At 66.9% G+C, this 90,928-nt stretch carries 86 protein-coding genes (1 of these 86 cut by a window edge); 35 read left to right on the forward strand and 51 right to left on the reverse strand.

All coding sequences use genetic code 11. The features are described 5' to 3' along the window. The 5 genes from G015_RS0106315 to G015_RS0106335 form a co-directional block, all read right to left on the reverse strand. Positions 1 to 3,169, reverse strand: the 5' portion of a protein-coding gene (locus G015_RS0106315; RefSeq protein ID WP_020146334.1) for a PAS domain-containing protein. Its footprint begins 611 nt before the window's first position; 3,169 of the gene's 3,780 nt are visible here — the first part of the coding sequence; its start codon is at positions 3,167 to 3,169; its stop codon lies off the left edge, out of view. 163 nt (positions 3,170 to 3,332) lie between these two features. After that, a complete protein-coding gene (locus tag G015_RS0106320) occupies positions 3,333 to 3,539 on the reverse strand; it encodes a hypothetical protein (protein ID WP_018138581.1) in 207 nt (68 codons plus the stop codon). Between the two features lie 30 nt (positions 3,540 to 3,569). Continuing rightward, the gene (locus G015_RS0106325; protein ID WP_012981920.1) at positions 3,570 to 3,788 is read right to left on the reverse strand and encodes a hypothetical protein; all 219 of its coding nucleotides are present in this window, start codon (positions 3,786 to 3,788) and stop codon (positions 3,570 to 3,572) included. A 245-nt stretch (positions 3,789 to 4,033) separates the two neighbouring features. Continuing rightward, on the reverse strand, positions 4,034 to 7,339 hold the full coding sequence (locus G015_RS0106330; protein ID WP_018138582.1) for an efflux RND transporter permease subunit: 3,306 nt from the start codon (positions 7,337 to 7,339) through the stop codon (positions 4,034 to 4,036). Then, on the reverse strand, positions 7,332 to 8,381 hold the full coding sequence (locus G015_RS0106335; RefSeq protein WP_020146335.1) for an efflux RND transporter periplasmic adaptor subunit: 1,050 nt from the start codon (positions 8,379 to 8,381) through the stop codon (positions 7,332 to 7,334). The genes G015_RS0106330 and G015_RS0106335 overlap by 8 nt, the downstream gene beginning before the upstream one ends. 229 nt (positions 8,382 to 8,610) lie before the next feature. Here G015_RS0106335 and G015_RS0106340 point away from each other — a divergent pair, with 229 nt between their 5' ends. The 3 genes from G015_RS0106340 to G015_RS0106350 are packed head-to-tail and all read left to right on the forward strand — an operon-like array spanning position 8,611 to position 12,601. Continuing rightward, a complete protein-coding gene (locus G015_RS0106340) occupies positions 8,611 to 8,952 on the forward strand; it encodes a phenylpyruvate tautomerase MIF-related protein (RefSeq protein ID WP_018138584.1) in 342 nt (113 codons plus the stop codon). Between the two features lie 58 nt (positions 8,953 to 9,010). After that, complete coding sequence (locus G015_RS0106345; RefSeq protein WP_020146336.1) at positions 9,011 to 10,723, forward strand: proline--tRNA ligase; 1,713 nt, start codon at positions 9,011 to 9,013, stop codon at positions 10,721 to 10,723. Positions 10,724 to 10,738: 15 nt separating this feature from the next. Then, positions 10,739 to 12,601, forward strand: coding sequence for an SLC13 family permease (locus G015_RS0106350; RefSeq protein WP_020146337.1), 1,863 nt, complete (start codon positions 10,739 to 10,741; stop codon positions 12,599 to 12,601). Between the two features lie 315 nt (positions 12,602 to 12,916). Here G015_RS0106350 and dnaQ read toward each other — a convergent pair whose 3' ends face one another. Genes dnaQ through G015_RS0106365 form a run of 3 tightly spaced genes read right to left on the reverse strand, consistent with a single transcriptional unit; the run spans position 12,917 to position 14,850 of the window. Then, entirely contained in the window at positions 12,917 to 13,633 is a 717-nt protein-coding gene (gene dnaQ, locus G015_RS0106355; RefSeq protein WP_018138587.1) for a DNA polymerase III subunit epsilon, read from the reverse strand. A gap of 1 nt (position 13,634) precedes the next feature. Continuing rightward, positions 13,635 to 14,096, reverse strand: coding sequence for a ribonuclease HI (gene rnhA / locus G015_RS0106360; protein ID WP_018993761.1), 462 nt, complete (start codon positions 14,094 to 14,096; stop codon positions 13,635 to 13,637). Then, entirely contained in the window at positions 14,089 to 14,850 is a 762-nt protein-coding gene (locus G015_RS0106365) for a hypothetical protein (RefSeq protein WP_018138589.1), read from the reverse strand. Before G015_RS0106365 ends, rnhA begins: the two co-directional genes overlap by 8 nt. Here G015_RS0106365 and G015_RS0106370 point away from each other — a divergent pair. Next, positions 14,849 to 16,435 carry a LysM peptidoglycan-binding domain-containing protein gene (locus G015_RS0106370; protein WP_018138590.1) on the forward strand — a complete coding sequence of 529 codons (1,587 nt, stop codon included), beginning with the start codon at positions 14,849 to 14,851 and terminating at the stop codon, positions 16,433 to 16,435. The two genes, G015_RS0106365 and G015_RS0106370, sit on opposite strands and share 2 nt — an antisense overlap. A 46-nt stretch (positions 16,436 to 16,481) precedes the next feature. On the opposite strand, the gene hflX is transcribed toward G015_RS0106370, so the two are convergent. From hflX to G015_RS0106405, 7 genes are all read right to left on the reverse strand, one after another. Continuing rightward, the gene (gene hflX / locus G015_RS0106375) at positions 16,482 to 17,807 is read right to left on the reverse strand and encodes a ribosome rescue GTPase HflX (RefSeq protein WP_020146339.1); all 1,326 of its coding nucleotides are present in this window, start codon (positions 17,805 to 17,807) and stop codon (positions 16,482 to 16,484) included. 24 nt (positions 17,808 to 17,831) lie between these two features. Then, positions 17,832 to 18,086: an RNA chaperone Hfq gene (gene hfq, locus G015_RS0106380; RefSeq protein ID WP_018138592.1), complete on the reverse strand. Its 255-nt coding sequence runs from the start codon at positions 18,084 to 18,086 to the stop codon at positions 17,832 to 17,834. A 94-nt stretch (positions 18,087 to 18,180) separates the two neighbouring features. Further along, a complete protein-coding gene (gene miaA, locus G015_RS0106385) occupies positions 18,181 to 19,125 on the reverse strand; it encodes a tRNA (adenosine(37)-N6)-dimethylallyltransferase MiaA (protein WP_018174606.1) in 945 nt (314 codons plus the stop codon). 6 nt (positions 19,126 to 19,131) lie between these two features. Beyond that, entirely contained in the window at positions 19,132 to 21,021 is a 1,890-nt protein-coding gene (gene mutL, locus G015_RS0106390; protein ID WP_020146340.1) for a DNA mismatch repair endonuclease MutL, read from the reverse strand. Positions 21,022 to 21,174: 153 nt separating this feature from the next. Next, entirely contained in the window at positions 21,175 to 22,518 is a 1,344-nt protein-coding gene (locus G015_RS0106395) for an N-acetylmuramoyl-L-alanine amidase (protein WP_018138595.1), read from the reverse strand. A 214-nt stretch (positions 22,519 to 22,732) separates the two neighbouring features. Next, positions 22,733 to 23,197, reverse strand: a complete 465-nt coding sequence (gene tsaE / locus G015_RS0106400) for a tRNA (adenosine(37)-N6)-threonylcarbamoyltransferase complex ATPase subunit type 1 TsaE (protein WP_020146341.1) — start codon at positions 23,195 to 23,197, stop codon at positions 22,733 to 22,735. Beyond that, entirely contained in the window at positions 23,194 to 24,720 is a 1,527-nt protein-coding gene (locus G015_RS0106405) for a bifunctional ADP-dependent NAD(P)H-hydrate dehydratase/NAD(P)H-hydrate epimerase (RefSeq protein WP_020146342.1), read from the reverse strand. Before G015_RS0106405 ends, tsaE begins: the two co-directional genes overlap by 4 nt. Before the next feature lie 18 nt (positions 24,721 to 24,738). Between G015_RS0106405 and queG the strand changes: the two genes are divergently transcribed. The 3 genes from queG (at position 24,739) to G015_RS0106420 (ending at position 29,320) form a co-directional block, all read left to right on the forward strand. Further along, positions 24,739 to 25,881 (forward strand): tRNA epoxyqueuosine(34) reductase QueG, encoded by a 1,143-nt coding sequence (gene queG, locus G015_RS0106410; RefSeq protein WP_020146343.1) that lies wholly within the window; start codon positions 24,739 to 24,741, stop codon positions 25,879 to 25,881. A 99-nt stretch (positions 25,882 to 25,980) separates the two neighbouring features. After that, positions 25,981 to 28,413: an EAL domain-containing protein gene (locus G015_RS0106415; RefSeq protein WP_018138599.1), complete on the forward strand. Its 2,433-nt coding sequence runs from the start codon at positions 25,981 to 25,983 to the stop codon at positions 28,411 to 28,413. 115 nt (positions 28,414 to 28,528) lie between these two features. Next, positions 28,529 to 29,320: a ferredoxin--NADP reductase gene (locus tag G015_RS0106420; RefSeq protein WP_018138600.1), complete on the forward strand. Its 792-nt coding sequence runs from the start codon at positions 28,529 to 28,531 to the stop codon at positions 29,318 to 29,320. Here G015_RS0106420 and G015_RS0106425 read toward each other — a convergent pair. Next, positions 29,317 to 29,925, reverse strand: coding sequence for a DNA-J related domain-containing protein (locus G015_RS0106425; protein ID WP_019592163.1), 609 nt, complete (start codon positions 29,923 to 29,925; stop codon positions 29,317 to 29,319). The genes G015_RS0106420 and G015_RS0106425 overlap by 4 nt on opposite strands. Then, positions 29,922 to 30,329 (reverse strand): YchJ family protein, encoded by a 408-nt coding sequence (locus G015_RS0106430; RefSeq protein ID WP_018174601.1) that lies wholly within the window; start codon positions 30,327 to 30,329, stop codon positions 29,922 to 29,924. The genes G015_RS0106425 and G015_RS0106430 overlap by 4 nt, the downstream gene beginning before the upstream one ends. A gap of 132 nt (positions 30,330 to 30,461) precedes the next feature. Between G015_RS0106430 and G015_RS0106435 the strand changes: the two genes are divergently transcribed. Further along, the gene (locus tag G015_RS0106435) at positions 30,462 to 31,307 is read left to right on the forward strand and encodes an SDR family oxidoreductase (RefSeq protein ID WP_020146344.1); all 846 of its coding nucleotides are present in this window, start codon (positions 30,462 to 30,464) and stop codon (positions 31,305 to 31,307) included. A 900-nt stretch (positions 31,308 to 32,207) separates the two neighbouring features. Then, positions 32,208 to 34,985 carry a valine--tRNA ligase gene (locus tag G015_RS0106440; protein ID WP_020146345.1) on the forward strand — a complete coding sequence of 926 codons (2,778 nt, stop codon included), beginning with the start codon at positions 32,208 to 32,210 and terminating at the stop codon, positions 34,983 to 34,985. Positions 34,986 to 35,014: 29 nt separating this feature from the next. Here G015_RS0106440 and G015_RS0106445 read toward each other — a convergent pair whose 3' ends face one another. Further along, on the reverse strand, positions 35,015 to 35,689 hold the full coding sequence (locus G015_RS0106445; RefSeq protein ID WP_018137725.1) for a YdcF family protein: 675 nt from the start codon (positions 35,687 to 35,689) through the stop codon (positions 35,015 to 35,017). A 238-nt stretch (positions 35,690 to 35,927) separates the two neighbouring features. On the opposite strand from G015_RS0106445, the gene G015_RS0106450 reads away from it, so the two are divergent. The 13 genes from G015_RS0106450 to G015_RS0106510 all read left to right on the forward strand — a co-directional run bounded on the left by G015_RS0106450 (position 35,928) and on the right by G015_RS0106510 (position 46,843). Beyond that, complete coding sequence (locus tag G015_RS0106450) at positions 35,928 to 36,200, forward strand: phosphopantetheine-binding protein (RefSeq protein ID WP_012981895.1); 273 nt, start codon at positions 35,928 to 35,930, stop codon at positions 36,198 to 36,200. Continuing rightward, complete coding sequence (locus G015_RS0106455; protein WP_018137726.1) at positions 36,197 to 36,811, forward strand: hypothetical protein; 615 nt, start codon at positions 36,197 to 36,199, stop codon at positions 36,809 to 36,811. The genes G015_RS0106450 and G015_RS0106455 overlap by 4 nt, the downstream gene beginning before the upstream one ends. Beyond that, positions 36,808 to 38,148, forward strand: coding sequence for an AMP-binding protein (locus tag G015_RS0106460; protein WP_018993768.1), 1,341 nt, complete (start codon positions 36,808 to 36,810; stop codon positions 38,146 to 38,148). Before G015_RS0106455 ends, G015_RS0106460 begins: the two co-directional genes overlap by 4 nt. A 3-nt stretch (positions 38,149 to 38,151) precedes the next feature. Then, on the forward strand, positions 38,152 to 38,478 hold the full coding sequence (locus G015_RS0106465; protein ID WP_018174596.1) for a hypothetical protein: 327 nt from the start codon (positions 38,152 to 38,154) through the stop codon (positions 38,476 to 38,478). Further along, positions 38,475 to 39,374: a lipid A biosynthesis acyltransferase gene (locus tag G015_RS0106470; protein WP_020146346.1), complete on the forward strand. Its 900-nt coding sequence runs from the start codon at positions 38,475 to 38,477 to the stop codon at positions 39,372 to 39,374. Before G015_RS0106465 ends, G015_RS0106470 begins: the two co-directional genes overlap by 4 nt. A 46-nt stretch (positions 39,375 to 39,420) precedes the next feature. Beyond that, positions 39,421 to 39,975 (forward strand): LolA-related protein, encoded by a 555-nt coding sequence (locus tag G015_RS0106475; RefSeq protein ID WP_018137730.1) that lies wholly within the window; start codon positions 39,421 to 39,423, stop codon positions 39,973 to 39,975. After that, a complete protein-coding gene (locus G015_RS0106480; RefSeq protein WP_020146347.1) occupies positions 39,976 to 42,366 on the forward strand; it encodes an MMPL family transporter in 2,391 nt (796 codons plus the stop codon). It begins immediately after the preceding gene. Positions 42,367 to 42,404: 38 nt separating this feature from the next. Further along, complete coding sequence (locus tag G015_RS0106485; RefSeq protein WP_018137732.1) at positions 42,405 to 43,589, forward strand: beta-ketoacyl-[acyl-carrier-protein] synthase family protein; 1,185 nt, start codon at positions 42,405 to 42,407, stop codon at positions 43,587 to 43,589. Next, positions 43,586 to 44,362 (forward strand): beta-ketoacyl synthase chain length factor, encoded by a 777-nt coding sequence (locus G015_RS0106490; RefSeq protein WP_020146348.1) that lies wholly within the window; start codon positions 43,586 to 43,588, stop codon positions 44,360 to 44,362. The genes G015_RS0106485 and G015_RS0106490 overlap by 4 nt, the downstream gene beginning before the upstream one ends. Positions 44,363 to 44,412: 50 nt before the next feature. Next, positions 44,413 to 44,868: a hypothetical protein gene (locus G015_RS0106495; RefSeq protein WP_018993773.1), complete on the forward strand. Its 456-nt coding sequence runs from the start codon at positions 44,413 to 44,415 to the stop codon at positions 44,866 to 44,868. Continuing rightward, positions 44,865 to 45,587 (forward strand): 3-oxoacyl-ACP reductase FabG, encoded by a 723-nt coding sequence (gene fabG / locus G015_RS0106500; RefSeq protein WP_019592170.1) that lies wholly within the window; start codon positions 44,865 to 44,867, stop codon positions 45,585 to 45,587. Before G015_RS0106495 ends, fabG begins: the two co-directional genes overlap by 4 nt. Before the next feature lie 9 nt (positions 45,588 to 45,596). Beyond that, positions 45,597 to 46,337 (forward strand): glycosyltransferase family 2 protein, encoded by a 741-nt coding sequence (locus tag G015_RS0106505; RefSeq protein WP_018174592.1) that lies wholly within the window; start codon positions 45,597 to 45,599, stop codon positions 46,335 to 46,337. A gap of 110 nt (positions 46,338 to 46,447) precedes the next feature. Continuing rightward, entirely contained in the window at positions 46,448 to 46,843 is a 396-nt protein-coding gene (locus tag G015_RS0106510; RefSeq protein ID WP_018137737.1) for a hypothetical protein, read from the forward strand. A gap of 114 nt (positions 46,844 to 46,957) precedes the next feature. On the opposite strand, the gene G015_RS0106515 is transcribed toward G015_RS0106510, so the two are convergent. Beyond that, the gene (locus tag G015_RS0106515; RefSeq protein ID WP_019592171.1) at positions 46,958 to 47,449 is read right to left on the reverse strand and encodes a YhcB family protein; all 492 of its coding nucleotides are present in this window, start codon (positions 47,447 to 47,449) and stop codon (positions 46,958 to 46,960) included. Positions 47,450 to 47,644: 195 nt separating this feature from the next. Here G015_RS0106515 and G015_RS0106520 point away from each other — a divergent pair, with 195 nt between their 5' ends. Then, positions 47,645 to 48,250 (forward strand): DUF2459 domain-containing protein, encoded by a 606-nt coding sequence (locus tag G015_RS0106520; RefSeq protein WP_018137739.1) that lies wholly within the window; start codon positions 47,645 to 47,647, stop codon positions 48,248 to 48,250. Between the two features lie 29 nt (positions 48,251 to 48,279). Here G015_RS0106520 and dacB read toward each other — a convergent pair whose 3' ends face one another. The 3 genes from dacB to efp all read right to left on the reverse strand — a co-directional run bounded on the left by dacB (position 48,280) and on the right by efp (position 51,415). Then, positions 48,280 to 49,746: a D-alanyl-D-alanine carboxypeptidase/D-alanyl-D-alanine-endopeptidase gene (dacB, locus tag G015_RS0106525; RefSeq protein WP_018993775.1), complete on the reverse strand. Its 1,467-nt coding sequence runs from the start codon at positions 49,744 to 49,746 to the stop codon at positions 48,280 to 48,282. Positions 49,747 to 49,866: 120 nt separating this feature from the next. Next, a complete protein-coding gene (gene epmA, locus G015_RS0106530; protein WP_019592173.1) occupies positions 49,867 to 50,832 on the reverse strand; it encodes an EF-P lysine aminoacylase EpmA in 966 nt (321 codons plus the stop codon). Between the two features lie 19 nt (positions 50,833 to 50,851). Continuing rightward, on the reverse strand, positions 50,852 to 51,415 hold the full coding sequence (gene efp, locus G015_RS0106535) for an elongation factor P (protein ID WP_018137742.1): 564 nt from the start codon (positions 51,413 to 51,415) through the stop codon (positions 50,852 to 50,854). 61 nt (positions 51,416 to 51,476) lie between these two features. Here efp and epmB point away from each other — a divergent pair, with 61 nt between their 5' ends. The 3 genes from epmB (at position 51,477) to G015_RS0106550 (ending at position 56,552) form a co-directional block, all read left to right on the forward strand. Further along, positions 51,477 to 52,541, forward strand: a complete 1,065-nt coding sequence (epmB, locus tag G015_RS0106540; RefSeq protein ID WP_018174588.1) for an EF-P beta-lysylation protein EpmB — start codon at positions 51,477 to 51,479, stop codon at positions 52,539 to 52,541. 94 nt (positions 52,542 to 52,635) lie between these two features. Beyond that, entirely contained in the window at positions 52,636 to 54,483 is a 1,848-nt protein-coding gene (locus G015_RS0106545) for a hypothetical protein (RefSeq protein WP_018993777.1), read from the forward strand. Then, positions 54,480 to 56,552, forward strand: a complete 2,073-nt coding sequence (locus G015_RS0106550) for an EAL domain-containing protein (protein ID WP_018993778.1) — start codon at positions 54,480 to 54,482, stop codon at positions 56,550 to 56,552. The genes G015_RS0106545 and G015_RS0106550 overlap by 4 nt, the downstream gene beginning before the upstream one ends. A gap of 320 nt (positions 56,553 to 56,872) precedes the next feature. On the opposite strand, the gene dnaJ is transcribed toward G015_RS0106550, so the two are convergent. The 4 genes from dnaJ to hrcA form a co-directional block, all read right to left on the reverse strand. Then, entirely contained in the window at positions 56,873 to 58,024 is a 1,152-nt protein-coding gene (gene dnaJ / locus G015_RS0106555; protein ID WP_028490895.1) for a molecular chaperone DnaJ, read from the reverse strand. 121 nt (positions 58,025 to 58,145) lie between these two features. After that, complete coding sequence (gene dnaK, locus G015_RS0106560; protein ID WP_018137677.1) at positions 58,146 to 60,077, reverse strand: molecular chaperone DnaK; 1,932 nt, start codon at positions 60,075 to 60,077, stop codon at positions 58,146 to 58,148. A 140-nt stretch (positions 60,078 to 60,217) separates the two neighbouring features. Then, positions 60,218 to 60,799 (reverse strand): nucleotide exchange factor GrpE, encoded by a 582-nt coding sequence (gene grpE, locus G015_RS0106565; protein ID WP_018137676.1) that lies wholly within the window; start codon positions 60,797 to 60,799, stop codon positions 60,218 to 60,220. Positions 60,800 to 60,924: 125 nt separating this feature from the next. Then, positions 60,925 to 61,980 (reverse strand): heat-inducible transcriptional repressor HrcA, encoded by a 1,056-nt coding sequence (gene hrcA, locus G015_RS0106570; protein WP_018137675.1) that lies wholly within the window; start codon positions 61,978 to 61,980, stop codon positions 60,925 to 60,927. 112 nt (positions 61,981 to 62,092) lie between these two features. On the opposite strand from hrcA, the gene G015_RS0106575 reads away from it, so the two are divergent. Further along, positions 62,093 to 62,971, forward strand: coding sequence for an NAD(+) kinase (locus tag G015_RS0106575; protein WP_018137674.1), 879 nt, complete (start codon positions 62,093 to 62,095; stop codon positions 62,969 to 62,971). A gap of 7 nt (positions 62,972 to 62,978) precedes the next feature. After that, positions 62,979 to 64,640 (forward strand): DNA repair protein RecN, encoded by a 1,662-nt coding sequence (recN, locus tag G015_RS0106580; RefSeq protein WP_020146350.1) that lies wholly within the window; start codon positions 62,979 to 62,981, stop codon positions 64,638 to 64,640. A gap of 178 nt (positions 64,641 to 64,818) precedes the next feature. On the opposite strand, the gene G015_RS0106585 is transcribed toward recN, so the two are convergent. From G015_RS0106585 to G015_RS0106595, 3 genes are read right to left on the reverse strand one after another with little or no spacing between them, the layout of a single operon-like run. Further along, on the reverse strand, positions 64,819 to 65,301 hold the full coding sequence (locus tag G015_RS0106585) for a gamma-glutamylcyclotransferase (protein WP_018137672.1): 483 nt from the start codon (positions 65,299 to 65,301) through the stop codon (positions 64,819 to 64,821). 8 nt (positions 65,302 to 65,309) lie between these two features. After that, the gene (locus G015_RS0106590; protein WP_018137671.1) at positions 65,310 to 65,822 is read right to left on the reverse strand and encodes a YcgN family cysteine cluster protein; all 513 of its coding nucleotides are present in this window, start codon (positions 65,820 to 65,822) and stop codon (positions 65,310 to 65,312) included. Next, complete coding sequence (locus G015_RS0106595; protein ID WP_018137670.1) at positions 65,815 to 66,507, reverse strand: hypothetical protein; 693 nt, start codon at positions 66,505 to 66,507, stop codon at positions 65,815 to 65,817. The genes G015_RS0106590 and G015_RS0106595 overlap by 8 nt, the downstream gene beginning before the upstream one ends. Before the next feature lie 89 nt (positions 66,508 to 66,596). On the opposite strand from G015_RS0106595, the gene G015_RS0106600 reads away from it, so the two are divergent. From G015_RS0106600 to G015_RS0106610, 3 genes are read left to right on the forward strand one after another with little or no spacing between them, the layout of a single operon-like run. Then, a complete protein-coding gene (locus tag G015_RS0106600) occupies positions 66,597 to 67,721 on the forward strand; it encodes a hypothetical protein (RefSeq protein WP_019592177.1) in 1,125 nt (374 codons plus the stop codon). A 59-nt stretch (positions 67,722 to 67,780) separates the two neighbouring features. Next, entirely contained in the window at positions 67,781 to 67,996 is a 216-nt protein-coding gene (locus tag G015_RS0106605; RefSeq protein ID WP_018137668.1) for a hypothetical protein, read from the forward strand. Positions 67,997 to 68,021: 25 nt separating this feature from the next. Next, the gene (locus G015_RS0106610; protein WP_018137667.1) at positions 68,022 to 68,465 is read left to right on the forward strand and encodes a hypothetical protein; all 444 of its coding nucleotides are present in this window, start codon (positions 68,022 to 68,024) and stop codon (positions 68,463 to 68,465) included. A gap of 30 nt (positions 68,466 to 68,495) precedes the next feature. On the opposite strand, the gene G015_RS0106615 is transcribed toward G015_RS0106610, so the two are convergent. Next, a complete protein-coding gene (locus G015_RS0106615) occupies positions 68,496 to 69,167 on the reverse strand; it encodes a tetratricopeptide repeat protein (RefSeq protein ID WP_018137666.1) in 672 nt (223 codons plus the stop codon). A 237-nt stretch (positions 69,168 to 69,404) separates the two neighbouring features. Here G015_RS0106615 and G015_RS0106620 point away from each other — a divergent pair, with 237 nt between their 5' ends. After that, positions 69,405 to 69,668: a hypothetical protein gene (locus G015_RS0106620; protein WP_018137665.1), complete on the forward strand. Its 264-nt coding sequence runs from the start codon at positions 69,405 to 69,407 to the stop codon at positions 69,666 to 69,668. 144 nt (positions 69,669 to 69,812) lie between these two features. On the opposite strand, the gene G015_RS0106625 is transcribed toward G015_RS0106620, so the two are convergent. The 21 genes from G015_RS0106625 to ffh all read right to left on the reverse strand — a co-directional run bounded on the left by G015_RS0106625 (position 69,813) and on the right by ffh (position 86,586). Further along, positions 69,813 to 70,004: a hypothetical protein gene (locus G015_RS0106625; RefSeq protein WP_018137664.1), complete on the reverse strand. Its 192-nt coding sequence runs from the start codon at positions 70,002 to 70,004 to the stop codon at positions 69,813 to 69,815. Positions 70,005 to 70,194: 190 nt separating this feature from the next. Further along, complete coding sequence (locus G015_RS0106630) at positions 70,195 to 72,330, reverse strand: TonB-dependent receptor domain-containing protein (RefSeq protein WP_020146351.1); 2,136 nt, start codon at positions 72,328 to 72,330, stop codon at positions 70,195 to 70,197. A 124-nt stretch (positions 72,331 to 72,454) separates the two neighbouring features. Continuing rightward, positions 72,455 to 72,661, reverse strand: coding sequence for a hemin uptake protein HemP (locus G015_RS0106635; protein WP_018994605.1), 207 nt, complete (start codon positions 72,659 to 72,661; stop codon positions 72,455 to 72,457). A 44-nt stretch (positions 72,662 to 72,705) separates the two neighbouring features. Beyond that, positions 72,706 to 73,182 carry a bacterioferritin gene (bfr, locus tag G015_RS0106640; RefSeq protein WP_018137661.1) on the reverse strand — a complete coding sequence of 159 codons (477 nt, stop codon included), beginning with the start codon at positions 73,180 to 73,182 and terminating at the stop codon, positions 72,706 to 72,708. A 232-nt stretch (positions 73,183 to 73,414) separates the two neighbouring features. After that, positions 73,415 to 73,849, reverse strand: a complete 435-nt coding sequence (locus tag G015_RS0106645; protein WP_012981855.1) for a hypothetical protein — start codon at positions 73,847 to 73,849, stop codon at positions 73,415 to 73,417. A gap of 89 nt (positions 73,850 to 73,938) precedes the next feature. Continuing rightward, positions 73,939 to 74,784, reverse strand: coding sequence for an energy transducer TonB (locus G015_RS0106650; RefSeq protein WP_020146352.1), 846 nt, complete (start codon positions 74,782 to 74,784; stop codon positions 73,939 to 73,941). After that, positions 74,784 to 75,206, reverse strand: a complete 423-nt coding sequence (locus G015_RS0106655; RefSeq protein ID WP_012981853.1) for a biopolymer transporter ExbD — start codon at positions 75,204 to 75,206, stop codon at positions 74,784 to 74,786. Before G015_RS0106655 ends, G015_RS0106650 begins: the two co-directional genes overlap by 1 nt. Further along, entirely contained in the window at positions 75,203 to 75,601 is a 399-nt protein-coding gene (locus tag G015_RS0106660; protein WP_012981852.1) for a biopolymer transporter ExbD, read from the reverse strand. The genes G015_RS0106655 and G015_RS0106660 overlap by 4 nt, the downstream gene beginning before the upstream one ends. Beyond that, on the reverse strand, positions 75,588 to 76,337 hold the full coding sequence (locus G015_RS0106665; RefSeq protein WP_018137633.1) for a MotA/TolQ/ExbB proton channel family protein: 750 nt from the start codon (positions 76,335 to 76,337) through the stop codon (positions 75,588 to 75,590). The genes G015_RS0106660 and G015_RS0106665 overlap by 14 nt, the downstream gene beginning before the upstream one ends. Positions 76,338 to 76,499: 162 nt before the next feature. After that, the gene (locus G015_RS0106670; protein ID WP_018137634.1) at positions 76,500 to 76,754 is read right to left on the reverse strand and encodes a bacterioferritin-associated ferredoxin; all 255 of its coding nucleotides are present in this window, start codon (positions 76,752 to 76,754) and stop codon (positions 76,500 to 76,502) included. Between the two features lie 224 nt (positions 76,755 to 76,978). Next, positions 76,979 to 77,461, reverse strand: coding sequence for a peptidylprolyl isomerase (locus G015_RS0106675; RefSeq protein WP_018137635.1), 483 nt, complete (start codon positions 77,459 to 77,461; stop codon positions 76,979 to 76,981). Between the two features lie 119 nt (positions 77,462 to 77,580). Further along, positions 77,581 to 79,503 carry a molecular chaperone HtpG gene (htpG, locus tag G015_RS0106680; RefSeq protein ID WP_018174579.1) on the reverse strand — a complete coding sequence of 641 codons (1,923 nt, stop codon included), beginning with the start codon at positions 79,501 to 79,503 and terminating at the stop codon, positions 77,581 to 77,583. A 210-nt stretch (positions 79,504 to 79,713) separates the two neighbouring features. After that, positions 79,714 to 80,397: a sulfur oxidation c-type cytochrome SoxX gene (gene soxX, locus G015_RS0106685; protein ID WP_018174578.1), complete on the reverse strand. Its 684-nt coding sequence runs from the start codon at positions 80,395 to 80,397 to the stop codon at positions 79,714 to 79,716. A gap of 255 nt (positions 80,398 to 80,652) precedes the next feature. Beyond that, on the reverse strand, positions 80,653 to 81,342 hold the full coding sequence (soxX, locus tag G015_RS0106690; protein ID WP_018993535.1) for a sulfur oxidation c-type cytochrome SoxX: 690 nt from the start codon (positions 81,340 to 81,342) through the stop codon (positions 80,653 to 80,655). A gap of 27 nt (positions 81,343 to 81,369) precedes the next feature. Next, the gene (gene soxA / locus G015_RS0106695) at positions 81,370 to 82,185 is read right to left on the reverse strand and encodes a sulfur oxidation c-type cytochrome SoxA (RefSeq protein ID WP_018993534.1); all 816 of its coding nucleotides are present in this window, start codon (positions 82,183 to 82,185) and stop codon (positions 81,370 to 81,372) included. Positions 82,186 to 82,553: 368 nt separating this feature from the next. Further along, positions 82,554 to 83,129 (reverse strand): methylated-DNA--[protein]-cysteine S-methyltransferase, encoded by a 576-nt coding sequence (locus tag G015_RS0106700; protein ID WP_018994602.1) that lies wholly within the window; start codon positions 83,127 to 83,129, stop codon positions 82,554 to 82,556. Continuing rightward, positions 83,129 to 83,494: a 50S ribosomal protein L19 gene (gene rplS / locus G015_RS0106705; RefSeq protein ID WP_018137641.1), complete on the reverse strand. Its 366-nt coding sequence runs from the start codon at positions 83,492 to 83,494 to the stop codon at positions 83,129 to 83,131. The genes G015_RS0106700 and rplS overlap by 1 nt, the downstream gene beginning before the upstream one ends. A 9-nt stretch (positions 83,495 to 83,503) precedes the next feature. Next, positions 83,504 to 84,271 (reverse strand): tRNA (guanosine(37)-N1)-methyltransferase TrmD, encoded by a 768-nt coding sequence (trmD, locus tag G015_RS0106710; protein ID WP_018137642.1) that lies wholly within the window; start codon positions 84,269 to 84,271, stop codon positions 83,504 to 83,506. A gap of 8 nt (positions 84,272 to 84,279) precedes the next feature. After that, the gene (rimM, locus tag G015_RS0106715) at positions 84,280 to 84,792 is read right to left on the reverse strand and encodes a ribosome maturation factor RimM (RefSeq protein WP_018137643.1); all 513 of its coding nucleotides are present in this window, start codon (positions 84,790 to 84,792) and stop codon (positions 84,280 to 84,282) included. Between the two features lie 44 nt (positions 84,793 to 84,836). Further along, a complete protein-coding gene (rpsP, locus tag G015_RS0106720; protein ID WP_012981840.1) occupies positions 84,837 to 85,094 on the reverse strand; it encodes a 30S ribosomal protein S16 in 258 nt (85 codons plus the stop codon). Between the two features lie 103 nt (positions 85,095 to 85,197). Next, on the reverse strand, positions 85,198 to 86,586 hold the full coding sequence (gene ffh, locus G015_RS0106725) for a signal recognition particle protein (RefSeq protein WP_018137644.1): 1,389 nt from the start codon (positions 86,584 to 86,586) through the stop codon (positions 85,198 to 85,200). A 156-nt stretch (positions 86,587 to 86,742) separates the two neighbouring features. On the opposite strand from ffh, the gene G015_RS0106730 reads away from it, so the two are divergent. From G015_RS0106730 to radA, 3 genes are all read left to right on the forward strand, one after another. Next, a complete protein-coding gene (locus tag G015_RS0106730; protein WP_018137645.1) occupies positions 86,743 to 87,543 on the forward strand; it encodes an inner membrane protein YpjD in 801 nt (266 codons plus the stop codon). A gap of 105 nt (positions 87,544 to 87,648) precedes the next feature. Then, positions 87,649 to 88,935 carry an HlyC/CorC family transporter gene (locus tag G015_RS0106735; RefSeq protein WP_020146353.1) on the forward strand — a complete coding sequence of 429 codons (1,287 nt, stop codon included), beginning with the start codon at positions 87,649 to 87,651 and terminating at the stop codon, positions 88,933 to 88,935. After that, positions 88,935 to 90,281 (forward strand): DNA repair protein RadA, encoded by a 1,347-nt coding sequence (gene radA, locus G015_RS0106740; protein ID WP_018137647.1) that lies wholly within the window; start codon positions 88,935 to 88,937, stop codon positions 90,279 to 90,281. Before G015_RS0106735 ends, radA begins: the two co-directional genes overlap by 1 nt. Positions 90,282 to 90,928 lie beyond the last annotated feature (647 nt).

Here is a 90,928-nt window from a genome sequence, read left to right on the forward strand (position 1 = left end):
GCGCGATCCCGGGTCCGCTATCGCTTACCGCGATCTCGACGACATCCCGCTGCGGCGTGACACCGACACGGACTTCGCCGCCGCGGCGGTTGTACTTGATCGCGTTGCCCACCAGGTTCAGCAGGACCTGCTTCAGGCGCAGGGGGTCCGCCTGCACCTGCACATCATCAGCCACTTCGGCCTCGCAGTGCACCGCATGTTCATCGACCAGGGCACGGGTCAGGGACAGGCAGTCGGTGACCACCGGCGCCACGAAGACCGGCTGCAGGTCGATCTTCAGCCGCCCGGCCTCGATCCGGGCCAGATCCAGGACCTCGTTGATCAGGTCCAGCAGGTGCGAGCCGGCGCGGCGGATCTCGGTCGCATGCGAATGCTGGCGCTCGCCCAGTCCGGGGTCGCGCTCCAGCAACTGGGCGAAGCCGAGCACGGCATTCATTGGCGTGCGCAGCTCGTGACTCATGCTGGACAGGAATTCCGACTTCGCCCGGTTCGCACGCTCTGAGGCATCACGCGCCTGACGGAGCTCTTCGCGCCGCCGCAACTCATCGGTGTAATCACTGAAGATATTGAAGCCATACTGCGGATCACCGTGCTCGTCGCGCACAACACTGATGGTGCTTGCGGTGACGAATACGGCCCCGTTGGCGCAGCGGTGAGGCAACAGCCCAGTCCATACCCCGCCCTCCGCCAGCACCCGATCGATCTCCTGAGCCTCCTCGCGCGCCTCCTCGGGGATAATGCCCATTGCGCGGAAGCTGCGGCCGACCATCTCATCCAGGCGATAACCGACCAGATCCAGCGCTGCCGGATTGACGTACACGAAACAACCTTCCCGGTCCACCACCGCAACGCCCTGTTCGGCTGATTCGATGATTCGCCCGAACAGGGTCAGCCGATCCTGAGCCTCGTGCAATTCGGTCAGATCCTGGAGCGTGCCCGAGAGGCGGACCACCTCACCGCCGTCGTCGAACGTAGCCGTAGCGATCTGATGAACGTAGCGGACCATGCCGTCCGGGAGCTGCACGCGATGGGTGATCTCGCCGTGTCCGGAGTCGGCCAGACCGGCCTCGAATGCCTGCACCCGCTCGCGGTCGTCCGGATGCACTAGGCGTTGATAGTCATCCCGGGCGAGATGGCCGTTCCCGGCGATCATCTCGAACATCTCGTAAATCACCTTCGACCAGGTCAGTCGGTCGCTGCGCACTTCGTATTCCCAGTGACCGAGCCGGGCCAGTCGCTGTGCCTCCAGCAACCGTGTCGACAGCTCCGACAGCGCCAGCTCGGAGTGCTTGCGTTTGGTGATGTCCTGCATCACGCCCAGCATGTACAGCACGCTGCCATCGGCGTCCCGAACGGCGTCGCCCCGTTGCAGCAGCCAGTGTTCGGAGCCGTCGGGCCACACCACCCGGTGCTCCAACTCGAAGTGGGCGCCCCGACGCAAGCTGCTCGAGATGGCCTTTCGCACCCGATCGCGATCCTCCGGATGGACGGCGTGCATGAAATTGGTAACCGTCGGTTCGACCGCAGCGTCCCGGTAACCCAGCAACGGTGGAATCCGCTCGGACCATTCGAGGCGCTCCTGGTCGGGCGTCCATTCCCAGGTGCCCATGTTGGCGAAAATCTGGCTCGAGCGCAGGCGCTGCTCCTGCCGCTTGACCGTGGTGATCTCGGTGCGGACGGACACGAACTGGTAAGGCACGCCCTCGGCATCCATGTACGGCACGATCGTGGTGTCGACCCAGTACAGCGAACCGTCGCGCGCCCGATTGCAGATCTCGCCCTGCCAGACCTGGCCCGCCACGATGGTCTCCCACATGCGGGTATAGAATTGCGCCGGATGCTGCCCCGATTTCACTACCCGATGGTTGCGCCCGAGCAGTTCCTCGACCGTATATCCACTGACCTCGGCGAATCGCCTATTGGCATAGATGATGTCGCCCCGGGCATCGGCGATGCTGACCAGGGCATGCTCGTTGACCGCGAGATGCTCCCGTTCACGCTCGTAGAGCGTTTCGCGGTAGGAGCGGCTGACGCTGTCCAACTCGCGCAGCTGCCGCGCCCGATTCGCTACCGCCGCCGCCACCCGACTGGCCTCCAGTGGCTTCAGGAACACACCACAAACGCCCGGATGAAGGTTCATCAGGCCATTGATCCGTGAGGCGTCGGCCGTCAGGATCAGCAATGGAATGCAGCCCCCGCGCTGCCGGGTCCGCAGCACCGCCGCCACCTCGTGCGCCGAGCAGTCCAGGGATTCGACATCGAGGATCGCCACCTCGGGATCGAGCGCATCCATGACCTCCACCAGGCGATCCGGTTCTTCCGCCCGCTCCACACGGTAGCCGACCTCGAGCAGGGCGCGCTCCACGCCATCCTGCTCGTCGCCGGCGATGAAGAGGACCCGGTAGTCGTTATCGGCAACGACACCTCCGATCTGCACCAACTGCTCGATCAGGGTGTCTCCATCAAGCGGGTAGTCCAGACAGCGCGCTACCCCCTGACGCACGGCATCCAGCCGTGCGCCGGGGTTCCATTCCCGCGCCACCGCCAGCACCGGCAGGCGCGCATGCCCCGGCGGCAGGAGCTCGGCAAAGCCACTCGTGATAACGGTGCCGGGCACCACCACACCGGCACAGATAACGACTGCGGTATAGGGGTCGTCGTCGGGGGCCTGCGGGGCCCGGCGACCACCGACCGGGATCCGGTCGGTCCGGAACCCGTGATCCTCGAGCATCAGGACGATCTCGCGCGCCAGGGCCTCATCGTCCGCGACCACTAGCACCCGCCCGTCCGCGCGGGCGCCGGACAAGGGCTGCACACGGCTGACAATGGCGGCGGCATCGCCCCTGACATGCTGGGCGGCGATTGCCACGAGCTGGTCCAGGGCCCTGTCCCATCGATCCTGTTCGACCAGGCCCGATTGTCCGGTGCAGGCCTCCAGCGCGTCGGCCAGGGTCGTCGCTGCCGCCCCGACCACCGGAATTCCGAAAACCTCCGCCGAATGCCGGAGATCGCTAACCCGCTGCTGCAGCACTTCGCGTGCCTGGGCCGGTGAAGCGGCATTCTCCAGGTTCCGGGCAAGTTCGCGCAGGCGGGTGACGTGTTCCGGAAGGGATTGCAAAAACTCGGCCTGCAGGCGCGCGCCGGTCGGGTGCTGCTCACGCAGGTTCATGGCGGCTGTCCTCGGTGGTCGGGTCACATACCCGGTTGACGGGAGGTCGGACGCCGGGCACAGCCACCGGCCGAATCACATCCCGTACCGAAACGGACGGGCATGGCGGTCACCTTCCCAGGGAAGCAGGTTCCCCTTGGGAAACACTGAAATCAGTGTTTCCCTAATTGGGCGGGCCGCCGGGATTGATGTCCTTGTCCTTCACGATGAAGTAGACCCCGATGGCCGCCAGTGCCATCCACAGGACCAGGGCCACCACGCCCAGGATCTCCCACAGGGTGACGAAGAAGAACAGCATCAGCGCGGCCGCGCCGAGGAAGATATTGCCGATTACGAAGTTCGAGGGACGGCGGGATCCGTTTTCGGGCATCGGGGGGCTCCGGGCCTGCGCGGCAGGCGATTACTGCTTCTTGTAGGGGGCGAAGTCGAACTGCCCGGCGGTCATGTCGTCCCACAGGTCGCTCTGCAGCACGGCCAGCAGCTTGAACAGCTTGCGCAGCTCCGGATCGTCCATGAAGCGCTGGTCCTCGCTGGCCTTCAGCACCTCGACCAGCGTTGCGCATTGCTCGCGGCTGATCCCGAGGACGTTCAGGCCCTCTTCTCCCATCTCGACATCCATCGGGTCACTCCAGTTCGGTCAAAGCCGGGATTGTAGCGGCTCGCGCGCCCGCAGCGAAAACGCCGGACCCGAGCTCGGGCATTGCCGTGCAGCAACGCGCCGAGACACAGCGCCCGTCCCGGCCGGCGTCATTGCGAGGAGCCGAAGGCGTCGCGGCAATCGGTTGACGCTGGCAGCGCGCTGGGGCCCGGAGTCCACCGTGGCAATTGCTTCGTCGCTACGCTCCTCGCAATGAAGGGGCCGGCCTACGCCGTCTGGGCGCGGATCAGATCGACCCGGTTGCGCACGTACAGGTAGTACAGCACCGGGATGATCACCAGCGTCAGCAGGGTCGAGACGAACACGCCGAAGATCAGCGAGATCGCCAGGCCCGAGAAGATCGGGTCGTCGAGGATAAACCCGGCGCCGACCATCGCCGCCAGCCCGGTCAGGATGATCGGCTTGGCGCGCACCGCACCCGCGTGCACCACCGCCTCGATCACCTCCACGCCACGGCGGATCTCGTCGTTGATGAAGTCCACCAGCAGGATCGAGTTGCGCACAATGATCCCGGCCAGCGCAATCATCCCGATCATCGAGGTCGCGGTGAACTTGGCGTCCATGAAGAAGGCATCCATGAACGCATGGCCCGGCATCACCCCGATCACCGTCAGCGGGATCGGCGCCATGATGATCAGCGGCACCATGTACGAACGGAACTGCGCGACCACCAGCAGGTAGATCAGGATCAGACCCACCGAGTAGGCGATACCCATGTCGCGGAAGGTCTCGTAGGTCACCTGCCACTCGCCATCCCACTTCAGCGAAAAGTTGTACGGGTTGTCCGGCTGGTTGATGAACAGCTGTTCCAGCGGCTCGTCGTAGGCCATCGGCGTGTCGCGCAGGCCGAAGAACATGTCGAACATGCCGTACAACGGGCTGTCCAGCCCGCCGGCCAGGTCGCCCATCACGTAGACCACCGGCAGCAGGTTCTTGTGGTGGATCGAGTGCTCGAGGGTCGAGTCCACCACGTTGACGACCTCGGACAGTGGCACCAGGGCGCCGTCGCGCGAGCGCACCTTGAGCCCCAGCACCGGGTCCAGGCTGCCCTTCTCGGCCTGCTCGAACTCGAGCCGCACGGGGACCGCGTACTTCACGTTGGAACCGTAGAGGTAGGTCACGTCCTCGCCGGACAGCGCGGTCTCGATCGCCTTGACCACCGCCTGCTGCGACACGCCCAGGCGTGCAGCCCGCTCGCGGTCCACCTGCAGGATCTTCTTCGGCCCCGGGTATTCCACCGAGTCGTCGATGTCGGTGATGCCCTCGGTGTTCTCGAATAACTCGCGCACCTTTTTGGCGACCTCGATCTGGCCCGCATAGTCCGGGCCGTAGATCTCGGCCACGATCGGCGACATCACCGGTGGCCCCGGCGGCACCTCGACCACCTTCACCGCCGCGTCGTGGCGGTCGGCGATCGCGTTGATCGCCTCGCGCACGCCGAGAGCAATGTCGTGGCTCTTGCGCGAGCGCTCGGACTCATGGGTCAGGTTCACCTGGATGTCCCCGACATGTGAACCCTCGCGCAGGTAGTACTGCCGCACCAGGCCGTTGAAGTTGATCGGTGCGGCCGTACCCGCATAGGTCTGCACGTTGTCGACCTCGGGCACGGTCTTGAGGTAGTCGGCCATCTCGGACAGCACCATGGAGGTGCGCTCCAGGCTGGTCCCTTCCGGCATGTCCAGCACCACCTGGAACTCCGACTTGTCGTCGAAGGGCAGCATCTTCATCACCACCAGCTGGAAGTACGCCAGCGAGACGGAGCCCAGGATCAGCACCAGCGTGCCGACCCACAGCGCGAGACGATTGGCCTTCTTGCGCCCACCGGTCCCCAGGAACGGCAGCAGCAGGGTGTTGAAGATCTTCATTAGCCCGGCGGAGGCGCTCTCGCCCTGCGCGGCGTGGCCGCCGGCGGCCGGGGCCGCGTGTTCATACTGCTCGGCCTGGCGCCGCAAGACCTTGTAGGTTAGCCACGGCGTGACCACATAAGCCACGGCCAGCGAGATGATCATCCCCATCGAGGCGTTGATCGGGATCGGGCTCATGTACGGCCCCATCAGACCGGTGACGAAGGCCATCGGCAACAGCGCCGCGATCACGGTGAAGGTGGCGAGGATCGTCGGCCCGCCCACCTCGTCGACCGCATGGGGGATCGCCTCGAGGAACTTCTTGCCGCCCTGGACCATGTGCCGGTGGATGTTCTCCACCACCACTATCGCGTCGTCCACGAGGATCCCGATGGAGAAGATCAGCGCGAACAGCGACACGCGGTTGAGCGTGAAGCCGTAGGCCCAGGAGGCGAACAGCGTGATCGCCAGCGTGATCACCACCGCCACGCCAACGATGAAGGCCTCGCGCCAGCCGAGCGCGATCCAGACCAGGATCACGACCGAGGCCGTCGCGAGGATCAGCTTCTGGATCAGGGTGTTCGCCTTGTCGTCGGCGGTCGCGCCATAGTTGCGGGTGATCGTGGTCTCGATGCCGTCGGGGATGTACGTCCCGCGCAGCTGCTCGAGCCGCTCGATCAGGGCATCGGCGATGTCCGGGGCGTTGGTGCCCGGCTGCTTGGCGATCGCCACGGTGACCGCCGGGTGGCTCTCGCCGACACGCGCGTGATCCCCGGCCGCCGCGCCATGGGCAAAGCGCACATGCTCGGTCGCATATGCCGGGCCCTGTATCACCTCGGCGACATCGGACAGGTAGACCGGGCGGTCGTCGTGCATCCCGACCACCAGGCCAGCGAAGGCCTCTGGTTCGGTGATGAAATCGCCGGCCTGGATCAGGATCTCCTGGTCGTCCTGGTAGAGCCGGCCGGCATCGCGCGAGAAATTCGAGGCCTGCAGGCTGTCGCGCAGGTCGTCCACCGACAGGTTGTAGGCCGCCAGCGTCTCCGGCTTGAAGCGTACGTGCACTACATGATCCGGACCACCGACGGTATAGATATCACGGGTCCCGGGGACGCGCTTGAGTTCCGATTCCAGCGCATGTGCCACGCGCAGCAGGTCATGACCGCCGCGATCCCCGTCCTCGGTCCACAGCGTCACGTTGACGATCGGCACGTCGTCGATGCCCATCGGCTTAATGATCGGCTCGCCGACCCCCAGCCCCTCGGGCAACCAGTCCTGGTTGGAGAACACCTGGTTGTACAGGCGCACGAGCGCCGCGGTGCGGTCCTCGCCGACCTCGAACTGGATGGTGACCTGCGCCATGTTCGGGCGCGAGGTGGAATAGATGTCGTCGATGCCCTCGATCTCCGAGAGCACCTGTTCGGCCGGTGTCGCCACCAGTTGCGCGACCTCCTCGGCGCTCGCTCCGGGGAACGGGATGAACACATCCGCCATGGTCACGTTGATCTGCGGCTCTTCCTCGCGTGGGGTCACGAGGATCGCGAACAGCCCCAGCAGCAGCCCCACCAGGGCCAGCAGCGGCGTGATCTGGGTGGTCAGAAAAGCCTTGGCGATACGCCCGGAGATCCCCATGCGGCCGGATGCCGCGTCCGTGCTGGCATCACTCATCGGCGCCCACCTGCTGATGTTCCTTCAGGTAGATCGCCGCGTGCACCGGGTCCAGCGCCACGCGCTCGCCCTCGCTCAGGCCACCGAGGATCTCAATGTATCCGTCATGCGTGCGCCCGACACGGACCTGACGGAAACGTACCCGGTCCTCGTCGTCGATCACGTACACAGCGGTGACCTCGCTGCGATAGACGACGGCCTCGCGCGGGACGGTCAGGCGCTCGACCTCGTCCAGGAAGAACGCCGTCTTCACGAACATGCCGGGGAACAGACCCAGGTCCTCCTGCTCCGGCAGATTCACGCGGATACGGAAGGTGGAGCTCGCTGGATCGGCATAGGGGAAGATGGTCAGGCTCTCGGCCGCCAGGCGACGGTCGTCATTCAGCAGCACCTCGGCCTCGCGGCGCTCGCGTACCGCGTGGATCAGCCGCTGAGGGATATCCACCTCTACGCGCAGACGGTCCAGACTAATCCCCGAGAGCAGCGGCGAGCCGGGGCTGACCGACTCCCCGAACTCCACGTGGCGCTCGGTAACGATTCCGGAAAACGGCGCGAACACCTCGGTGTAACCGAGCTGCTCGCGAGCCTCCTCGACGCGGGCCTCGGCCGAGCGCAAACGCGCCCGGGCCGATTCCAGCTCGGCCTCCGCGCGCTCGAACTCCGAACGCGATACCACGCCGCGATCGAATACGTCCTCGATACGATTGAACTCGGAGCGTGCTTCGCCAAAGCGGGCACGGGCCTCGGCCAGATCGCCCTCGGCCTGGCTCACACGCGCCTGCTGCTCGGAATCGCTAATGCGCAACAGCAGCTCGTCCGCCTCGACGAAGTCGTCTACGTCGACGTAGATCTCGCGCACCCGGCCGGAGGTCTGCGCCGAGATCGTGGAACGCTGAACGGCCTCGACTCGGCCATCCAGGATGCGCTCCTGCGCGAGCGTCTGTCGCTCCGCGGTCGCCGTGTCGAACGGAAAGTCCGCCTGGGCGGAAAATGGCAACAACAACAGCCCCCAGAGGGCCGGGCGCATCCACTTGAGTGTCATCGGCTTCGGTTCCTTGCGTGCTATCGAGCCCATTGGGTCGGGATAAAGCGGGCTCGACATATATTAGCGTTTTCTAATTTATACGCCGATTGCGCGCCGACGGCAACGCCGACGCCCGGAAATACCTTGCGATGAGTATAGCTATATCGTCAGCCAACGCACCCCGGACTGCACGGTCCGTCCGCTGGCCGTATCATGTGGCGCCGTAGCTAACCGATGGGGAACCGAGATGCCGCTGCTGCGAGTCGAGACCAACACCGTCCTGCCCGACGATCCTTCGGGGCTGTGCCAGCACCTGTCCGCACAGGTGGCCGACTGGCTGGGCAAGCCCGAGGGCTACGTGATGGTCACCTGCACGCACAACCCGGCGATGTGCTTCGCCGGCAGCACCGACCCACTCGCCTACTGCGAGTTGAAAAGCATCGACCTGCCCGAGGGGCTGACCCGCGAGCTGTCACGCAAACTCTGCGACGCCCTGCAAACCGAGCTGGGCCTGGACCCAGCCCGGGTCTATATCGAATTCTCCGACGCCCCGCGCCACTTCTGGGGCACCAACAGTACGACGTTCTGAATCATCGCGGCCCGGTGGGCCGTCACTTCTCTCACGCACTTGATAACGGACTGCCCCGATGCGCGTCTCGCAATTCCCGCTGAACACCCTGAAAGAAACCCCGGCCGACGCCGAGATCATCTCCCACCAGCTGATGCTGCGCGCCGGCTATGTCCGGCGCCTGGCCGCCGGGCTGTACACCTGGCTGCCGCTGGGGCTGCGTGTGCTGCGCCGGGTGGAAAACATCGTTCGCGAAGAGATGAACCGTGCCGGAGCGCTGGAGGTGCTGATGCCGGCAGTGCAGCCGGCCGAGTTGTGGCAGGAGTCCGGTCGCTGGGACTTCTACGGGGCCGAGCTGCTGCGCCTGAAGGATCGCCACGAACGCGACTTCTGCTTCGGCCCGACCCACGAGGAGGTCATCACGGATCTCGTGCGCCGCGAGATCCGGAGCTACCGCCAACTGCCGGTCAACTACTACCAGATCCAGACCAAATTCCGGGACGAGCGCCGCCCGCGCTTCGGCGTGATGCGCGCCCGCGAGTTCCTGATGAAGGATGCCTACTCCTTCCACCTGGATGCCGAGTCGCTGGGGCAGACCTACCAGCAAATGCACGACGCCTACTGCCGCATCTTCGAGCGCTGCGGCCTGGACTTCCGCGCGGTGGAGGCCGACACCGGCGCGATCGGCGGCAACGCCTCGCACGAATTCCACGTGCTCGCGAGCTCCGGCGAGGACGTGATCGCCTTCTCCCCCGGCGGCTATGCCGCCAATGTCGAGCTGGCCATGTGCCCGCAGCCGGCCCAGGCCCCGCCCCCCAGCGGTGACATGGAGAAGATCGCCACCCCCGGGGTGCATACCATCGAGGACCTGGCGAACTTCCTCGACATCCCGGCCGCACAGACCGTCAAGACCCTGGTCGTCGCCGCCTCCGACGCGATCGATGCCGATCTGGTCGCGCTGGTCCTGCGAGGCGACCATGAGCTCAATGCGGTAAAGGCCGAGAAACACCCGTGGGTCGCCGAACCGCTGCGCATGGCCGAGGCAGCCGAGATCCGTGCCGCGTTCGGCGCCGAGCCCGGCTCGCTGGGGCCGGTGGACAGCCCGATCCCCGTGCTGGCCGATCAGGCCGTGCTGGGCATGGCGGACATGGTGGTCGGGGCCAACGAGGACGGCCACCACCTGAAGCACGTGAACTGGGAACGCGACCTGCCGCAGCCGGAGAGCGCCGACCTGCGCAACATCACCGAGGGCGAACCGGCCCCGGACGGCTCCGGCCCGATCGAGATCCGCCGCGGTATCGAGGTCGGCCACATCTTCCAGCTCGGCGACAAGTATTCGCAGGCCCTGGGCGCCCGCGTGCTGGACGAGGACGGCCGCGAACAGGTGGTAACGATGGGCTGCTACGGCATTGGCGTCTCGCGCGTGGTCGCGGCCGCAATCGAGCAGAACTCCGACGAGCGCGGCATCTGCTGGCCCACGGCGATCGCCCCCTTCGACATCGCCCTGTGCCCGATCGGCGCAAAGAAGTCTCAGCGCGTGCGCGAGGCCGCGGAGAGACTGCACGACGAGCTGGAGGCCGCCGGCTTCCAGGTCCTGCTGGATGATCGCGAACAGCGCCCCGGCGTGATGTTCGCCGACATGGAGCTGATCGGCATCCCGCACCGACTGGTCATCGGCGAACGCGGCCTCGACGCCGGCGAACTCGAATACCAGGCGCGCACCTCCAGCGAAGCCGAACACCTCCCGATGGACGGCCTGCTCAACGCCCTGCGCGAGCGCTTGCTCGGCTGAACCCGGGCGACCACGATGGACGAGGTCGCCTTCACCCTGGAGATGGGGATCGTGTTCGGCCTGCTTGGCCTGACGATCCTGCTGTTCGTCACCGAGATCATCCGGATCGACCTGGCGGCGCTGAGCGTGCTGTTCCTGCTCGGCATGGTGGCGCTGGTACCGGGCGTGGCCCCGATCGTCGAGGGCGACGAACTGTTCTCGGGCTTTGCCTCGAACGCGGTGATCGCGATCATCGCGGTGATGATCATCGGCGCGGGCCTCGACCGTTCCGGCGTCATGAACCGCCTGGCGGACCTGATCCTGCGCTTTGGCGGTCAGACCGAACGCCGGGTGATGGCCACAACCTCCGGCGCGGTGGGGGTGATCACCAGCTTCATGCAGAACATCGGGGCCGCCGCCCTGTTCATGCCCGTGATTAACCGCATCGGCGCGGCCGCGCGCATCCCGCGCTCGCGGCTGCTGATGCCCATGGGCTTTGCCGCGATCGTCGGCGGCACCCTGACGCTGGTCGCCTCCAGCCCGCTGATCCTGCTCAATGACCTGATGCCCGGGCATCTGGACGACTTCGGGCTGTTCGACGTGACCCCGATCGGGCTGGCGCTGCTGGCCACCCTGATCCTCTACTTCGCGATTCTCGGGCACTGGGTCCTGCCGGCCCGCGATCCACAGGCCGAGGACCCGGACGAGAGCCGGGTGCAGACCACCTCGGCCTGGTTTCGTGATGTATACGGCATGGATTTCGGCGTGCGCGAGGCGCGCCTGGGCGAGGACAGCTCGCTGGCCGGTATGCGGGTGGGGGATTTCGAGGCGGCCTTCGGGGTGCATGTGGTGGGGGTGACCACCGGTGACGAGACGCGCATCGAACCGAACCGCGAGATCGAACTGGAACGCGGCGCGCATCTGGCGATCCTCGGTCCGGTCACCACCATCGAGAAGACCTGCGACGGCACCGGCACGATCCTCAAGGACGAACTGGACGTGTTCGCGCGTGCGATGTCGGCCCGTTACGGCGGGATTGCCGAGGTGATCATCCCACCCGGCTCCGACCTGATCGGCCAGACCGTGCGCGACAAGGGCATGCGCCGTACCTACGGGATCTCGGTGCTGCGTATCCAGCGCGGGGACGACCGCATCGTCGACGAGGTCCCGGAGACCCCACTCAAGGCCGGCGACACCCTGGTCGTGCACACCCCATGGGAGAACCTGCAGGCGCTGGAGGACGACCGCGACTTCGTGGTGGTCACCAGCCGCTACCCGCGCCGCCGGCGCGAGGAGCCCGCGACTCACCGGCCACTGGCGGCCCTCGGCTCGCTGGCGCTGGGCCTGGGGCTGGTGCTGTTCACCGATCTGCCACTGGCGCTGGCCTTGCTGGGGGGCGCGCTGGGGATGATCTTGACCGGCGTGATCGCGATGGACGAGGCTTACCGGGGCATCAGCTGGAAGACGGTGTTTCTGCTGGCCTCGCTGATCCCGCTGGGGCTCGCGGTGGAGAACTCCGGGGCCGGCGAGTGGATCGCGGCCAACGGCATGGCGCAGCTGGAGGGGATGCCGGTCTGGGTCCTGCAGGTCGCGGTGTTCCTGCTGACCACCTTCTTCACACTGGTGATGTCGAACGTGGGGGCCACCGTGCTGCTGGTGCCACTGGCCGTCAGCTTCGCGACCGTCGCCCAGGGCGTGGGCATCGACGCCGACCCGCGGGTATTCGCCCTGATCGTCGCGATTGCCGCGTCCAACTCGTTCCTGCTACCCACCCACCAGGTGAATGCCCTGATCATGGACCCGGGCGGCTACCGCGTAGCCGACTACCTGCGCGCCGGCGCGCTGATGACCCTGCTGTTCATGGTCGTCTCGCTGGTGGTGATCAATCTGGTCTTCTGACCGCGACCGGCCGTGCCGGAAGGCCAAAGGGAAACACTGATCAATGTACACGCTCGCGCTCGAGTCGCTTTTGCGTGCGAACAAGGCGAGGTGACTGCCGTGCAGTCATTCTGCACAAGGGAACCGCAACGCCGTGCGCGCGCAAAAGCGGCCGAGCCCCGTCTCTCAGTAGCTTGTAGGGGTTGGCACCCCAGGTTCCCCGATTCTGCGTTGCGCCGCTTGCGGGTAGAACCACTACCCGCTGCCCGACGCGCCTTGTCTCGGAAAACCTGGGGTGCCAACGCGAGTGTGTACATTGATCAGTGTTTCCCTACGTCAGGACGTCGTCGCGCGCCAGCGACAGGCCCCGCCCGCGGCCTCGTCCAGCGTGCGCAACAGGGTCTCGTGCGCGGCCTGTTCGTCGGCATTCGGTTCGATCACCGGCAGGGGCTTGCCGGAGCGCTGCGCGCGCACCGGGGCACCGGCCTCGGCACCGCCCTCGCCCTCGGCGTCCAGGCCCAGGGCAACCTGACCACCGGTCATCGCCAGATAGACATCCGCCAGCAGCTCGGCATCGAGCAGCGCGCCGTGCAGCGTGCGCCCGGAGGCATCGATCTCGTAGCGCTTGCACAGCGCGTCCAGCGAATTGCGTGTCCCCGGGTGCATGCGCCGCGCCATCACCAGCGAATCCAGCACGGTGCAGGCCTCCGCCAGCTCCGTCACCGGCGCGGCGGCACCCAGCAGACGCAACTCATGATTGATGAAGCCGACATCGAACGGGGCATTGTGGATGATCAGCTCGGCGCCGCGCACGAACTCGATGAATTGGCCGACCACATCGGCGAAACGCGGCTTGTCCGCGAGGAAATCGTTGGTAATTCCATGGACCTCGATCGCGCCGGCATCGATCTCGCGATCCGGCTGCAGGTACTCGTGCAGCTTGCGTCCGGTCGGCCGGCGGTTATCCAGCTCCAGGCAACCGATCTCGATGATGCGGTGCCCCTCGGCCGGCTCCAGGCCGGTGGTCTCGGTATCCAGCACGATCTGTCGCATTTCAGTTCTCCGTCAGCTCGCCCGCCAGCAGGGCGTCGATCCCCGCATTGGCCAGCTGGTCGGCGCGCTCGTTCTCCGGGTGACCGCTGTGCCCACGCACCCAGTACCACTCGATGTCGTGACGCGCGGCCTGGGCGTCCAGGGCCTCCCACAGGTCGCGGTTCTTCACCGGGGAGCCGCTGGCGGATTTCCAGTTACGCCGTTTCCAGCCGGGCAGCCAGTCGGTCACCCCCTGCTTGACGTATTTCGAATCCGTGACCAGTTCCACTTTGCAGGGGCGCTTGAGCGTCTCCAGGGCGCGGATTGCGGCGGTCATCTCCATGCGGTTATTGGTGGTCTCGGCCTCTGCCCCGTACAACTCCCGCTCAGTGCCCTGGTAACGCAGGATTGCGCCCCAGCCACCAGGGCCCGGGTTACCGCGACAGGCGCCGTCGGTATAGATGTACACGCGTTCGTCAGCCATGCGCTCGGCGGACTCCGGAATGAGGGGAGCGCGAGGATACCAGTCCGGGCCGCAGGCGGGGACCCGGGGTGGCGAAGCGATATTGCGGCGCCGGGCGCAAGGGCAGATCCACGCGCTTGTGGGCAACGGTCAGGATCACGCTGGCCAGCGGCGGCAGCCCCCGGCGGGTCCAGGCGTCCACCGGGGCCAACCTTTGCTGCCAGGCCTCGGACAGTCCGGGCGGCAGCAGGCTGAGGCTCCACTGCTCCAGCACCTCCAGGTCGGCCGATTCCATGAACTCGCGGTACTGGCGACGCCGGAGCCCCTCCGGCAGCGGAGACACGCGCACCCCACCCTGATCGCCCAGTTGCAGGCGGTTGCCCTCGAGCATGAAGACCATGCCCTCCGGCTCCAGCACGCGCGCGGCCTCGGCGACCACGGCGGCGGGCAGATCGCTGTAAGAGCAGGGATGGGCCAGCACGATGCGGCGCGCGCAATCCGACTCCAGTGGCCAGGATTCCGGCTCCATCAACAGGCCTGGACGCGAGGAGTCCATGCGCACGACTGGACCGCCCAGGGTGTCGGAATCTTCCAGCATCGGGACCGGGGAGAGCTCGATCGCGACCTCCCCCGGGCCGGGGGCGGCGTGCTGTCGAATCCGTTGCAAAAGCCGCTCGCGAACGCGCCGGCCCTGCGGCTTCTCGTACCAGTGAGAAAGCCAGCGCAAAAAAGGGTCTTGGTGATACTCCGAGTGTGGTTTATCCTTCAGCGCCATGATGATCCGACCCCGCTCCCGACTGCCGCTTGGCATTATCCTGGGCCTGGCGACCCTGCTGGCCTCTGCCTGTAGCCTACACGACTCCGAACGCGCACTGGATACCTCCCAGGTCGACAAGCCCGTGGTGGAGGGTCCGACCCAGGCCGACGTCCAGGCCGCCATGGAGCGGCAGGCCCTCGAGGCCGCCGACCAGGCCGCGGAGACCGACGACCTGTGGGAGCGCACCCGCTTGGGCTTCGGCTTTGAAGATGACCTGCACCACGAGCGCGTGGAGCAGTACATCGAGCACTACCGCGCCAACCCGCGCATCATCCAGCTCTCGACCGAGCGCGCCGAGCCGTTTGCGTACTTCATCCTCTCGGAGATCGAACAGCGCGACATGCCAACCGAGCTGCTGCTGCTGCCGATCGTGGAGAGTGGCTTTGCCGCCGAGGCGACCTCCAGCGGTCGTGCAGCCGGCATCTGGCAGTTCATCCCGGCGACTGGCGACCATTTCGACCTGACGCGCGACCACTGGTACGACGGGCGCCGCGATGTCTATCAGTCCACCCTCGCCGCGCTGGACTACCTGGAGGCGCTGTATCAGCGCTTCGATGACTGGTACCTGGCCCTGGCCGCCTACAACTTCGGCCAGGGCAACGTGACGCGGGCAATGGAACGCAACGCCGCTCGCGGGGAGCCGACCGACTACTGGAGCCTCGAACTCTCGGCCGAGGCGACCGCCTACGTGCCCCGTCTCCTGGCCCTGCGCGAGCTGTTTCTGAAGCCCGACGAACACGGGACACAGATCACCCCGATCGCCAACGAACCGGCGCTGGAGCGGATCGAGCCCGGTCGCCAGGCCGATCTCGCCCTGATCGCCGAGATGATCGGGCTCGAGGCGGATGACCTGAAGCGCCTGAACCCGGGGTATCAGCGCCACGCCACCCATCCGGCTCATGCCCAGCACCTGTTCATTCCGCACGATGCGGCCGAGACCCTGGAAGTCGCCCTGGCCGAACACGGCGACGACCCGCTGATCCGCTTCCGCGAATACACCGTGGCCAGTGGTGACAACCTCGGTTCCATCGCCCAGCGCGCCGGTACCCGCGTGGCCGTGCTGCGCGAAATGAATGGTCTCAACGGCGACAACATCCGCGCCGGACAGACGCTGAAACTGCCGGTAACCGGACAGGAAGACGCCGAGATCCAGGTCGCGGCCGCTGCCGAGGCGGGCGAGCTCGACACCTACGAGATCCAGGAAGGCGACAGCCTGTGGACCATCAGCGAACGTACGGGCATGACCATCAGCGAACTGCGCGCGGCGAACGAGCTGGAGCGCGACGCCATCCTGCGTCCGGGCGACACGTTGCAGGTCGCCCAAGCCAATGGGGGGAGCGCGTCGGATAACGGCCGCAGCGTGGCCTACGAAGTCCAGCCTGGGGATTCCCTGTCCAGCATTGCCCGTCAGTTCCAGGTCTCGGTAAGCGACCTGCGCCGCTGGAACTCGCTCAATGGCGACGGCATCCGCGCGGGGGAGACCCTGACGCTCTACGTGGCCGAGGCCGACGAAGAGGCCATTGCGCGAGCCCGCGACGCCTGACGCGCCGGCGCTCGCGGCCCCTGATGCCGCGCGCCCGTCCGGGTACCTACTGTCCCACCGCGGCCGATGAGGGCGCGTCGAATACGACCTCGATCTGCTCCGGATTCAGACCGGCATCGCGCACCAGTTGCTGGAAGCGCCGTTGCGGCAGACTCAAGCGCAGCTGGATCTGACCGTCCGCGGTGGTCTGCTCCGCCTCCACGGCCTTCTCCTCGTACAGCTGGGCGCGCAAACGGCCGGCACTGGCCGGCAGTTCCACCCAGCCCCGCATCATCGACTCGGTAAAGGTCTCGGCCAGGCGCTCTTCCAGCGTGGCGATCCCCTCGCCCGTATACGCGGACACCCAGAAGACGTCATCGCCGGAGCCGAAGCGGGCCTCGGCGGCATCCGGGGCCGACTCCAGTCGGTCGATCTTGTTGTAGACCCGCCAGCAGGGGACATCCTGCGCGCCGATCTCCTCCAGCACCGCATCGACCTGGCGGATGCGCGCCTCGCGTTCGGGATCGGCGGCGTCGATCACGTGCAGCAGCAGCGCGGCCTCGCGGGTCTCGGTCAGGGTCGCTTTAAAGGCCGCCACCAGTTCGTGCGGCAGGTCGCGCACGAACCCGACCGTGTCCGCCAGGATCAGCGACTGGTGCGGGGCCAGGTCCAGCCGCCGCAGGGTCGGGTCCAGGGTCGCGAACAGCTGATCCGCCTCGTACACATCCGAGTGCGTCAGGCGGTTAAACAGCGTGGACTTGCCGGCGTTGGTATAGCCCACCAGGGACACGGTCGGGATCTCGTTGCGCAGGCGCGCCTGACGCCCCTGCTCGCGGGTGCGCTCGACCTTCTCCAGACGCCGTTCGATGTGCTTGATGCGCGCCGCCAGCAAGCGGCGGTCGGTTTCGAGCTGGGTTTCCCCCGGGCCGCGCAGACCAATCCCGCCCTTCTGCCGTTCCAGGTGAGTCCAGCCGCGCACCAGCCGCGTGGCCATGTGCCGCAACTGGGCCAGCTCGACCTGCAGCTTGCCTTCGTGCGAACGCGCGCGCTGGGCGAAGATGTCGAGGATCAGCCCCGCACGGTCCAGCACACGGCATTTCAGCTGACGTTCGAGGTTACGTTCCTGACTGGGCGAGAGGGCGTGGTTGAAGATCACCACATCGGCGCCATGGGCCTCGACCGCGGCACGAATCTCGTCGGCCTTGCCGGCGCCTACGAACAAGCGGGGATGCGGGCGGTCGCGTGAACCACGGACGAGTTCCAGGACATCCGCGCCGGCGGAGCGGACCAGTTCGTCGAACTCCTGGACCTGGGCCTCGATATCGGGGTTTTCGCCGATGGCCAGTGCCACCAGCACGGCGCGATCGCCGGCGCTGTCGGGACGCTCAAACAAAAAAGACGAACCTCCCGCGCACGCTCAAGCCTCCGCCTCAGCGGTGGTGACCTCTTCGCCCTCGGTATTCATGCGCACCTGGCGGGACGGGACGATGGTCGAGATCGCATGCTTGTACACCATCTGCGAAACGGTACTGCGCAGCAGCACCACGAACTGATCGAAGGACTCGATCTGCCCCTGCAGCTTGATGCCGTTGACCAGATAGATCGAGACCGGCACACGGTCCCGACGCAGCGCGTTCAGGAAGGGTTCCTGCAGCATTTGCCCTTTGGCCATCAGTGCGTTCCTTGGTTGTTATTCTTCATCTCGCCACACGCCAAAAGCTCCTCCACCAAGCCCCGGCGGCGCCCTCTCAGAGAGTAGCACATCACTACTGGAAGTCTGCGCGGCGAATCACGTTCAACACTTCCGACCGATCGATCGTGGCCGCGTTCAATCGCGCATGCAGCGGGAATCGCCGCAAGCCCGTCAGCTGGCGCTTGGCCAGTTGCCGCGTCGCAGCGATCGCCCGCTCGCGGAACTGCGCAAAGTCGAGCTCTCCCGCCAGCCACTGCCAGCCCTGACGGTAGCCCACCGCGCGCTGGGAGGGATGCTCCGCCGTCAGCCCGGGGCGCTGCTGCAGGGCCATCAGTTCGTCGACAAACCCGGCCTCCAGCATCGCGTCGAAGCGACGGGCGATCCGGTCGCGCAGGACGTCGCGATCCTCCGGCCACAGGGCCAGCGATACCCAGCCCTCCGGCACGCGGGCCGCCGCACCCTGCTGGAAGCTGGACAACGGCCGCCCGGTCGCCTCAAAGACCTCCAGTGCCCGCAGGATGCGCTGCGGGTCGTTCGGGTGAATACGCGCCGCCGCCTCGGGATCCACCTTGACGAGTTCGCGATGCAAGGCCAGGCCACCCTCCACGTCCAGGCGCGCCCGCACCCGTTCGCGCACCGCATCCGGTACCTCGGGGATCTCGTCGAAACCATCCAGCAGGGCACGCAGGTACAACAGCGTGCCACCCACCAGCAGCGCCACCCGGCCACGCGCGTGGATCCCGGCGATCGCCTCCCGGGCGTCGCGCGCGAAGTCGGCGGCACTGTAAGTGTCCTCCGGATCGCGGATATCCAGCAGATGGTGCGGCACGCGGGCGCGCTCCTCCGCAGTCGGTTTCGCGGTGCCGATATCCATGCCGCGATAGACCAGCGCGGAGTCGACGCTGACGATCTCGCCCTCCAGCGCCTCGGCAAGCGCCAGCGACAACGCGGTCTTGCCCGAGGCCGTCGGTCCGGCCAGGATCACCACCGGCGGGCGGCCGGGTCCGAATGCGTCCATTGATCGCTAGCGGCCTCGCAGAAACAAGCGATCCAGCGCCTGGTGATCGAGCTCCACCCAGGTCGGGCGGCCATGATTGCATTGCCCGGAGCGTTCGGTCGCCTCCATGTCGCGCAGCAGCTGGTTCATCTCCGGGAGCGTCAGACGACGCCCGGCGCGCACCGAGCCGTGGCAGGCCATGGTGCCGAGCACGGCATTCATCTCGCCCTCGGCGCGGTGGCTGTAGCCGACGGCCGCGAGGTCCGCGAGCACATCGCGCACCAGCTGGGCCGTGTCACGCCCGCGCAGCAGCGCCGGGGCCGCGCGCAAGGTCAGCGTCTCGGGTCCCGCGCGATCCAGCTCGAAGCCCAGGGCGCCCAATACACCGGCATGCTCTTCGGCCAGCGCGGCCTCGGTGGGCGTCACGTCCAGCGTCTCCGGTACCAGCAGGGGTTGCGAGGTAATGCCCTGCGCCCCCCACTCCCGCTTGAGCCGCTCGTAGGTAATGCGCTCGTGGGCCGCATGCATGTCGACCACGATCAGGCCGCTTGCATTCTCCGCGAGGATAAAGGTCTCCGCGACCTGCCCCAGCGCGAAGCCCAGCGGGGGCGTGCCTTCCGTGCCAGCGTCCTCATCCGCGCGGGCGGCCGCCTCGAATGCCCGGGGCGCGGGCTCGGCCACCGCGGCTGGCCCGCGGAACTCGGCCCAGGCTGCCGCATACTCCGATGATGTTCCAGACGCATACTCGCGGCGGTCACCCGACCCGGCCGCAGGCGACCGGGCTTCGGCGCGGTACTCGGGCACCCCCAGTCCGCTGAGCGCCCGCTCGCGTGGGAACCCCGGCGCAGCCTGCTCCTGTGACGGCCGCGCGGCCCCGGTCACGGGCGGCAGATGCCCGGGCATCCCGCCATCCCCGGGACGCACATCCGCCAGCGCCTTGTGCAGGGCATGAAAGATGAAGTCGTGCACCATCCGCGACTCGCGAAAACGCACCTCCTGCTTGGTGGGGTGGGCGTTCACGTCGACCTGCACGGGGTCCAGTTCGAGCTCCAGCACGAACATCGGGTGACGCCCGTGGTAGAGCACGTCTTGATAGGCCTTGCGCACGGCTGCCGCCAGCACGCGGTCGCGAATCGCGCGGCCATTAACGAAGAAGAACTGCTGATCGGGCTGGGCCCGGGACTGGGTCGGGGCGCCCAGCCAGCCCGAAAGCTTGAGGCCGGCGCGCTGCTCGTCCACCGGCGTCGCCGCGTCCATAAAGGCCTCGCCCAGCAGGGCACGCACGCGCTGGGCAGGGTCCGCTGCGGCGGGCAGGTCCAACACCACACGATCGTTGTGGCGCAGGATGAAGGCGACCTCCGGGCAGGCCGCCGCCTGGGTACGGATGACGGTCTCGCAGTGGTTGAACTCGGTGCGCTCGGTGCGCTCGGTGCGCACGAACTTGCGCCTTGCGGGGACATTGAAGAACAGGTCCCGCACCTCGACCGTCGTGCCCACCGGGTGCGCGGCAGGGGCCGCCTCGCGAAAGACATCCGAACCATCCCCGGTCAGACGCCAGCCATTGCGCTCGCCCTCCACCGCCGAGGTCATGGACAGGCGCGAGACGGATGCGATCGACGGCAGTGCCTCGCCACGAAAGCCGAGGGTGTGCAGGGCCTCGAGGTCCTCCATCGAGCGGATCTTGCTGGTCGCGTGGCGTGACAGTGCCAGCGGGAGCTCGTCGCGATGGATGCCGCAACCATTGTCGCTGATCTGGATCAGACGGATGCCGCCCTGCTCCAGACGGATCTCGATGCGGGTCGAACCCGCGTCCAGGGCATTCTCCACCAGCTCCTTGACCACCGAGGCCGGGCGCTCGACCACCTCGCCTGCTGCGATCTGGTTGATCAGTTGCTCGGAGAGTTTCTCGATGGACACACGCGAATCCATGGGCCGGAATGGGTCCACAAGCCTAGGGAAACGCAGCTCGATTTGCACGCGCCGGTGGGCGCCCCTGCACAGACCGCGGTGGGTACAAAGTCCGAATCCGTGACGGGCACCCGTTCCGGGACGGGCAGGCGCCGATGGGCGTCAGGAATCGCGCGGGATGCGCAGGACCTGGCCGGCGTAGATGCGATCGTCGCTGACATCGTTCGCCGAGCGCAGATCGGCCAGCGACAGGCTGTAACGATCGGCGATCCCGGACAAGGTCTCGCCGGGGCGAATAATGTGCTGGTCCGGCTGACCATCGGCGATCAGCGTGCCCGGGCGGGCATGCGTCGAGAAATAGGACCGCAGCCCGGTCAGCAGGGCATCCGCAAGAGAATTCTGGAAGTCCGTGCTGCGCAGCTTGCGCTCCTCGGACGGGTTGGAGATGAACGCGGCCTCGACCAGGATGGACGGGACATCGGGCGAGCGCAGCACCGCGAAGTTCGCCCGCTCGACCTCCGGCTTGCGCACCTTACCCACCCGGTGCAGTTCGGAAATCATGCGCTCGGCCAGGGTGTTGCTCGCCTCGAGACTGCCGCTCTGAGCCAGATCCAGCAGCACGTTGGTCAGGGAGTCATCCTTGCCGTTGATCGGTACACCGCCCAGCCGCAGGTCGGCCTGGTTCTCGCGCTGCGCCAGAAAACGGGCGGCCTCGCTGGAGGCCCCGCGTTCGGAGAGCATGTATACCGAGGAACCCTGCACGTTGCGGTTGGCGATCGCGTCGGCGTGAATCGACACAAAGACGTCAGCGTCCGCCTCGCGGGCACGCTCGATGCGCTCGCGCAGGGGCAGGAAGTAATCGCCGGTGCGGATCATCACCGCCTTCATGCCGCGCTCGTTGTCGACGCGCTCGGCCAGCCGCTTGGAGATCTGCAGGACCACGTCCTTCTCGCGGGTACCACCAGGGCCAATCGCGCCCGGGTCATGCCCGCCATGGCCAGCGTCGATGGCCACCACCACATCACGCAGATCCTCCTGCGAGCGGCCTCGGCGAGGTTCGCCGTTGTCGCGGGATTCCTCCCGGGCCGACTGCGTGGGGGCACCCTCGCGGCTGGTCAGGTCGAGCACCAGACGATGCGGGGAATCCTGGGCCGGCATCAACTTGAAGCTGCGCGGCTCGATCGGCTTGCGCAGGTCGAACACCACGCGCAGATCACCGCCGTCGCGCGGGGCGTGACGGATCGACTCCACGACCGAACGCGGATTGGAGCTGAGCTTCAGCTCGTCCACCGCGCGAGCGTTCTTGATATCCACCACCAGGCGATCGGGCGACTCGAGCTTGAACATCGAGTACTCGGCATCGCCATCCATGTCGAAGACCAGGCGCGTGGTGTCACCATCCACGGACATGCGCACCCGCTCGACACCCGTGCGCGCCAGTGCGGGCAGCGGCAGCCCGACCAGCCCCAGGGCAGTCAGAGCGCGCAGCACCTGGCGGCGGCGCATATCCGGAATCGTGCTTTGGCCCACGGCGAATCCCTTTTAATTCAGGGGGTCTGACTCCATTGTGGACGCTTTTTCTGGAAAAGCAATAGCAAAATTCTTTCTTTATGAGCGAGATATCGAGGTTTTTGTGTGTGGCATTGCAACTGATACCTCGCCCCACAAGAACCGCAACCCCTCTTGGGGACTGGATTTATTCCGGCTTTTCATTGGGTTATCAGGGTGGGGCGTTTCGCTGGAGGCGCGTGCGATAGTCGCCGGCGGCCGGCCCGGACACGTAAAGCATGCGCCCGTCCGGCTCGCACGGCTCCAGCCGCACCCGAAGATCCGGCTCCGGCAGCCAGCCGGCCCCGCGCTCCGGCCACTCCACCAGCCAGAGCGCTTGCCCGTCAAAGGCCTCGCGCACCCCCAGATACTCCAGCTCCTCCGGGTCCGCCAGGCGATACAGATCGAAGTGCAACACGCTGCGTCCCTGGAGTTCGTAGGACTCCACCAGCGTGTAGGTGGGGCTGCGCACGTTGCCCGCATGCCCCAGCGCCTGCAGGAGGCCACGCGCCCAGGTCGTCTTGCCCGCGCCGAGATCCCCCTCCAGGGAGACGATCTGCAGGCCTTCCATCCCCGCAAGGGCCGCACCGGCCCGCTCTGTAGCCGCGGCGTCCGGTAGCCGGATCCCCTCGTTCACACACCCTCCTCCCCGGCGGCGGCCGGCAGCGCATCCGCCAGCTCGCCCGCCAGCAGCCCGCGCCAGCTGCCGAGCCGCGCGCGCAGGACCCGACCAGCGGCACAATGCCAGGCTGCCCCGATCTCGGCCGCGGCGCGTGCCTCGAGCCCCTGCGCCCGCAGCGCGACGATAATCCCCGTAAGCACGTCCCCGCTCCCGGGGACCGCCATGCCGGCGTGGCCCCCGGTCACACAGGTCAGTGGCCCGACCTCAACACCGGGATCGGCGTCGGCGACCAGCGTCCCGGCCCCCTTGAGCAGCGACACGCCGCCGAAGCGCTGCGCCAGCTCGAGCACGGCCGCCGGTCGATTTGCCTCCACCTCCGCCGCCGGACGATTCAGCAGGCGGCCGGCCTCGCCTGGATGCGGAGTCAGGATCCAGGAATCCATCTGACGGGGTGTCGCGGCCAGCAGGTTGAGGGCATCGGCATCCACCACCAGGGGCACCCCCGCATCCGCGACCGCGTGCCACAGGCGGCGCCCCCACTCTTCCGTGCCCAGACCCGGGCCTGCCGCGATCACATCCACCTGACGGGCCAGGCGTAACAGATCGGTCGGCTCGCGCACCGCCCGCACCATGATCTCGGGCCGGTCGGCATTGGCCCAGGCCGCATGGTCCTCGTGCGTGGCCAGCGTCACCCGCCCGGCCCCGGCACGCAGGGCCGCGAGCGCCGTCAGGCGGGCCGCCCCGGAGAATCCCGGCGCGCCCCCGACGACCAGCACATGTCCGGCGTTACCCTTGTGCGCCCCCGGCCGGCGGGCCGGAAGACGATCCTGCCAGCCCTCCGGGCCCAGATGCCGGGCCCGCGGCATCACGCCCCGGGCAATCTGCTCGGGCAAATCCAGCCGCGCCACCTCGACGGTGCCCGCGTAGTCCACGCCCGCGCCGGTGTGCAGCCCCAGCTTGTCGGCAATCATGGTCACGGTATGCCGGGCGCGCACCGCGGGTCCCGGCACCGCGCCGGTATCGGCATTGACGCCCGAGGGGATGTCCGCGGCCAGCACGGGCCGCCCGGAGGCATTCAGGCGTTCAACCACCTCGCCATAGGCATCGTGCAGCGGGCGCTCCAGCCCGATACCGAACAGGCAGTCGACCCACAGCTCGGCGTCCGCCGGGTCGAAGGCCTCGAGCGGCGCCATCGCCCCCCCGTGCTCGATCCAGCGTCGATGCGCCTGACGGCCGTCCGACTGCGGGCGCGCGCGCGATGGGCCGCCATGGAGCCGCACATCGAGGCCGGCCTGTGCCGCCAGTCGCGCCAGCACATAACCATCGCCCCCGTTGTTGCCGGGGCCGCAGAGGATGCCGAGCCGGCGCACCTCGGGCCAGTGGGCCCTGACGGCCGCCAGCAGGGCCGCCCCGGCCCGCTCCATCAACTCCCCGGGCGCGATCTCCGGCAGGGCCATGCCGGCCGCATCCAGGGCCCGCATGCCCTCGCTGTCGTAAAGCGCGCTGGTCAGGGGGATCGCCCCGGGTCCATCATTCACGTTTATTGCCCCGATCGTATGATTATCGAAATCGTGCCTGAGCCTCTCGATCCACGCCAATGTGACGCACTGGCCGAACAGATTCGGGCCTGGGGCCGCGAGCTGGGCTTCCAGGCCCTGCGCATCGCGCCGGCCACAGTCCCGGAGGCGGACCGCCAGCACCTGGACCGCTGGCTGCAGAAAGGCTCGCACGGCGAGATGGGCTGGATGACCGAACGCGCCGCACTGCGCCACGACCCCGCACAACTGATGCCGGGCGTACAGCGCGTGATCAGCGTGCGCATGGATTACTTCCCGCCGCACACCCGGCGCCCGGCGATCCAGCTGGCCGAACGGGACCGCGCCTACGTCTCCCGCTACGCCCTCGGCCGCGACTACCACAAGCTGATCCGCAAGCGCCTGACCGAGCTGGGCCGGCGCATCGAGGCCGCGGCAGGACCGCACGGCTATCGTGCCTTCACCGACAGCGCCCCCATTCTGGAAAAGGCCCTGGCCGCCCGCGCCGGGCTCGGCTGGATCGGCAAGAACACCAACCTGCTCGCCCGCGAGAGCGGGTCCTGGTTCTTTCTCGGCGAGCTGTTTACGGACCTGCCGCTACCGATGGACGGCCCGGTCGGCGAACACTGCGGGGCGTGTACCGCTTGCCTCGACATCTGCCCGACGCAGGCCTTTCGCGGGCCCTACGACCTGGATGCCCGGCGCTGCATCTCCTATCTAACCATCGAACTGAAGGGGTCGATCCCCGAAGAGCTGCGCCCGCTGATCGGCAACCGCATCTACGGCTGCGACGACTGCCAGCTGATCTGCCCGTGGAACCGCTTTGCCGAGGTCTCCGCGGAACCCGACTTCGTCGCCCGCCACGGACTGGATGCCGCTAGTCTGGTGGAACTGTTCGGCTGGGACGAGATCACCTTCCTGCAACGCACCGAGGGCATGGCCATCCGCCGTATCGGCCACGAGCAGTGGCTGCGCAACCTAGCGATCGCCCTGGGCAATGGCCCAGCCTCCGCGGAGGCCGAGACGGCCCTTCGCGCCCGCGCCGACCACCCCTCCACCCTGGTACGCGAACACGTCGGCTGGGCCCTCGAACGATTGCGCAGTCCCGCGTCATCGCCGCCCGCGGACCACACCTCCCGTCTCACACAGGCCCCCGGACAATAACCGGCGACCAGCGCTTGCCAGCACCCACGCGACAGGTGACACTCGGGAGCGGACCCACTTGCGACCCCGGCACCCTACGAAAGGACTCATCCTGTCGCCATGCCCGATCATCCGGACAGCACCCGCTTTCAGCGCCTGTTTGACCAGGCACCGGAGGCGCAGCTGGTGCTCAATCGAGCGGGCCATGTCGTCGCGGCAAACCAGGCCGCATCGCGCCTGCTCGGCTACGCCCAAGGCGAACTGACCGACGGCATCCACATCACCGCGATCGACCTCGAGGCCACGCAAGCCGACGTCGACCATGCGCACGGCCAGCCCGACGAGCGCCTGCCGGCCCGCTTTGAAACGCGCTACCGCCGACGAGACGGGGGCGAATTTCCAGCCGAGATCAATATCAACGCGATTCATACCGGGGAGGATATCGAGGTCCTGACTACGGTCCGCGACATCACCCGACAGCAGCAATCCGAGCAGGCCCTGCACGAGCTGGAGACCCAGCTCTCGGCCACGATCCGCCACGCGCCGCTGATCCTGTTCGGGCTGGGGCCGGATGGTGTTTTCACCCTGTCCGAGGGGGCTGCACTGCACAGCCTGGGGCTGCAACCCGGCGAGGTCGTCGGGCAGGACGCACGCCGGCTGTACGCCGACCACCCGGCCATCCTGTCTGCAATCGATCGCGCACTCGCCGGAGAGCGCTTTCAAACCGAGGTCAAGGTCGGCGACAGCCACTTCTCCATCTCATGGATGCCGTCGGAGATTGCCCAGTCACTTCAGCCGGGCGTGCTCGGCGTCGCCTGGGACATCACATCGCTGCGCGCGGCCGAGGCGACCACGGCCTCGGAGCGCGACCGACTCCTGACCACGCTGCACTCCATCAGCGACGGCGTGCTGACCGCGGACACCACCGGGCGCCTGACCTATCTCAACCCGTCGGCGCGCGACCTGCTGGGCGTGGACGCCACGGCGGTCCAGGGCCAGCGTCTCGACGAGGTGCTGGAGCTCGAGGACACGCATACCGGCCACCGGGTCATGAACCCGGTCACGCAGTGCCTGGAGACGGGTATGACGCTGGAGTCGCCGGAGCGCGTGCTGCGCCGCCCGGACGGTGCGGCCCGCGTGGTCCGCCTGCTGGTCTCGCCCCTGCGGCGACCGGACCACCACAGCGAGGGGGTCGTGGTCGTGCTGCATGACCACACCGAGCTGTGGCGCATGACCCAGCAACTGAACCACCAGGCCACCCACGACGAGCTCACCGGCCTGTGCAACCGCCGCGAGTTCGAACGGCGCCTGGACGAGGCCCTGCGCACCCTGGAGGAGGGCGACACGCCCCACGCGCTGTTCTATATGGACCTGGACCAGTTCAAGATCATCAACGATACCTGCGGCCATCAGGCCGGGGACGCGCTACTGCGCGAACTGGCCGACCTGCTGCCCGCCCATATTCGCGACAGCGACACCCTGGCGCGTCTCGGTGGTGACGAGTTCGGCCTGCTACTGACGCATTGCCCGGTGGAACGCGCGGAGGCCATCGGCAAGAAACTACTGGCCACCGCCCAGGGACTGCGTTTCTCCTGGGAGGGCCGCCGCTTTGATGTGGGCATGAGCATCGGCCTGGTCCCGATCGAGGGCCCTGGCCGGAACCTTCCGGAGGTCCTCAGCCAGGCGGATTCCGCTTGCTACGTGGCCAAGGATCTCGGGCGCAACCGGCTCTATACCTGGAAGCCCTCCGACCAGATCCTGCGCCGACGCCATGGCGAGATGGAATGGGTCGGCCGTCTGCGTGCGGCCCTGGAGGATGCCCGTTTTGTCGCCTATGCCCAGCCGGTCAAGCCCCTGAACGGCGCCGATCTGCCGCTGGACCATGTCGAGATCCTGCTGCGCCTGCACGGGGAAGACGGAACCCTGATCACCCCGGGCGCCTTTATCCCGGCTGCCGAACGCTACCACCTGATGCCCGAGATCGATCGCCATGTGGTCGAACTCGTGTTCCGCCAGCTGGCCGATCACCGGGACCAGAACCCGGATCATGCCCCAGTCGTGGTGTCGATCAATCTGTCCGGGCAGTCGCTGGCGCAGGACGGGATGCTCGAATTCATCACCAGCCGCATGAGCCAGTTCCGCATTCAGGCGCAGCAGATCATTTTCGAGATCACCGAGACCGCCGCGATCAGTCATCACGACCGCGCACAGGGCCTGATCCGCGCACTGCGCTACATGGGCTGCCGCTTCTCCCTGGACGACTTCGGCAGCGGGCTGTCCTCGTTCGGCTACCTGAAGAACCTGCCGGTCGACTTCCTCAAGGTGGACGGCAGTTTCGTGCGCGACATCGCGACCAACGCGGTCGATGCGGCGATGGTCACCGCGATCCACCGCGTCGGCCATGTGCTCGGGCTGCGCACCATCGCCGAGTGCGTGGAATCCGAGGAGACCATGCACCACCTGCGCGAGATCGGGCTCGACTTCGTCCAGGGCTATCACCTGGCCAGGCCGATTCCGCTGGCCGACTACCTCGCGGAAATTGCCGGCCGCTGATCAGGCTTGAATCCCGGCTCGCGCGCCTCAACCCTTGAGATAGCCGACGCTTTCGCCTTGCCAGCGGCAAGCTGTTAGCGTGCGGCCCATCTCAACTGATCAACCGTGGGACCCCATGCCGTATTCGGAAGAACAGATCACCTCGACCCATCGCTGGTCGGACAAGACCTTCAGCTTCAAGACCACGCGCCCCGAAGGCCTGCAGTTCAAGAACGGGCAGTTCGTCACGCTGGGTCTGCGCCCCGAGGGCAAACTGATCCCGCGCGCCTACTCGATCGTCTCCGAACCCGAGGCCGAGGAACTGGAGTTCCTGAGCATCCACGTTCCCGACGGCGCGCTGACCAGTCGCCTGGCCCAGGTCGGCCCCGGCGACTCGATCTGGATCAACACCAAGGTCACCGGTTCACTGACCTTCGACTACGTGCAGCCCGGGCGGACCCTGTACATGCTGGCCACCGGCACGGGTCTGGCCCCGTTCATCTCGCTGATCCGCAGCCCGGAGCTGTTCGAGCACTTCGAGAACGCGGTACTGGTGCACAGCGTGCGCACCGTCGAGGAGCTGGCCTACCGCCAGGAGATCGAGTCGCGCATCAGCAATCGCTTGCGCTACGTGCCGACGGTGACCCGCGAGAACCACGACTTCGCCTGCCCGATCGCGCAGCAGCCGTACGACAACAACCAGCGCGGCGCCGACATGTTCCGCTCCGGCGAGCTGTTTCAGATCCTGAACCTGCCCCCGGCGGATCCGGAGCACGACCGCGTGATGCTCTGCGGCAATCCGGCGATGAACCGCGAGATGAGCGAGTGGCTGGTCGACCACGGCTGGACCCAGACCAACTACAAGGGGGTCGGCAACTTCACCGTGGAACAGGCCTTCGTGACCACGATGTCCGACTCGGACGACTAACTGCCCTGAGCCAGCAGCACCCAGCGGGCCGCGTTGATCCGCTGCAGGACGGCTGTGTCACCACCCCGGTCGGGGTGGTGACGCTGCGCCAGACGCCGGTACTGCTGCCGGATCGCCGCCGCATCAACCGGATCCTCCAGCCCCAGCACCTCGAGCGCCTGCTCGCGCCGCTCGTCACGCGCCAGATGCGCCCAGAACTCGCCCAGTAGCGCCTCCACCGCGGCCGCATCCATCCCCTCCAGCCGCGTCAGATCCAGGTAGTAGGCCCGCAGTGGATCACCCCGCGCCGGCAGGTCCGACCCCATGTCCGCCGCCTGTAGCGGCTCGATCCCGATATCCAGGCAATGGATACGCAGCCACTCGCCCTGCCCCGCGAGCATGTCGCGCAGCCGGTAAAGACAGTGGAACAGCACAAAGTGGGTCTGGAACAGGCTCAACGGCTCCTGCAGGCGCGCCGCGGCGAACGGCTCCACTTCCAGATCGCGCAGCTGCGCAATCAGCGCATGCTCCGTACATCCGCACGGATGTCCGCGCAGCGCCTCCAGCACCCGCTCCAGCAGTGCCGTATCCACCGGCGAACCGGCTGGGCGATCCCCATCGATCATGCGCCCGGGAACTCGCCGTCCACATAGACCCAGCGCCCGTCCTCGCGGCGAAAGCGGCTGCGCTCGTGCAGGCGCACCCCCTGGCCGCGTACCCGCGAGCGGGCGACGAACTCGACCCAGCCCTCCTGATCCTCCGGCCCGCCCGCCTCGGTCGCGCGGATCGCCAGACCGAGCCAGCGCTGGCCCGGCTCCAGCACCAGGGATTCCGGTCGCGTCGCGGCGGCCCAGGTGGCCAGCAGATAGTCCTCGCGCCCCTCCACGAAGGCGGCATAGCGCGAGCGCATCAGCGCCTGCGCCGTCGGGGCCGCAGCCGCGCCGTCCAGGTACTGCCCGCAGCAGGCCGCCCGGTCCAGCCCGGATCCACAGGCGCATATATTCCCCTTCCTGCGGCTGGCCTTGCCCAAGCGATACCTCCCCTGATCGACGTCGCCGCCAGCATGCCCGAGCCATTGCCCCGGGTCGAACCCATACTTTGGGACTGGTCTTCCGTACGCCGAAACGTTAGGTTGCGAAAGCACCCAGAGAGATACTGATTCATGGCCAACATCCTGATCATGGGCTGCGGCGATCTCGGCGGCGGCGTCGGAGAACAGCTCGCCGCAGCCGGGCACGCGGTCTGGGGCCTGCGCCGTCAGCCAGAGCGCATCCCGGAACCGATCCAGCCGCTGGCCGGCGACTTCGCCCGCGCGGACGCGCTGCCGCCGCTCCCCGCGGCTCTGGACACCGTCTATTTCATCGCCACCCCGGGCGAGTTCACCGAGGCCGCGTACCGCCGCGCCTATGTCGACGGCCTGCGCAACACTCTGGCCGCTCTGGAGCAGGCCAAACAAAATCCGCGCCGCATCGTGTTCGTCTCCAGCACCTCGGTCTTTGGCGCCGACGACGGGCGCTGGGTGGACGAGACCAGCCCGGCCGAGCCCACCCGTTTCTCCGGGCACTGCCTGCTGGAGGCCGAGCAGTTGCTGGCCGACAGCCCGTTTGCCGGCGTGGTCGTGCGCTTTGGCGGCATCTATGGTCCGGGGCGCGAGTACCACCTGCGCAAGGTCCGCGAGGGCGTGCGTGGCCAGCACGAAGCACCGGTCTGGACCAACCGCATCCACCGTGAGGACTGCGTGGGCCTGCTGACCCACCTGTTTCATCTGGACGACCCCGAGCCGCTTTATCTGGGCGTCGATGACGAACCGGCCCTGCGCCACGAGCTGCTCGGCTGGCTGGCGCAGGAGATGGAGCTCGATCCGCCGGGGACGCCGCCGATGCCGGCCGGCGACGTCCGCGGCAAGCGCTGCCGCAACGGGCGACTGCATGCCAGCGGGTATCGCCTGCGCTACCCCGACTACCGCACCGGCTATCGCGAGCTGCTCCACCGGCTCGCCACCACCTGAGCCAAGCTCTCACCGCTTTCAGGCTGGGCCTGGTTCGGCCTCGGGTGTTCCGAGTGCCTTCGTCCGGCCGCCTGCCAAGCGCTGTCTCGGCAGCGCACCCCGAGGTACTTTCTTGCTTGCCCAAGAAAGTACCCAAAGAAGGGCACCCGGATTCCGCCCGGGGACCTTGCTCCAGGGCCCTCGGGCCGGCGGCGCTGAAACTCGCTTCGCTCAGACAGTCAGCGCCCCCGTTTCTATTTTGAATCGTCCGTCCCGAGGACCCTTCCGCAAGGGGCTTCATACGGGGGGAGAAGGTCAAGACAACGGCGATCCAGAGGTTCGTGCGAGTGGATGGAGGCAAGATGTTCCAACATCTTGGCACGCGCGGCCTACGGCCCTGGCGTGCCGCGCCCGCGAGCGGGCGCCAGGGCGCAGGTAGGATGCTGATGAGCGCAGCGAATCGCATCAGGGTTGCCCCGACGTTGGCATGGTGCGTTTCGCTGCGCTCAACGCACCCTACAGCCTTGGGCTCATGACAGGTGCGGGAACACCGTCGGTTTTGACCTTCCCTCCCGATATGAGCCCCTTGTGGAGGGCGTGACAGGCCGGGAGAAGGCGCTGACTGTCTGAGCGTAGCGAGTTTCAGCGCCGCCGGCCTGACGCGTCCGGAGCAAGGTTCCCGGGCGAATCCCGGGCGTGTTTCTTGGTTACTTCTTTGCACGAGCAAAGAAGTAACTCGGGGCGCGCTGCCGAGACAGCGCAGGCAGGCGGCCGGACGAAGGCACGTAAACACCCGAGGCCGAACCAGGCCTAGCCACAACAGTGCAGGCGAACGCCCCAATGCGGGCACCGGGCGGCGCACGCGCCGCGCCGTTATAATGCGCGGCTTTCGCCCATTCCGACCCGAGCGCGCCCGCGATCATGGACAAAAGCTTCGACCCCAAGAGCATCGAGCAGACCCAGTACGAACGCTGGGAGGCCGCGAACATCTTCGCGCCGCCGGAGTCGGGCGAGGCCAGCTACTGCATCCTCCTGCCGCCGCCGAACGTGACCGGAACGCTGCATATGGGGCACGCGTTCCAGCACACGCTGATGGATACCCTGATCCGCTATCGGCGCATGCACGGCGACCGCACCCTGTGGCAGGGCGGCACCGACCATGCCGGGATCGCCACCCAGATGGTGGTCGAGCGCCAGCTCGCCGCCGACGGCAAGGGCCGCCACGACCTCGGACGCGAGAAGTTTCTCGAGGCGGTCTGGGACTGGAAGGACCAGTCCGGCGGCACCATCACCCGCCAGATGCGTCGCCTGGGCGACTCGGTGGACTGGTCGCGCGAGCGCTTCACCATGGACGACGGGCTGTCCGCGGCGGTGCGCGAGGTCTTCGTGCGCCTGCATGAAGAGGGCCTGATCTACCGCGGCAAGCGCCTGGTCAACTGGGACCCGGTGCTGCACACCGCGCTGTCCGACCTGGAGGTGCTGTCGGAGGAGGAGAACGGCCACCTGTGGCACTTCCGCTATCCGCTGGCCGACGGCTCCGGGCACCTGACCGTGGCCACCACGCGCCCGGAGACCATGCTGGGCGATACCGCCGTCGCGGTGCACCCGGAGGACGAGCGCTACCGGCACCTGATTGGCCAGACGATCAAGCTGCCGCTGGTCGGGCGCGAGATCCCGATCATCGCCGACGACTACGTCGAGGCCGAGTTCGGCTCCGGCTGCGTGAAGATCACCCCGGCGCACGACTTCAACGACTACGCGATGGGCCAGCGCCACGACCTGCCGGTGATCAACATCCTGACCATCGACGCCTGCCTGAACGACAACGTACCCGAGGCCTATCGCGGCCTGGACCGCTACCAGGCGCGGCAGAAGGTCGTCGACGACCTGGACGCCCTGGGGCTGCTGGAGAAGATCGACGACCACAAGCTGATGGTCCCGCGCGGCGACCGCTCCGGCACCGTAGTCGAGCCGTACCTGACCGACCAGTGGTACGTGAAGGCCGGCCCGCTGGCCGAGCCGGCGATCAAGGCGGTGGAGGATGGCCGCATCCGCTTCGTGCCGGAGAACTGGTCGAAGACCTACTTCGAGTGGATGCGCAACATCGAGGACTGGTGCATCTCGCGCCAGATCTGGTGGGGCCACCGCATCCCGGCCTGGTACGACAGCGATGGCAATGTCTTTGTGGGCCGTTCCGAGGACGAGGTGCGCGACAAGCACGACCTGGCGGCCGATGTGGTGCTGACCCAGGACGACGACGTGCTGGACACCTGGTTCTCCTCCGCGCTGTGGCCGTTCTCCACCCTCGGCTGGCCGGAACAGACGCCGGAGCTGCGCGACTTCTACCCGACCAGCGTGCTGGTCACCGGCTTCGATATCATCTTCTTCTGGGTCGCCCGCATGATCATGATGGGCGAGCACTTCATGGGCGACGTGCCCTTCCGCGAGGTCTACGTCACCGGCCTGATCCGTGACTCGGAAGGCCAAAAGATGTCCAAGTCCAAGGGCAACGTGATCGATCCGATTGACCTGATCGACGGCATCAGCGCCGACGACCTGGTGGCCAAGCGCACCCAGGGCCTGATGCAGCCGCAGATGGCCGCGAAGATCGAGAAGACCACGCGCAAGGCCTTCCCCGACGGCTTCCCCGCGTTCGGCACCGATGCCCTGCGCTTCACCCTCGCGGCGCTGGCCACCACCGGGCGCGACATCAAGTTCGACCTCGGCCGCATCGAGGGCTACCGCAACTTCTGCAACAAGCTGTGGAACGCCTCGCGCTTCGTGCTGATGAACGTCGAGGGCCACGACTGCTCGGCGGCCACCGACACGGCGGAACACCGCACCCTGGCCGATCGCTGGATCCTCGACCGCCTGGCCGCCACCGCCGCGACCGCCACGCAGCAGCTCGATGCCTACCGCTTCGACCTCGCCGCGCAGACGCTGTACGAATTCACCTGGCACGACTACTGCGACTGGTACCTGGAGCTGACCAAGCCGGTACTGAACGACGACACCACCCCGGATGCAGTCAAGCGCGCCACGCGCAATACGCTGGTCACTGTGCTCGAGGCCCTGTTGCGCCTGCTGCACCCGGTTATGCCGTTCATCACCGAGTCGATCTGGACCAATGTAAAGCCGCATGCGGGGATCGGCGATGACATCGAGTTCCTGGTGCAGTGCCGCTGGCCGGCGCAGGACGGCTTCCCGAATGACGCCACCGCCACCGCCGAGCTCGACTGGGTCAAGGACTTCATCACCGGGCTGCGCCGCATCCGCGCGGAGATGGACATCGCCCCGGGCAAGCCGCTGCCGGTGCTGGTGAAGAACTGGAGCGAGGCCGACCAGGAGCGCTACACGCGCCACCGCGGCCTGCTGGAGTTCCTCGCGAAACCCGAGAGCGTCACCTGGCTGGACGCCGCCGACGAGGCCCCGGAATCGGCGATGGCCCTAGTCGACGAGATGCAGCTGCTGATCCCGCTGGCCGGGCTGATCGACAAGGATGCCGAGCTGGCCCGCCTGGACAAGGAGATCGGCAAGCTCGACAAGAACCTCGAGCAGAGCGAAAAGCGCCTTGCCAACGCGAGCTTCGTCGACCGCGCCCCGGCCGAGGTCGTGCAGAAGGAACGCGACCGCGTCGCCGAGATGCAGGCCACCCGCGACCAGCTCGCCGCCCAGCGCGAACGCATCCGCGCGATGTAGCGGCTGCGACCGCTACTGCAAAGGGCGGGTCAGCTGATCCGGTCGAGCATCCCCTGATGGCGGATCAGCCGGGCGAACAGCCGCCCGGTGTGGTACCAGTGCAACATCCAGATCTCGCGTGCCAGCCGCAGCTGCGGCACTCGCGGCGAGTGCTCGGCAGGGCAGGGACAGACCTCGAGTCCCACCCCGCGCGCGATGGCCACCGCCCGGGGCAGATGGAAGCGACTGGTCACGAGCACGCAGCTCGGCAGGCTGCCGCCGGTACGCTGGGCGAGCAGGTCGCGGGCGTTTTGCAGGTTCTCCAGGGTGTGCCGCGAGTCCTCTTCACAGAAGATGCGAGAGGCCCGGATGCCGCGCTGGCGCAGGAAGGCCGCCCCTGCGGCTGACTCGCTGGGCCCCTCCGGCGAGGTATACCCCCCCAACAGCAGAACGCGGGCCTCCGGGTCGCGCCGCAGCAAGCGCAGGGCCCGCAACAGGCGCAGCCGGTAACCCGGCCCAGGACGCCCCTCTTGTAACTGCTGCCCCAGGACAATGATCCAGGGTGCCCGCCCCGGACAGTGCAGACCGCGCACCCAGAGCTGCATGCGACCCCACAGCGCGAGCCAGCTAAGCCCCGCCGTCAGCACAATGACCAGATTGGACAACCCAAACGTCAGCAGCCCATCCGGCCCGACGCGCCGCAGTCCTACTCGGCCGCCGATCACGACTTGCCCCCCATATCCCCCCCCCTGGCGGCTCGCTGGCGGCCGAGTCGTCTCATCCCATGAGAGCGCCCACTCTGCCGGCCCGCCCCGCAAAACCGCTTGTTCCCTGCATTTGGAGGGTACCACGCCCCCTTGGGGTTGCGTATCATCGGCCCCGGGCTGGAAGGTGCGCGGGAAGCCCAGCACCTTCGCACAGGGAGAGCCGATTTCGGATTACGCCGCTATTTAGGGGAGAGACGTGGCAGCACAAACCGCAATGGAACAGGAAGTCGCCAGGCTGATCGTCGACAGTCTGAATCTCGAAGAGGTCAGCCCCGAGGACATCGAGCCGGAGGCCCCCTTGTTCCGCGAGGGGCTTGGGCTGGACTCGATCGATGCACTGGAGCTGGCGCTGGCCATCTCGCGTGCCTATGGCGTGCAGATCCGCTCCGATGACGAGAACAACCGCCAGATCTTCGCATCCTTGCGGGCCCTGACCGCCCATATCGAGGCGCACCGAGCCACGTCGTGAGTACCCGGATCGCCGCCGTGGTAGCCCTGGGCTACCCGGTGGCCGTGATCGCGGGCAGCTTCCTGGAGCTGCCGCGACTGCCACTGGCGTGGCTGGCGCTGCTCATACTGGTCCTCGCCTGGCCGGCCCTGCCCGTGCTCGGCCGGGGGGTGATAGCCCTGGTGCTGGCCGTGCTAGTGTTGCTTCTGGGTACCGAGCCGGCCGGAAAATGGCTGATCTATGCAGTACCGGTGCTTATCCAGGGGGGCTTGGCATGGCTGTTTGCCCGCTCTCTGCGCCCGGGTTCCACACCCCTGATCACCCGGTATGCGCTGGCCATGGGCGCCTCCGACAGCACGCCGGTGCATCGCTATACGCGGCGGCTGACGGCCGCCTGGGCCCTGCTGTGCGGTGGACTCGCCCTGTTGTCGGCGGTACTGGCGGTGGCGGTATCCACCACCACCTGGGCCTTGTTCGCAAATGGGATCAACTATCTGTTCCTGGCGGCGCTGTTCATGCTGGAATATCCGTTACGGCGCTGGCTCCTGTGCGACGAACCACGGGCGGGTTTCCTGCCCTACCTCGCCGCGCTGGCACGCGCCGACCACCGCCACATCCTGAGACAACGATGAGGGACTCGAACACGCAAGCGCTGATTGCCGACCACCCAACGCCACTGGCCTGGGTGGCAGGACGCTGTGTCTCGCGGACCGCGTTTCTGGCGGATGTCCGCGCCCTCGCCCGGCGAATCCCGGCCGGTGGAGCCCACTTCAACCTGTGCGAGGATCGCTATCGCTTTGCCGTCGCGTTTGCCGCGATCCTGCTGCGCGGGGGCACTAACATCCTCCCCCCGAACCGCGCCCGGACAACCCTGAGCGAGATCGCCGAGCGTCATCCCGGCGCGCACGCACTGGTGGACGAGCGCGACCTCAGTGTCACCATCCCCGTCATTCCCGTCACCGCGGACGGGACAGGGCACGCCCACAATGCGGGTGCGACCCCCGAGATCCCGTCGAATCAGATGGCGGTGCATGCCTATACCTCGGGCAGCACCGGACAGCCCACTGCCCACAGCAGGAGCTGGAACAGCCTTCACGTCGTGACCGCACAGGCCCTGCGCCGCTTCGGACTGGATGCCGACGGGGGAACACTGGTGGGAACGGTCCCCGCACAACACATGTACGGCCTGGAGTCCACGGTGCTGTATGCCCTGCTCGGCCCCTGCACGCTGCTGGCCGAGCGCCCGTTCTTCCCGGACGATATCCGCCAGGCCCTGGCCGAGCATGCCCCGGCAAACCTCGTCACGACCCCGTTTCACCTGGACGCCTGCCTGCGGGCGGGGCTGACCTGGCCCAGAGCGGCGCGCATCCTCAGCGCCACCGCCCCACTGGAACAAGACCGGGCACGGGCCGCGGAAACACTGTTTGGCACGACCGTCCGCGAGATCTACGGCTGCACCGAGGCCGGGGCCATCGCCAGCCGCGAGACGGCCCGGGAGCCCCTGTGGACGGTCTATGACGGGATTGCCCTGACAACCCAGGACAGCGACCGGGTGGCAGTACAGGGGCCCCAGCACCCGGCACCAGTCCCCCTGCCCGACCGCATCGAACGGGAAGATGCCCGGCGCTTCCGCATGCGCGGGCGCCTGGCGGATCAGCTTAATATCGCCGGCAAGCGCGCCTCTCTTGCCGAGCTGAACCGGCGCCTGAACGCCATCCCCGGCGTACTGGACGGCGTGTTCATCCCGCCCAACCCCGGACAGGACAGCGGGACTGCCCGTCTGGCTGCGATCGTGGTCGCCCCGGAGCGCTCCGAGGCCGAGATCCTGGCGGCCCTGGCCGAAACCACGGACCCGCTGTTCCTTCCGCGCCCCCTGGTGATGGTGGATGCCCTCCCCCGCAGCGCGACGGGCAAGCTCCCGCGCCAGGTCCTGCTGGACCTGCTGGATCAGCACGGTCAGTGCGCCTGAACAATGGCCCCAATCATTGCCACGCGCCGCATCCCGGCCAGCCACCCCTCACTGCCCGGGCATTTCCCCGGTCAGCCGGTCGTACCGGGCGTGGTCATCCTGGACACAGTGGTCGCCGTCGCGCGCGCAAGCGGCCTGGGGCCGGTGGCCGCCCTGCCACGGGCCAAGTTCCTGGCGCCATTGCTCCCGGAGGTCGATTTCCGGGTGGAGATTGACCCCCCTGGTACCAGCGGCCTGCGCGCATTCCGCGTTATCCGCGACGGTACGGAGCCCCCCGAACTCCTGTGTAGCGGGCAACTGAAACTGCACGACGCCGGACAACCGGCGTGAGCCGGGGGTGGTTCAGCCAGGGGGAGCGAGGGCCCCCCCTGGCGCTGCGCATCATCTTGTGGGTTGCCTTGCATCTCGGGCGACCGGCCGGGCGCGTACTGCTGTACCCGATAACCGCCTATTTTCTTCTGTTCGCTCCCAAGTCCCGGGGGTCCAGCCGGGACTACCTGCGCCGCGTGCTCGGACGCGAACCGCGCCTGCGCGAGATTGCCCGGCACTTCCACAGCTTCGCGGCCGTGATCCTGGACCGCGTCTTCCTGCTGGCCGGCAAGGACGAGTGCCTGGATCTTCAGGTTCACGATCGCGAGATCTTCCTCGAACATGTCGAAAGTGGCCACGGGGCCCTGCTGCTGGGGGCACACCTGGGCAGTTTCGAAGCCCTGCGGGTACTCGCGGTCGGCAAAAACGACTTTCCCGTTCGCGTGCTGATGTACCGCAATCACAATCAGCGCATCACCCAACTGCTGGAGGCGCTCAACCCCGAGATCGCCGCGACGGTCATCCCCCTGGGCGATACCGAGACCCTGCTGCACGCACGCGACTGCCTGGAACAAGGGGGGATTGTGGCCACCCTGGCCGATCGCGTGGCCGAGAGCGACAAGATGGTCGAATGTCGTTTCCTCGGGGGACGGGCCTTTTTTCCCCAGGGCCCCCTGCTAATGGCCGCCGTTCTGAAGGTCCCGGTCATCCTGTGCTTCGGCCTCTATCGCGGCGGCAATCGCTACGATATCGTCTTTGAACGCTTTGCCGACGTCATCGAGGCGCCCCGCGGCCGACGCGAAGAGGCCCTGGCCAAATGGGTGCAACGCTACGCCGATCGCCTCGAGGCACGCGTGCGCGAGGCCCCGTACAACTGGTTCAACTTCTATGATTTCTGGAATGACTCGTCTCGCTAAGCCTTGCTTCCGGCAACTGCCCGGGGTCCGGGCACTGGCCCTGGCGGTGCTCCTGCTGACTTGCCCGCTGTTCGCACAGGCGGAGACCTCCGGCGACACACTGGACCAGATCCTGGAGGCACTGGCCGACAATCCGCCTTCACGTATCGACTTTCGCGAAACCCGCCAGGACCCCCTGCTCGAATTCCCGGAGACCCGGACCGGCACGCTGGTGTTCGAGCCACCGGACACCCTGGAGCGCCGGATGGATGGCGACGGCGGCGAACGCGTGCGGATCGAGGGGCGCGAAGTGATCGTGGAGCGCCGAGGCTCCAGCCGCGAGGTGGACCTGGACGAGCAGCCGGGCCTGGCCGCGTTTGCCGCCTTGTTCCGCTCCCTCGCCAAGGGGGAACGCGAGGGACTGGAAGAACACTTCGAGGTCGAGACCGAAGGCGACCTGGAGGCCTGGAGGCTGGAACTCACCCCGCGTGACCGCGCCCTTCGTCGCATGATCCTCGGACTCGACCTCCAGGGCGAGGGCGGTGCCCTCCTGCGTCTGGACACCGAGGAATCCGGAGGGCGCCACAGCCGCATGCAGCTCGATCCGCAAGACGGCGACTGATTGGTGCCGAATCGCTTCCCCCTGTCACCGGGACCGGCACTCTGGCTGATCGGGCTGCTGGTGGCAGCCAGCATCCTGCTGTGGCGGGGCGAACTGGTCACCGACCTCCAGGGCTTCACCCCGGAGCCGGTCACCGAGACCGGGATTGCGCTGGACCCCGGGGGCGGCCCGGCCGGACAGGTCCTGCTGCTGGGCATCGAAGGCGGGAACAGCCAGGCACGCGCGGATGCCAGCGACCATCTGGTCCAGGCGCTGCGCGACCACCCCGCGGTCGCGGAGATCCGTAACGGGCGTCTCGACCCGGATGACCCCGCCCTGGATTTCCTGCTTGAGCACCGCTATCTCCTGAGCCCCGAGGTCACCCCGGAGCGCTTCTCGGTCGACACCCTGCGCGACCGGCTCGGGGAACGCCGGGAGGACCTCAGTAGTGCCGCCCCGCTGATGCCCCGGGAACTGATCGGCCGCGACCCCACGGGCGAATCACTGGTGGTGCTCGAGCAGTTGGGACAGGCCGGTGGCGGGGGCGAACGCGACAGCCACGGCGTCTGGGTCGACCCCGAGCGCGATCGGGCCCTGCTGGTCCTGCACAGCGCGGCCGAAGGCATGGACCTGGACGGTCAGGAGTCGCTCCTGAAGGCACTGGACGAGGCCTTTGCCGACTACACGGACGATCTGGACCTGCTCGTCGCGGGGCCCGCGGTGATTGCGGTCGAATCACGCGGGCGCATCCGCGGCGAGATCACCACCTTCAGCCTGGCCGCCAGCCTGGCCCTGGCCACACTCCTGCTGGTCGTATTCCGCCACCCCCACCCGGTCTGGCTCGCGGCCGTTCCGCTGGCCACCGGCATCCTGGCCGGGGCGGCGGTCGTGACCGTGGTATTCGGCCACCTGCACGGGATCGCACTGGCGTTCGGCATTACCGTGCTGGGCATCGCGCTCGACTACCCATTGCACCTGTTCGCGCACAGCCGGCAGCCCCCGAGTGACGGGATGCGCGGCGTGGCGCGCGAGCTGTGGCCGGCAATTGGCCTGGGTGCCGGGAGCACGGTACTGGTCTATGCGCTGATGGCGATCACGGGGTTTTCCGGCATGGCCCAGCTCGGGCTGTTCGTGCTGACCGGCGTCGGCGTGGCCGCGATCACCACGCGCTGGGTACTGCCCCGCCTGATGCCGCAGGCGCTGCAGCGTGACGGGGCACCCCCGGCCCGCCTGCCGGTACCGTCCGCCCTGACACAGCCTCCGGTGACGGCGCGCTGGATCCTGGCCGCCTCCGTGCTGGGGGCGCTGGTGGTCATCGCCAGCGCCGACCCGTTCCCCTGGGAGGACAACCTGGGCGCACTGCACCCGGTGCCGCAGGAACACATCGACCGCGACCGCGAACTGCGCCACGCCCTGGGGCTTCCGGATATCCGCCATGCCCTGCTGATCACCGCACCCGACCCCGAACGGGCGCTGCAGGCCGCCGAGGCACTGACCCCGGGCCTTGAAGATCTGCGCAACCAGGGGGCGCTGACCGCCTACGACCATGCGGCCCAGGCCCTGCCGAGCCAGGCACTGCAGCGCGCACGCCAGGGTTCCCTGCCCGCCACGGACACCCTGCGCGAGCGGCTGGACACCGCGGTCAACGGGCTGGGTTTCCGCGCGGATGCCTTCGAACCCTTTCTGGAGGATGTGGCCCGGACCCGCGACCTGGAGCCGCTCACACCGGCGACGCTGCCGGAAGGCCCGCTGCGTCAGACGACAGGCACCCTGCTGATGCCGGACGAGGCCCGCGGCGACTGGATGGCCTGGGTGCGGCTGAGCGGCGTGGAGGATGCGACCGCGGTGAGGCAATGGCTGCAGCGGGAACCGCTGACGGATCTGCCCGCCCTGGCCGATGTGGGCGTGCAGCACGTGGATTTCCTGCGCGCCTCGGAGGACCTGGTCAGCGGATTCCGCGATCAGGCACTGGAGCGGCTGGCCCTCGGCGTGGTGGCCGTCACCCTGTTGCTGCTGCTGGTCACCCGCGCCCCCGGGCGCAGCCTGCGCATCCTGACCGCGGTAGGGAGCGGGCTGGTCCTGACCGTGGCTGCGCTGATCCTGCTCGGGATTCCCTTGTCCCTTTTCCATCTGATCGCGCTGCTGCTGATCGTTGGCCTGTGCCTGGACTACGCCGTATTTTTCAGCCGTCCGCTGAGAGACCTGAAGGCACGGCAGAACACGGCCGCTTCGGTCAGCATCTGCGCATTGTCCACCGTGGCCGTGTTTGGCCTGCTGGCCCTTTCCAGTCTTCCGGTATTGCGGGCCATGGGGCTCACCGTGGTGTTGGGCGTGGTATTTTCCTTTCTCGCAGCCGCGCTTCTGGCGCAGCCCCCCCTGTCGCGCCGTACAGTAGGCACTAACAATCCCTGACCCCACCGCCAACAGTCCCGCCAATCGCAGCCCGCCGAATGAATCCACTCGTAATCTCCGCCCACACCCTGACCGCCGCCACCGGAACTGGCCGCCAGGCCAATGCCGACGCACTGCAAAAAGGGCATAGCGGGCTGCGCGCCTGCGACCTGAACTCCGTACAGCTGGACACCCACATCGGGCGCGTGGCGGGTGTGGAGGACATCGTGCTGACGGATCACCTGGCCCCATTCCAGTGCCGCAACCACCAGCTGGCCGAGCTGGGGCTGCGCCAGGATGGCTTCATCGAGGCCGTCGAGATCGCGCGCGAACGCTACGGTGCCGGACGCATTGCGGTCTTGATGGGGACCAGCACCTCGGGGATCGCCGCGACGGAGCAGGCCTACCACCGCCGCGACCCGGACACCGGGGACCTGCCACCGGACTACGACTACCAGCACACCCAGAATATGTTCTCGCTGGCCGATTTCGTCGGCACCCGGCTCGGACTGCGGGGACCAGCGATGGTGGTCTCCACGGCCTGCTCGTCCAGCGCCAAGGTCTTTGCCGATGCCGAACGCTTTATTGCGGCCGGGCTCTGCGATGCCGCGGTGGTCGGCGGTGTCGACACCCTCTGCGGGATGACGCTGCACGGGTTCAACGCGCTGCAACTCGTGGCACCGGGACCCTGCCGCCCGCTGCATGCCGAACGCGCCGGCATCTCGATCGGCGAGGCCGCCGGATTCTTCCTGCTGGAGAGGGCCGACAGCCACGCCGCCGGCCCTCGACTGGTCGGCCACGGCGAATCCAGCGATGCCCACCATATGTCTGCCCCGCATCCGGAAGGACTCGGTGCAGCGCGCGCGATGGAGCAGGCCCTCGCGCGGGCACAGCGGTCCGCCGAGGCCATCGACTATGTGCTCATGCATGCCACCGCGACCCCGGCCAACGACCGCTCCGAGGCGCGCGCCCTGGCGCGCCTGTTTGGCGCAAAGAGCCGCGCCACCGGCACCAAGGGCCTGACCGGCCATACCCTCGGGGCGGCCGGCGCCGTCGGGGTCGCGCAGGCACTGGCCAGCCTGGAGCGGGGCTTCGTGCCCGCTACGGCGGGGCTCGACCACCTGGACCCGGGGCTTGAACTGGACGCCCGAGGGGCCGCTGAGGAACGCGACATCCGGCACGTACTGGTGAACGCATTCGGCTTTGGCGGCAACAACTGCAGCCTGCTGCTGGAGGCCGCATGAAGGTTGGTATTGCGGCCATCGGCCTGCTGGGCCCGGGGCTGGCCGATTTCGCCTCGGCGCGCCACATCCTCGCCGGGCAGGAACCCCATGAGCGGGCGCCGGTGGCCATCCCGCCGACCACCCTGCTGCCGGCCAACGAGCGCCGCCGCACGACGGACACGATTCGCCTGGCGCTGAAGGTCGCGGAGGAGGCCACGGCCGACTGCGACCGCAGCCAGCTGCGCTCGGTGTTCGCCTCGTCCTCTGGAGATATGGATATCATCGACCGTATCTGCGAGGCCCTGACACAGGCGGAGCCCATGGTCTCGCCCGTGCAGTTCCACAACTCGGTCCACAACGCCCCTGCCGGCAACTGGTCGATCGCGACCGCGAATCCGGCCCCGGCAACGGCCATCTCCGGGTTTAATGCGACGCTGGCGGCAGGGCTGCTGGAGGCCGCCACGCTACTGCAGGCCGAGGGTGGCGACGTCCTGCTGGCCGCCTACGATGTCGCATCCATGGTCACATTCCGGCGTGTACGCCCCATCACCGAGCCGTTTGCCGTCGGCCTGCGCCTGAGTCCCGCGGGCGCCGGGCGGCCCACACTCGAGCTGGCGCTGGGAAAAGGCGGCGATCCCACGCCCTGCCGCCAGGATTCACTCGAGGCCCTGCGCGGCACCAACCCCGCCGCCCGCGCCCTGCCCCTGCTGGAGGTGCTCGCGCGCGGCGAAGGCGGTCATGTTACGCTTGCCGCGCCGCTGGGACGATCACTGGAGATCCGCGTCACGCCCTGATCTCCCGGTGGTTCGCCTCTCGCATTAACAACGGATCAGGACGATCCCGCATGAAGGCCGCCAGCCCCCAACTGAACCACGAGGCAATCTGCCGCCTGCTGCCGCATGCAGGCGCGATGTGCCTGCTGGAGGCCGTGGTCGAATGGGACGAACAGGCGATCCGTTGCCGCGCCATCAGCCACCGCGCTCCCGAAAATCCCTTGCGCAACACCACCGGGCTCCCGGCCCTGTCGGCGCTGGAGTACGGCGCCCAGGCGATGGCCGTGCATGGAGCCCTGCTGGCCGATGCCGGACCACCCAAGGCCGGCTTCCTGGCCGCGGTCCGCAACCTGCGCGTGCACCGGACTCTGCTGGACGACCTGAACGCGGACCTCGACATCACAGCCCACAGCGTGATGTCGGATCGCAACAGCTCCATCTATGATCTCGAGGTATCGGCCGACGGCGAGCCCGTCCTGTCCGCGCGCGCGACCGTGATCCTGCAAACCGAGGACACCCCGACATGAGCCATCGCGCACTGATCACCGGCGCCAGCGGCGCCATCGGCCAGGCCATCGCGCGGGCTCTGGCCGATAGCGGCTGCGAGGTCCTGCTGCACGCACACCGCAACCCGGGCCCCGCCTGGGATCTGGCCGAACAGATTCACTCCGACGGCGGTCAGGCGGATGTCCTGGTCTTCGACATCACCGACGCCGATGCCGCGCGGGCGCAGCTGGAGCCCGTCGCGGCTGCGCAGCCGGTGCAGGTCCTGGTGCACAACGCGGGCGTGCACGACGACGCCCCGCTGGCCGGCATGAGCCCGGAACAATGGGCCCGCCCGATCGATGTCGCGCTGAACGGGTTCTATAACGTGGCCCAGCCACTGCTGCTGCCGATGATCACGACCCGCTGGGGGCGCGTGATTGCGATCTCCTCGGTGGCCGGCGTGGTCGGCAACCGCGGCCAGGCCAACTACGCCGCGGCCAAGTCGGGACTGCACGGGGCCATCCGCTCGCTGGCGCAGGAGGTCGGGTCGCGCGGCATCACGGCCAATGCGGTCGCGCCGGGGATTATCGAGACCGCGATGAGCGAGTCCAGCTTCGACGCCGAGACGATCAGGCGCATGGTGCCCGCGCAGCGCGCCGGACGCCCCGAGGAGGTCGCCGGACTGGTGGCGTATCTGGCCTCCGAGCAGGCCGGCTATGTCTCCGGCCAGGTGATCGGCATCAATGGCGCGCTGGCCTGACCCGAGACGATGGCGGCCGTCCACGCACTGATACCGGCCCATAACGAGGCCCCCACGATCGCCGCGGTCGTCGCGGCCACGCGAGCCCATGTCGACCGGGTAATCGTGGTCGACGACGGCTCGCGAGACGGCACTGCCGACCGCGTCCCAACCGAACCCGGGGTGATTGAAGTCCTGCGGCTGCCGGAAAACCGTGGCAAGGCGAACGCGCTGTGGACGGGCATGCAGTACGCCCTGGAACAGGGAGCGGATGCCATCATCACGCTGGATGCGGACGGCCAGCACGATGCCTCGGAGATCCCGAACCTGATCGCCGCCGGGCACGCTCATCCCCATCATCTGGTGATCGGGGCACGGCTCAAGGGCCGGGAAACAACGCCCCCTCTGCGCCTGTTCGGCAACCGCACCGCCGACTTCTGGATAGGCTGGGCCTCGGGGCAACCCCTGCGCGATTCGCAGTCCGGCTTTCGTCTGTATCCGGCAGCACTGCTGCAGCAACTGCAACTACCCCATGGCGCGCGCCGCAGCTTCGTATTCGAGAGCGAGGCCCTGATCGAGGCCGAACGCCTGGGCTTCCCGGTCACCCTGGTGCCCGTGCGCTGCATCTATCCGGACCAGCACCGCGCCAGCCATTTTCGGGCCGCCACCGACACCCTGCGCATTATCCAGATGGTCGCCCTGCGCCTGCTGGCACGTGGCCTGCACCCGCTCGGTCTATTGAGGCACCTGGGACTGCTGCGCAGACCCTGAAAATCACCGCAAGGGTCGGATTCACAAACCTTTTTCCAGGGCGGGAATGGCAATTCGCGGTCACGCTGCCTACACTGCGAGGTGATCATCCACCATCAAGGACGACACCAATGTCTGCAAGACTCCTGCTGATCCTGCTCGTGGCCAGCGTACTCGTACTCGCGGGCTGCCGCGGTACCGCACCGGTGCATGATGTCAGCGACACCACAGTCACCGATGTGCACGGCGAGCGCCCGAACGCTGAGCAGATGCAACAGGCGATCCGCAATGCCGGCGCGGCACTGGGCTGGCAGATGAGCGAAACCGAGCCCGGCCTGCTCGAAGGTCGGCTGTCGCTGCGCGACCATATTGCAGTGGTCGAGATCCCCTACAGCGACGGGGCGTACAGCATCCGCTACAAGGACAGCTCGAACCTCGACTACGAGGATGGCCGCATTCACCCGAACTACAACAACTGGGTGCAGAATCTGGACAACCAGATCCGCGCGGAAATCTCGGCGCTCTAATCCCGTTACCCCCGTATAGCCACCCCGACAAACAGAAAGGCCGGGCATACGCCCGGCCTTTCTTTCGTCCGCTCCCGCGATTACACCTCGCCAGCGGAAGGAGTATTCGCCCGCCTAATCGACCCGCGGACGCGACGGCGACTGCTCGGTGTCGGAGGACTCGCGGTAGTCGCTCTCGTAGCGCCGGTCGGGTGCATCGCCCTCCGGCTCCGAGTCGCGTTCACGGTGACCGCGGCTCTCACTCGGACTGTCGCCGTAATCACGATTCGGCACGTTCGACAACAGACGTCCTGCACGATCCTCCAGACGGTCCCGGGTCGGCTTGTCCGCCAACTCCTCCGCACTCTGGGCGAGGTGGTGGTAGAGGTCGCGATAGGAACCGGCCATGGTGGCGAACAGGGTAGCGGTGCGATCGAAGTGATCGTTGACCTGACCGCGATAGCGCGTCAGCTCCTGCATGCGCCGATCCAGCTCTTCCTCCAGCTCGCGGATCAGTTTGCGTTCGTCACTGGTCACGCGGCCGACCCAGAAGCCCACCAGACCGGCCACCACGATTGCCAGAATCCCGAGGGCCGTCCACAGCCCGACTGCCGTTTGATCTTCCACTGTCACCTTCCGCGAGGAAACACGGCCGCCATTGTGCCGTACGACCGTCGCGAACGCACTCGCCGTCCCCATTCCCGGCCATGCTAATCTCGCTCAACGCGAACCGCGTCAATGGAACCCGCCCTAACGGGTGACGGACAACGATGCGATCGGCTGTCGCGATCGTCGACACACACAGCCAAAGGCCCCCGAACCATGCGCCCAAGGCAGACCACACACTGGCTATACCTGATCCTGGGCATCGGCCTGGCCGGGCTGCTGTCCGGCTGCGCCCCGACCACACTCAAGGCCCCGGCGGAGCCCGAAGACCCGGTGACCGTGGCCGTACTCGACCATGGCCGCCACTCCAGCCTGGTGCTGCCGACCGAGCCGCCCGGGCACTGGCTGCGCTATTCCTATGGCGACTGGTCGTTCTATGTCGAACGCAATACCGGACCGGGCGCGATGCTCGCGGCCGTCTTCGCCTCGACCCGTGCAGCACTGGGGCGCCAGGAACTTGAGGGCGCCGACCTGAACACTGCCGTGCGCGGGGGTCTGCGGGTCCCGCTGGAGGACATCCACCACATCGAGGTCCCCGCCACGCGGGCGCAGGCGCTGATCGAAAAGCTGGAGGCCATATGGGAAGAAGGGGCCGACGAGCGCGTCGACTCCGCGGCCTGGGGCATGAGCTTCGTCCACCATCCGGATGCCTACACCCTGCGCCACAACTCGAACCGCGTGGTCGCCCAGTGGCTGGAGAGCCTGGACGTCGAGGTATCGAAGAAACCGGTGCTCTCGAACTGGCAGGTCGAAACCCGCTAAACCAGGGAAACCCTGAGATCGGTGTTTCCCTAGAGCCCGTGCGCCCACTCCAGGACCGCATCCTGGAGATTGCGCCCATGCCCGATATGCGCACGCGGCCCATTCACCAGCACTGTGACGATCACGTCATCGCCGCTGGACGTGCGGACATAGCCCGCCACCGCCGAGACCTCGTTGATGTGCCCGGTCTTCAGGTGCATCTGCCCGCGCAGGTCGCCATTGCGGAAACGGTTGCGCAGGGTACCGTCCAGCCCCGACAGGGCCAGGGACGACTGGAACTCGGGCCGATGCGGGTGCTTCCAGCCCGCCTCGAGGATCTCGCCGAGCTGGCGCGCGGTCATGCGGGCATCGCGGCTGAGGCCCGAACCGTTGTCGACCACCATACCGCCGACATCCACCCCCAGATCGCGCAGTGAGTCGACCAGGGCCTCGCGCCCCTTGTCCATCGTCGCGGGCGGGCCGTTCTTGCGCGCCCCCAGGGTCAGCAGCAAGTGATCGCTCATGACATTCGAGCTCCACTTGTTGGACACCCGGATCAGATCGGACAGGGGCCGCGAGCGATGGCGCACAATCGGCTCGTCATGCAGCACGGGCAGCACGCCGGTACGCACCCTGCCCGTCAACTCGCCGCCCCATTGATCCCAGGCCATGCGAAACATCTCGGCATGATTGGCCTCCGGCGAGAGTACCGAGCGCAACATCTCGTAGTTGCCACAATTCACCGGGTACTGACCGGAAAAGGTCACCCGCTGGGCGTCCTGATCGACATTGAACTGGATACCCCGCTGCCACTCGCCACACCCCCCTCGGGTCGGCTGCAGACGGTTGACGACCTCGAGCCCGGGCAGCGGCGGATCGACCACCACGTCGATGCCGTTGCCGCGGCGCTCGGGACGCACGTGGAAGCGCTGGGAATTGGAATTCACGTGCAGGGCATACGGCAGCTGGTTGTACGCCCGCAGTGGCTGACGGTTGAAGTCTCCAGGGTTCCCATTCGGGAGCTGGAAGTGGCTGGCATCCAGGATCACATCGCCCTCGATGCGCTTGAGCCCGGTTCGGCGCAGCTCGCCGATCATGCGCCAGTACTCCTCGCTCACCATACCCGGATCGCCAGTCCCTCGGATCACCAGGTCCCCACGCAGTACACCGTCCTGGATCGGGCGGGTGGCCCAGATCTCGGTCGTCCATGTGTAGTTGGGGCCGAGTTCGTGCAGGGCCGCCAGCGAGGTGGCCAGCTTGACCGTGGAGGCCGGGTTATAGGGGGTATCGGCATTCAGCCGGGCCAGCACGGCCCCGTCCGGGACCCGCTGCACCCAGAGACCCACTGAGTCGGGGGACAGCCCCTGGGCCTGGATTGCCCGCTGTAGTGGCGCAGGCAGGTGTTCGAACTGCGCCTGCGCCGGCTGCACGGCCAGCAACAGCGCGACACACAGCGTCCAGGGAGACAAGGCCCGGCGGAACGACCGTCGGGAGAACCAGAAAAAACACTTGCGCATCGAAGCTACCATCCCGAAGCAGACACCGGATCGACGCCACAATAGTCACCCGCAACGGGGGGGCTGACAAGCCCCGGATCGGCGCAACGCCGGCCCTGCCGGACAAACCCGCAAACCGCCTCAGGCGGACTCGAACGGGAAATCGATCACCTGCTCGATACGCTCCACCCCCAGCAGCCGCATCAGCAGACGATCGACCCCCAGTGCCACCCCGGCACACTCGGGCAGCCCCGACGCCAGCGCGGCCTCCAGATGGGCATCGGGCTGGGGCAGGACCTGGCCACGCTGCCTGCGCAGCGCCTGGTCGCGATCGCGACGTTCGCGAAACTGGGCGAGGTCGCTCAACTCGTGGTAGCCGTTGGCCAGTTCCAGCGCACCCCAGTACACCTCGAAGCGCGCCGCGAGCCGGGCATCATGTTCGCAGGGACGTGCCAGCACCGCCTGGCTCTCCGGGTAGTCGTGCACCACGGTGAGCCGGTCGCCCGGAAACGCCGGTGCAATCGCCAGACTGATCAGGAGATCCAGCCAGGCATCACGATCCAGCTCGCCCTCGATATCCAGCCCCTGCCGTGCCGCGACGGCCTGCAGTTCGTCGGCATCCGCCACCAGCGGATCCACACCCAGATGCTCCTGAAACAACGCCTGATACGAGATCTCGCGCAGGCGGGCCGGACGCCTCCAGCGCGTATCCAGCGCCGCCTGGTTCATGATCAGGGCCACCACCTCGCGCGCCAGACGGTGATGATCCATCCCGTGGCGGTACCATTCCAGCAGTGTGAATTCGGGATTGTGACGGGGCCCCGATTCGCCACCGCGAAAGACGCGCGCGAGCTGGTAGATGTCCGGTGCGCCATCCGCCAGCAGGCGTTTCATCGGGTATTCCGGCGAGGTCTGCAGATAGCCACTGGCGCCGTCCGGGCTGGTTGCAGTCCAGCTCTCGACCATCGGATCCAGAGGCGCGCCGCAGCTCAGGATCGGCGTCTCCACCTCGAGCACATTGCGTGCCGCAAAGAACCCGCGCAGGCCGGCCAGCAGCCGCGCACGCGCCTCCCGGGCCGCCGCGGCGCCCGGTCGCCAGTCAGTCATGCCCGGCCACCCGCGACGATCAGACGCGCGAGACGTACTCGCCGGAGCGGGTGTCGACCTTGACCGTCTCGCCTTCCTCGACGAACAGCGGGACCTTGACCACCGCACCGCTCTCGAGCGTTGCGGGCTTGGTGCCGCCCTGGGCGGTATCACCGCGCACGCCCGGGTCGCACTGGGTAATCTTCATCTCGACAAAGGACGGCGGCACCACCGACAGCGGTTCGCCGTTCCACAGGGTTACGGTGCAGACGTCCTGCTCCTTCAGCCATTGACCGCAGCCACCGAGCGCGGCCTCGCCGACCGCGTACTGCTCGAAGGTGTCCGGCACCATGAAATGCCAGAACTCGCCATCGTTGTAGAGGTACTGCATTTCGGTATCCATGACATCGGCCGCCTCGACCGACTCACCGGACTTGAAGGTCTTTTCCAGCACCCGCCCCGTGCGCAGGTTGCGCAGCTTGACGCGGTTGAAGGCCTGGCCCTTGCCTGGCTTGACGAATTCGTTCTCGACGATGGCCTGCGGGTCGCCATCCAGCAGGAGTTTGAGACCGGCCTTGAATTCGTTGGTACTGTAGGTTGCCATTGCGCGTCAGTCCTCAAGCGATTGCGTGGCGCGGACATGACCGCCCACTAACGAGTCCGCCATGCCCACAAAGCCCATCATGATAACGCGCACGCCGCGGGGAACCCAGCCGAGCGACCGAACCCACACGGGGGACACCACCCCGGCCTGGCAGCAGGCGCTCGCCCGCGCGATCCGCGACCCCGACACCCTGGCCCGCGAACTGGAACTGGACCCGGCTCACCTGCCCGGCCTGCACGCGGGCCATACCCTGTTTCGGGTGCGCGTGCCGAGGAGCTACCTCGCACGCATGCGCAAGGCGGACCCGCAAGACCCGCTGCTGCTGCAAGTCCTCCCGCAGCAGCAGGAGAGCGAGGAACACCCGGGCTTCGTGGCGGACCCGGTGGGCGACCACGACGCCCTGGCCGCCCCGGGTCTCGTGCACAAGTACCACGGTCGCGTGCTGTTGCTGACGACCGGGGCCTGCGCGGTGCACTGTCGCTACTGTTTCCGCCGCGAGTTTCCGTATGCCGAGCACAACGCGTCCCAGGAGGACTGGGCGCCAGCGCTTGCCTACATCCACGCCGACAGCTCCATCCGCGAGGTGATCCTGAGCGGCGGTGACCCCCTGTCGCTGTCGGATCCCCGCCTCGCCGATCTGGTCCGGCGGCTGGAGGCCATCCCCCACCTCGAGCGCCTGCGCATCCACACGCGGCTGCCGGTCGTCCTGCCGGAGCGGGTGGACAACCAGCTGCTCAACTGGCTGGGCAAGGGACGCCTGCATCATGTACTGGTCCTGCACGCCAACCACCCCAGGGAGTTTGCCGACCCGGCCGCCGCCGCCCTTGCGCGTCTGCGCGCGCGCGGCATCACACTGCTGAACCAGGCGGTACTGCTGGCCGGGATCAACGATGACCCGGACACCCTGTGCGAGCTCCAGGAGGACGGTTTTCGCCACGGTATCCTGCCCTACTACCTCCACCTGTTAGACCGCACACGGGGCACCGCCCACTTCGAGGTCACGGAACAGCGCGCGCTGGAGCTGCACCAGGCCCTGCATGCCCGGCTGCCCGGCTACCTGGTGCCCCGCCTGGTCCGCGAGGTCCCGGGCGAGCCCGGCAAGACGCCCCGTTGGGCCGGGCTATGAAGGCGCGCACAGAGGCCTTGATTAGCAGCCCCCTCGGGAGGTGCTACAGTGAACGGATGCCCGGCCACTAACGGTGCAACCTCCAGACCCCCTCATGACCGACACCCTGCCCAAACTGCCCACCCGCACGGCCGGCCCCGAGAGCTTCCCGCATCGCCAGCCGCGCAGCCTGCGCCAGTGGTGTCGAGCGCTCCCGTCGGCCGACCCGGACTCGGCCTTTTCCCATCTGCGTCAGGCCCTGAGAGAACTGAACAGTTTCGCGCTGCAACCCGGGGTTCGTTACTCGCTGATCACCCTGCTGGAGGAGCCCCTGCTGCCCTTGCTACAGCGGACCGGGAAATCCCTTTCCCAGCGCATGCTCCCCCTGGGAGCGCGCAGCCTGAAGCGCGCGCGCGAACAGGCCGAGGCACTGGACAGCCTGCTTACCGCCTGGCTCCTGATTGCCCGTGAACACCACGGGCAGAGCGAACGCAGTGCGCGTGCGCTGCAGGCCGCCCTGGCCTTGAGCGCCGCCCAGGCCGTACACCACTGGCGCCTGTATCAACCGCTCCCGGATGACTTCTGGCAGCGTACCTACGCCCTCCTGTCATGGGCACGCGCACAGAACCTCGCGCAGGCACAGCCGCGCGACGAGCCTCGCTATGGGCCCCTGTCCATGGCCCCGGTCGAGACCCTGGCGGCACGTCTGATGCTGCTGGGCGGCAGCGACCCCAATGCCCTGGAGGTGGGCGAGGTCGACCTGCTGGCTCGCTGGCTGGACCGTCTGCCGCTGTCCTGCGCCGAAGGGCTGTCCGCGACCCCGCACCCCGACCTCCCGGTCCTGTGTGCGGCCCTCGACAGCGCCCACCCTCCGGGGCTGACACTGCGCGAGCACGCGCGGCTGCACGGTGACTGTTGTGTCGAACTCGGGCCGGTGCTGGAGCAGCTGCGAGAGGCGCCTCGCCGCCTGGAACCGCACCGGCGCCCGGACGAGCGCAGCCTGACCGAACGCCTGCTGCGGCTCTGGTCGCAGCTGCCCACCCGCCAGCATTCGCGCGAAACCACCGAGGGCCAGCACCGCCTGTGCCTGTTGGGGATCAAGCGCATCCAGCACTTCCTGTGCGAGGAACTGGAGGAACGAAAGCGCGACACATCGCATACGCCCCTCCCCAGCGGGGTCACCCGGGACACGGATCGGGTGGGCGTTTACCACATGTCCACCGCCGCCGAGCGCGGCTCGGACTTCGCCCTGGTGGATGCCGCGAGCCCACACCGGCCACCGTCGGAACTGCGCAAACTGGCTGAGGGACCGCCCGATACGGCCGCAGCCGCCTGGGAGAACGTCGGCCGCGGGCTGGAGAGTGACCGTCCGGACGAACCCCGCACCCCGATCACCAAGCGGCACCCCCCCGAGCAATGGACCGTGGACGACATCGGGGCGGGCGGACTGCGCCTGCGGCTGGCCCAGCCCCGCCAGTCACTACTGATTGGCGACCTGGCCGCCCTGCGCCACCCCGACGACCACTACTGGACCATCGGGGTCCTGCGCTGGATCCGCTACGAAAGCGACATCGAGATCAGCATCGGGGTGGAATTTCTCGCCGAGCGCGGCCTGCCGGTGCAACTGCAGGAGTACCGCAATGGCCGCGCGGCCGGCCCGGCGCACCCGGGTCTGTTTGCCTCGCTGCGCAGGGATCGTGGCGGGGCGGCGCTGTTCATGCCGGCCCAGGTGTTCGACCACGAGAGCCGCGTCGTATGCTGGCTGGCGGGCCGCCCGCGTGTCCTGGCACTGGACAGCGAGCGTACCGGTACGACACTGTTTACCGAAACCGGCTGCCGGATGACCGATCTGACGCTGGGAGAACCGCCTCCCGATGACATGGAAGCCAATGAAGCGGTGACTGACCAGGCCCAGCCCGGGCTGTCGCTCACACCGCGCGAACGCAATAATGGACCCGCATGAGCGAAACCATCCGAATCCTCTTTGTCACGGCGAATCCGAACCTCGCCGAGCAAGTCATCAGCAGCATTCGTACGCGGGGTAGCGCGGTACGCCCGGAGCAGGTCGAGACCCAGGACGACCTGATCAACGCGCTGGAGAACACGCGACACGACGTGGTCGTATTGATCGAGCCCGGTCTCGTGCTCTCGCGAGAGGTGGTCGATACGGCCCTGCGCGACAGTGGGCGCCGCATCCCGCTGGTCCTGCTGACCGAGCGTCCGGAGCCCGAGCGTGTCCTGGACTACGAGGCCGGGAGTTTCGCCGTGGTCGATCACGAACAGGTGGAACTGGCGAGCCTGATGGCCATCCGCGCGGCCGAACAACGGCGCCTGCGCCAGCGTGTCCAGCGTCTTGAGGCCTCCCTGCACGAGTCGGAGAACCGCTGCCAGTTGCTGCTCGATAACTCGCGCGACGCGATCGCGTATGTCCACGAGGGCATGCACCTGTACGCCAACGCCTCCTGGCGCGAACGCTTCGGTATCGAGGATCCGGACGAGGTCGACGGGCTGCCACTGATGGACCTGGTCACGGCCGATAACCGCGGCGAGATGAAGGCGCTGCTGCGCCGCTTCCAGAATGGCGAGGAAGGCGATACGGCTCGCGCCCACTTCCACCTGCAGAGTATCGATGGCCTGCCATTCGAGGCCGACCTGCGCCTGTCCGCCGCAAGCGTGGAGGGCGAGGCCTGCACCCAGCTCCAGCTGGAAGCCAGCCAGGAAGACCCCGAGCTGGCGGAGCGAATCGACTTCCTATCGCAGCGCGATCTGGTCACCGGTCTGTACAACCGCCAGCACTTCCTGTCCACAATCGAGAGCGCTCAGACCCGGGCCGAGGAGACGGAGAAACCCTTCGCCCTGCTGACCTTGGCAGTCGACCGCTTCGCGGAGATCCGCGCGAAGGTCGGGATGTCGGCCGCCGATCTGCTCCTGGCCGACATGGGCAAAGTCATCGAGGATCATTTCCCCGAACCCGCCATTGCCGCACGTCTGGAGGGCGAACACTTCGGTGTCCTGGCGCCGGAGACCCGCCGCCAGGAGGTCGAGGAGCGCATCCACAGCCTGATGCAGGCCGTCACCGGGCATGTCTTCGAACTCAACCAGTCGTCGACCAACTGCACCCTGTCGGCCGGCGCCGTGATCGCCGACGAAAGCGCCCCCAGCACGGAGGATCTGCTCGACCAGGCCCACCGGGCGCTGGAGGAGGCGGTCGAGGCCGGCGGCGGCGTCCATCGCTTCTACCACCCGGCCGAAGGCGAGCTGACCCAGGGCCAGGCCGACCAGCAGTGGAAGCTGCGCATCCAGGACGCCCTGGACCATGACCGCCTGGAGCTTCGCTTCCAGCCGATCGTGCATCTGCACGGCAACGACCGGCCGCGCTATTCGGTGTTCGTGCGCCTGCGCGACGCCGACGGCCACCTGCACGAGCCATCTGCCTTCCTGCCTGCGGCCGAACGCACGGGCATGGCCCCGGCGGTGGATCGCTGGATCGTCAAGACCGCGCTGGGCGAACTCGCCGGGTGCCTGAAGGCTCAGCCCAAGACCCAGTTTTTCCTGAAGCTGGGCACCGGCTCAATGGGCGACCCGACTGTGGTCAGCTGGCTCAACGATGACCTGCACGCCCTGCGCATCCCGGCCGACAACGTCGTGGTCGAGCTCAAGGAGCCGACCGTGGTCACCAACCTGAAGCCGGCGATGAACGTATCGCGCGGCCTGGTCGAGATGCACAGCCACCTGTGCATCGACGACTTCGGCAATGGCCTGAACCCTTTCCAGTTGCTGCAGCACCTGGAGGCCGATCACATCAAGCTCGACCCCTCGTTCGTCGAGGGGCTGGCGGAGAACGAGGAGAACCAGGAGGCGATCCGCGAGTACGTCGACGCGGCGCACGCCAAGGGCAAGCAGGTGATCGTGCCGCACGTCGAGGATGCCAGCGTGCTCGCCGTGCTCTACGGGCTGAACGTCAACCTGGTGCAGGGGTACTTCATCCAGTCGCCCCTGGCCAAACCGACGTTCGACTTCGAGGCGACCTGACCTAGGGAGACGCTGATTCAATCGCACGTCCGCGTTGGTGCCCCCTGTTTTCCGAGACAAGGCGCGTCGTGCAGCGGGTAGTGGTTCTACCCGCCCGTTTTTGATGAATGCGGGGCGCAACGCAGGATCGGGGAACAGGGGGCACCAACCCCACAAGCCATTGAAGGCAGGGGCTCGGCCGCCCGTTGTTATCAAAAACGGGCGCGCGCACGGCGTTGCGGTTCCCTTGTGCAGAGTGACTGCACGGCAGTCACCGCGCCTTGTTCGCACGCAAAAGCGACTCGAGCGCGAGCGTGCACATTCATCAGTGTTTCCCTAGCCTATTTCGACCAGAAGTTCAGGTCCTCGAAAAAGCCCTTCACGCCATCCAGCCAGGAGTGCGCCTGCGGGCTGTGCTTGGTGCCGCCCGCCTGAGTCGAGTCCTCGAACTGGCGCAGCAGCGCCTTTTGCTCCTTGGTCAGGTTGATCGGGGTCTCCACGGTCACCCGGCAGATCAGATCGCCGACACCACCCCCGTGCACGGACTGCACGCCCTTGCCACCGACGCGGAACTGCTTGCCGGTCTGCGTCTCGGCGGGCACCTTCAGCTTCACCCGACCGTCCAGGCAGGGGACCTCCAGTTCGCCGCCGAGTGCGGCGCTGGCAAACGAGATCGGCACCTCGATATGCAGGTCGGAGCCCTCGCGGCGGAACAGCTTGTGCGGCTTGACCCGCACCTGCACGTAGAGATCCCCCGGCGGGCCGCCGTTGACCCCGGCCTCGCCCTGACCGGCCAGGCGAATGCGGTCACCGCTGTCGACCCCGGCGGGGATCTTCACGTCCAGCGTGTTCTGCTCCTGCACCCGGCCGTTGCCATTACAGGCCTTGCAGGGGCTGGCGACGATCTTGCCCGAGCCCTCGCAGCGCGGGCAGGTCTGCTGCACCGAGAAAAAGCCCTGCTGGATGCGCACCTGGCCCACGCCGTTACAGGTCGGACAGGTCTCCGGCGAAGTACCCGGTTCGGCACCCGAGCCGTCACAGGCCTCGCAGGAGACGGTGGTCGGGATGCGGATCTTGACCTCGGTGCCAAATACGGCCTCCTCCAGGGTCAGGTCCAGGTTGTACTGCAGGTCGGAGCCGCGGAATGCGCGCGAACCGCGCGCGCGGCCACCGCCACCCCCGAAGATGTCGCCAAAGATATCCTCGAAGATGTCCGAGAAATTGGAGGCCCCGGCACCACCACCAAAGCCCCCGGCCCCACCATCGACGCCGGCATGTCCGTAGCGGTCGTAGGCTGCACGCTTCTGGTCGTCACTGAGGACGTCATAGGCAGCGCGCGCCTCCTTGAACTTGGCCTCGGCCTCCTCGTCCCCCGGATTGCGATCGGGGTGGTACTTCATCGCCAGGCGGCGAAAGGCCTTCTTGATGTCGGCGGCCGAGGCGTCCTTGGCGACGCCCAGCACCTCGTAATAGTCGCGTTGTGACATGGTCATTTCCAGGTAGATCGTTCGCGCGAACGCGGAATGCCTTCACGCAAACGCCCGGAGTCACAAGTACCCCGGGCGCGGCGTTCAAACAGGACCGGAAGGACGCGAAGCCCCGCCGGCTGCGGCATCAGCCCTGCTTCTTCTGGTCGTCGTCGACTTCCTCGAACTCGGCGTCCACTACGTCGTCGGCCTGCTGTTCGCCACCGGCCTGCTCGGCCCCGGCCTCGCCCGCGGCATCTGCGCCCTGGGCATAGGCCTTCTCGGCCAGTTTGCCGGAGGCCTCGGCCAGCTTCTGGGTGGACTGTTCGATGGCCTCGACGTCGTCACCCTCCATGGCCTTCTTGACCTCGGCGACGGCCGCCTCGATCGCGGAACGCTCGTCGTCGGAGACCTGGTCACTCAGGTCCTTCAGCGACTTCTCGGCCGAGTGCACCAGGGCATCGGCCTGATTGCGCGCGCCGACCAGCTGCTGGAACTTCTTGTCTTCCTCGGCGTGGGCCTCGGCATCCTTGACCATCTGTTCGACTTCCTCATCGGACAGGCCGGAGGAGGCCTTGATCACGATCTTGTTCTCCTTGCCGGTCGCCTTGTCCTTGGCCGAGACGTTCAGGATACCGTTGGAGTCGATATCGAAGGTGACCTCGATCTGCGGCACACCGCGCGGCGCGGCCGGGATGTCCTGCAGGTCAAAGCGGCCCAGCGACTTGTTGGCGCTGGCCATGTCGCGCTCACCCTGCAGCACGTGCACGGTCACCGCGGTCTGGTTGTCGTCGGCGGTGGAGAACACCTGGTTGGCCCGGGTCGGGATGGTGGTGTTCTTCTCGATCAGCTTGGTCATCACGCCGCCCATGGTCTCGATCCCGAGCGACAGCGGGGTCACATCCAGCAGCAGCACGTCCTTGACGTCACCACCCAGCACGCCAGCCTGCACCGCGGCACCCACCGCAACGGCCTCGTCCGGGTTCACGTCCTTGCGCGGCTCCTTGCCGAAGAAGGACTGCACCGCTTCCTGCACCTTGGGCATGCGGGTCTGACCGCCGACCAGGATCACGTCATCCACCTCGGAGGCGGACAGGCCGGCATCCTTCAGCGCGACCTTGCACGGCTCGATGGAGCGCTTGACCAGGTCGTCGACCAGGCTTTCCAGCTTGGCGCGGGTAATCTTCAGCGCCAGGTGCTTCGGCCCGGTGTTGTCGGCCGTGATGTACGGCAGGTTGACCTCGGTCTGCTGGCTGGAGGACAGCTCGATCTTGGCCTTCTCGGCGGCCTCCTTCACGCGCTGCATCGCCAGCGGGTCGCCCTTGATGTCGATGCCCTGGTCCTTCTTGAATTCCTCGACCAGGTAGTCGATCAGGCGGTTGTCGAAGTCCTCGCCACCCAGGAAGGTATCGCCGTTGGTCGCCAGCACCTCGAACTGGTGCTCGCCGTCCACTTCGGCGATCTCGATGATCGAGACGTCGAAGGTACCGCCACCCAGGTCATACACGGCGATCTTGCGATCCCCGCGCTGCTTGTCCATGCCGTAGGCCAGCGCGGCCGCGGTCGGCTCGTTGATGATGCGCTTGACCTCGAGCCCGGCGATCTTGCCGGCATCCTTGGTCGCCTGACGCTGGGAGTCGTTGAAGTAGGCCGGGACGGTGATCACCGCCTCGGTCACCGTCTCGCCCAGGTAGTCCTCGGCGGTCTTCTTCATCTTCTGCAGCACACGCGCGGAGATCTCCGGCGGGGCCATCTTCTTGCCCTGCACCTCGATCCACGCATCACCGTTGTCGGCCTTCACGATGTTGTAGGAGACGAGCTTGATGTCCTTCTGGACCTCGCCTTCATCGAACTTGCGCCCGATCAGGCGTTTGGCCGCAAAGATGGTGTTCTGCGGATTGGTAACCGCCTGGCGCTTGGCGGACTGGCCGACCAGTACCTCGCCATCTTCACTGAACGCGACGATGGACGGGGTGGTGCGGGTGCCTTCCGCGTTCTCGATGACCTTGGCCTGGTCGCCTTCCATGACGGCGACGCAGGAGTTGGTGGTCCCGAGGTCGATACCGATGATCTTGCCCATGGCTGAATTCTCCTGATGCGAAAATTTTTGCGCGGCAGAGAACAACTCTCTGCCAACTTGTACGGGAATCTGGGGCCCCCGGCCGCGTTTTCAAGGGACGCCCTGTCACGCGCCCCGAAAACCGTCCCGGAGAGACCGGGTCAGGCGCTCTCGTCGATGTTGGGCGAGGTGGGCGCCTTGGAGACCACGACCATCGCCGGGCGCAGCACACGGTCCTGCAACAGGTAGCCCTTCTGCATGGTCGCCACCACGGTATTCGGCGGGTTCTCCGGATCTTCCTGCATGGACATCGCCTGGTGGCGTTCCGGGTCGAAACGCTCGCCGGTCGGGTCCTCGGCCTGGATGCCGAACTTCTCGAACACCCGGTTCAGGTTTTTCAAGGTCAGCTCGGCGCCCTCGATGATGCGCTCGACATCCTTGGACTCGCGGGCGGCCTGCAGGCCCATCTCCAGGGAGTCACCCACCTCCAGCATCTCGGAGGCAAACTTTTCCATCGCGTACTTGTGCGCGTTCTCCAGCTCGCGCTCGAAGCGCCGGCGCTGGTTCTCCAGCTCCGCCTGAGCGCGCAGTGCCTGGTCGCGGCGTTCCTCGGCCAGGGCCTCGAGCTCCTGGAGGCGGGCATCGACACCCTCAACGGCCTCGTCGCCCTCGGGCTGGGTGTGCTCCGAATCCGCGGCCTCGAATGCTTCCGCCGGTTCCTGGGGTTCACGCTGATCGGACATGTCTGCCTCGTAGAATCGGTGAAAAAGTAAAACGCATGCCGGACCCTACGGGCGGCACACGCGGATCAATTCGGTTTGACTATCGGGACTCTGGGGGCACCCTGGGCGGTTTCAAGGGCGTCCGACTATTTCGTGTCATGGACCGGGTCGCCAAGCGCCGACCCCAGCAGGCGCGCGGTCACATCCACAATCGGAATCACGCGATCGTAGGACATGCGCGTAGGCCCGATCACCCCGAGCACGCCGACCACTTCCCCGTCGACACTGTAGGGGGCGGTGACCACCGAACAGTTCTCGAACCAGTCGAGCCCGGACTCGCGCCCGATGAAGATTTGTACCCGGTCGCTGCGGATGCACTGATCCAGAATCCCGAGGATCTCGCGCTTCTCGTTGAATGCCTCCAGCAACTGGCGCAGGCGATCGATGTCCGCCAGCTCCTCGTAGCTGAGCAGGTGGGTCTGGCCCGCGACCACGACATCGTCCGGGTCTTCGCCGGCCACGGCCTTCTCGCCCAGATCAATGGCCGCCAGCATCATCGCATCGAGGTTCTCGCGCACGTCGCGCATCTCGCGCAGCAGGGCATCGCGCACCGCGTGCAGACTCTTGCCAGCCAGGTGTGCGTTCAGGTAGTTGGCCATGCGCTGGAGGTCGTCCTGATCGAAGTCGCGCTCGAGCTCCAGTACGCGGTTCTGCACCTCCTTGCCGTCGATCACCAGGATCGCCAGCACCCGGCGCTCGCCCAGGCGCAGGAACTCGAGCTGGCTGAGCGCCACGTTACGGTGGCGCGGCAGACGCACCATGCCCGCCATGCGCGTCACCTGCGACAGCAGGTTGGAGGTCGCCCCCATCAGGTCCTGGGTGGTCGCGTTCGGGTCGAAACCCGACTGGATCGCGCGGATCTCCTCGACCGTTGGTTCGCGCACCTCGAGCAGGCTGTCGACGAACAGGCGGTAGCCGCTCGCGGTCGGGATCCGCCCGGCGGAGGTATGCGGCGCCTGGATCAGGCCCAGGTCCTCGAGATCGGCCATCACATTGCGCACCGTGGCCGCGCTGACCTTGAGCCCGGAGGTGCGCGCGAGGGTGCGCGAGCCGACCGGCTGACCGTCGCGGATATAGCTCTCGATCAGGGTCCGCAGCAGGGTACGGGCCCTGGCATCCAGATTGATCGCGGCGTTTTCCATCGGTGATCAGCGCTCCATGGGGGCGAGTAACAATGCCCAGTGTTCGATCCGCACCGGGAGACGTCAAGAAACCGCGGATGCAGTCCCCCGCCCTTTTCCGGATAATGCCGCCATGATGCCGGAATTCAAGACGATCGGGCTGGTGGGCAAGACCAGCGACTCGCGCACGGGCCCACTGGTGGCACGGCTAGTGGAGCTGCTGCACTCGCGCGGCCGCCAGGTCCACATGGAGCAGGACATCCCCGGTTTCGACCGTCCGGACGACATCGCCCTGCTCCCCCTGGCCGAACTCGCCGAGGCCGCCGATCTGCTGGTCGTAATCGGCGGCGACGGCACGTTGCTGGCCACAGCCCGGCGGATTGCCGACAACGAGACCCCAGTACTCGGCATCAACCTCGGGCGACTGGGCTTCCTGGTGGACGTCTCGCCGGAGACGGCCTGCGAGGAGCTGGGCGAGGTCCTCGATGGCGCGTACGAGTTGGAACCGCGCGCGATGCTCGAGGCGGAGCTGATCCGCGACGGTGTCACCATCCACGAAGGCATCGCGCTCAACGACGTGGTGCTGCACGTGCTGAGCGTGGTGCGCATCATCGAATTCGACACCGCGATCGACGGCATGGACATCGGCCGCCTGCGGGCCGACGGGCTGGTCGTGGCCACCCCCACCGGCTCCACTGCCTACGCCCTTTCCGCTGGCGGCCCGATCCTGACCCCGCAGCTGGACGCGATGGTCATGGTCCCCGTCTGCCCGCACAGCCTGAACCACCGCCCGCTGGTGGTCAGCGGCCGTTCCACGGTGGAGATTCGCCTGTCCAGCGGGAGCCGGTCGCCGGCCCAGATTGCGCTGGATGGCCAGGAGAACATCGACTTTGCCCCCGGCGATCTGGTGCGCATCCGCCGCCGCGAGCGCAACCTGACCCTGATCCACCCGCGCGAGCACTACTTCCTGCGCGTCCTGCGCACCAAGCTGCGCTGGGGCGAGCAGCCCTGATCCCGCCATGCTGCGACTGATCAGCATCCGCGACTTCGCGATCATCGACCGGCTGGAACTGGAGCTGGACACGGGCCTGAGCGCCCTGACCGGCGAGACCGGGGCCGGCAAATCCATCCTGATCGACGTGATCGGCCAGCTGCTGGGCGACCGTGCGGATGCGGGCATGGTGCGCGAGGGGGCCGAGCAGGCCGATCTGTCCGCGGAGTTCGCCCTGCCCGAGCAGGGCTCGGCCAGCACGTGGCTGGCCGAGCAAGATCTGGCGGACCCCGATGACGACGCGGTGCTCCTGCGGCGGGTCCTGACCCGCCAGGGCAAAAGCCGCGCCTGGATCAACGGCCGCCCGGTCGCGGTCGGCCAGCTGCGCACGCTGGGCGAGTGGCTGGTGGACATCCACGGCCAGCACGCCCATCAGCAGCTGTTGCAGCGCGACACTCAGCGCCACTGGCTGGACGGCTTCCTCGAAGGCGACCGCGTGTCCCGCGTGCGCGAGGCCCATCAAGCCTGGCGCGAGACCGCCCGTGCGCTGGAGCAGGCCCGCGAGAGCCAGGCCGACACCTCCGACCGCCTCGATCTGCTGCGCTTCCAGACCACCGAGCTGGCCGAACTGGCCCCGGTACAGGACGAGTACCCACAACTGCTGGTCGAGCAGAACCAGCTCGCCCACGGCACCGAGGTGCTGAGCGCGCTGCAGGCCGCCAGCCAGCAGATCGAGGACGACGCCGGACTCGATGCCCAGATCGGCCATGTGCTGCACGCACTGCAAGACGCCGCGCAGCACGACGAACGGGTCAACCCGGCTGTCGAGTTACTGGAATCCGCGCGCATCCAGATCGACGAGGCTGGCGACACCCTGCGCCGGCTGGCCGACGGCATCGAACTGGACCCGGAGCGCCTGGCCGAGCTGGACCAGCGCGTCGGCGAGTACCTGCGCCTGGCGCGCAAGCACCGCGTCGATCCCGAGGCCCTACCGGTCCTGCACGACGAACTGCAGACCGAGCGGGACGCCCTGGAGAACGGCGACCAGACCCTCGAGGCCCTGGAGGCGCGCGAACAGGAGACCCGTACCGCCTTTGATGCGGCCGCCAAGGCGCTGAGCCAGGCCCGCCAGCAGACCGCCAGCCGCATCGGTCAGGCAGTCACCGACACCATGCAGGAGCTGGGCATGGCCGGCGGCCACTTCGAGATCGCGATCGAGCCCGCCGACAAGCCGCAGGCGCACGGCGTGGATCACATCGAGTTCCGAGTCGCCGCGAACCCCGGCGCTGCCCCCCAGCCGATGGCAAAGGTCGCCTCCGGCGGCGAGCTCTCGCGTATCGGGCTCGCGCTACAGGTGCTGGCCAGCCAGCAGCAGACCGTGCCCACGCTGATCTTCGACGAGGTCGACAGCGGCATCAGCGGCGCGGTCGCCGAGGTCGTCGGGCGCAAGCTGCGCACCCTGGGCGAGCGCCATCAGGTGCTGTGCGTAACCCACTTGGCGCAGGTCGCCGCCCAGGCCCACCAGCAGCTGGAGGTGCAGAAGTCGCACGGCCAGGACGGCACCCGCACCGCCATCCAGCCCCTGGACGACGAGCGCCGCGTGGAGGCCCTGGCCCGCCTGATCGGCGGCACCCAGCTCACCGAGACCACCCGCACCCACGCCCGCGAACTCCTCGCCGCTGCTGGATAATCCGGCACTCAGACCACAAGGCAAAGCGTAGGATGCGATGAGCGCAGCGAATCGCTTCAAGCGTGGAACCTGCTTCAACCCCAATGATGCGATTCGCTGCGCTCATCCGCATCCTACACCCCGCGCGGATCGTGGAGCGGACGCTACAGAATCACCACCAGTGAGTGGGCCATACGGTTCAGGGCCGCGCCGGCCAGGTGCCGTCCGCCAGATGGCGCGCGCCGGGCGGCAGGCGTGGCATCCAGTAGACCCAGAGGGCCGCCGGGCCTTCCTCGGTCCAGGCGGGCACCAGGGCACGGCGATACTCCCCGCGGCCGTCCGCGCGCACGCCCTCGAGGGCATCGATGTGTGGCAGAGTCCGTGGCGGATCGGGCAGGCGAATCCACTCGCCGTGCACAAGCCCCTGCGTCCCCTCCGGGACTGGCTGCGTCAGACCCCGAAAGCGGTGCTGACGCCCCGCGTCACGGGCCGGGTCCTGACCGGCCTTCAGGAGAATGCTGCTGCCAGGGACCTGCACGGCGGGATAGCCCACGGGCAGGTCATAGATCGACCCCGCGATGCTGGCCGTACGAATCCGGAGGGCCCGCGCGCAGAATGCGCGGTGGTTGGCGAAGCCCTGCTTCAGCGTCCCGTACACGAACAGGTCAACAAACGCCGCCATACCGATGCCTACTCCTGCGAGAGCCGTACCACCGGGCGCCACAGGCGCGCGGACTCCGGCACCTGGCCGGGCCAGTCGACCACGTAGTCGATCAGGGGGAGATCCGGGGCATCACACTCTCGGATGACCCTTCCGGCCACCGAGACGCGGGCGCGCTTGACCGTCTCCGGATCGCCTGTCAGCAGAGGGTGCCAGGTGGGCAGCGGCTGGCCCTCGAAGCGCAGCCGGTAGGCGCAGGTGGGCGGCAGCCAGTGGTAGTTGGGCAGGTCTTCCAGGGTGAGCTGGATACAGTCGGGCACGAAGTTGCGCCGGTTCACGTAGTCCGAACAGGCGCCGGTCTCGCAGTCGAGCAGATCGCAGGCCAGCCAGGTAAAGGCCAGTTCGCCCGAGTCCTCGTCTTCCAATTTGTGCAGGCAGCAGCGGCCGCAGCCATCGCACAGGGCCTCCCACTCGGCGTGGCTCAGCGTCTCGAGCGGGCGCTCCCAGAACGGGACCGGGGCCCCGTCGACGGGATCACTCATGATCCTCGCCGAGCATGCGCCGTCCTTCATCACGCAAGCGACTCACCGTCTGGGCCCAGCGCTCCTGGGTCACGAAGTGCATCAATACACGTCCTCGGCGCGGCACCATGATGGCCAGGCCACGATCCGGATAAAGCCAGTAGCTGTGGTCGGAATCGATCTGCATGCGCTCGGCCGGCTCGCCAAAGCGTTCCTCCAGGACGTCGTGGGTCCAGCGCGCGCGGGGGATGTAGCTCATCTCGACGATCGGCACATTGCCCAGTGAACTGAGTGCCTCGTCGCTCAGCCCGTAGCGCCATGCCCCGCTGGGCATCGGCCGATCGGAGGTCGTCTGGGACTCGATGCGATCGAGGTCGGCCTCGTCCAGATCCGGGCGCAGCACCAGGTTCGTCTCGAATGGCGGGATGCGCGCGTTCACGTAATAGGCCTCGACTGAACGACTGCCGTCCGGGTCCACGAACAGGCGGATATCCGGCACCGGCAGACGGCCCATCTGGTCCGCCATGGTGGATTCACCCAGCGTAATGCCCAGCACGCGGGTGCGCTGTTCGTCGATCACCTGTACCTGCCAGGGCAGGTCGGTGAACTGCTGGGTACGCTGACCGCCCGGGTTGGAATAGACCCACATCGCCAGCGCCATGATCACGGCCATCGCGATCAGTCCCACGATCCAGCGTATCTGCATGCCTTGCACTCCCCGACGCGAGGCGGCCCCGACGCGCCGGCTCTCGTATAATGCCGGCCCTCCCGTTGACCACCGGATGACAGCCCGCCATGTTCTCACGTTTGTCCGCCTGGATCACCGCCCGCTCCGTGCCTGCCGGCAGTGCCGGTCGCATCGTCGTGCTGGCCCCGAAACAGACCCTGCTGGCCGCCGGCGACTGGCTGGACGACCTGGCCAGCAAGGCGGGCCCGCTAACGCTCGGCGTAACCGATGCCGAACGCGATGGAGACTTGTCCGACCCGGGTGATGACCGGCCCGCAGTGGCGCTGCCACCGGACCTGGCCCGGGAGCGCCTGGCACGTCTGCAACCACGGGCCGTGGTCGTCATCGGCCCGGTTGGCAAACTGGGCTCGCCACTCGCCGCGATCACCGCGCCTCGCCTCTGGATGAACGCCGAGGGCGACGCACCTGCCGGCGTCGAGTGGGCCGGGATCTTCGCCGCGCGCGATCAGGCCTGTAACGCGCCCGGGACACAGGTGATCGGCGACCCGATCGCGGGGGCTGTCGAGCTGCCCCCGGCCCCGGCGCCCGACACGGACTTCTGCGAACGCTTTCGCGAATACCACGAGAAGGGGCACCCCATCCTGCTCGCCCCCAACACGGGGCCCGGCGAAGAGGCCTTTGCGTTCGCGGTGCTGTTCGCCGTGCTGCGCAAGACCGCCGCGATCCTGCTGCTGGCGCCGGCAGACCGCGAACGCCACGAGCCGGTGTACCGCGACGCGATCAAGTACTCACTCCCGATCATCCGCCACAACCGCTTCATGACCTCCTTTGTGCCGCGCAAGAACCGGGTGTACTACATCGAGGATCCCGAGACCCTGCACTCGGCCTATGGCTGCGCGCACATCACCCTGCCTGGCGGCACACTGGCCGCCAGCGAGACGCCGCCGGACCTCGGGCTGCCCCTGGCCCACGGCAGTGCCGTCGTCTGCGGCCCGGCGGACGACCCGGCTCGGCCGGATGCCGCCACCCGCCTGCGGATGGCCGCCGAGCACACCGGCCTGGTCTCGCGCGGCAGCACGCCGGAAGAGGTGGCCGACGAGGTACTCGCACGCCTGGCCGAGGGCCGGACCGCACAGGATCGACGCGATGACCTGACGCAATGGCAGCAGCGCCAGGCCAATGCCCGCTCCACCGTTCGCGATGCCCTGACCGGCAGTCTCGCCAACGCATGAAGCGTCTTCCAAGTAATTGATCTATAATCTTCAAGACGTTCATTTAACGGATTCACCCGATGATCGATGGCAGCGCGTCCCTGACGGGCATCCAGAACGGTGTCACCAGCCTGCGCCAGCAGGCGCATACGGTGGCCACCGAACCGGCCGGCGGGCGCGAAAGCACAACCGCACAGGTCGGCATGATCGCGAGCCAGAATCAGGTCGAGGCCTCGGTGAAAACCCTTCAGGCCGAAGATCGCATGATCGGCTCGCTGCTGGACGTGCGCGCCTGAGACGGCGGAATCCGGGAGGCGGACGATGGAAGTCCCAGTCAGCAATCCTTCGGCGGCAGTCCCGCTCGGCACGCGGCCGACCGGTTCCGATCGCCTGGGACTCGGCCAGACCTCGGCACCCGCGGAGTTTGACCGCCCGCTGAACGACCCCGAGGCCGGCGAGGCCCGCCGCCCGATCGAGGACGATGCGGAGCAGGATAGCGATCGCCGCGGTGGCGATCAGAGTGACCGCTCACTGGAGTTCGGCGCGCGTTCCGAACAGGAACTGTCGAGCCGAGCGCGCATCAGCGCCGAGCAGGAGGCGGCCCGCATGCGCCGCGATGGTGACACGCAGGACGATTCAGCGATTCGTGATGGCAGTTCGCTGGGACAGGACGGCGTCGAGGCCTTGCGCCGCCGGGTGGAACTGGCCGTGCGCCTGGCAGGCCCCACCGAGGAGCCACGGCGCGAACTTAACGTGGTGGTCTAGTAACGCCACCTGAAGCACCAACCCCGCCGATTATTGCAGCCGCGTCACCGGCTGCCCCTGGCTTTGTAACCACTCGCGAGCCTTCTCGCCCGCATGCAAACGCTCGTCGGGAGACAGCTCTCGGGCCACGCGCTCGCGATAGCGGGCTGCGTTGGCCACGCCCATCTCGGCGGCGATCGCGTACCACTTGAACGCCGATACGTCCGAGCGCTCCACGCCCTCGCCCATCGCGAACAGCCGCCCCAGATTCGCAGCACCCCGGCCCTCGCCGCCCTCGGCTGCCAGCAGATACCACTGCGCGGCCTGCTCGGCGTCCTGAGGCAGCCCGCGCCCCTCGTCGAATTTGAGCCCGAGATTGAACATCGCCTGGGCATTGCCGCGCTCGGCCGCTACGTGAAACCAGCGGGCGGCCTCGTTGGCATCGGGGGCGACGCCATCGCCCTGCTCGTAGAGGACGGCGAGATTGAAGGCCGCATCCGGAAACCCAGCCTCCGCTGCCCGGCGGTACCAGCGCGCGGCCGCTTCCGGATCGCGCGGCTGATATTGCCCCTCGTCGGCCAGGACGCCCAGGTTATAGGCGCAGCGGGCATCGCCAGCTGCGGCACCGGCGCGCCAGCCGTCGATCGCGGCCTCGATATCGCCGCGCCCCCAGGCCTTGCGGGCCTGCTCCACGAGGTTTTCCAGTTCTGGAGTATCAGCCATCGTCTGTCCTGCGAACCCGGTATTGTCCGGGACCCTCCGGGTAGTAGTGAGTTCACTTTAACGCCCCCTCATGTAGAGGGCGATTTGGCACACAGTCTTTCGTGACGGCCGGCACAGCCAGGGACGCGCCGAAAAATCGGGTCGAACTCATAAAAACGGTTGTTGTCCCCTGCACGGAAAGCAGAGTGTTTTCACGCACGACTCACCCAAAGCCTTCGGACAACAAGGAGAGGCATTATGAAACGATCCACTGGAATTCTGGCGACGCTCGCAATCGCCCCGTTCGCCCTGCTGGTCGGCTGCGGCGAAGGCGACATGGACATGGAAGAGTTCGAGCAGCAACAAATGGAGCAGCAGGAACAAGGTGGTGGCGAGCCGATGCAACCGCCGGCGGATGAGGGCATGCAACAGCAGCAACCCCCGCAGGAAGGCGGCCAGATGCCGGATGAAGAAGGCAGCATGGAACCGCCCGCGGACGAGGGTGGCGAACAGGACTTCTAGTCCTGTCACCTGCCTGAAGCACGCAAAAGGAGGGGCCAGGCCCCTCCTTTTTTATGTCCGACCGACTGCATCGAACACCGCAAACAAAAAGGGCAGCGACAATGGCCGCTGCCCTTCTGGATCAGAAAACCTGACAACTAACGATCAGTTGTCGAAGGTGTCTTCCATCTCTTCGCCAGCATCTTCCATCGAATCGCCGGCATCATCCATGGCGTCATCAATGTCTTCGCCCGCCTCTTCGGCCGGGCCCTGGTTGTCACAGCCGGCGAGGCTGGCACCGCCCAGCGCCAGCATCAGCGCCAGGAAGAAAATCGTCAGTCGAGACTTGTTGAGCATCGGTTCGCTCCTTTACCGGAAAATGGATCCTTCTCGTAGATAGTCCAATCGGCGACCTCTGTCGAGGACCGCCGCTTGCTGGACTCGGGCGTTGGGACCATCGGCAAACCGGAATGATCGCCGCTCCAGGCACCTGCCCTGCCACACTGTGATCGACGTCCGGTTTTTCGGCGGGCCCGGTGGCAACCGATCAGAAACGGGCATTCAGCGAAACGAACAGGCGCCGGGGCTCGTAGATGTTGTTGTAGACATTGCTGAAGGTGGTTTCTCCGGTGTCCTCCCGGGCATACGGCCGGTAGTCCTTGAAGTCCTTGTCGAAGAGGTTGTAGATCGTCGCGTTCAGCGTGACGTTCTCGGAGATGTGGTAGGCCGCACCGACGTTCACCATCGTGAACCCGTGGAAATCTCCCAGGGCATCGTAGGCGCCTTGCGCGCTGCCACCGTCCTGCGGCTCGTGATAATTGCGCGGGCGGAAGGCGCTGGAGCGGTACTCGGCCTCGGCGAAGGCCTCGACCCGCGGGGTCGCCTGCCAGTCCAGTCGGGCATTGAGCATGTGCTCGGGCACGCTGGCCAGCGGGTCGCCGACGTTGCTGGCGGCGGTCCCGCCCCGTTTTACCTCGCTGTCCGTCCAGGTGTAGTTGGCCGAGAACGCCCAGTCGGGTGCGAAGCGGTAGCGCGTCGAGAGCTCGAGCCCCCGCACTACGGACTCGCCAATGTTTACGTCGATGCCTTCATTGGCCCCGGTGCCACGTTCGATCTTGTCCTTGAGCTCGTTGCGGAACACGGTCGCCTGGGCCGAGAAATCCTGGCGGTTGTCATAGGCGACAGTGAACTCGACGTTGGTGCTGCGCTCGGGCTCCAGGTCCGGGTTGCCGAACAGCCGCGTGGAGCCACCGTCGCCATAGCCGATCACCCCGTCGCTGATCTGCTCGATATACGGGGCGCGAAAACCCTGGCCGATCCCGCCCTTGAGCGTGACGGTGTCCGTCGCACTGAACACCCCGTACAGGCGCGGCGTGATCTGACTGCTGAAGTTTTCATTGTCGTCAAACCGCAGACCGCCGGTCAGCGTGAACCGGTCGGTCATGAACCACTCGTCTTCGACGAACAGGCTGTACTGCCAGAAAGACAGCGAATCCGGCAGGATGCCGTCTTCCAGCTTCGGCCGCAGATACTGCCCCCCGACCGTCAGCACGTGGTCATCCAGATACGTGACCACCTGAGTATCCAGGATCGTGGTGTCCAGCCGGAGCGTTCGCGGCGCGCCTTCGCGCGAGGCATCCGGAACGGCCCCCTCGTTGATCGTACGCCCGAGCGTCTCCACCCGATCCTGGGTCAGGGTGGTCTCCCAGGTCCCGAAGTCGTAATCGCCCCGATGGCCGAGACGCACCTGATCCCGCTGGAACTCGAGGTCGCGCGAATAGCCGCGCAGGAAGTCCTCGCGTGAATCGCCCGTGCCCGTCAGGCGCCCGAGCTGTCCGCGCGAGTTGTCATAGCTTTGTCGCGTGGTATCCAGCCGCAGGGAGAATTCATCCTGCGCATTGGGTGTAAACAGCAGGCGGCCGCCAAAGGTCTCGACATTCGCGCTCGTCGGGTTCTGCCCCATGGTGCGGTTGTCGGTCAGGCTGGGCTCGGTGCCGGGGATGTCGATGCTGGAGGCCGAGCGCTCGTACAGACGCGTATACAGCTGCATGGACAGGCGTTCGTCCACCAGCGGACCGGCAAGATAGCCTTCCAGCGTGGAGTAACCGCCAAAGTCGGAATCCGACTGGAACGTGTGCCCCAGCGTTGCGGAGCCCTCCCACTCGTCACCCGGCTGGCGGGTGATGATGTTGACCACGCCTCCGATCGCGTCGGAGCCATACAGGGTGGACATCGGGCCGCGAATCACCTCGATCCGCTCTATTGCCGCAACCGGCGGAATGAACACGCTGGAGGCATCCGTGAATGCGTTCGGGGCCACGGTGCCGGAGACGTTCTGGCGCACACCGTCGATCAGCACCAGGGTGTATTCCTCGGGCAGGCCGCGCAGGCTGATCGTCTGATTGCCGGTCTTGCCGCTGCGGGCATCCAGCGAGCGCACGTTCACCCCTTCGACCCCGCGCAGGGCGTCCGCGAGGCTGGTGACCTCGCGGCGCTCCAGCTCTTCGCGCGTCACCACGGAGATGCTGGCCGGCGCCTGTTCGAGGTCCTGCTCGAAACCGCCCGCCGTGATGACGACCGGCGAGAGGCGCTCTGTGCCGTTGGAGGGATCCTCCTGTGCGTACACTACGGGGGTTGCCAGCGCCGCCCCCACCGACAGAGCCAACAATTGCTTCTTCATCATGATCAGTCTCCCTGTAAAAGACGTCCGACTGACCATAGGGCTGGTCAGCATCACGGGAGGCTGGCTGGCGGGCTCCGGCAGATTCCGGCGCTGGCTGGCTTGCCTGAAAACTCCTTCAGTACAACTACTTGGTCAATATCAGTTTCTTGCTGGAGGTCACCCGCAGGGTGTAACACTGCCCCTCGTGGCGGATAAACAGACGGTCGGCGTCGCGCAGCAATTCGCTCGACGCGACCTCCCTAGGCACAGCGCCAGGGCCGTCGCATACGCCCCGGTCGGCCGGGGGGAACGCCTTGGATGCCGGGATGCGCCCGCCTTCACTGAAACTCATGTTTGTCTCCCCGGCCGCCCCGGGGGCGGTCGTACTCGTAACGGTTACGACGCGGAGCTCGCCTGGCTCTGCTCGTAGTTCTGCAAACCGATGCGATCGATGAGCTGCAGCTGCGTCTCCAGCCAATCGATATGGCTTTCCTCGCTGTCCAGGATCTTTTGCAGCAGGTCCCGCGTCACGAAGTCCCGCACCTGCTCGCAGTGGGCAATGGCGTCGCGGTAGATGGGGGTACCCGCATGCTCGAGCGCCAGATCCGCTTCCAGGATCTCGCGGGTGTTCTCGCCAATACTCAGCGTGCCCAGGTCCTGCAGGTTGGGCAGCCCTTCGAGAAACAGGATGCGGTTGATCAGCTCGTCCGCGTGCTTCATCTCGTCGATCGATTCTTCATATTCGGCCGCGGCCAGTTTCTCCAGCCCCCAGTCCTTGAACATGCGGGAATGGAGGAAATACTGGTTGATCGCGGTCAACTCGCCCTTGAGGGCCTGGTTGAGGTAACGAATTACATCCTTATCGCCTTGCATCAGAACTCTCCTGAGAAGATATTTTGGGGTTGGTCGGGTCAAACGCCGGATTGATTAAAGAGACCCCGGGACCGCCAGGGTCCGTCCCCACTATCCCGCCCGGCTTCGCCCGGATGCAAGGCACCCTCAACGCGTCGATACAATATCGGTAATGCGAACGATTTGCAACACCATTATCTATATTTGCAGCGAAACCGGCTGGACAGGCCACGGTAATCTCCTGGCACCTGCCTCAACGAATCAGGGGCACATCCGCCAGACTTTCGATCTCCAGTCGATCGACACAGCCCTCTATCGCGCCCTCGGGGCCTTCGCAGGCGGCGATCTCGTTGATCAGGATTCGCCCGATGCCGTCGCAGTCCGTGTCCGGCATCCGGAAGGCCCGCACGGAAGTGCTCCCCTCCCGCAGCGGTGCCAGTTCGACTGCGGTGCGGCGCTGAATAACCCCCTCCTTGTCGAAAACCACCATATCCAGCTGGAATGATTCCAGCGCTTCACCCAGGGCATTTTCCAGTACCAGATGGGCACGACAGTCATCACCGTCGGCTTCCAGCTTGTTGAGTTGGACACTGATCTCGGGGTCCGCTTCGGCTGCCGCGTTTCCCGAAAGGCCGAATACGAAAAGGCCCGCGATCAGTATCCGGATGCTCCTGCCTGGTAAATGCATGGGTAAGTCCTCGTTTTCAACTGGGTCTGCCGCCAAGGTCCGGGTCATCGGTCCTCATGCCGGTGTCCGTGACGGTGCTCCACTCCTGGTCAGCGAATGGAAAACGTTACGGGAACCACGATCTCGAACTCGTCTCGATCGATCGCGCTCGGCGCCGGAAACGGATCGGCGCGCTCGACCATCTCCTCGACCGCCCGATCCAGGATCCGGCTGCCGGATCCCTCCTCGATCCGATAGTCGACGACGTTGCCATCTCCATCGAGCCGCAACCAGACCGATGCCGTGCCCTCTTCTCTGCGGCGCTGGGCCTGGCGCGGATAGCGTTTGTGTTGCTCCACCCAAGCCTGCAGTTCCGCAAGATAATCGGGATCCACACCCGGCTCACCACCACCTTCGGCATCAGCGTCCGCAGGAGTGGCACCGGCACCCGGAGTACCGGCTTCCTCGTCGCCAGGGTCGTCCTCGACCGCTTCGGCGTCCTCATCCGTCGGGGAGGCATCCGCGGCCTCCACAGAGTCCGCATCGGAGTCTGGCTCTGGCTCTGGCTCTGGCTCTGGCTCTGGCTCTGGCTCGGGCTCGGGCTCGGGTTCGGGTTCGGGTTCGGGTTCGGGTTCGGGTTCGGGTTCGGGTTCGACAACCTCGGCCTCTTCGACGGGCTGACGTTCCGGTTCCGCAGGTTCCGCGTCGACCGCTTCGACAGGCTCCGCCTCCACGGGCTCGTCGTCTACAGGCTCGGCCTCCGTAGTCTCGGCCGGCTCTGCCTGCTGGGCCTGAGGAGCACCACCAGCGGCCGCCATGGAGATTTCCAGCCCGCCCACGCCGGCATCCTCGGCGCCCGCCGGCGGCTCGCGCAGCAGGAAGGCCATCGCCACCAGCAGGTGCAACGCGACCGCCAGCACGATGGCCACCATCCAGTGTCGAAACGTCGGCTGCATCAGACTTCCGGTACTGTCAGCAGATCAATGCGCTCGATCCCCGCCTCGCGCAGGCGTTCGAGCACCCCGACGACCTCGACGGCTTCCGCCCGTCCATCCGACTTCACACGGACCCGGGCCGCATCTCCGTGACGCTCGACATGTTCGCGTACCAGGCCAGCCATTTCGTCAAGATCGACTTCATCCTGATTAACCGCCAGCCGGCCCTCGGTCCCGATGATCACCATGAACTCGTCCGGCCCGGGCTGGCCATCCACGGCCGACTCCACCGGTTCGACCTCGAACGGATCGATCGCGCTCAGCTGGCCAGCCACCATAAAGAAGATCAACAACAGGAAAACAATGTTGATCAGCGGCAGGATGCTCTCGTCGTCGTTGCGCGGGCGATGGGCAACCTGAAAGTGGCGACGCTGTCCGATCATGGCTGTGCCTGCCGGATTACCGAAAGATTGCGCGCCCCAACATCTGCGAGTCCCTCCAGCACGTTGACGGTGTCCTGCATGCTGACCCCCGGGGCCGGCATCACCAGGACCCGCGTGTCCGCTTCTTCGCGCACGCGCGCGCTGATACGGTCGTGCAGGTCGCCCTCCGACAGCATCTCTCCCGCCAGCCGCAGCCCGTCCGACCGGATCTCGACCAGCATGGCGCCTTCCATCGAGCCGGCCCCACCGGCCTCGGCCGGCGCCTCGAGTTGCACCGCGCGCCACTCAAGGAAGCTCGAGGCGAGCATGAAGAACACGAGCAGGATGAAGACGACATCGATCAGCGGAGTGAGGCTGATCAGATTGCGTCGGCGCGGGCGGCTAGTGTCCAGCATCGGCCGTTCGGGGCAGAGCGCCCCCAGGCGAGTTTGCCTCGTCAGCCTCGGAAGGCCTCGGTTGGACCGGGCTCTCGGCGGTCAGGGGTACGGCCGCGTACTGCCCCCCGGTGAACAGGCGGGTCACGGCATCATCCATGCGGTGCGCGACCCGCTCCACCCGCGTCTCCAGCCAGTTGAGTGCCGCCACTACCGGGATCGCGACCGCCAGCCCGACGGCGGTCGTCAGCAGGGCCTCCCAGATACCACCGGACAGGACCGCCGGGTCCACCTGACTTCCGGCCTCTTCCATCGCTCGGAAGGCGCGGATCATCCCCATCACGGTACCCAGCAGGCCCAGCAAAGGCGCCAGCGCGCCGATCACTTCGAGTGGCCGCAGCCCCTGACGCAGGGACTGGATGGTCGCGTTACCGTAGCGCACGACCTCCTCCCGCACGATGGACTCCGACGCGCCGGCCTGCAGGCCCCGGATGCCCCGCGCCACCGCCCGCGCGGCGGGATTGGGGGTGGCCTCGGCACACTGGATCGCACCCTGGATATCCCCGCGGTGGAAGCGGTTCAGCGCTTCATCCGCCGGACGCACATCGGTGACCCTCATGCGCCACAACTGCCACAGCTTGACCAGCACAAAGGCCAGTGCGACCACCGAGGCGCCCAGCAGGATCAGGACGACGGGCCCACCCGCGTCGAGAAAGCCGGCCAGGCGCTCCGATGGAATCCATTGGTCGAAATTCATCGCTTAGCTCCGAGCGTTCTGAAAATGCACGCCGCCCATGCCGACGACGCCCCGGCCTCCAACGCGGCAGGGCACCGCAAAACGGACGGCGGCTCTAGAAGAAACGAGCACGGCAGACCCGCCACCGCGCTCCAATACAATACGACAAAGCGGGTGGCAGCCTTACATGGCCACGGCGGGGCCGGGTCGGGCGGCAGGCTCCGGGGGCGTGCGCGTTCCCGACACCTGCAGCACATTTGCGGCGGTATCACGGGAGCACCCCTTCAGCAGGCAATTCGCTCGACGAGCGCACTTGCCACATTCGGAACTCACGCCCAGACGATCGCGAAGATCCCGCATGCGCAGGCCTTCCTGGCTGGAATCGATCAGTTCCCGAATATCGCGCTCGCGAACGGATTTGCAGATACAGACGATCATCGCCTTCCTCAATCTACCTGGCTACTGAGGCGGACGATACGATTACTGAGAATGGTTTGCAACACCATTAGCGATTGAACGGGTTTCGCATGCCGCAGAAGTGCGCTGCACCGCCGCTCCACGCAGCCAGACGAAAAAAGCCCCGCATTCGCGGGGCCTTAAAAAGCACTTGGCAGGCCAGGAAACGCGACGTACGCGCGCCTCTCGAGGGCCTGACAACAAACTCAGTGCTGGTGACCGCCGACGCCGTGGGCGTGGCCGTGCTCCAGCTCCTCGGCGGAGGCCTCGCGCACTTCGACGACTTCGACGTCGAAGTTGAGGTTCTCGCCAGCCAGCGGGTGATTGCCGTCCACGGTCGCGGTGTCGCCCTCGACCTTGGTCACGGTCACGGTCAGCGGGCCATTCTGGGTCTCGGCCTGGAACTGCATGCCCGGCTGCACGGAATCCACGCCCTGGAAGGCCTCCAGCGGGATCTCCTGCACCATGGCCTCGATCTTCTCGCCATAGCCCTCTTCCGGCGCCACCTTGGCCTGGACCTTGTCACCGGCGGCCTTGCCTTCAAGCTCGCGCTCAAGACCCGGAACCAGCTGGCCATTCCCGTGCAGATAGGCGAGCGGCTCGCGGCCCTCGGAGCTGTCGATGGTCTCGCCAGCATCGTTGGTCAGGGTGTAGTGGATGGACACCACGGCGTTCTGTGCAACTTGCATGGGCTTCGCCCTCTCGATATGTGAACCGCACAGGGTAACGCGCATGGCCCCGCGGCGTCAGGTCCACCCTTTGTCGGGGCGGTTTCCGGGGGGAGGGGCAACCCTCCCCGGTTCCGTGATCAGGCCTTTTGCAGCAGCAGACGGTTCAGGCGCGAAACGAAGCCGGAGGGGTCCTCCAGCTGGCCGCCTTCCGCCAGCAGCGACTGGTCGAACAGCAGCGAGGCCAGATCACCGAAGTCGTCCCCTTCGGCCGCGCGCAGGCGCTCGACCAGCGGGTGCTTCGGGTTAATCTCGAGCACCGGCTTGCTGGAGAAGGTCTCCTGCCCGGCCTGCTTCAGAAGTTCCTGCAGGTACAGCGCCATTTCGTGCTCGCCGAGCACGATGCAGGCCGGCGAATCGACCAGGCGTTTCGAGGCGCGCACGGAGTCGACGCGCTCGCCCAGTGCGGCCTGGATGCGCTCCGGCAGGTCGCCCAGATCCTCGTCGGCCTTCGCGCTGTCGTCCGCGGCACCCTCTTTTGCCGCGTCCTCACCGATGATCTTGTCCAGATCAAGGTCACCCTTGGCGACATTCTTGATCGGCTTGCCATCGAACTCGCGCAGGTGCGAGAGCAGCCACTCGTCGACCCGGTCGGACAGCAGCAGCACCTCGATGCCGTGCTTGCGGAAGATCTCCAGGTGCGGGCTGTTGCGCGCCGCGCTGGCGTTGTCGGCGCTGATTACGTAAATAGCGTCCTGGCCGTCCTTCATTCGGCCGATGTAGTCGGCCAGCGAGGCGTTCTGGGTGTCGTCATCGTTTTGCGTGCTGGCGAAGCGCAGCAGGCCCGCGATTTGCTCGCGATTGGCGTGGTCCTCGCCCGGGCCCTCCTTCAGCACGCGGCCGAAGTTCTGCCAGATCTCGGCATACTTCTCCGGCTCGTTCTTCGCAATGCTCTCCAGCAGGCCGAGGATCTTCTTGACCGAGCCGGAACGGATCGAGTCGACCAGGCGGTTGTCCTGCAGGATCTCGCGCGAGACGTTCAGCGGAAGATCGGCCGAGTCCACCACCCCGCGCACGAAGCGCAGGTAGTTGGGCAGGAGCTTCTCGGCGTCGTCCATGATGAACACGCGCTTCACGTAGAGCTTGACGCCGTGGCGCGCATCGCGGTCCCACAGGTCGAACGGGGCGCGTTTGGGGATGTAGAACAGCGTGGTGTACTCCTGACGCCCCTCGACATGGTTGTGGGTCCAGGCGGACGGATCCTCGAAGTCGTGTGCGACGTGCTTGTAGAACTCGCGGTACTCGTCGTCGCTGATCTCGCTCTTCGGCCGGGTCCACAGTGCGCTGGCGCGGTTGACGGTCTCCCACTCGTCGGTGGGCTTGCCGTCGTCATCGGCCTTGCGCATACGGATCGGGAACGCCACGTGGTCGGAGTAGCGGCTGATGATGTGACGCAGACGGAAGGACTCGAGGAATTCGTCGGCATCCTCCTTCAGCGTCAGCGTGATCTCGGTGCCGGCCTCGGGGCGCTCGCAGTCGGTCAGGGTGTACTCGCCATCGCCGCGCGACTCCCAGCGGGTACCGGCCTCCTCGGGCGTCCCCGCGCGACGCGTCTCGAGGCGGACGTGATCAGCCACGATGAACGAGGAGTAGAACCCGACGCCAAACTGGCCGATCAGCTGCGAGTCCTTCTTCTGGTCGCCAGTCAGCTTGTCGAGGAAGGCCTTCGTGCCGGAACGCGCGATGGTGCCGATGTGCTCGATGACCTCGTCGCGCGACATGCCGATGCCATTATCACGCACGGTGACGCTGCGGGCCTCCTTGTCCACCTCGACGTCGATCGCCAGCTCGGCCGGCTGCGGGATCGCGTCGGGCTGGGCCAGCGCCTCGAAGCGCAGCTTGTCGCAGGCGTCGGCACCGTTGGAGATCAATTCGCGCAAGAAGATTTCGCGGTTGGAATACAGCGAGTGGATCATCAGCTGCAGCAGCTGGCTGACCTCGGTCTCGAAGCGGCGGGTCTCGGTATGGCCCTCGGCGGCCGATGCGGTCTGCGTGTCCGTCATGGTCCTGTACGTTCCTCTCGTGCGCTTGGATGGGTTCTACAGCACGCACCTTGGGGGCAGCGTTCGCATTTTCAAGCCCGCAGGCTCCGCGCGACGTCCTCTAGTCGTGGCCAGCACCCGGCCCCTACAAATAAAAAAACCACCGCGGGCAGCCCGCGGTGGTCCAAGGGGGCCGGCCCTCTCAGACCCGCCCGCGACCGTGTGAACGGTTTACTGGTTCACCGGCGAATCGGGATCCAGCAGATAGGCCATGACGTGGCTGATCTGCTCCTCGGTCAGGAAATTGCGCCCGAATCGCGGCATGTAGGTACAAGGGAAATACTGGTGGGGGTTACTGACGACCTCATGGACGTAGTTCAGCACTGACTCATCGGTGCCGCGCTCGCGGCCGTAGTTTGCAAGACTCGGACCGATTGTCCCATAGGTGGTTTCCGCCGGGTCCATCTGATGGCAGGCGTAGCAGTTCGCCCCCGGCTCGCGGGTGCCGTGGTCGTCGTTGTTGTGCCCGACGCGATAGCCATAGCCGGAACGGGCCAGTTCGGCGCCGCGGCGCCAGTCGCCCAGCTCCACTCCGCCATCGGGTCGTTCGTATGAGGCACGCGCGGCCGCGACCACCTGGCCTGCGGTTTCGCTGTCCGGGGATCCTTCGAGCGAGCACAAGGCCTGGACCTCGTCCTGCTTCATTCGCTCCCGGCCGGTGCCACCTTCCTGCACCTCCTGGTCCATGCGATAGCTATCGGTCTCGAGCACCAGATGCTCGGCCAGCTCCTCGGGGCTCATTTGGGTGATGTCGACCTCGCGGTCCGAGGCGTCCTGGAAGAACTGGTCGCAACCCGCCAGCGCCGCCGATGCCGAAACCACCACCGCGGCAGTCAGATTTTTCTTATTGAACATCCCTGAGCCTCCCCTCACGCCCGTCATGACCGATGGCTTTTCTTAGCCCGTGCCCGCACCAATCCCGCGGTCCATCGGTTCCCCTGTTCAGCCCATCTGTGCGGCCCGGCGGGCACGCTCGTAAAAGAGCCGTGCAAGCACCCAACCGCAGAAATTCGTAAGGAAGCGGGTTGCCACGCGTCGTGCGCGACAACCCGCTCTACTGCCTTGCTGCACCGGCCCCGAAGGGGCCGAGCAGCTGTCGTGCAAGACGACTTACCGGTTGTTAACCGGGGACTCCGGATCGAGCAGGTAGGCCATGATGTGGCTGATCTGCTCTTCGGTCAGAAGCCCCTGGAAACGCGGCATTTCACCGCAGGGGAAGTACTGATGCGGGTTGGAGATCACCTGATGCACATACTGGCGGATCTCCTGGCTGTCGCCACGCTGCGCCCCGTAGTTCTCGAGGTTCGGGCCGATGGTGCCCTGGACCGAAACGCTCGAATCCATCACGTGGCAGTTGTAGCAGTTGCCACCCTGCTCACGGGTGCCGTGGTCGTCGACATTGTGGCCGATACGGTAGCCGTAGCCGGAATCCGCCAGCTCGGCACCCTTGCGCCAGTCACCCAGCTCGATGTCGCCTTCCGGCGCCTGGTACTGCTCACGCGCCAGAGCCACAACCTTGCCGGCCGTCTCGCCGTCCAGATCATTGCGGGTGGAGTCGAACGAGCAGGCCTTCTGGATCTCGTCCTGAGTCATGCGGTCGCGCCAGGTACCGCCTTCCTGCATTTCCTGATCACGCCAGCTGTTGGTCTCGAAGATGAGATGCTCAGCCAGCTCCTCGGCGCTCATGGCCGTGATATCCACGTCATCCGCCTTGTTGCCATCGGCGACGGCACAGCCGGCGGCCAGGGCGACGGATGCAAATGCGGCTACACCGGCCGCAACAGTGTTTTTATTAAACATACTTGATGTCTCCTATTGCGTCCGTAGTTACCGCTTCAGGTCGGGCAGGATGGCCGGTTCGCCACGCGCCGCGTCATTCCAGTAGGAGATCAGCGCGGTGTTCACCGGGGTATCCGGCAGGATACCGGCATGACGCATCTGCCATACGCAACCACGGATACGGTGGTTCTGGCTGCGGACATTGTCCTGTCCCGCGCGGTGGGCCGGCCAGGAAACCGCCTTGGTCCACTCCTGCGAGTTACGCATTTCCGGCAGCACGGACGCACGGATCTGCTTGCCCGAAGCCCCGTGGCAAGCCGCACAGTTGAAATCCATCGCGCCGCCACGGCGGAAGAAGAGGACTTCGCCGGCGTCACGCATCGCCTTTTCCTTCGGGTGATCCAGCGGCGGGTTCCACGCGTAACCAGAGGACTGATGCGCGATGTAGGTCGTCAGACGCATGATGTCCGAACCGGACCCGTGACGCTGGGAGACAGCGGAATCATCGTCGGTGAAGCCCTGGATCTCCTTCATGCAATGCACCAGGCGCATTTCGAAGTCCATCACCTTGCCGGTGTCCTCGAAGTAGCGCGGGAGCTCGACATAGGCGCCGTCCAGGACGCCCTCGCCCTTGCCGAAATCGCAGCTTTCGAGCGATGCATTGTTCGGGCCACGCTCTTCGTAGAACAGGCGCTCGCCGTCATCCAGCAGCCACAGGGCGGGGTTGTCCGGCATCATCATGATGTTCATTTCACTCTGATGCAGGTACTTCGAGTCGGGCTGCGCTTCGAGCAGCTTTTGCAGGACATCGTTCGGATCCTGCCATTCTGCCTGGGCCGCGGTACCCGCAACCCCGACCGCCATTGCTACGGGCAACGCAAGCAATGCTTTCTTGAACATGGAAACCTCCATCACACGGTTTTTTCGATACGGTCCGTGGCCGGAGCGGCCCGGACCTGTGTAGCAGAGTGCTGAACCGGGGTCCGTGCTGTCAACACAAAAAGCTATATTAGCGTTTTCTAACAGTCTGTTTTTCAAGGATTCTCGGAGCCCAGCACCGTCTGGCAGACGCAGCATACGCGACTTCTATTCCACCGAGTGATGGAATTTTCGGTGGTGTCGGCTTGCCGGCACGAGCCAGGCCAGGCGTAATGCCTGGCAAGCCTTTGAACAAGGGGAGGAAACCGCGCCTCGCACTACCGGCGCACTGCCAGTGACAGGAGTAAAAAGCGCTAGTCGAGCTGAAGCACGCCTTCGTGAACGAGCAGGGCGCGCTTCACCTCGGCCAACGGGCCATCCTGGTCACCCGCGTAGCCACCAATGTCGCGCGTACCGCGGTGACGCGCGGACACCACGCGATGACAGGGGATGAACAACGGCCAGGGGTTGGCGCGGCAGGCCTGGCCAACGGCACGCGGGGCCGAGCCGACCTGGGAGGCAATTTGCGCGTAGGTCCGCACCTCGCCGACGGGGATGGCCGAAAGTGCGGCCCAGACCCGGCGGGCGTGCTCCGTCCCCGGTGGTACGGCTTGCGTCGCCCGCCACTGCCCCGGATCGCGGGCGTAGTCTGCAGGGTCGAAGGCAGGAGGGGACCGGTCAGCGGTCGGGATATCCCGCAGTGGGGACAGGTCGGGTGGATCGTCGGGACGCTGCCAGCCGCAGGCCAGCAGGTCGCCCTGCCCGGACTCCAGCCACGCAAAAGCCAGCGCGACTCCCGGCAGGAGACAGCGCTGGCTTCGCATGGCCGATTCGGCCGACAACGGAAAACCGGGTGGGCGCGAGCGGGGCTGCGCGGCCACCCCGGTCATCAGGCGCCGTTCCGGTTCGCCTTGATATCTTCCTTGATGCGCGCGGCCTTGCCGGTGCGATCCCGCAGGAAGTACAGCTTCGAGCGACGGACCTTGCCGCGACGCTTCACCTTGATCTCGGCAATCTGCGGGCTGTGTGTCTGGAAGGTACGCTCCACGCCGTTGCCGTAGGAGACCTTGCGCAGGGTGAACGCCGAGTTGAGGCCACGGCTGCGCTTGCCGATCACCACACCCTCGAAGGCCTGCAGGCGCTCACGCTCGCCTTCGCGCACCTTCACCTGCACCACCAGGGTGTCGCCCGGACCAAAGTCCGGTACGTCGGACTTCATCTGTTCGGCTTCCAGTTGCTGAATCACGCTGTTCATCGTTCGACCTCAATCATCGCTTTCGGTGTGCGGACCGCCCTTCCGGCGTTCCACACGGTATTCGTCCAACAGGGCCAGATCCTCGGCCCCGAGTTCTTCGCGCGCCAGCACGTCCGGCCGCCGCTCCCAGGTTCGCCCCAGCGCCTCGCGTCGGCGCCAGCGTCGGATGGCACCATGATCGCCACCCAGCAGGACCTGCGGTACCGCACGCCCTGCCACCACCTCTGGCCGCGTGTAGTGCGGGCAGTCGAGCAGGCCCTCGCTGAACGAGTCCTGCCCGGCGGAATCCGCATGACCGAGCACACCCGGGAGCAGGCGCGCACAGGCATCGATCACCACCATCGCGCCCAGCTCGCCACCGGACAGGACATAGTCGCCCAGCGACCATTCCTCGTCGACCTGCGCCTCGATAAAGCGCTCGTCGATGCCCTCGTAGCGGCCGCACACCAGCGCCACCCGCGGCTTCCTGACCAGCTCTCGCAACATGGCCTGCCGGATCGGCCGCCCCTGCGGGGTCAGGGCGATCACGTGCAGGGGCGCCGTCGCGTCGGCCCGCGCCGCCTCCAGCGCGGACGCCAGCGGCGCATACTGCATGACCATGCCGGGGCCGCCACCATAGGGGCGATCATCCACCGCCTGGTGGAAACCGGCCCCCCAGTCACGCGGGTTCCAGGTCTCCAGCGCGAGCCGGCCCTGCTGCACCGCCCGCCCGGTCACCCCGGATTCGCCCACCGCCGTAACCAGCTCCGGAAACAGCGTGACGATATCGAAGCGCATCGTCCGCCTCAGAATTCCGGATCCCAGTCGACCCGCAACCGCCGAGCCTCCAGGTCCACATCCAGGATGTACTGGCCCTGCACCCAGGGGATCAGTCGTTCGCGATCACCGCGCACAACCAGCACATCATTGGCACCACCGGTCTCCATGAATCCCGAGATGCGCCCCAGCGCGGTCCCGTCCTGGTGCTCGACCTCCATGCCCAGCAGGTCGGCCCAGTAGTACTCGCCATCCTCGGCGGGTGGGAGCCAGTCGCGCTCGATCGCCAGCTCGGCGCCCATCAGGCCGTAGGCCGCCTCGCGATCCGCGGTCTCGGCAAATTTCATCACGACGCCGTGCCCGTGGGCCCGGCCCGCTTCGACATCCGCCAGCCGCCAGCCGGCGCCGGAACGCAGCCACAACCGGGGGAAGTCGGCAATCGCGGCGCGCGGCTCGGTCTCGGAAAAGATCCGGACCCAGCCCTTCACGCCGTACACCCCGGAGACGCGTCCGACGCGGATGCGTTCACCCGCCTCGTTCATCACCGGAGTTCGGTCTACTACGCGTAATCAGCGAACCGACGGCTTCAGGCCGCGGCTTGCTGCTTGCGGTAGCCCTTGACCAGGTGGTTCACGCGCTCGGACATGCCGGCGCCGTGGCCCAGCCAGTAGTCCACGCGTTCCAGATCAATGCGCAGCGGCTCTTCCTGACCGCGGGCGACCGGGTTGAAGAAGCCAATCTGTTCTTTGTAACCGCTGTCCCGACGCTTACGCGAATCGGTGACGACGATCGAGTAGAACGGGCGCTTTTTGGCGCCGCGGCGAAGCAGGCGAATCGTAACCATATGTTCTGTTGAACCCCGTTTGAGTCCGTTTTCTCGAGAAAACGCGCGATTATAACGAATCCCGCCGCCAGCACAAGGTGCCGGCGGCCGTGACAGCGGCTAACTAGCGAAACGGCATGCCCCCGCCGGGGCCACCCATTCCACCCATGCCACCCATTTTGCCCCCCAGGGCACGCATCATCTTCGATGCGCCGCCCTTGGAGAATTTCTTCATCGCCTTGCTCATTTGCGCATGTTGCTTGAGCAGGCGATTCACATCCTGAATCTGAGTGCCAGATCCGGCGGCGATCCGGCGTTTGCGCGAACCCTTGATAACGTCCGGGTGGCGCCGCTCGTGCTCGGTCATCGACGAGATCACGGCCATCATGCGACCAATCTCCTTGTCGTTGGCCTGGTTCTTCACCGCGTCCGGCAACTTGCCGCCCCCGGGCAGCTTTTCCAGCATCGAGCTGATCCCGCCCATCTTCTGCATCTGACCGAGTTGCTCGCGCAGGTCGTTCAGGTCGAAACCGCGCCCCTTCTTCAGCTTGCGCGTGAGCTTTGCGGCCTTGTCCTGGTCGACCTGGCGGCTGGCCTCCTCAACCAGGGACAGGACATCGCCCTTGCCGAGGATGCGCGAGGCGATACGCTCGGGATGGAACGGCTCCAGCGCATCCGGGCGCTCGCCCATACCGATGAACTTGATCGGCACCCCGGTGATCTGGCGCACCGACAGCGCGGCACCGCCGCGGGCGTCACCGTCAGCTTTGGTCAGCACCACGCCGGTCAGCGGCAAGGCCTCGCCGAAGGCGCGCGCGGTGTTCGCCGCGTCCTGGCCAGTCATGGAGTCGACCACGAACAGGGTCTCGATCGGGTCGATCGCCTGATGCAGGGCCTTCACCTCGGCCATCATGTCTTCATCGACATGCAGCCGCCCGGCGGTATCCACCAGCAGCACCTCGGTGCCGTCACGACGCGCTCGCGTGACCGCCTCGCTCGCGATCGCCTCGGGCTTCTGGCTGATGTCACTGGGATAGAACGTGACCTCGACCTGCCCGGCCAGGGTCTCCAACTGCTGGATCGCCGCCGGCCGATAGACGTCACAGCTGACCACCGCGACCTTCTTCTTTTCGCGCTCGCGCAACAGGCGCGCGAGCTTGCCGATACTAGTGGTCTTGCCCGCGCCCTGCAGGCCGGCCACCAGCACGACGGCCGGCGGCTGGACCGCCAGGTTCAGCGAGGCGTTCTCCCCGCCCATCGTCGCGATCAGCTCGTCATGGACGACCTTGATCAGGGCCTGCCCCGGGGTAAGGCTCCCGATGACCTCCTGGCCCAGCGCCTTTTCCTTGACGTCCTTGACGAACTCGCGCACCACCGGCAGGGCCACATCGGCCTCCAGCAGTGCCATGCGCACCTCGCGCAGGGCATCCTGAATATTGTCCTCGGTGAGCCGCGCCTGGCCTTTCAGGCGCTTCATGGTCTCCTGGAGGCGGCTGGAAAGGCCGTCGAACATCGTCTGTCCTCGTCTCGCTCGTTCTGGCCCGGCCCATGCCGGGAAAGACCGCACAGTATACCGGCCCCGCCACCCGGCCTGCACGGCCCCAGTCGCGATCCGGGTTTGCCGCCCTGAATGTGCATTCAGGCTCGGGAGCGGGGATAATCGCCGCCCATGACCACCGTTGCCGGACTGCTCGCCGTCGCCCTGTATCTCGCCACCACGGGATACCTGATCGTCGCCTCCCGCACCCAGCCCCTGGCCGCCGGGCAGCCCCGCGCGCCGCTGATGCTGTGGCTGGCGGCCCTGCTCGCGCACCTCGGGGCCCTGATCCCGCTCGTCGCGACCGAGACAGGGCTGAACCTGTGCCTGGGCAACGCCCTGTCGGCATCGATGTGGCTGGTTGCAGGGCTGCTGTGGCTGACCGCGCTACGCCACCCACTAGCCGTGCTCGGCGTGGTGATCCTGCCACTGACCGCACTGGCCACCCTGACCGCGGTACTGTGTGACGGCGACACGTCCTACGCGACCTCGGCCGGGATCGACCTGCATATCCTGTTCTCGGCGCTGGGCTGGGCCTTCCTGGCACTCTCCACCGCCCAGGCCGCGGTCATGACGGCCCAGCACCGCGCGCTGCACAACCATCACACGGCCGGGATCGTGCGCCACCTGCCGCCGCTGTTCTCGATGGAGGTCTGGCTGTTCCGCATGATCTTCATCGGCTGGCTGTTCCTCGGACTCAGCCTGCTCTCCGGCTTAGTATTTGTGGACGACCTGTTCGCCCAGCACCTGGTCCACAAGACCGTCCTGTCGCTGCTGGCCTGGGTGATCTTCTCGACCCTGCTGGTCGGGCGCTGGCGCCTGGGCTGGCGCGGCACCCGCGCCCTGGCGTGGACCACGGGCGGGTTTGTCGCCCTGGTTCTGGCCTATTTCGGCTCCAAGCTGGTCCTGGAGATCATCCTCGGGCGCGTCTGATGGTGCTCCCGGCCGACAGGCTTGACAGCCCGGCGGCGCTTGCCTGAAATGATTCAGACTACGCAGCCCCGTCAGCCCGCCCACACCTGACCGCAGGCCATCCCGTTGCAAGAGATCCCGCTGTCCGTCCTGTTCGGCGCCCTGCTCGTGCTGTTCCTGCTGTCGGCGTTCTTCTCCGGATCGGAAACGGCGCTGATGGCGCTGAACCGCTACCGCATGCGCCACCGCGCCCAGACCGGGCACCGTGGCGCCGCGATTGCCGCCCGCCTGCTGGAACGGCCGGACCGCCTGATCGGGCTGATCCTGCTCGGCAACAACTTCGTCAACATCCTGATCGCCCAGATCGCCACCTTTATCGGCTGGCGCCTGTTCGGCGATACCGGCGTGGCCATCGCCACCGGGGTGCTGACGCTGACCCTGCTGATTTTCGCCGAGACCGCCCCCAAGACGCTCGCAGCACTGCACAGCGAACGCGTCGCCTATCCCGCCGCCTGGATCTACTGCGGGCTGCTGAAGGTGATGTGGCCCGTGGTGTGGATGATCAATGTGCTGGCCAACGGCGTACTGCGCCTGTTCGGGGTGCACATGAAGCCCGGCCAGCGTTCGGCCCTGAACACCGACGAGCTGCGCAGTGTGGTCTCCGAGGCCGGCGCCCTGATCCCGGCAAACCACCAGCGCATGCTGCTGAACCTGCTGGACCTGGAACGCACCACGGTCGAGGACATCATGATCCCGCGCAACGAGATCGTGGTGGTGGACCTGAACGAGCCCTGGAACGAGGTCGTCGAGCAGCTGGTGCACGGCAGCTTCACCCGCCTGCCAGTGGTCGAGGGCGAGCTGGATCATATCGTCGGCTTCCTGCACCGGCGTGACGTGATCCCACTGATCGAGCGTGATGACTTTGACGCCGAAGACCTGCGCCAGATCCTGACCCCGCCCTACTTCATCCCCGAGGGCACGGCGCTAAACCGCCAGCTGATTAACTTCCAGCAACAGAAAAAACGGATCGGCCTGGTGGTGGACGAGTACGGCGACATCGAGGGTCTGATCACATTGGAGGACCTCCTGGAAGAGATCGTCGGAGAATTCACCACCGACTCCCCGGCCATGAGCGACGACGTGCTGCGCCAGGAGGATGGCTCGGCGATGGTCGATGGCGGCATCCACCTGCGCGAGCTCAACCGCTCGCTGGGCCTGGAGCTCCCGGTGGATGGCCCCAAGACCCTGAGTGGCCTGATCGTCGAATACCTCGAGAGCATCCCCGAAGCGCCAGTCAGCGTGCGCATTAACGGCGTCGCCATGGACATCGTGCAAATCAAGAACAACACCATCCGCACCGTGCGCGTGGTCGCCCCCGACCTGCCCGCCACGCCGGACCACAAGGAAGTCTGATGGCGAAGGCCAAGACCCAGTACGTCTGCCGGGAATGCGGCGCGGTGAGCCCCAAGTGGGCGGGCCAGTGCGGCGACTGCGGCGCCTGGAACACCCTGGAGGAGGCCGTGCCGGCCACCCCGTCCGGACCGCGCGGCGGCTACGCGGGCGAGGTCGCCGGCATTACCCGGCTGGGCGAGGTTGAGGCCGGCGAGGTCCCGCGCACCGGCACCGGCCTGTCGGAGCTGGACCGCGCCCTGGGCGGAGGGCTGGTACACGGGTCGGTCGTTCTGCTGGGCGGCGACCCGGGGATCGGCAAGTCCACCCTGCTGCTGCAGACGCTGGCCATGCTGCCGGTCGATGACACGCTTTACGTGACCGGCGAGGAATCCGCCCAGCAGATCAGCATGCGCGCTAGGCGGCTCGGGCTTGAGGTCGACGGGCTGCGCCTGCTGACCGAGACGCAGGTGGAGAACGTTATCGCCACCTGCGAGCGCGAACGCCCGCGCGTGCTGGTGATCGACTCCATCCAGACGCTGTACACCGCCGCACTGCAGTCCGCCCCCGGCTCGGTCGGGCAGGTGCGCGAGAGCGCCGCCGCCCTGGTGCGCCTGGCCAAGCAGCGCGGGATCACCGTGATCCTGGTGGGCCACGTGACCAAGGACGGCCAGCTGGCCGGACCGCGCGTGCTCGAGCACATGGTCGACACGGTGCTGTATTTCGAGGGCGACCCGGACGGGCGCTACCGCATGCTGCGCGCGGTGAAAAACCGCTTCGGTGCGGTCAACGAGCTGGGCGTGTTCGCGATGCTGGAGAACGGGCTCAAGGCCGTCTCCAATCCCTCCGCCATCTTCCTCTCGCGCCACCAGGGCCCGGTGCCCGGGTCCGTGGTAATGGTCACGCGCGAGGGCACCCGGCCGCTGCTGGTGGAGGTGCAGGCCCTGGTCTCCGAGAGCCACGCACCGCAGCCGCGACGCATCACCGTGGGGCTGGAGCAGAACCGCCTGACCATGCTGCTGGCCGTACTGCACCGCCACGGCGGCGTCGCGCTGTTCGACCAGGATGTCTTCATCAACGTGGTCGGCGGCGTACGCGTAACCGAGACCGCGGCCGACCTGCCCATGCTCGCCGCCGCCCTGTCGAGCTTTCGCGACCGCCCCCTGCCGCAGGAGATGCTGGCCTTTGGCGAGGTCGGGCTGGCCGGCGAGATCCGGCCTGTGCCGAACGGCGAGGAGCGCCTGCGCGAGGCCGCCAAGCACGGCTACACGCGGGCGATCGCGCCGGCGGCCAATGCGCCGCGCAAGCCCATCAAGGGCATGGAGGTGGTCGCGGTCTCGCGCCTCTCCGAAGTCCTCGACGCCCTTTAGCACCCGGCCCCGCCGCCTCTTGTGGCAAGGCACCGTTCGTCATCCGGTGTTTACGTGCCTTCGGTCCACATACTGCCAAGCGCTGTCTCGCCAGCGCGCCGCGCCAGTTGTTGATCAAAAACGGGCTTCTTTGCTCGTGCAAAGAAGTACCCAAGAAACACGCCCGGGATTCGCCCGGGAACCTTGCTCCGGACGCGCCAGGCCGGCGGCGCTGAAACTCGCTGCGCCTTTGGCTTCGCTCAGACAGTCAGCGCCTTCTCCCGGCCTGTCACGCCCTCCACAAGGGGCTCATATCGGGAGGGTAGGTCAAAACACAGCCTCTGCGGTAAGCCCCGCGCTGTAGGGTGCGTTGAGCGCAGCGAAACGCACCATGCCAACGTCGGGGCAACCCTGATGCGATTCGCTGCGCTCATCACATCCTACGATGGGGTCTGGCGCCCGCTGGCGGGCGCGGCACGCCAGGGCTGCAGGCCGCGCGTACCCAGGATGTCGGAACACCTTGCCTCCATCCATTGGCACGAACGTCAGAGCGGCCGTTGTCTTGACCTTCATCCCCCGTATGAAGCCCCTTGCGGAGGGGTCCTCGGGCCGGAAGAGAGGCGCTGACTGTCTGAGCGCAGCGAGTTTCAGCGCCGCCGGCCCGAGGG

It is taken from the genome of Thioalkalivibrio sp. ALJ15 (assembly GCF_000383695.1).
Taxonomy (GTDB): Bacteria; Pseudomonadota; Gammaproteobacteria; order Ectothiorhodospirales; family Ectothiorhodospiraceae; genus Thioalkalivibrio.

Bases quoted from the DNA above. Each gene is read 5' to 3' on its own strand.
- G015_RS0106320 (WP_018138581.1), bottom strand. From the start codon at position 3,539: ATGCCCGAAAACGGATCCCGCCGTCCCTCGAACTTCGTAATCGGCAAT.
- G015_RS0106325 (WP_012981920.1), bottom strand. From the start codon at position 3,788: ATGGATGTCGAGATGGGAGAAGAGGGCCTGAACGTCCTCGGGATCAGC.
- G015_RS0106330 (WP_018138582.1), bottom strand. From the start codon at position 7,339: ATGAGTGATGCCAGCACGGACGCGGCATCCGGCCGCATGGGGATCTCC.
- G015_RS0106335 (WP_020146335.1), bottom strand. From the start codon at position 8,381: ATGACACTCAAGTGGATGCGCCCGGCCCTCTGGGGGCTGTTGTTGTTG.
- G015_RS0106340 (WP_018138584.1), top strand. From the start codon at position 8,611: ATGCCGCTGCTGCGAGTCGAGACCAACACCGTCCTGCCCGACGATCCT.
- G015_RS0106345 (WP_020146336.1), top strand. From the start codon at position 9,011: ATGCGCGTCTCGCAATTCCCGCTGAACACCCTGAAAGAAACCCCGGCC.
- G015_RS0106350 (WP_020146337.1), top strand. From the start codon at position 10,739: ATGGACGAGGTCGCCTTCACCCTGGAGATGGGGATCGTGTTCGGCCTG.
- dnaQ (WP_018138587.1), bottom strand. From the start codon at position 13,633: ATGCGACAGATCGTGCTGGATACCGAGACCACCGGCCTGGAGCCGGCC.
- rnhA (WP_018993761.1), bottom strand. From the start codon at position 14,096: ATGGCTGACGAACGCGTGTACATCTATACCGACGGCGCCTGTCGCGGT.
- G015_RS0106370 (WP_018138590.1), top strand. From the start codon at position 14,849: ATGATGATCCGACCCCGCTCCCGACTGCCGCTTGGCATTATCCTGGGC.
- G015_RS0106365 (WP_018138589.1), bottom strand. From the start codon at position 14,850: ATGGCGCTGAAGGATAAACCACACTCGGAGTATCACCAAGACCCTTTT.
- hfq (WP_018138592.1), bottom strand. From the start codon at position 18,086: ATGGCCAAAGGGCAAATGCTGCAGGAACCCTTCCTGAACGCGCTGCGT.
- miaA (WP_018174606.1), bottom strand. From the start codon at position 19,125: ATGGACGCATTCGGACCCGGCCGCCCGCCGGTGGTGATCCTGGCCGGA.
- G015_RS0106395 (WP_018138595.1), bottom strand. From the start codon at position 22,518: ATGCGCCGCCGCCAGGTGCTGCGCGCTCTGACTGCCCTGGGGCTGGTC.
- queG (WP_020146343.1), top strand. From the start codon at position 24,739: ATGATTATCGAAATCGTGCCTGAGCCTCTCGATCCACGCCAATGTGAC.
- G015_RS0106415 (WP_018138599.1), top strand. From the start codon at position 25,981: ATGCCCGATCATCCGGACAGCACCCGCTTTCAGCGCCTGTTTGACCAG.
- G015_RS0106420 (WP_018138600.1), top strand. From the start codon at position 28,529: ATGCCGTATTCGGAAGAACAGATCACCTCGACCCATCGCTGGTCGGAC.
- G015_RS0106425 (WP_019592163.1), bottom strand. From the start codon at position 29,925: ATGATCGATGGGGATCGCCCAGCCGGTTCGCCGGTGGATACGGCACTG.
- G015_RS0106435 (WP_020146344.1), top strand. From the start codon at position 30,462: ATGGCCAACATCCTGATCATGGGCTGCGGCGATCTCGGCGGCGGCGTC.
- G015_RS0106440 (WP_020146345.1), top strand. From the start codon at position 32,208: ATGGACAAAAGCTTCGACCCCAAGAGCATCGAGCAGACCCAGTACGAA.
- G015_RS0106460 (WP_018993768.1), top strand. From the start codon at position 36,808: ATGAGGGACTCGAACACGCAAGCGCTGATTGCCGACCACCCAACGCCA.
- G015_RS0106465 (WP_018174596.1), top strand. From the start codon at position 38,152: ATGGCCCCAATCATTGCCACGCGCCGCATCCCGGCCAGCCACCCCTCA.
- G015_RS0106485 (WP_018137732.1), top strand. From the start codon at position 42,405: ATGAATCCACTCGTAATCTCCGCCCACACCCTGACCGCCGCCACCGGA.
- G015_RS0106490 (WP_020146348.1), top strand. From the start codon at position 43,586: ATGAAGGTTGGTATTGCGGCCATCGGCCTGCTGGGCCCGGGGCTGGCC.
- G015_RS0106495 (WP_018993773.1), top strand. From the start codon at position 44,413: ATGAAGGCCGCCAGCCCCCAACTGAACCACGAGGCAATCTGCCGCCTG.
- fabG (WP_019592170.1), top strand. From the start codon at position 44,865: ATGAGCCATCGCGCACTGATCACCGGCGCCAGCGGCGCCATCGGCCAG.
- G015_RS0106505 (WP_018174592.1), top strand. From the start codon at position 45,597: ATGGCGGCCGTCCACGCACTGATACCGGCCCATAACGAGGCCCCCACG.
- G015_RS0106510 (WP_018137737.1), top strand. From the start codon at position 46,448: ATGTCTGCAAGACTCCTGCTGATCCTGCTCGTGGCCAGCGTACTCGTA.
- G015_RS0106520 (WP_018137739.1), top strand. From the start codon at position 47,645: ATGCGCCCAAGGCAGACCACACACTGGCTATACCTGATCCTGGGCATC.
- dacB (WP_018993775.1), bottom strand. From the start codon at position 49,746: ATGCGCAAGTGTTTTTTCTGGTTCTCCCGACGGTCGTTCCGCCGGGCC.
- epmA (WP_019592173.1), bottom strand. From the start codon at position 50,832: ATGACTGACTGGCGACCGGGCGCCGCGGCGGCCCGGGAGGCGCGTGCG.
- efp (WP_018137742.1), bottom strand. From the start codon at position 51,415: ATGGCAACCTACAGTACCAACGAATTCAAGGCCGGTCTCAAACTCCTG.
- epmB (WP_018174588.1), top strand. From the start codon at position 51,477: ATGCCCACAAAGCCCATCATGATAACGCGCACGCCGCGGGGAACCCAG.
- G015_RS0106545 (WP_018993777.1), top strand. From the start codon at position 52,636: ATGACCGACACCCTGCCCAAACTGCCCACCCGCACGGCCGGCCCCGAG.
- G015_RS0106550 (WP_018993778.1), top strand. From the start codon at position 54,480: ATGAGCGAAACCATCCGAATCCTCTTTGTCACGGCGAATCCGAACCTC.
- dnaJ (WP_028490895.1), bottom strand. From the start codon at position 58,024: ATGACCATGTCACAACGCGACTATTACGAGGTGCTGGGCGTCGCCAAG.
- dnaK (WP_018137677.1), bottom strand. From the start codon at position 60,077: ATGGGCAAGATCATCGGTATCGACCTCGGGACCACCAACTCCTGCGTC.
- grpE (WP_018137676.1), bottom strand. From the start codon at position 60,799: ATGTCCGATCAGCGTGAACCCCAGGAACCGGCGGAAGCATTCGAGGCC.
- hrcA (WP_018137675.1), bottom strand. From the start codon at position 61,980: ATGGAAAACGCCGCGATCAATCTGGATGCCAGGGCCCGTACCCTGCTG.
- G015_RS0106575 (WP_018137674.1), top strand. From the start codon at position 62,093: ATGATGCCGGAATTCAAGACGATCGGGCTGGTGGGCAAGACCAGCGAC.
- recN (WP_020146350.1), top strand. From the start codon at position 62,979: ATGCTGCGACTGATCAGCATCCGCGACTTCGCGATCATCGACCGGCTG.
- G015_RS0106585 (WP_018137672.1), bottom strand. From the start codon at position 65,301: ATGGCGGCGTTTGTTGACCTGTTCGTGTACGGGACGCTGAAGCAGGGC.
- G015_RS0106590 (WP_018137671.1), bottom strand. From the start codon at position 65,822: ATGAGTGATCCCGTCGACGGGGCCCCGGTCCCGTTCTGGGAGCGCCCG.
- G015_RS0106595 (WP_018137670.1), bottom strand. From the start codon at position 66,507: ATGCAGATACGCTGGATCGTGGGACTGATCGCGATGGCCGTGATCATG.
- G015_RS0106600 (WP_019592177.1), top strand. From the start codon at position 66,597: ATGTTCTCACGTTTGTCCGCCTGGATCACCGCCCGCTCCGTGCCTGCC.
- G015_RS0106605 (WP_018137668.1), top strand. From the start codon at position 67,781: ATGATCGATGGCAGCGCGTCCCTGACGGGCATCCAGAACGGTGTCACC.
- G015_RS0106610 (WP_018137667.1), top strand. From the start codon at position 68,022: ATGGAAGTCCCAGTCAGCAATCCTTCGGCGGCAGTCCCGCTCGGCACG.
- G015_RS0106615 (WP_018137666.1), bottom strand. From the start codon at position 69,167: ATGGCTGATACTCCAGAACTGGAAAACCTCGTGGAGCAGGCCCGCAAG.
- G015_RS0106620 (WP_018137665.1), top strand. From the start codon at position 69,405: ATGAAACGATCCACTGGAATTCTGGCGACGCTCGCAATCGCCCCGTTC.
- G015_RS0106625 (WP_018137664.1), bottom strand. From the start codon at position 70,004: ATGCTCAACAAGTCTCGACTGACGATTTTCTTCCTGGCGCTGATGCTG.
- G015_RS0106630 (WP_020146351.1), bottom strand. From the start codon at position 72,330: ATGATGAAGAAGCAATTGTTGGCTCTGTCGGTGGGGGCGGCGCTGGCA.
- G015_RS0106635 (WP_018994605.1), bottom strand. From the start codon at position 72,661: ATGAGTTTCAGTGAAGGCGGGCGCATCCCGGCATCCAAGGCGTTCCCC.
- bfr (WP_018137661.1), bottom strand. From the start codon at position 73,182: ATGCAAGGCGATAAGGATGTAATTCGTTACCTCAACCAGGCCCTCAAG.
- G015_RS0106645 (WP_012981855.1), bottom strand. From the start codon at position 73,849: ATGCATTTACCAGGCAGGAGCATCCGGATACTGATCGCGGGCCTTTTC.
- G015_RS0106650 (WP_020146352.1), bottom strand. From the start codon at position 74,784: ATGCAGCCGACGTTTCGACACTGGATGGTGGCCATCGTGCTGGCGGTC.
- G015_RS0106655 (WP_012981853.1), bottom strand. From the start codon at position 75,206: ATGATCGGACAGCGTCGCCACTTTCAGGTTGCCCATCGCCCGCGCAAC.
- G015_RS0106660 (WP_012981852.1), bottom strand. From the start codon at position 75,601: ATGCTGGACACTAGCCGCCCGCGCCGACGCAATCTGATCAGCCTCACT.
- G015_RS0106665 (WP_018137633.1), bottom strand. From the start codon at position 76,337: ATGAATTTCGACCAATGGATTCCATCGGAGCGCCTGGCCGGCTTTCTC.
- G015_RS0106670 (WP_018137634.1), bottom strand. From the start codon at position 76,754: ATGATCGTCTGTATCTGCAAATCCGTTCGCGAGCGCGATATTCGGGAA.
- G015_RS0106675 (WP_018137635.1), bottom strand. From the start codon at position 77,461: ATGCAAGTTGCACAGAACGCCGTGGTGTCCATCCACTACACCCTGACC.
- htpG (WP_018174579.1), bottom strand. From the start codon at position 79,503: ATGACGGACACGCAGACCGCATCGGCCGCCGAGGGCCATACCGAGACC.
- soxX (WP_018174578.1), bottom strand. From the start codon at position 80,397: ATGTTCAATAAGAAAAATCTGACTGCCGCGGTGGTGGTTTCGGCATCG.
- soxX (WP_018993535.1), bottom strand. From the start codon at position 81,342: ATGTTTAATAAAAACACTGTTGCGGCCGGTGTAGCCGCATTTGCATCC.
- soxA (WP_018993534.1), bottom strand. From the start codon at position 82,185: ATGGCGGTCGGGGTTGCGGGTACCGCGGCCCAGGCAGAATGGCAGGAT.
- G015_RS0106700 (WP_018994602.1), bottom strand. From the start codon at position 83,129: ATGACCGGGGTGGCCGCGCAGCCCCGCTCGCGCCCACCCGGTTTTCCG.
- rplS (WP_018137641.1), bottom strand. From the start codon at position 83,494: ATGAACAGCGTGATTCAGCAACTGGAAGCCGAACAGATGAAGTCCGAC.
- trmD (WP_018137642.1), bottom strand. From the start codon at position 84,271: ATGCGCTTCGATATCGTCACGCTGTTTCCGGAGCTGGTTACGGCGGTG.
- rimM (WP_018137643.1), bottom strand. From the start codon at position 84,792: ATGAACGAGGCGGGTGAACGCATCCGCGTCGGACGCGTCTCCGGGGTG.
- rpsP (WP_012981840.1), bottom strand. From the start codon at position 85,094: ATGGTTACGATTCGCCTGCTTCGCCGCGGCGCCAAAAAGCGCCCGTTC.
- ffh (WP_018137644.1), bottom strand. From the start codon at position 86,586: ATGTTCGACGGCCTTTCCAGCCGCCTCCAGGAGACCATGAAGCGCCTG.
- G015_RS0106730 (WP_018137645.1), top strand. From the start codon at position 86,743: ATGACCACCGTTGCCGGACTGCTCGCCGTCGCCCTGTATCTCGCCACC.
- radA (WP_018137647.1), top strand. From the start codon at position 88,935: ATGGCGAAGGCCAAGACCCAGTACGTCTGCCGGGAATGCGGCGCGGTG.